Here is a 114,006-nt window from a genome sequence, read left to right on the forward strand (position 1 = left end):
CCCACCCCGCCCCGTCCCGGCGAGCCGCTGCCGGTGCCGACCTCGCTGCGCGCCCTGGTGCTCAGCCGCCTGGACATGCTGTCCGTCGGGGCCCGCCGCACCCTGCTGGTGGCCAGCGCCGGCGCCCGCCCCACCACGGCACTGCTGCACGCGGCCGGCCGGGAGAACGCCGAGGCCGAGTGCGCCCAGGCCGCCGAACTCGGACTGCTCGCCACCGAGCCGGACGACCCGGCCGTACGCTTCGCGCACCCGTTGATCTCCGCCGCGCTGTACGCGGAGGCCCCGGCGCAGGAGCGGCGGGCCGCGCACGCCGCGCTGTCCACCGCGGCCTCCGACCCGATCGAGCGGGCCCGGCACCTGGCGCTGGCCAGCACCGGCACCGACCCGGACGTGGCCGCCCGGCTCGCCGAGGCCGCCGCGCTCGCCCGGGACCGGGGTGCGCCCTCGGTCGCCGCCCACCTGGGGCTGCTCGCCGCCCGGCACACCCCGGCCGACAGCACGCCGAGCCCGGAGGAGCGGCGGCTGCAGGCCGCCGAGGACGCGATCACCGCGGGCGAGATCGATCTGGCCCGGGACATCGCCCGGGAGGTGCTGACCCGGGCGGCCGTGCCCGCCGACCGGGTGCGGGCCTGGATCATCGTCATCGACACCGCCGGCCACACCATGGCGGAGGTCGACGCCGCCTTCCCGCAGGCCCTCGCCGACGCCGGGGACGACCCCCGGCTGCTGGCGCTGGTCCACTACCAGCTGGCCTGGCGGGCGCTGATCGTGCAGGGCGACTTCACCGAGGCCCGCGAGGCCGCCGCGCACGCGGCCGAGCTGGCCGGCCGCGGCGCCGACCGGCGCACCGAGCTGCTCGCCCTCGCCTTCCAGGCGCAGACCGAGACCCTGATGGGCCACCCCGAGGCCCCCCGGACCATCCAGCGCGCCCTGAAGGAGCCCCAGGACCCGCAGGTGGCCTGTCATCACAACGGCGCGGGCAGCGCCCGGTTCCGCTGGCTCGTCATGGGCGACCAGCTGGCCGAGGCGCGCATCGCCGTCACCGGGCTGCTGCGCGAGGTGCGCAGACGCGGCTCGGTGGAGAGCGAGGTGCACTTCCTGCGCGGCCTCGCCGAGACGGAGCTGCACGCCGGGCACTGCGGGCGCGCCCTCGACCTGGCCGGCGAGAGCCTGAAGCTGGCCCGGGACTCGGGGATCGGCGAGACCGCCTCGGCCATGATCAGCTCGCTGGCGGAGGCCTCCGGCGGGGACCTGGACCGGGCCCTCGCGCTCGCCCGGGAGGCGGTGCAGCACGCCGAGGAGGACGGCGACCAGATGTACGTGTCGCGGGCCCTGGGCGCCCTCGGGTACGCCCAGCTGGTCGCCGGGGATCCGGCGGGCGCCGTCCGCTCGCTGCGCCGTGTGCGCCGGCTGGAGCTGGCCCTCGGCATCACCGACCCGGCGCGGGGCCGCTGGCAGGGCGACCTCGCCGAGGCACTGGTCCGGATCGGTGAACCGGCCGAGGCGCAGGACGTCCTCGACGTCAGCCGCGAACACGCCCTGCGGCTCGGCCGGGACAGCGTCCTCGCCGTCCTCGACCGGTCCGAGGCCCTGGTGCGCGCGGCCCAGGGCGACCGGGACGCCGCCATCGCCCAGCTGACGTCCGCTCAGGACCGGCTCGGCAAGCTCGGCTACGGCCTGGAGGAGGCGCGGGCCGCGTTCGCGCTGGCCCGGCTGCGCGGCCGGCGACTGGGGCCGTCGGCGTTCGACGAGGCCGCCCGGATGTTCCGCCGCTGCCGGGCGCTGCCGTGGCTGCGCCAGGTGGAGGAAGCCCGCACCGCGCCCGAGCCGGAACCGGCCCCGGCCGCACCGGACACCCTGGACGCGCTGGAGGGGCTGGCCGCGATGGAGCGTCAGGTCGCGGCGCTGGTCATGGAGGGTGCCACCAACCGGGAGATAGCCGCCCGGCTGTTCGTCAGTGTGAAGACGGTGGAGGCGACCCTGACCCGGGTCTACCGCAAGCTGGGGATCCGGTCGCGGGTCGACATCGTCCGATTGGCGGCAGGTCGCCGCGCGAACTGAGTACGCGGCCGGTTAACTGAACGGGACCGAGGGTTTTCCCTCACCCCAACCCCCTAGGGGGTTCCCTCATTGGGAGCCGGGGGTTCCGGGTCCTAGCGTAAAGGGCGTGCCGCTCGCCCGGGCACACGGGTTAGGTCCCCGTGACCTCCCGTGCAGTACCCCCCACCCCGTGCGATCCCCCACCGGCATCCCCCACTGAGGAGACTCATGTTCGGGCCCAGACGTCTCAGACAGACCGCCGCGACCCTGGTGGCCACCGCCGCCGCCGCGGCGACCGCGCTCATCGCCGCACCCACCGCGATGGCCGCTCCTCAGCCGATCGTCGGCGGTACGACCACCACGACGACCGCCTACCCGTTCGTCATGCAGATCACCGACGCGTCCGGCAGCCAGTTCTGCGGCGGCACGCTGGTAGCCGCCAAGAAGGTCGTGACGGCGGCGCACTGCATGGTGGGCGAGACGAAGAGCAGAATCCGGGTGGTCGGCGGCCGGACCTATCTGAACGGCACCGACGGCACGGTGAGCAAGGTCAGCAAGATCTGGGTGAACCCGGCCTACACCGACGCCACCACCGGCAACGACGTGGCCGTACTGACCCTGTCGACGGCGATGCCGTACAGCCCGGCGTCGTACGTCTCCTCCTCCCAGACGGGCGTGTACGCGGCCGGCACCACGGCCCGGATCCTCGGCTGGGGCACGACTTCGGAGAACGGCAGCTCCTCCAACCAGCTGCGGACCGCGACCGTGCCGGTCGTGTCCGACACCAGCTGCCGTTCCTCCTACGGTTCGGACTTCGTCCAGTCCGACATGGTCTGCGCCGGATACACATCCGGCGGCGTAGACACCTGCCAGGGCGACAGCGGCGGTCCCCTGATCATCGGGGGCGTCCTGGCAGGGATCACTTCCTGGGGCGAGGGGTGCGCGGAGGCGGGTTACCCGGGTATCTACACCCGGCTGGCCACCTTCTCGGACCTGGTGACCAAGCAGGTCAACTCGTGACCCGGAAGTCTTCCCGAGTACCCCTCGGGTAACGGCCAGGGGGGCGTTGCGAGCTACCACGAGCGGCCCGCAACGCCTCCCTATCCAATGTTTCTACGGCTGTGTGCCGCGGTGGCGTCCTACGGCTACTTGTCGGCCGTGAGCTTTCCGGCGGCACCCCAGCTGTCCGCCGGGACCTCGTGGATCCACACCTGCACGGTCTCCGCCGGAATCTTGTAGGCGTCGACGAAGGCGTCGGTGACGCGCTTGACGAGGTCCCGCTTGAGTTCGACGTCGCGCGGGCCCTGCTGGATGGTGACGATCGGCATGGCTGACTCCCTTGTGCGGGGCGGTGGTTGCCGCCCGTGTTCGCGTTGCACCCAGTCCATCGCCTGCCGGTCCGCCGACCAAGAAGCAGCCCGCGACCGCTGCAATCAGCTTTCGTGATCGCCGCAGGCCAGCGAGGCCTGGACCAGGTGCTCCAGGTGCGGGCCGGGGTCGGCGGAGCGGACGGCGAGGCCCGTCGGCAGAGCCAGGCCGGGGGCACGGAAGGGGACGTAGGCCACCCGTGGGGTGTGGAGCACGCGCGCGTGGGAGGCGTAGACGACCGTCCAGAGCGGCCGGGCACCGATGGTGGCGAGGGTGTCCTGGAGGGAGCCGCCGACCGGTCCCGGCAGCGGCTCGAACCCGGCTGTGTGACAGGCCCCGACGACCAGGTCCACCAGGGCGGGGTTGTTCCGGCGCGGGGTGAGGGCCAGGGGCAGGCCGGCGAGGTCGGCGAGGTCGAGCTCCGCGCGGGCCGCGAGAGGGTGCGCGGCAGGCAGGGCGGCGACCAGCGGATCGGGCCACAGGGGCAGCACCCGTACGCCGGGCGGAGGTTCGGCCGCCCGGACGAAGGCCGCGTCCAGCCGGCCCGCCGCGACCCGGGCCAGCCGTTCGCCCACCGGCAGGGAGAACAGCTCGACCGGCACGTCCGGCGCCCGCTCGGCGAACGCGGCGAGCACCCGGTCCAGGTGGCTGCCGAGCCCCGTGCTGGTGCCGACGCGCAGCCCGGCGGGCGCCGCCACACAGGCCCGTGCCTTCTCCGCCGCCGCGAGCACGGCCCGCGCCTCGGGCAGCAGCCGCTCCCCCGCCGCGGTCAGCCGCACCCGGCGCGGCGAGCGGTCGAACAGAACGGCGCCCAGCTCCCGCTCCAGCCGCTGTATCTGCTGGCTGACCGCCGACTGCACGATGTGCAGCCGGTCGGCCGCCCGCCCGAAGTGCAACTCCTCGGCGACGGCGACGAAATAGCTGAGCTGCCGCAGTTCCATGGCCCCGACTGTAGAGCGTGCGGGAGGGGCCGGGTTCACCTCTCAGCGACTCACCTCTCGGCGACTCATCTCTCGGCGACCGTGCCGAAGCGGATGTCCCACGCCTCCCCCGGGTGCAGCACGGACAGCATCCGCGCCGCTTCCGCGGTGACCTCATCGCGCCGGCCCCGGGTGAGCTTGTCGAAGGGCTCGATGACGAGGGTGGCGCCGTCCGGCTTCCACAGGCCGGCGAGGAAACCGTCGACCAGGAAGGTGCGATAGGCCTGGTTGACCTGCCAGTTGCGGCCCCAGTAGGCGGGCGGTACGACGCGAGTGCGGTCGGCGTGGGAGAGGAGGAGGTTGTCGTACTCGGGCAGGAAGCGGGGCGGGGCCGGGGTGTCCGGGTGGGGGCGCGGGGCGTCGGGCAGGTCGAAGAGTTCGACGCCCTGGGGGTCGCGGAAGGTGAGCAACTGGGGGCGCAGGCGCTCGAAGGCGTCCTTGAGCCGGGTGAGTCCGGCCCAGGTCTGCATGTCCTTGACGGAGGCCGGGCCGAAGGCGGCGAGGTAGCGCAGGACCACGGCGTCCGGCGCCGGGGCCTGATCGGCGGGCCGGCCCAGCCACTGCTCGGCGGTGGTGAGGGCGACCTGGCCGCTCTGGCCCCACAGGCCGCGCGGGGTGACCTGGACCAGGGGCAGCGTGCAGCGGGCGGCGGTGCCGAGCGCCTGCGGGTCGGCGTCCGGCCACTCGGCGGCGAGCGCCGCGCGCAGCTGGGCCGGGGTCCGCGGCTGGGCCTCGACCAGCTCCCGGGCGACCGCGGCGAGCCGCCCGAGGTCGACACCGGTCAGCCCCTTGCGGAAGGCGGCCAGTTCGCGCTCCCGGGCGGGCTGCACGAACGGGCGCAGGGCGAGGCAGTCGTCGGCGGTGTGGGTGTGGATGGTGGAGCGCAGGGTGACGATCCGGACGGCCTCGCGGGCGGCCATGGGCGCGGACAGGTCCTCGGGGGTGAAGCCGTCGAGGCGGGCGGCGAGGGCGTGGTACGGCGGCTTGACGTTCTGCGCCTGGAGGCCGAGCAGATGGCGTACGGCGTCCAGGGCGGTCAGCGGGGAGCGGCGCAGCAGGAGCTGGCGCTCCAGGGTGGCGCGGTTGAGGGCGCGGGTGTCCAGGAGGGGCGCCTTGGCTGCGCTGCTCTTCGTCATGCCCGCACGCTAATCCGGCTTGCGGACACCTTCTGTCCGCAACTCTCACCGAACGCCGCACGGCTTGAGAACGCCCTGGCGCGCGGGCCGCCGTTATCCTGCTCGTACCCGCTGCGTGATCACGCCGTACGCAGGCTCGTACGCAGGCCCGACGGAGAGGCAGCCGATGGCCGAGCGACTCAACGGCAGTAACGGCGGCCGGTCCGAGAACAAGAACGGCGGCCGGTCGAACGGCAGGAACGGCGGCCGGAAGTCCGTCTGGCGCCGTGCCCCCGCCCCGCCGCAGCCGCCCGCCGACGAGAACCCCGCCACCGAGCCCCGTCCGGCGCAGCCGGCCGAGCCGGTGAGCGTCGTCCAGGCCGCGCTCTACCGCGACGGCGTCCGTGTCGCCACCCCCGCCACGCTCGCCGAGACCTACCGCGAGCTGCGCGAACATCCCGCGGGCATGGCGTGGATCGGCCTCGCCCGCCCCACCGCGGACGAACTCCTCTCCCTGGCCGCCGAGTTCGATCTGCATCCGCTCGCTGTCGAGGACGCGATGGAGGCGCACCAGCGGCCCAAGCTGGAGCGCTACGGCGACACGCTGTTCGTCGTGCTGCGCGCCGCCCGCTACCTCGACGCGCCGGAGGAGGTCGAGTTCGGCGAACTGCACGTGTTCGTCGGCCCCGACTTCGTCATCACGGTCCGGCACGGCGCGGCCCCCGACCTGACCGCGGTCCGCCGGCGCATGGAGGACTCCACCGAACTGCTCAGACTCGGCCCGGAAGCGGTCCTGTACGCCATCCTCGACGCGGTCGTCGACGGCTACGCACCCGTCGTCACCGGAGTCCAGAACGACATCGACGAGATCGAGACGGAGGTGTTCCGCGGCGATCCCGAGGTCTCCCGCCGGATCTACGAACTCTCCCGCGAAATGGTCGAGTTCCAGCGCGCCACCCGCCCGCTCGTGGGCATGCTGCACGGCCTGATGGCCGGCTTCGCCAAGTACGAGACCGACGAGGAACTCCAGCGCTACCTCCGCGACGTCGCCGACCACGTCACCCACATCAGCGAACGCGTCGACGGCTTCCGCCAGGCCCTCACCGAGATCCTCACCGTCAACGCCACCCTGGTCACCCAGCAGCAGAACGCGGAGATGCGCGCGCTGGCGGAGGCAGGCTTCGAACAGAACGAGGAGGTCAAGAAGATCTCGTCCTGGGCGGCCATCCTGTTCGCCCCGACCCTGGTCGGCACGATCTACGGCATGAACTTCCACAACATGCCCGAACTGCACTGGGGTTTGGGCTATCCGTTCGCGATCCTGCTGATGGCTGTGGTGTGTACGAGCCTGTACGTGATCTTCAAGAAGCGGGACTGGCTGTAGGCGACTTCCTCGGGCCGTAGGTGTTCAGGAACAGCACCGGACCGTCCAGGTCGGTTGTCAGCGCGGCGGCGAACGCCTTCGCGGTGTACACGGGATCCAGCTGCAATCCGGCGGCCTCGGCCATACCCGCAGCGGCGGCGGCTTCGGGCGTCGGGTGGCCGTAACCGGCACCCAGGTAGTCACGGGTCGACGCGAGACGCAACGGCGGAATGTCGAATACCGCTCCGCGCTTGCGCAGGACCGTCGCGCCCCGGTCGGCGAGCCGGGTCAGATCGCTCGCGGCGAGCGGCAACGTGTCGTTGACCACCACCCCGAACACCTGCGATCCCAACCCGGCCAGCGCGCAGCCCAGTGCCAGACCCGCGGCGGTCCCGCCCGAGCCCACGGCGGTCACGATGTGCCGCGGCTCCGGCAGTTCGCCCGCCGTCACCTGTTCCCCGAGTTCCAGTCCCGCCTCGACGTAGCCGAGCACGCCGATCGGCGCGGAGCCGCCGGCGGGCAGGTAGTACGGAAGCCGCACTCCGCGCGCGTGGCGCAGGAACAGCCACGGTGCGGCGGCGATCGTCAACAGTTTGCTGCGGGTGAAGTGCATGGTCGCGCCGGACAGCCGCAACCTGCGCTGCTGCTCGCACACATGCTCGTCCTCGGGCTGGTCGATAAGCGCGAGGACGGTGTCGATGCCGAGTTCACGCGCGTACAGCGTTGCCGCCAGACCCCAGTTCGTCCCGGTCGCGCCGACGGTCAGAACGGTGCGCGCCCCGCGCCGCCGCACCTCGGGCAGGAGCCATTCCAACTTGCGTACCTTGTTGCCGCCCCAGCCGCCGGAGCCGTATCCGCTCTCGTCCTTGCACCACAGGTCGTTCCGGGTGGTCCCGGTGAGCTCTCGCACCGGCGTCGGACCGTCCCCGAGCCGGAGGAAGGGCAGCGCTCGCTCGAGCGCGGGATGGCGCCTGTGCAGGAGCGGCGTGGTCATACCTCTCCCAGCACGCGATGGACATAATCGTTCGCGAACCGCCCGTCGGGGTCGAGCCGCCGGCGCACGGCCGCGAAGTTGTCCCATTCGCGCGGCACGCCATATGTCCGGATCCTGTTCGGCATTGACCTCGACCGTCGCGCCGTCGGCGGTGCGCCCCGCCCACGACGCCGCCTCCGGTTGCGCAGGGAGGAGCCCTTCCTCCGGCCCGTCACCCCGAGGCCGGCTTGCCGTCGCACACCGACTGGAGCCAGGTCAGGTCCTTGGCCCGGCTCAGGGAGTCCAGGTTCTTCAGCAGGCCGTTCAGGTGGTCGGGGTGGGCGAGGAAGTCGAGGACCGCCTCGGCGAAGGCGTCGCGGACCGTGGGTGGCATGGCGTCGGAGGCGTCGAAGCAGTGGACGGCGTCTTTGTCGAGGAGGGTGTCGGACAGGGAGCGGTGCCAGGGGGACTCGGGCGCGGTCTTTTCGGTGCCGGTGCGCTTGCGCTGGGCCGAGGTCGCGACGGAGAAGCCGGTCTCCCCGGCGTTCCAGGCCCGTTGGGCGTCGGCGGAGGCGAGGTAGCTGATCAGCTTCTTGGCCTGCGGGGTGGCGTTGATCAGGGCGACCAGGTCGCCCGAGACCTCCCAGGCGTTGTCGACGGTGGTGCCGTCGATCAGCCGGAACGAGTGCTCGTACCGGCCGTCGACCTGCTGCCAGCGCGGCTGGTGACGGACGTACGACGCCTGGTGCTCCAGCGTGCACCCGGGTGGGAACGGACTCTTGTATTCGCTCTTCAGGATCGGCAGGACGTTCTCTCCGCCGGCGTCGACCATCTTCCCCCAGGTCTTCCAGGCCACCTTCATCGGCGTCGACTGCCAGATGTTCTGCTCCCCGCGCGCCCACCGCTCATAGAAGTCCGGGCCGTTCTGCTGGAGGACGATGTCCTCGATCCAGTCGGTGCCGGGCCAGCCGCTGGTGGCGCCGGATCCCATGCCGAGGCACCACTTGCCGGGCTGCTTCGCGTCCGTTCGGCGCTGCTGTTCGCTCATGTCCCCCGGGTACCAGACGATGCTCTTCAGGTCGGCCTTGAGCGGGAACCAGTACAGGTGCCCGTTCAGCGGCGTCGCCCAGGACGCGCTGAACTCGTCGCGCGGGACGAGGCGTTCGAGAGGCTGCAGAACCTTCTGGTCCTTCTGCCCGGCGTAGGCGGCCAGTTCGCCGGGGCCGGTCAGCACCACGATGTCGGGCGGGGTGCCCGCCTCCACGTCGGCGCCGAGGACCTCGCTCTCGGCGGAGCTGCCCTGGTAGTCGACGTGGATGTGGTACTTGCGCTCGAAGGGTTCGATGACCGCCTCCTTGAAGTTCCCCTCCTCGGTTCCCTCCCAGTTGGCCAGCAGGGTGACGGTCGGCTCCTGCCGGAGGGCGCGTACGCCGAGCGCGACGGCCGTCGCCAGCACGGCCAGGCAGATCCCCATCACGGTGAGGGTGCGCGCGTGGCGGCGCCAAAAGGTCGGGGCGGCCGGCTCAGGGCCGCTGCGCGGGGCGCTCACCGGGGCCTGAACCGGTAGTCGTTGATGTGCTTCCAGAGTCCCGTCCGGGCCAGCGCCATGAGCAGGAGTCCTCCTATCACGATCCACACCGTGGCCGCCGCGTGGAAGCCGGTGTCCGCCAGGTACGAGGCGGTATGGCGCCCCGCTGCGCGAATGTCCTGCTGCCCGGTCAGCGGTTGGTCGAGCGCGCTGCGCGTGTGCGCCATCCCCCGGTGGGTCCAGACCGTGAACGCCACCAGGATCGTGCATCCGACCGTCAGCAGGAGCCCGGCGGACAGGATGGGGATGTTGTACCTGCGCCGGAAGCGGCGGCGCAGGAAGAGCTGGGTCTCCGCCAGGGCCGCAACGAGGGCGAGGGCCAGCAGCGCGGTCGCGCTCCAGCCGAGCCACAGCAGCGGGCCGAACGAGGTCTGGCGTCGCACCGCGGCCCGCTGCTTGGACCGCAGGTCCGTCAGCCGGGCCTGGACCCCGGAGTCGGATGCCCCGAGGACGCTGCTCGCGTAACTGAGGTACGCCTCCCGCAACACGCGGTCGTCGGCGTGCAGTTGGGCCTGCTGGACCATGCCGGTGTAGACGGTGATCAGCCCGGTGATCGTCTGCACGGCCTGCCGTCCGGCCGCTCCGCCGGCGCCGTCCGCCGCCGCGGCGGCGAGGCTCTCGTGCGCGACCGCGATCTGCTTGCGGAACTCTCTGGTCGACGTCGTCGCCCTGGCTTCCCTCCCGGCCTCGGCGAGCGCGAACCGTGCGGTGTCGAGGGCGAGTACGGCCGGCGCGCTGGAGGTGCGCAGCGGGCGTGCGTCGCCGTGCACGCCGTCGTAGGAGAGGAGCAGTGACAGGGTCAGCAGGACGGACAGGGCGAGCAGCAGCCGGTGCCGTACGGCGAGGTCGTGCGCGGTGGTGCTGCCCTCCTCGGGCGGGCGCCGCCGTACGCCCGGCAGGCGGCCGAGGAGCCGCGGCCACGCGGCCCGTGCGCGGCGGTCGGCCGGAGGGGCGCCCGTCTCGACGTGCGTCCGGACGCTCATGAGGACGGCTCCCTCAGCAGCCGCCCGCAGCCGCCCTCGCAGTACACGGAGTCGGCCGGGCCGAGCCACCCGCAGTCCGGGCACTCGATGAGGTCGCCCGCCGCGGCCGGGGCGGGGTCACCGGCGCGGGCGCCGGCCGGTGCGGCCGGGGCGGGCCGGGCAGCGGCCGGCTGGTGCGGGGTGGTCATGGCGCTGGACAGGATCAGGTGCTGCCAGTCGACGTCCTGGAGGTCGGCCCGGATCCGGCCGGTGCCCGGCCCGCCCTCGATCCGGCGCAGCGCGCCCAGCAGGTGGGCGTCGCCGAGGTCGGCGGCGAGCGTCAGCGCCCGCGCCAGCTCCCGGTCGGCCGCCGCTCCCTCCGTGCGCAGCCAGGCCCGGTACGCCCGCGCCACGGCGGCGCTCGCCTGCTGGTACTGCTCGTGCCTGCGGACCCCGGGATGCTGCCGGGAGGCGTCGAGCGGATTGGCGGTCCAGCGCACCAGGACGGGCTTCGGGGCGGGCAGCCGTACCGGCCGCTGGAAGTCGGGTACGACGACCTCCACGGCGGCGAGCTGGAGGTCCTCGCCGATCGCGCGACCGGGCGGGTCGGCGGCGAGGATCACCTGGTACTGCCGGACCTCGTCGCTCCAGGCGCGGGTGACGTACTCCGTGCCGCGCCCGCCGTCGGCCGCGGTGGTGGCGAGAAGGTCGTGCTCCATCGGCACCACCTGCTTCATCCGGCGGATCACCGTGCCGGGTGTGGGGGTGAGCCGGATGCGCAGTTCGGGGATGGTGGTGCCGACCATTCCGTGCACCAACTCCTCGTAGGCCGCAGTCAGTTCGGCTTCCTCGCGGACCGCGCCGGCCCGGCCGTGCAGCCGCCGGGCGATGCGTTTGAGCAGTTCGGCGTCCCAGTCGTCGCCGATGCCCCAGGCGTCGCAGACGAACCGGTCCTGGCACGCGTCGAGGGCGCGGTCCAGGGTCATGTCGGCCCGGTGGTCGTGCTCGTTGCGCCCGTCGGTGAGCAGCAGGACGTGTTTGACGGGGGCGGACTGCTCGCTCAGCAGCCGCCGGGCCAGGTCCAGCCAGGTACCGATGGCGGTGCCGCCGTCCGCGTCCAGGATCCGTACGGCCCGCTCGGCGGCGGCGCGTTCGGCGGGTCCGGCGACGGCCATCTCCGCGCCGCCGGGTCCGGGGTGGACGACGGTGGCGTCGAACCGCCCGGAGAGCACGGCGAAGGCGGTGCCCTCGGGCAGCAGCCGGACGGCCGCGACGGTGGCGTCCTTGGCGGCGTGCAGTTTCGCCGCGGGGTGGAGCATCGAGCGGGAGGTGTCGACGATCAGCACCTCGGCGAGGGCGGATCCGGCTCCGCTCGCGGGTGCGGCGGCGGTCTCCGCGCCGCCGCCGCTGACGCCGGTCTCCCCGCCTCTGACGCCGATCTCCAGGATGGCGTGCATCTCGCGGTCGCGGGGCTGTCCGGCCGCGGTCGGCAGGGCGGGCAGCTCCTTCTGCTGGCCGACCACGAGGGTCACCTCGATCGGTCGGTCCGTCACTGCGGCTCCCTCGCACGGCTCGTCATCGGTTCTGCTTCCCTCGGCTCGCTGGGTCAGATCTTGCTCATGGGGCGGACGGCGTGCGCCAGGTCGAGCAGCCGGCCGTGGTCGCCCGCGGTGCGGGCCTGCGCCGCCAGCTGCCGGAAGGAGTGCTCCAGCAGGGTGCGCAGCCTGTTCTCGGTCCCGTCGCCGAGCAGGTCCCCGCGCGGCAACTCCGCTCCCCAGCCCGTTTCCGGGCGGCTGTGCAGGGCGTTCTCGCGAATCTCGGCGACCAGCCGGGCCTGTGACTCGCCGTCGTCCAGGTGGAGTTCGGTCAGCCGCCGGGCCGCGTCCCGCAGGTCGGCCACCGAGGGCGGGCGGCCGTCCAGGTGGCCGGCGCGGATGCGGACGGCCGCGATCCGGGCGGCGTCATAGTGCCGGGAGGTGGCGGGGACGTCGTCCAGGACGCGTACGGCGGCATCCCGGTCGTGACCGGCGAGGTGGCCGCGGGCCAGCCCGAACGCGGCGGCGGTGTGGGCGAAGCTCCGGTTCCACACGGCCTCGTAGAAGAGCATGGACGCGGACGTCTGCTTCCTGCTGTCGCGTTCGGCGCAGTACCCGAGGGCCAGCTTGGGCACGTACTCGCCGGGCAGCGCCCGGTAGACGGCGTCGAAGCAGCCGCCGGCCTCCTCCTGCCGCACCTCGTCCTTGCTCAGGTGCAGGACGCCGCGGTGCCAGGCGATCCGCCAGTCGTGGGCGGCGGCCCGCTCCCCGAGCTGGGTCTCGGCCTCGGCGAGCCAGCGCTCGGCCTCGTCCTGCTCGCCGTGGCGGAGATAGGTGCGGCACAGCCACAGCGCGGTCTCGGGGGTGCCGAGTCGGGACTCGCGCCGCCATTGCAGGGCGACCCGGTCGGGCGCGTCGGGCGGGAAGGTGCCGAGCAGCAGGGCGGCGCCGTCGCCCGGGTCGGGCCGGGGTTCGGGGAGGGCGCCGGCGACCTCGGCGGCGGCGGGTGGGGAGACGTCCAGCACGGCGGGCCGGCCGGCCGGGCGGGCGGTCCAGTGGGCGAGGGCGGGGATCGCGCCGAGTCCGGCGTCGAGGCTGGCCTCGGTGGCACGGAACCGGGTGGAGGCCTCGGGCAGCTGCTCGCCGCACTGGAGGGAACGGAACTCCCGTAGCACTTCCCAGAGTTGGCGGGACATCTCGGCGGCGGACCGGAACCGGGCGCGGGGTTCGGCGTGGGTGGCGCGGGCGATGAGCCGGTGGAAGGAGTCGGAGGCGAGGCCGCGGGCGGGCTCGGTGCCGTGGGCCAGGGCCGAGAGGGTCATGCCGACGGTGTACAGGTCGCTGTCGACATGCCAGCCGCGGCTCTCGATCTCCTCCTTCGGCGGGGCGTAGGCGCTCGTGTACACATAGGTGGAGGTGCGGTCGCCGATCGTGCGGACCGCGCCGAGGTCGATGACCTTGACGGCCCGGCCGAAGTGGATGACGTTGGCCGGCGACATGTCGCAGTAGAGCAGCCCGCGTTCGTGCATGTACTCGAGAGCGCCGAGGATCTTGCAGCCGTAGCTGAGGACGTGGTCGAGGCGGGGGCGGCCGTGGAAGATCCGTTCGACGTCGTCGGCGCCGAAGAGCTTCTGCAGGGTCCGGCCGCCGATGTAGTCCATGACCAGGTAGCCCGTGGGCGGCCGGCCGGGGGCCTGGTGTTCGACGGAGGTGATGATGCGGACGATGTCGGGGTGGTGCAGGTCGGTGAGGGAGCGGCGTTCCTCGACGGCGTTGCGGCGGGCGAGCGCGTCGTTGGCGTTGATGAGGCCCTTGAGGACGACGTGGTGGCCGTCGGCATGGGTGTCCTCGGCGAGGTAGATCCAGCCGAGGCCGCCGTGTGCGAGGCAGCCCAGGACCCGGTAGTGGTCCTCGACGACGACGCCCTGCTTCAGCTGGGGCAGGAAGGAGTAGGGGGTGCCGCAGCGGCGGCAGCGGCCGGTGGCGCGGTCGGGCTGGCCGCCGTAGCCCTTGCCGACGGTCTCGTCGCAGCCGTCGGCGCCGCAGCGGCGGCCGTTCTCGGGCGGCTGGGGGTCCTCGACCACCACGTCCACGGGGGCGGGGACGGGGACGTCGGGCAGTACGACCAGTCCGTGCTGGTCGAGTTCGCCGACGCCCGCGACGACGTGGACGGGCGGCGGGCCGGGAGACTCCTCGGTGGCGGTGGCGGGCGGCGGGGGCGACTCGGTGTGCGGGTCGGGCTGGCGGCGCCCGCAGGTGTCGCAGTAGCCGGTGCCCATGATGTGGCCCGCGCAGCCGGGCCGGACGCACGAGGTCATGGGGCGTCCTCCTCGCCGGGTGCGGTGCCGGAGCAGTAGGCGATGAACCGCCCGGCCGCCGCCTCGGCCTCGTCGACGTCGCAGGGGGCCTGGCCCAGCAGGGACAGGGCGAATTCGTAGTACTCGTACGCCTCCATGAGGTCGTCGTCCCGCCCGGCGGCGCGTTCTTTGTACAGCGGCCATGCGGCCCTGACGCGGCCGAGGAGTTCGTCGCGCCGGTGCAGCCGGGCGTCGAGGGCGGCGATCGCCTGTTCCAGGCGCCGACGGCGGCGTTCGGCGGCTTCCTCGAAGGTGAACAGCAGGTCGGCGCGGCGGGGTTCGCGGTCCTGTTCGGAGCTGTGGGCGGTCCAGGCGCGCAGCATCCGGGTGCGCCGGACGCCTGCCGCGGCGTGTTCCAGCAGCTGCGCGGTACCGGGGGCGGGCAGCACGCGGTCCCGGCGTGCGTCGAGCGCGGGGCCCAACTCGTCGATGATGTGGCCGAGTTCGGTGTCGATCCGGTCCCAGCGGTCGCGCAGCGGACGGTCCACGAGGGCCGCGGCGGCCTGGTCGGCATGCTCACCCGGGCGCCGGAAGACGAGCAGCAGGCGAGCGCCCTGCCGGGCGAACCGGTCCAGCAGGCCGAGCAGGGCGTCGGGGTCGGCGGCCTGGTCGACGCCGACGAGGACGGCGGCGAGCGATCCCCGCAGGGCGCCGAGCCGTTCGGGACGCGGGTCGTCGCGGATGCCGAGCCGTTCGGCGATCCGGTCGAGTAAGTGATGGGCTGTCAGATCTTTGACGTCCAGGGCGAGATCGTGACCGCCGGCCGGGGGGACGGTCTCGGGCGGGTCGTGGCCGAAGGCGCTGGTGTTCTCCTGGGTCCGTAACTCGCGGTCGGCCAGCGTGATCGCGCGTTTCAGGGTCCAGGCGCGGCTGCCGCGGGCGGGGACGACGGTGACGAGCACCGGCCAGCCCTCGCCGCGGAACCAGGAGGCGAGTTCGGTGGCGAACGGCACGTCGAGTTCACCGGTGGTGCCGGTCGCGGCGGTGCGCAGGCTCGCGGAGACGGCTTCGGCGCCGTCGGTCCAGTCGGCGACCTGCCGCAGATGGCTGAGGATGGTCTCGGTGGGGCTCATGTAGCTGAACACCGACTCCGGTCCCTCGTCCACGCTGAGGACGATGCCGATGACCTTGTCGGTGCCGTGGTCGACCACCGCCCCGCCGCTGAAGCCGGGGGCGGCCAGTTCGCCGTGGGTCGGCGCCCGCAGCTGCACCTGGCTGTCCCGGCCGCGGGGGGCGACCAGGGTGGCACCGTGCCAGCGGCCCCCGTCGCTGCCGGACGGGAAGCCGTACATGCTCACGGGCCCGTAGGGGGTGGCCAGCCGGCTGAGCCGGGTGGTGTGCCGGGCGGACATCGGTTCGGCCAGGCGCAGCAGGGCGACGTCGCCGATGTGGTCGCCGAACTCGTCCACCCGCTGCGGCACATGTTCGTGCGCGGCGGCGGTGGCGGCCACTCCGGGGACGCCGGGGACGCCGACGAAGTGGACGACGTAGGGCCGGCCGGGGCTGACGACATGGGCCGCGGTGAGCACCCGGTCGGGGGCGAGCAGGACCCCGGCGCCGAGGACCCGCCCGTCCGGTTCTTCGATGCGGGCGATCCAGGGCGGCGTGCGTAACCGCGTCGTGACGGCCCGCTCCCCCGTGCGCGTCATGGCACCCGAGGCTACTCCCCGTACTCCTCTCGTACCACTGGCGTGCACGGAGTTCCGCGGTGGCGACCGGCCGCCCGCGCCTGCTGACCGTTCCCGTACCGGACGCGCCCGGTTTCGTACGGCGTGGTGTCCGCGCGGGCTCACCGCTCGTGCGGGCCCGGTGTCCGTGTGCGCTCAGTGCCCGTGCGGCGCGTGCAGCAGGTGGAGTACGTCGGCGTCGGTCAGCTGCCCGAAGTCGTCGTACCACTGGCCGACAGCGGCGAAGCCTCTCGGCCGGTGCGGGCAGACCACCAGGTCGGCCTCGGCGGCGAGCCGGTCGACGGAGTCCGGGGCGCCGACCGGGACGGCCAGGACGACCCGGGCGGGGTCGCGGCGCCGGACGTGGCGCAGGGCGACACGGGCGGTGGCGCCGGTGGCCAGCCCGTCGTCGACGACGATCACCGTGCGGCTGGCGAGGTCGGGCGGCGGGCTCGCACCCCGGTAGACCTCCTCGCGCCGATGCAGCTCACGCCGTTCCCGCTCCACGGCCGGGGCGAGGGAGGCCTCGGTCAGTCCGAGCATGTCGAGGGTGTCGGGGTCGAGGAACGGCGGATCGTCGTCGGCGAGCGCGCCGACGGCGAACTCCTGGTGGTGCGGGGCGCCGATCTTGCGTACGACGAGCACGTCGAGCGGGGCGTTCAGAGCCCTGGCGATCGGCTCGGCCACGGCGATCCCGCCCCGGGGCAGGGCGAGCACGACCGGGTCGGCCAGGTCTCCCCTGTCATGCAGTTCCCTCAGCAGTCCGGCGAGTTCCCGGCCGGCTTCGGCGCGGTCCCGGAAGCGCATGGTCGTCCTCCTCCGCGGGGCCCCTCATTCCATGGTGCTACGGCGGCGGCGCTCTCGGGGGAACTGCATCTGCCATCTATACACTCTGTGTATAGTCCCGGCATGCCTCTTTGGATCAAGCAGACCGAGCAGATCGAGCAAACTCCTCAGGCGCCCAGGAAGATGCGCGAACGGCGCCGAAGGTTGCGTCCGGCCGCGCTCGCCTCGGCCACGGTCTGCCTCGCACTGACGCTGTCCGGCTGTGCGGAGGTCGACACGACCTCGCCGAGCACCGCGCGTACCGAGGCGGCGCACGGGGCGCCGGCCCGGTTCGGGACCGTGGACTGCCGCGAGGCCAAGTGCATCGCGCTGACCTTCGACGCGGGGCCCAGCGAGAACTCGGCGCGGCTGCTCGACATCCTGAAGGAGAAGAAGGTACCGGCGACCTTCTTCCTGCTCGGCAAGCGGCACATCGAGAAGTACCCGGAGCTGGTCAAGCGGATGGCCGCCGAGGGCCACGAGGTCGCCAGCCACACCTGGGACCACAAGATCCTCACCCGGATCTCGGACGACCAGATACGCGAGGAGCTGCAACGGCCGGACGACGCGATCGAGCGGCTCACCGGGCGCAAGCCCACGCTGATGCGCCCGCCGCAGGGCCGTACGGACTCGAACGTCCACAAGATAGCCAAGGAACTGGGCCTGGCCGAGGTGCTGTGGAGCGTGACCGCGAAGGACTACACGACCGAAGACTCGGCGCTGATCACCAAGCGGGTCCTCGCGCAGGCGTCCCGCGACGGGATCATCCTGCTGCACGACATCTACAAGGGCACCGTGCCCGCCGTACCCGGCATCATCGACGGGCTGAAGAAGCGCGGGTACGTCTTCGTGACGGTGCCTCAGCTGCTGGCGCCCGGGAAGGCGGAGCCGGGCAAGGTGTACCGGCCCTGACCTCCCGGGTCGCGCCTCGGACGTGGATCAGAAGACGACCGTCCAGCCCTCCCGTGCCGCCTGCTCGGCCGTGTACGAGACGCCGTGGACCTTGAGGCCGGACGCGTCGAGGAGGGTGATCTCGCCACCGTGGTTGCCGAGTTGGGTGCCGTCGGTGAGAGGGACGGTGAGGAAGGCGCCCGCCGCGAGGGGTGCCGTGGCCGGGACCGGGGAGCCCTCGCCGATACGGCTCGCCAGACGCCAGCCGGTCAGATCGACGGAGTCCGGGGAGGCGTTGAGGAGGGTGACGGTCTCCGCCTCGGGGGCGGGGCCCTGCGGGTTGACCAGCGCTGCCACGATCCGCATCGGCTGCGCGCCGGGTTCGGGGCGGCTGCCGTCGGTGTCGTGCAGGGTGTGGCCGGTGGTGTCGTCCGTGTGCCAGGACTGGCCCTGGAAGGCGAGGAAGATGCCGACCCAGCGGGACTGGCCGGGGAAGTGCAGCAGCAGCCCGCCGTCCTGCCAGACGCCGTCGTCGCCGGTGAAGCGCCCGCTGTTGCCCTGGTTCATGTGGATGTCGTGCACGCCGTTGCCGGGCAGGAACCCGAACACCTTGTCCTTGACGTTCGGTTCGGGGCCGAAGCGGGCGCCGAAAAGGTACAGGCGGGCGTCCGGGTCGTCGACGGCGCGCTGCACATAGTGGTCGAGGAGGTCGGCGAGGTCGTTGTCGGGTCCCGCGGCGTCCGGGGGGAGCGTGCGCATCTGGGCCGGGTCGAAGAGGTTGCCGCGCACGAAGTCCAGGTTGGGTCCGCCGGGGCCGGGCGGCAGCGCGTTCCAGCCGCCGGACAGGCTCTCCAGGCGGGCGGTGACCGGGTGCCGGAAGTCGTCGGCGACGAGGTAGAGCAGCTCGGAAGGCCGCTCCTGGGACAGCACGTTGACCGCGGCGCGGTAGTGCGTGCCCTGGTCGTCGGTGAGGTGGATCTGGTAGTGCGGCGTGTCCTTGGCGCCCTCGCGTCGGGTGTCGACGGCGCGGGCGATCAGGACTCCGTACGTCTTCAGCGGCATGGTGATCAACTCCCCCTTGCGGTGGGCTGGTTGTCCGGCCCACGAGAGGCAGGGTAGAAGGCCGGGCAGCGTCCCGCCGCACCGTGCACCGACTGTTCCTGAGTACGACCCCTCGTGGACACCCGTCTACGCCAACGGAGTTGCGGCGGGTGTGAACGCGCAGGTGACCGGCGGGAATTGCCTACGATCGTGCCGTGCCGACCTTTTCCTTCGAACGCACGGCCCCGCTTCCGCTCGACGAGGCGTGGAACCGGCTCACCGAGTGGCCCCGCCACGCCTATGTGGTCCCGCTGACCAGAATCATCGTAATCACGTCCGCGCCGACCCGCGAGGGCACGCGCTTCGTGGCCCGTTCGGGCCTGGGGCCGCTGGCCTTCGACGACGTGATGGAGGTGACGGTCTGGCGCCCGCCCGCCGACGACGAGCCGGGGCTGTGCCGACTGGAGAAGCGCGGACGGCTGGTGCGGGGCTGGGCGGAGATCGAGGTCCGGCCGGGGCCCGGGGGCCGTAGCCGGGTGGTGTGGCGCGAGGAGCTGCGGTTCCGCTTCCTGCCGGGCTGGTGCGACGGCCTGGTGGCACGGGTGGGCCGCACGGTGTTCGGACGGGCCGCGAACCGGCTGCTGAGGACGGCGTGAGCGCCTGCTGAGGACCTCGTACGGGAGGGCCGCGTGCCGGGGAGCCGCGGGGCGCGGGGGCCGAGGGGCCGCTCAGTCCTTGCGGCCCGTCACCGCGACCGTCACGCCCAGGCCGATCATCGTCAGCCCGCCGGCCCCGCCGACCGCGGACAGCCGCCGCGGGGAGCGGGCGAACCAGTCGCGGGCGGCCGAGGCGACCAGTCCCCAGAGGCTGTCGGAGGCCAGCGCGATGGCGTTGAAGACCAGGCCTAGCAGGAGCATCTGCGCCGGGACGTGCCCCTGCTCGCGGTCCACGAACTGGGGCAGTACGGCGGCGAAGAACACCATGGTCTTGGGGTTGGCCACACCGACCGCGAACCCCTCCCACAGGGTGCGCAGACTGCCGTGCTGTACCGCCCCGGAGCCGGTGAACGCCTCGCGCAGCGAGCCGCGCTGCCGCCAGGCCTTGACGCCCAGGTACATCAGATATGCGGCGCCCGCGAGCTTCAGCGCGGTGAAGGCCAGGACCGAGCGCTCCACGACCGAGCCGATGCCGAGGGCCACGGCCGCGACGAGCGTGTAGGCGCCGATCGTGTTGCCGACGACGGTGGTCAGCGCGGCGCGCCGCCCGTGGGCCAGCGCCCGCCCCACCACGAAGAGCACGCTGGGGCCGGGGATCACGATCAGCAGGGAGGACAGGGCCGCGAAGGCGAGCAGCCGGTCGATGGACACCATGGGCTCATGCAAGCACAGGGCCGCCACCGCCGGGCAAGCCGTTTTTCTCAGGCCACCGACCCGATCCGCCCCACCGGCTGAGCCGCCGTCTCGTGGTGGATCGGGGTGTGCGCGCCGGTCAGCGACGCCCCGCTGCCGCCCCGCCGGGCCGCGACGATCTCCGCGGCGATCGACAGGGCCGTCTCCTCCGGCGTACGGGCGCCGAGGTCCAGGCCGATCGGGGAGCGCAGCCGGGCCAGCTCCAGCTCGGTGACGCCGACCTCGCGCAGGCGCTGGTTGCGGTCGAGATGGGTGCGCCGGGAGCCCATCGCACCCACGTAGGAGACCGGGAGGCGCAGGGCGAGCCGGAGCAGGGGTACGTCGAACTTGGCGTCGTGGGTGAGGACGCACAGGACGGTGCGGCCGTCGACCTCGGTGCGTTCCAGGTACTTGTGGGGCCACTCGACGACGATCTCGTCGGCCTCGGGGAAGCGGGTCTTGGTGGCGAAGACGGGCCGGGCGTCGCACACCGTGACGTGGTAGTTCAGGAACTTGCCGACGCGGACCAGCGCCGAGGCGAAGTCGATCGCGCCGAAGACGATCATGCGGGGGGCGGGGACGGAGGACTCGACCAGCACGGTGAGGGGCGCGCCGCAGCGCGAGCCCTGCTCGCCGAGCTCCAGGGTGCCCGTGCGGCCGGCATCCAGGAAGGCGGCGGCCTCGGCGGCGACGGTGCGGTCCAGCTCGGGGTGGGCGCCGAAGCCTCCGTCGTAGGAGTCCTCGGGGGAGCCGTCGGGGCGGACCAGGAGGGCGCGGCCCATGAGTTCGGCGGGGCCCGAGACGATCCGCGCGACCGCCGCCGCCTGTCCATGGGCGGCGGCGGCCAGCGCGGTTGCGAGCACCGGCCGGGCGGGACCGTCCGCCCGGACCGGGGTGACCAGGATGTCGATGATGCCGCCACAGGTCAGGCCGACGGCGAACGCGTCCTCGTCGCTGTACCCGAAGCGTTCGAGGACGGTCTCCCCGTCCTCCAGCGCCTGCCGGCACAGCTCGTACACGGCCCCCTCCACGCACCCGCCGGAGACCGAGCCGATGGCCGTGCCGTCGGCGTCCACCGCGAGGGCGGCGCCGGGCTGGCGCGGAGCGCTGCCGCCGACGGCCACCACGGTGGCGACGGCGAAGTCACGGCCCTGCTCGACCCACCGGTTCAGCTCCTCGGCGATGTCCAGCATCTCTCGGTCTCCTAACGGGGTTACGTGCAAGAGGCGTTGACCGGTCCGGCTACTTCACGCCGAGCCAGGCCTCGATGGGATGGAGTGCGAAGTAGATCAAAAAGATGACCGTCAGACCCCACATGAATGCGCCGATCTCACGGGCCTTGCCCTGGGCCACCTTGATGGCCACGTAGGAGATGACGCCCGCGGCGACACCGGTGGTGATGGTGTACGTGAACGGCATCAGGACGACGGTCAGGAAGACGGGGATCGCGGTGGCCCGGTCGGCCCAGTCCACGTGCCGGGCGTTCATCATCATCATGGCGCCGATGACGACGAGGGCCGCGGAGGCGACCTCCGGCGGGACGACCGCGGTCAGCGGGGTGAAGAACAGGCCGGCCGCGAACAGCAGACCCGTGACGACCGAGGCGAGACCGGTGCGGGCGCCTTCGCCGACGCCGGTGGCGGACTCGATGAAGACGGTCTGGCCGGAGCCGCCCGCGAGGCCGCCGATCGCGCCGCCGGCGCCGTCGATGAACAGCGCCTTGGACAGGCCGGGCATCCGGCCCTTGTCGTCGGCCAGCTCGGCCTCGGTGCCGACGCCGATGATGGTGGCCATGGCGTCGAAGAACCCGGCGAGCACGAGTGTGAAGACAATCATGCCGACGGTCATCGCGCCGACCTTGCCCCAGCCGCCGAACTCGACGTGTCCGAAGAGCGAGAAGTCGGGCATCGAGACCGCGCTGCCGTGCAGTTCGGGGGCGCCGCTGGCCCACTGGTCGGGGTCGATGACGCCGGCGCCGTTGAGGACGGCGGCGACGACGGTGCCGGAGACGATGCCGATCAGGATGGCGCCGGGGACGTTCCGGGCCTGGAGCATGAAGATCAGCAGCAGGGTGCCGGCGAAGAGCAGCACCGGCCAGCCGGTGAGCTGGCCCGCGGGGCCGAGGCTGACCGGGGTCGCCTCACCCTTGTGCACGAAGCCGGACTTGTAGAGACCGATGAACGCGATGAACAGGCCGATGCCCATGGTGATGCCGTGCTTGAGCGCGAGCGGGATCGCGTTCATGATCATCTCGCGTAGGCCGGTGACGACCAGCAGCATGATGACCACGCCGTACATCACGCACATGCCCATGGCCTGCGGCCAGGTCATCTGCGGGGCGACCTGCGAGGACAGCACGCCGGAGACGGAGAGGCCGGCGGCGAGCGCGAGGGGGACCTTGCCGATGAAGCCCATCACGAGCGTGGTGAAGGCCGCCGCGAGCGCCGTCGCGGTGATGAGCGCCTTCTGCCCGAGCGTGTCGTGGTGCACGTCCTTGCCGGACAGGATGAGCGGGTTGAGCAGGAGGATGTAGGCCATCGCCATGAAGGTGGTGATGCCGCCGCGCACCTCACGCGCGACCGTGGATCCTCTGAGGGATATGTGGAAGTACCGGTCGAGCCAGGACCGACCTGCGGGGACGCGGCTGCCATCGCCGGCGTCGTCGCTTGCGGTCCTCGGCTCCACTGACTGCTGGGTCATGGTGCCATCTCCCAAGGTTCACAGGGGCACCCGTGCAACCGCCCTAACCGGCCACGGGATTTGGGAATGGACGACCCGGGGGACGGCCCGAGACGAACGAATTTCCTGGTACTTCAAGGACCGCGAGCGGTGCGGAACTCAAAGGGGGTTCCTCCGGGCGGCGCGGCGGAGTGTGTGACGTTCCCTCACGCCGCCCGGAGAGCTGGGGTGTTACGCGGTTCCCGTGAGGTGCTCGGGCCGTACCGGAGTGCGGTTGAGCTCCAGTCCCGTCGCGTTCCGGATCGCCGCGAGGACGGCCGGGGTGGACGACAGGGTCGGGGCCTCGCCGATGCCGCGCAGCCCGTACGGGGCGTGCTCGTCGGCGAGTTCGAGCACGTCGACCGGGATGGTCGGCGTGTCGAGAATCGTGGGGATCAGGTAGTCCGTGAAGGAGGGGTTCCTGACCTTGGCGGTCTTCGGGTCGACGATGATCTCCTCCATCACCGCCACGCCCAGGCCCTGGGTGGTGCCGCCCTGGATCTGGCCGATGACGGAGAGCGGGTTCAGCGCCTTGCCGACGTCCTGGGCGCAGGCCAGCTCGATCACCTTGACCAGGCCGAGTTCGGTGTCGACCTCGACGACGGCGCGGTGCGCGGCGAAGGAGTACTGGACGTGGCCGTTGCCCTGGCCGGTGACCAGGTCGAAGGCCTCGGTCGGCCGGTGCCGCCACTCCGCCTCGATCTCGACGGCCTCGTCGCCGAGGACGTCGACCAGGTCGCCGAGGACCTCGCCGCCGTCGGTCACCACCTTGCCGCCCTCCAGCAGGAGTTCGGCCGTGGCCCAGGCCGGGTGGTAGGTGCCGAACTTGCGCCGGCCCAGCTCCAGGACCCGCTCCCGGACGAGTTCGCAGGCGTTCTTGACGGCGCCGCCGGTGACGTACGTCTGCCGGGAGGCCGAGGTCGAACCGGCGCTGCCCACCTGGGTGTCGGCCGGGTGGATGGTCACCTGGGTGACGCCGAGCTCGGTGCGGGCGATCTGCGCGTGGACGGTGACACCGCCCTGGCCGACCTCCGCCATCGCGGTGTGCACGGTGGCGACCGGCTCGCCGCCTATGACCTCCATGCGTACCTTGGCGGTGGAGTAGTCGTCGAAGCCCTCGGAGAAGCCGACGTTCTTGATGCCGACCGCGTAGCCGATCCCGCGTACGACGCCTTCGCCGTGCGTGGTGTTGGACAGGCCGCCGGGCAGCTGCCGTACGTCGGCGCCCTCGCTGGACTCCCACTGGCGCTCGGGCGGCAGTGGCATCGCCTTGATGCGGCGCAGGAGTTCGGCGACCGGGGCCGGGGAGTCGACCGGCTGCCCGGTCGGCATGATGGTCCCCTGCTCCATGGCGTTCAGCCGGCGGAACTCCACCGGGTCCATGCCGAGTGCCTTCGCCAGCTTGTCCATCTGCGCCTCGTAGGCGAAGCACGCCTGGACCGCGCCGAAGCCGCGCATGGCGCCGCAGGGCGGGTTGTTGGTGTAGAGGGCGATGGCCTCGATGTCGACGTCGTCGACGACGTACGGACCGACGGAGAGCGAGGAGGCGTTGCCGACGACCGCCGGGGAGGCGGAGGCGTAGGCGCCGCCGTCCAGGACGATCCTGCACTTCAGGTGCGTGAGCTTGCCGTCCTTGGTGGCGCCGTGCTCGTAGTAGAGCTTGGCCGGGTGCCGGTGGACGTGTCCGAAGAAGGACTCGAACCGGTTGTAGACGATCTTCACCGGCTTGCCGGTGCGCAGCGCCAGCAGGCAGGCGTGGATCTGCATCGACAGGTCCTCGCGACCGCCGAAGGCGCCGCCGACGCCGGCCAGCGTCATGCGCACCTTCTCCTCGGGCAGGCCGAGGACGGGCGCGATCTGGCGCAGGTCGGAGTGGAGCCACTGGGTGGCGATGTAGAGGTGGACGCCGCCGTCCTCCTCGGGCACGGCGAGGCCGGACTCGGGGCCGAGGAAGGCCTGGTCCTGCATGCCGAAGGTGTACTCGCCCTCGACGATCACGTCGGCCCGCTTGCGCGCCTCCTCCACGTTGCCGCGGACGATCGGCTGGCGGTGGACGATGTTCGGGTGCGGGACGTGGCCGATGTGGTGGTCGTCGCGGCCCTCGTGGACGAGGATCGCGTCGGGCGCGGTCGCGGAGGCCTCGTCGGTGATGACGGGCAGCTCCTTGTACTCCACCTTGATCTTGGCGGCGGCGCGGCGGGCCGTCTCCGGGTGGTCGGCGGCGACGATCGCGACGGGCTCGCCGTGGTGGCGTACCTTGCCGTGCGCGAGGACCGGGGTGTCCTGGATCTCCAGGCCGTAGTTCTTCACCTCGGTGGGCAGGTCGTCGTACGTCATGACGGCGTAGACGCCCGGCGTCGCGAGGGCTTCGCCCGTGTCGATCGAGACGATCTCGGCGTGCGCGACGGTGGAGCGCAGGATCTGGCCCCACAGCATGTCCTCGTGCCACATGTCGGACGAGTACGCGAACTCACCGGTGACCTTGAGGGTGCCGTCCGGGCGGAGCGTGGACTCGCCGATGCCGCCCTTGGTCTGCGAACCCTGCGTGATCTTCGTGGGAGCGCCGTTGGTCGGCATGCTCAGACCCCCTCGGACTGGCGGGCCGCGGCGAGGCGCACCGCGTCCATGATCTTCTCGTAGCCCGTGCAGCGGCACAGGTTGCCCGACAGGGCCTCGCGGATGTCCGCGTCGCTCGGGTTCGGGTTGTTCTCCAGCATCTCGTCGGCGGCGACGAGCAGACCCGGGGTGCAGAAGCCGCACTGGACGGCGCCGGCGTCGATGAACGCCTGCTGGATGGGAGAGAGCGCCGCGCGCGGGGATGAGCCGGTGCCCTCGCCGGTCTGGGAGTCGGTGCCCTTGGCCTGCCAGTGCTGGGCGTCCTGGAGGGACGTTCCGCAGGCGCCGGTCGCGCAGCCGCTCTCGGAGCGCTGCTTGGCGTAGTCCGCGAGGCCCTCCACGGTCACGACCTCGCGGCCCTCGACCTGGCCGGCCGCGACCAGGCAGGAACAGACCGGGACGCCGTCCAGGCGCACGGTGCAGGAGCCGCACTCGCCCTGCTCGCAGGCGTTCTTGGAGCCGGGCAGGCCGAGGCGCTCGCGCAGGACGTACAGCAGGGACTCGCCCTCCCAGACGTCGTCGGCCTCCTGCGGACGTCCGTTCACGGTGAAGTTGACGCGCATTACGCAGCTCCCTCAGATGCGCGGCGGGCGCCGCGGTACGACTCCCAGGTCCAGGTGAGCGTCCGGCGGGCCATCACGCCGACCGCGTGGCGGCGGTAGCTCGCGGTGCCCCGGACGTCGTCGATCGGGTTGCAGGCGGCGGAGCACAGGTCCGCGAACTGCTTGGCGACCGACGGGGTGATGATCTTTCCGTTGTCCCAGAAGCCGCCCTCTTCCAGGGCTGCGTTCAGGAAGTCCTCGGCGGCCTTGGCCCGCACGGGGGTCGGGGCGGCGGAGCCGATGCCGGTGCGGACCGTGCGGGTCTCGGGGTGCAGGGCGAGCCCGAACGCGCAGACGGCGATGACCATGGCGTTGCGGGTGCCGACCTTCGAGTACTGCTGCGGTCCGTCCGCCTTCTTCACGTGCACGGCGCGGATCAGCTCGTCGGGCTGGAGCGCGTTGCGCTTGACGCCGGTGTAGAACTCGTCGATCGGGATGAGCCGGGTGCCGCGGGCCGCCGACGCCACCTCGACCTCCGCGCCGGACGCGAGCAGGGCCGGGTGGGCGTCACCGGCGGGCGAGGCCGTGCCGAGGTTGCCGCCGACGCCGCCGCGGTTGCGGATCTGCGGGGAGGCGACCGTGTGCGAGGCGAGCGCGAGGCCCGGCAGCTCGGCACGGAGATCTTCCATGATCCTGGTGTACGGGACGGAAGCACCGAGCCGTACGGTGTCCTCGCCGACCTCCCACTCGTAGAGGTCGCCGATGCGGTTGAGGTCGAGGAGGTACTCGGGCCGGCGGTGGTCGAAGTTGATCTCGACCATCACATCGGTGCCACCCGCAATCGGCACAGCGGTGGGGTGCTCGGCCTTCGCGGCGAGCGCCTCCTCCCAGCTGGCGGGGCGAAGGAAGTCCATGACCGGCTCTCTTCTTCGTCTGGGTCGTTCAGATTGAGCCAATCCGTGTGCGGCGGGCCCGGCTCGTTCATGTCCTGTTAACGCGGAGTGGAGCAAGTACACCGCCCCGTACTCCGGCGTGGTCAGTCACCGAAACCATGAAGGAGTTGGCTGGCCAGGGCGATCGTCTTGTAGATTCGTATGAACAGAGGTCATCGGTAACCTCTCCGTTTTCCCGGGGAAACACAGGAAACAGCCCGGCGACCTCGCAGGACGGCCCGTGCGCCCCTGCACCGGACCCCTTTCCTGTCCCCCACCGAGATTCATCGTAGGTTTCGAGACAAAGAACGGCGGCGACGAGATGCGGCTGCGCGCACTGCTGGACACCGATGCGCTGGGCCTGCGGCTGCTCGGCGGCGAGGACGAGCTGGACCGCACCGTGCGCGGGGTCATGACGACCGACCTGCGCGACCCGAGCCGCTACCTCTCCGGCGGCGAACTGGTGCTGACGGGCCTGGCCTGGCGCCGGGACGCGGACGACTCCGAGCCGTTCGTACGGCTCCTCGTGCAGGCCGGGGTGGCGGCCCTCGCGGCCGGTGAGGCCGAGCTGGGCGATGTGCCGGAGGACCTGGTGCTGGCCTGCGCGCGGCACCGGCTGCCGCTGTTCGCGGTGCACGAGTCGGTGGCGTTCGCGACGATCACCGAGCACGTGGTCCGGCAGGTCTCCGGTGAGCGGGCCGGAGACCTCGCGGCCGTGGTGGACCGGCACCGGCGGATGATGACCTCGGGCCCGGCGGGCGGCGGCCCGGACGTGGTCCTGGACCTGCTCGGCACCGACCTGGACCTGCGCGCCTGGGTGCTCTCCCCCACCGGCCGCCTCATCGCGGGTTCCAAGGAGGCGGGTCCGGCGCTGCCCCCGGAGACCTGCGCGAAGCTCGCCGCCGAACACCTGGCCGCCGCCCGCACCGGCCGGCGCGGACCGCACCGGGTGCTGCTCGGCGGGGCGACGTACTCCCTCTTCCCGATCCGCTCCACCGGCCGCTCCCCGCAGGCCGCCCGTGACGTGCGCGAGTCGGTGCTGTCGGACTGGCTGCTGGCCGTCGAGGCGGACGCCGGGGACTGGCCGGAGGAGCGTCTCGACCTGCTCCAGGGCGTCACCCAGCTGATCGCCGTCGAGCGGGACCGCAGGGACGCGGCGCGCACCGTGCGGCGCCGGCTCGCGCAGGAGGTGCTGGAGCTGGTGCAGACGGGCGCCGCGCCCGCCGAGATCGCCGCGCGCCTCAGGGTCGCCGCGCCGGTGCTGCTGCCCGGCCTCGGCGCCGCCCCGCACTGGCAGGTGGTCGTGGCCCGGGTCGAGTGGGAGGGCGGCGAGGTCGAGGGCGGCCCGGTCGCCCAGTCGCTGCTGGAGGAGGTCCTGGTCGACCCGCTGGCCACCGGCCCCGAGCCGTCCGACCGGATCGCCGTCGCACACACCGGCGACGAGGCGATCGCGCTCGTCCCGCTGCCCGCGATGTCCACCGAGCACGACGGTTCCGAGCGGGGCCTGCTCGCCGACTCCCTGCTCCAGGCGGTGCGGGAGTCGCTTTCGGCGGGCCTGAACGACGACGGGCGGCTGACCCTCGGCGTCAGCGCGGCCGTGCACTCCGCGGAGGGGCTGCGCGGCGCGCTGGAGGAGGCCCGGCACGCCCGCCGGGTGGCCGCGGCCCGCCCCGGCCGGGTCTGCGCGGCCGGCCACCAGGAACTGGCCAGCCACGTCCTGCTGCTGCCGTTCGTCCCCGACGACGTCCGCCGCGCGTTCACCGCGCGCCTCCTCGACCCCCTGACGGACTACGACCGCCGCCACCGCGCGGAGCTGATCCCCACCCTGGAGGCGTTCCTGGACTGCGACGGCTCCTGGACCCGCTGCGCCACCCGCCTCCACCTGCACGTCAACACGCTGCGCTACCGGGTGGGCCGGATCGAGCAGTTGACGGGACGGGACCTTTCGCGCCTGGAGGACAAGCTCGACTTCTTCCTCGCGCTGCGCATGAGCTGAGGTCACGGGGGTGCGTGGCACCCAAAGCAAGTCACGCCAACCTCACGTCACTTTGTGAAATCTTTCACCCAGCCTCTTGGCCCCGCGCGGAGATTGGTGCTGGAATGCCGCCACCACTCAACAGCTCGATGGCGTGCTCGGGGAGGGCAACGTGGCGCATTCCGCCATGTCTGGTGACGGAACGACCTCGGCTGACGATCCGCTCCAGACCGCGGTATGGCGCTTGCGCTCGCGGGCCTGCTGGGTCGACGCGGCGGCCCTGCTGCCGCCCGACACCCCTGCCTCGGCGCTGCAACGGGCCGTGCTGCTGGTGGAGCGGTGCCTGTACACGGAGCACGGCTGGGCGGAGGCCGAGGACGCCCTGCGCGTGGCCGAGGCGCTGGCCCACAGCGACGAGGAGCGGGGCGCGGCGGCCTGCGAACGCGGCCAGCTGGCCTACGCGGCCACGCTGCACGGCGTACGGGACCGGGCGGACGAGGCGCGGGCCGCGCTGGGCCGGGCGGCGGCGCTGATCCCTCCGGGGGCGCCGGACCGTTCCCTGCTGGACTTCCGCCGGGGCCTGCTCGCGGAGAACCTGACCCGCTCCCCCCAGGCGGCCCGCGCGGCCTACCGCCGCGCCCACGCGGGCGCCACCGCCCACGCCGACCCGCTGCTCCTGTCCTTCACCTGGCGCCACCTGGCCGGACTCGCCCTGCGGGACGGTGAGTTGGCAGAGGCCCGCCACGGCTTCGCCGAATCCCTGCGCATCAGGGAGGAGCTGGGCTACTTGGTGGGTACGGCCCCCGCCCTGGCCTCACTCGCAGACGCCGAATCCGAGCCGGAGGCGTCCCGGCTGCGGGAGGAGGCCCGCCGCTTGTTCCGACTGCTCGGCGGTGTACCGACGTGGCTGGCCCGACAGCTGACACCGCCGGCGCCGGGGGTGGCTACGGCGTAGGCGGGGTGTCACCGTGGCTGCGGGCAGTCGTGCCGCAGGGCAACCGATCAGCTCGCGCCCGCGAAGTGCTCCCCCACCAGTCGCCGCACCACATCGAAGTCACGAGCGATCAGGGCATCCAACAGCGCCGTATGCTCCGCCGCGTCCGCCACAAGGTCCGCCCTCCGCTGCCGCACCGGCCCCCCGACCAGCGGCAGCTGCGCCCGCCGGTGCAGATCCTCCGCGATCTGGACCAGCTGCCCGTTGCCCGACAGGGACAGCAGCGCCCGGTGGAAGGCCCGGTCGGACTCCGCGTACGTCGCCGCGCAGCCGGTGGCCGCCGCGCGCACCGTCTCCTCCGCGAGCGGCCGGAGCTCGGCCCACCGCTCGACGGCCACCGTACGGGCGAGCCGCAGCACCACCGGCACCTCGATCAGCGCCCGCACCTCCGCCAGCTCGGCCAGCTCGTGCGCGCCCCGCTCGACGACCCGGAAGCCACGGTTGGGCACGACCTCGACGGCGCCCTCCAGGGCCAGCTGCTGCATGGCCTCCCGCACGGGAGTCGCGGAGACCCCGAAGCGCTCCCCGAGCACCGGCGCCGAGTAGACCTCGCCGGGGCGCAGCTCGCCGGCGACCAGGGCCGTACGCAGCGCGTCCAGAATCTGCCCGCGCACGGAGGTGCGCTGCACGGCGGGACGCTGCTGCGGAACCGTCCGCTCACTGTGCGTGTGCTCACCACGCGCGCCCCACACGGCGGCGGGAAGGCCCTGCGCGCCCTGCTTCACGGGGTCCTCCTGGCGGCTTGTCGGCACTTGGGTCATTAACGAGGGTTGTCTCCTGTCCGTCAAGCACCTTAGGCGTACCAGCCGGTAGTTCAAACTCCGAACCGAATTCGTAAGGTTAGGCTTACCTATCTAGGTCGTTTTCCCATCTCCCGGCGTCCACTAAGATCATCTCGATCGGACCGCCCGCCCCGGACAGGTAATTCACGCCTCCCTCACTCATCACGGGAACTTTCCGAGGAACCATCCGTACGGGTAGTCTTATTCGAACTCAACTCCCGCCCCTCATGCGGCAGTTCGAGCAGAACGCCGTCCTGGGCATCCCCTTGCACTTCCTTGGCGGCCTCTTGCCCCGAAACCCCCTGAGGGCCCTCGGGAGTGGGCCACTATGGCGGGCGTTACGCCCTATCCCAATGCAAGGGACCCCTGATGAGACTGACCGACATATCGCTGAACTGGCTGCTTCCGGGCGCCGTACTGCTCCTGGGCATGCTGGCGGCGGTGGCGGTGCTCGCGCGCGGCAAGCGCTCCTCCAGGGAGAACGCGAGCGCGGAGGACTCGTGGGAGCGCAGCGAGGAGCGCCGCAGGCGCAAGGAGGCCATCTACGGCACGGCCTCCTACGTGCTTCTTTTCTGCTGTGCGGCGGTGGCGGCTGCCCTGTCGTTCCACGGCCTGGTGGGCTTCGGCGAGCAGAACCTCGGGCTGACCGACGGCTGGCAGTATCTGGTGCCGTTCGGCCTGGACGGGGCGGCGATGTTCTGCTCCGTCCTCGCGGTACGCGAGGCCAGCCACGGTGACGCGGCCCTCGGCTCCCGCATCCTCGTGTGGATGTTCGCCGCGGCGGCGGCCTGGTTCAACTGGGTGCACGCGCCCCGGGGTGCCGGGCACGCGGGCGCCCCGCAGTTCTTCTCGGGCATGTCCCTGTCGGCGGCCGTCCTGTTCGACCGGGCGTTGAAGCAGACCCGCCGGGCCGCGCTGCGCGAGCAGGGTCTGGTGCCGCGTCCGCTGCCGCAGATCCGTATCGTGCGCTGGCTGCGGGCCCCCCGAGAGACCTACGCCGCGTGGTCGCTGATGCTGCTGGAGGGCGTGCGCAGCCTCGACGAGGCGGTCGAGGAGGTCCGCGACGACACGCGGAAGAAGGAAGAGGCACGGCAGCGCCGGCGCGAGCAGCAGCGGATGGAGCGCGCCCAGCTGAAGGCCATCAGCCGGGGTCACCGCGGTCTCGTCGGCCGTAACAGCGGCCGGCAGGTGGAGGTGCAGGCCGTGGAGCGCGGGCCCGCTCAGGCGACCGCGGAGCCTGCCATATCGACCGCGGAGCAGCTGCCCGTACGCGCTCGGCCCTCTCTCCAGCCGGTTCGCCGCGGCTCTGACCCGGTCACCGTCGACCTCACCGCGGAGGACGACACCATGGCCCTGCCGCGACTGGACTCCCTGGAGCGCAAACTGAAGGACCTGGAGCAGCAGTTCGGCTGAGCCGTAAGCCGGGTCCGATACTTCGGACGCTTGGCACATGACGGGCCGGGGGCGTGACCGTACGGGTCACGCCCCCGGCCCGTTTCCGTCGCCGCTCCGGGCCGTCTTTCCGTTGCCGCCCGTGCTCACGCGGCCTCGACGCCCAGCTCGAACCACACCGACTTGCCCACCCCGTGCGGCCGTACACCCCACGCGTCCGCGAGGGACTGCACCAGGACCAGGCCCCGGCCATGGGTGTCGCCGTCCGCTTCGGGCGTGCGCAGATGCGGCCTGCGCGCCATGAAGTCCCGTACCTCCACCCGCAGTCCGCCCGGCCCGACCACCGCCGTCAGGACGGCTTCGTCGTCGGTGTGGACGAGCGCGTTGGTGACGAGTTCGCTCGTCAGCAGTTCGGCGATCTCCGAGCGGCCCGGTCTGCCCCAGTGCCGCAGCAGTTCGCGCACCTCCCGGCGTGCCTCGGGCACCGCCCTCAGATCGGCCCGCCCCAGCCTGCGCCTGAGCCGGTGCGCCCCCGCCCGCTCCGTGCCGGCACCGACACCGGCGCCGGCCTCTTCTGCCCCCTGTGCCGACTCCCCCGACCGCGCCGGGACGCCCCCGACGGCCACGGGTCCGCCCCCTCGTGCCTGCCTGTCCATGACCCCCGCCCGCACGCCGCTGAACTTCCCCTCCGTCGAACACGTTCACGGGGATCCTTGCCCAGCCGAATCCCGGACACTCCTGACCGCCCGCCCACGCCCGTCTGTTCGGCCACTGTTCGACACCCCCCACCGCCGGTCCTCCGGCGCCCTCCCGGCCGCGCCGCGCCCGGCGAAACCGCCGTGGGACACCGGGGAGTCGCCGAACGGCAACCCGTTCGCCCCGGCACGCAGGGGCGATGCCTCCGGCACCGGGTGTCGGACTGCCGACACGGGACGGGAAACTGGCCGGAAACCGACGTTCCGCGCCGTCCGGTCCATACGGGGCTCAGGGCCGGGGGACGTTGCGCAGATTGGAGCGGGCCATCTGGAGCATGCGGCCGACGCCGCCGTCCAGCACGATCTTCGAGGCGGACAGCGCGAACCCGGTGACCATCTCGGCACTGATCTTCGGCGGGATGGACAGCGCGTTCGGATCGGTCACCACGTCCACCAGCGCGGGCCCCTTGTGCCGGAGAGCGTCCTTCAGCGCGCCGGCGAGCTGCTTGGGCTTCTCCACCCGCACCCCGTAGGCACCGCAGGCGCGGGCCACGGCGGCGAAGTCGGGGTTGGTGTTCGCGGTGCCGTACGAGGGAAGTCCGGCGACCAGCATCTCCAACTCGACCATGCTGAGAGAGGAGTTGTTGAACAGGACGATCTTGACCGGCAGGTCGTACTGCACCAGCGTCAGGAAGTCGCCCATCAGCATGGCGAATCCACCGTCCCCGGACATCGACACCACCTGGCGGCCCCGGTCGGTGAACTGCGCGCCGATCGCCATGGGCAGCGCGTTCGCCATCGAGCCGTGCGAGAACGAACCGATGATCCGGCGGCGCCCGTTGGGCGAGATGTAGCGGGCGGCCCAGACGTTGCACATGCCGGTGTCGACCGTGAACACGGCGTCGTCGTCGGCGACTTCGTCGAGTACGGCGGCCACGTACTCGGGATGGATCGGGATGTGCTTCTCGACCTTCCTCGTATACGCCTTGACCACGCCCTCCAGCGAGTCGGCGTGCTTCTTCAGCATCCGGTCGAGGAAGCGCCGGTCGGTCTTCTCCCGCACCCGCGGGATCAGACAGCGCAGCGTCTCGCGCACATCGCCCCACACCGCGAGTTCGAGCCGGCAGCGGCGGCCGAGGACCTCGGGCCGCACGTCGATCTGGGCGATCCGCACGTCGTCCGGCAGGAACGCGTTGTACGGGAAGTCGGTGCCGAGCAGGATCAGCAGATCGCACTCGTGGGTGGCCTCGTAGGCGGCGCCGTAGCCGAGCAGACCGCTCATGCCGACGTCGTACGGGTTGTCGTACTGGATCCACTCCTTGCCGCGCAGCGCGTGCCCGACCGGTGACTTGATCTTCCCGGCGAACTCCATCACCTCGGCGTGCGCGCCGGCCGTGCCGCTGCCGCAGAACAGGGTGACCTTGTCGGCCGCGTCGATCATCGCGACCAGCCGGTCGATCTCGGCGTCACCGGGCCGGACGCTGGGCCGGGAGGTGACGAGGGCGCTCTGCGGGGCCTTCTCCGGGGCGGGCTCGGAGGCGATGTCGCCGGGCAGCGACACCACGCTGACCCCGCTCTGCCCGACCGCGTGCTGGATGGCGGTCTGCAGCAGCCGGGGCATCTGCTTCGGGCTGGAGATCAGCTCGCTGTAGTGGCTGCACTCCTGGAACAGCCGGTCGGGGTGGGTCTCCTGGAAGTAGCCGAGGCCGATCTCGCTGGAGGGGATGTGCGAGGCGAGGGCGAGCACCGGAGCCATGGAGCGATGGGCGTCGTACAGGCCGTTGATCAGGTGCAGGTTGCCCGGCCCGCAGGAACCGGCGCAGGCGGTCAGCTTCCCGGTGATCTGCGCCTCGGCACCGGCCGCGAAGGCGGCGGTCTCCTCGTGGCGTACGTGGATCCAGTCGATGGCGGCGTTGCGGCGCACGGCGTCCACGACCGGGTTGAGGCTGTCGCCGACCACGCCGTAGAGGCGGCGCACGCCGGCGCGCACGAGGATGTCGACGAACTGCTCGGCGACGTTCTGTTTGGCCATGACTCCATACAGTCACAGCGCTCGCGGTTACGCCTCCCAGACGGCCGCCGCCGTACGGTCGTCCGCGTATCCCTTCACGCGCGCCTGGGCGTCCGCGAGGAACGCCACGAGGCCGGGCGGGGTGCTGCCGGACCAGCGCCGCGCCAGGTGGGCGCCGAGCTCGGGCTCACCACGCAGCGGGTCGGCCAGGCCCGCGCTGCACATCACCAGCGCGTCACCCGGGCGGCCTACGGAGGCCCGGAAGCGGAAGGGCGCGCGGGGCGGCGGAGGGGCCGGCTCGAACGGGCTCGGCGGGGCCGGTATGCCGAGGTCCATGGTGAGGCGGTCGCCCTCGGGGGTCTCCACAGGCAGCGAGCCGAAGCCGAGGACCGCCTCGCCGGTGGTGTCGTCCGGCGACACGTCCGGTTCGATGTCCTGCCACTCGCCGTCCCTCAGCCGGAACAGTCCGCCGCCGCCGACGCCGAAGAACACGCGGGTACGGCAGTCCGGGTGGGCGGGCAGCAGCAGGCAGCGCAGGCTCGCCGTGTACTCCTCCGGATCGACGCCCTGCTCGGCGGCGCTCGCCCGGAGCCTGCCGAGACTGCGGTCGGTCAGCCGGTGCAGACCCGACTTCAGGTCGCCGCGCCGGGCGGCCCGGATGTCCTCGGCCAGCCGCTGGTGACTGCGGCCCACGGCCCGCCCGATCCATTGGCACGCCTCGGCCGCCGCCCGGTGCGCGCCCGGGGTCGCCCGCGCTCCGGTCGCCATCGCTACGAGCACCAGCGCCTGCTCGCCCGTGCCGAACCGTGCGGTGAGCAGCGCGTCCCGGCGCGGCTCGCCCCGGTAGCGCGCCGAGTCCCCGCGCAGCGACACCGCCCTCAGCGTGCACACCCCGTACTGGGCCCCGTCCAGCACGGTGTCGGCGACCAGTTCACCCAGCTCGTCCGGATCGGCGGGCGGGAGCGCGGTGGGTTCGGGGGCGTAGGTGGGCGGTCCGGAGCCTACGTAGTCGGGGGCCGAGAGGAGTGGCGACGCCTGAACAGGGGTGGGCGTGGGGGCGGGAGTGGGATCAGGAGCTGGTGGGGCTTGCTCGGGAGCCGGTACGAGGGCGGGCTCCGGGGCGCGCTGCGCGGGCACGGAGGGCACCGCGGGCTCCGCAGGTTCCGCGGGCTGTATCGGCTCGGCGGGCTCGCCCGGCGCCTCCCGTGCCGTCATCGTGCTTTTCGCCGAGGCGAAGCGGTCGTCCACGGAGTCGGGCGCCGCCGTGGGGCCCGTGTCCTCGGTGGAGTCGTCGTACAGCTCCCGCCACCAGTCGTCCTCTTGGCTCGCGGGTCTGCCCCCCTGCTGGCTCATGCCCGTAATTGTCCACCGCACGGGCCGCGGGAAAACGGGGCATCGGGAAAATCCTGCCCAACGGCCCGCCTCGAACGCCGTACCGGGGGACGAGGTGAACAGCCGTACGAGCAACGGCCGGTACGGCGATGACGGGCCGCGGCGGGTTTGCGCCGTGGCCGGTTTCCGCCAGGCTGGCAGCGACAGGGCTGGACGAGACGCACGAGGCGGCGTACCGGGCCTGCTGTCCGTGGGCGCCGCCGATGTGCCGGATCTGGCGCGGCGCCTGACGCCGTCCGAGCAGGACACCGAGCGCGCGCTGCGCTGTCGCTCCTGCTGGCCGGGCTGGCCGCCGCGGCACGCGTGCGAGCGGGGCTGGGTGTCCCGCGAACCGGACCCCTGGCACCGGGCTGTCTCTGACCGGTCTTTGACCTGCGTCTTCACCCCCGCTCCGGCACTCTGGGCAGATGGGAGTGTGGGAACTCCTGCTGGTCGGCGTGGTGATCGTGCTCGGCCTGTGCGGAGTACTGGTGCCCGGTGTGCCGGGGTCGTGGCTCGTGTGGGCCGCGGTCCTGTGGTGGGCGCTGAAGGATCCGCGGCCGGTGGCCTGGTTCGTCCTGGTGGGGGCCACGGCGGTGCTGCTGCTGTCCCAGGTGGTGCGCTGGGCGCTGCCGCCGCGCCGGCTGCGCGCCAGCGGCGCCACCCCCCGGATGGGGGTGTACGCGGGCGTGGGGGCGTTCCTCGGCTTCTTCCTGCTGCCGGTGGTGGGCGCGGTGCCGGGCTTCATGACGGGGATCTATCTGCACGAGCGGCTGCGTCTCGGCCGGCACGGCGAGGCGATGGCCGGCCTGCGGACGGCGATGCGCTCGGGCGGCTCCAGCGTGCTGGCCGAACTGTTCGCCTGCCTGCTGATCGCGGGGGCGTGGCTCGGCGCGGTGCTGTGGGGCTGAACCACTGGCGCTGAAGCTGTGGGTGCTGAACTCTCAGCCTGCGAGCGCGAGACCGACGGCGTCGGCGACGGCGGCCATGCCCGCGTCGTTGAAGTGCAGGTGGTCCCCGGGGTCGTAGCCGGGCGCAATGCGCTGCGGGACGGCCGGGTCGCGTACGGCGGCGTCGGCGTCGACGACCGCGTCGAAGGCGCCGCCGGTGCGGATGAAGTCGTTGACCTGCTGCCGTACCGACTCACCGGCGGCCGTGTAGGCGGAGAAACCGCCGTACGGGGTGAGGGTGACGCCGACGACCCGGATGCCACGCGCGTGGGCGCGGGCGACGAGGGTGCGGTAGGCGCCGGCGAAGGCGGTGACGTCGGTGGCGGGCGGGGTGCCCTTGATGTCGTTGATGCCCTCCAGGACGACGAGGACCCGCACCCCGGCCCGGTCCAGGGCGTCGGCGTCCAGGCGGGCGAGGGCGCTCGTCCCGGTGTCGTCGCGCAGCAGCCGGTTCCCGGCGATGCCGGCGTTGAGGACGCCGAGCCGGTGCGCGTGCAGCAGCGCGGCGAGCCGGTCGGGCCATCGGGAGTTGGTGTCGGGGGTGGACCCGTTGCCGTCGGTGAGGGAGTCGCCGAAGGCGACGACGCTGCCGGCGGCGGTGCCCCGCACGTCGACGCCGGTGACGTAGTACCAGGACCTGGTGCGCCGCGTGTACGCGGTGCCGTCCTCGTCACCGGCGTGCCCGGCGCCGTCGAGGGCCACGTAGCTGGTCTGCAGGGCGCCGCGGTGGTAGGTGGCCCGACCGCAGTCGACGGCGCTGCGGACGGTGACGAGCAGGTCGGCGCCGTCCGGCACGGGCAGCGCCACCGGGTCGCTGACGGTGTCCTGGCCGGGCGGGACGGTGACGGTGGGCACTCCGCGGAAGCCGGCGGCGCGCATGCTGCCGGGCACGGCGTCCGCGCCGGCCACCCGCCTGAGCGCGACGGTGACGGCGTCGAGCCGCAGGGGCACGGTGCCGAGCCGGTTGCTGAGCCGCACGCGCAGGGCGGTGCCGCCGACACTGACGTGGACGACGTTGCGGATGGCGGCACCGGGCAGGCAGGCGGCGGTGCCGGTGGGGGCGGTCTCCCAGGTGCCGGTCCAGCGGGCCGGATCCGTGTACGGGGACGGTTCGGCCGGTGGGGTCGCGAGCGCCGTGACCATCAGTACAAGGAGCACCACCGAGAGCAGTCGCCCGACCCTGACCATGCCTGTGTCCGCCTTCCCGACCCCCCAAGGGCAGACGCTGGCACACCGGCGGCCCGAACCGCGCCCGCCGCACCATCGACGCCCCCACTCGGACCAACGGTGCGTCAGCGACGACAGCTCGCGGGAGTCGCCGGCCAAGGTGCTGCCACGCTGTCACCACGGCACGGCGCGCAAGGCCGGAGGACGGCCGGCTCGCGTCAGCCGCCGAGCGCGCCCTCCAGCGTCAGCAGCCACACCTTCCGGTCGAGGCCGCCCGCGTAGCCCGTCAGGGAGCCGTCCGCGCCGATCACCCGGTGACAGGGGCGGACGATGAGCAGCGGGTTGGCGCCGATCGCCCCGCCGACCGCCCGAACGGCGGCCCGGGAGGCGCCGACTCGCGTGGCGATCTCGCCGTAGGTGGTGGTGGCGCCGTACGGAACGGCGTCGAGGGCGCTCCACACGCGCTCCCGGAACTCGGTGCCCTGGGTGCGCAACGGCAGCTGGAACTCCTTGAGTTCACCGGCGAAGTAGGCGGCGAGCTGCTCCCTGGCCGCCCGGAACGGCCCGGGGTCGTGCGACCAGCCGTCCTGGACGGTCCGCCCGCCCTTCTGCCCGGGTACGGACAGCGAGGTCAGCGCGCCGTCCGCGTCGGCGGTGAGCAGCAGCGGCCCGACCGGTGCGTCCACACGTGCCCAGTAGATGGTCTCCATCACTCGCTCAACTCCCCCGCGACCCGCAGATGCTGGACCGCGTACGACCGCCAGGGCCGCCATGTGTCGGGTACGTCCACGCCGGGCGGCGCGACGTCGGGATCGCCGAGGGCGCGTACGCGCACCGCGGCGACGAGGGCCGGGTCCATGCCGGGCAGCGCGAGCAGCGCCGCCTGCGCCTCGTCCCGGTCGACCCCCGGGTCCAGCCGCACGGTCCCGTCGGCGAGGGCGGCCGACAGCGCGCCCAGCGGCCCGCCGGACTCGGCGCCGGCGCCGGCCCCGGCCCCGGCCTCGGCCTCGGCGAGGACGGCGGCCTCGGGGAACAGGTGCGTAAGGCTCCCGCAGGGCGCGTCGAGCGCCTTGCCGTACCGGCGTACGAGCCGCTCCAGGGCGTCCGTCGTCCCCACCAGGGCCCGTGCGACGGGCTCCAGCGGGTCGACGGCGCCGGGCGAGCGCAGTCCGGGCCGGGCGGCGACCAGCGGGGCGAGCCGCGGGTCGGCGGCGAGCCGCTCGTCCACCGCGTACGGGTCGGCGTCGAGGTCGAACAGCCGTCGCAGCCGCTGCACGGCGGTGGTCAGGTCCCGGGGATCGGTGAGGTGCAGGCGCGCCTCCAGCCAGCCGCCCGGATGCGTGCCACCGCCGCCCGACCTCGGCCCGCGGGCGCGCTCCTGGACGGCGGCGAGCGCGGTGCCGTACGGCAGCCGCAGCGTGCGCCGGTAGGTACGGGCACCGGGGATGCCGCTCACCTCCTCGACGCCGGGCACGGCCTCCCGCGCCAGCTGGTCGAAGACGGCGGCGGCCTGGTAGGGCCCGCGGTGGGCCAGCCGCAGCGGGACGCCCGCGCCCGGGGGGGCCCGGCGGACGCCCCTGCCGCGGGGCGCGGCGGTCCGCACCTCGGTCGGCGTGGCCGCGTACACCTCGCGGACGGTGTCGTTGAACTGCCGCACACTGGCGAACCCGGACGCGAACGCGATCTGCGTGATGGGCAGGTCGGTGGTCTCCAGCAGCGTCCGCGCGGTGTGGGCCCGCTGGGCGCGGGCGAGCGCGACGGGCCCGGCGCCGAGTTCCCCGGTCAGCTGCCGCTGCACCTGCCGGGCGCTGTACCCGAGCCGGGCCGCCAGCCCCGCGACGCCCTCCCGGTCGACCACGCCGTCCGCGATCAGCCGCATGGCCCGCCCGACGACGTCCGCGCGCACGTTCCACTCCGCCGACCCCGGCGCGGCGTCCGGCCGGCACCGCCGGCAGGCCCGGAACCCGGAGCCCTGCGCGGCGGCGGCCGTGGCGAAGAACCGCACGTTCCGCCGCTTCGGCGTCACCGCCGGGCAGCTGGGCCGGCAGTAGATGCCGGTGGTCTCGACGGCGAAGAAGAACGCCCCGTCGAACCGCCCGTCGCGGCTGCGCACGGCTTCGTACCTGCTGTCTTCCTCCATCACGTGTTCCAGTGTGGGGGTGGGCGGCAGAGACGGGCTAGCGGAAATCAGACGTGGAGCTGAGCTGCACCGTCAAGCACTGGCCGGCTCGTCCCCCAGCACAGGGCACCTACTGGAAACGACCTCGCTTGGCCTCCATCGCCGCCCTGCCGTCGGCTCCCTTCCGCTTCCAATCCCGCCGAAGCTCCGCACGGACCCTCGCATCGGTCTTGGCCACGATCCACTGGTTCTCCCGGACCAGCTTCCGGTAGCTCTCCAGTCGGCGCACCGGAAGCTCGCCGCTCTCCATGGCGGAGCGCACCGCGCAGCCGGGCTCGGTCTCGTGGGCGCAGTCGTGGAACCGGCACTGTTCGGCCAGTTCCTGGATCTCGGAGAAGGTCTGCCCGACCCCGCTCTCGGCATCGAAGAGGCCGACGCCGCGCAGACCGGGCGTGTCGATGAGGACGCCCCCGCCGGGCAGGGCGAGAAGGTTGCGGGTGGTCGTGGTGTGCCGTCCCTTCCCGTCGACGTCGCGTGCGGCCTGTACGTCCATGACGTCCTCGCCGACGAGGGCGTTGGCGAGAGTGGACTTGCCGGCGCCGGACTGCCCGAGCAGCACGGTCGTACCGGAGCCGACGAGGGCGCCGAGCACGTCGAGCCCGTCGTCGTGCAGGGCGCTGACCGTGACGACGGGCACGCCGGGCGCGACCGTCTCGACGTCCTGGACGAGGTGGGCGAGGGTGGCCGGGTCGGGCACGAGGTCGGCCTTGGTGAGGACGACCACGGGCTGCGCCCCGGACTCCCAGGCGAGGGCGAGGAAGCGTTCGACGCGGCCGAGGTCGAGTTCGACCGCGAGGGACACGGCGACGACGGCGTGGTCGACGTTGGCGGCGAGGATCTGCGCCTCGGACCGCTTGGAGGAGGTGGAGCGTACGAAGGCGGTGCGGCGCGGCAGATACGCGCGCACATAGCGGGGGTTGCCGCCGGGTTCGACGGCGACCCAGTCGCCGGTGCACACGACCCGCATCGGGTCGTGCGGGGTGACGAAGGCGGTGTCGGCGCGGACGACCCCGCCCGCGGTGACGACGTCGCACTGGCCGCGGTCGACGCGCACGACACGACCGGGCAGGAGACCCTGACCGTCGTACGGAGCGAAATCCGCCTCCCAACCCTCGTCCCAGCCGTACGGGACGAGAGGATGCGACGAGGACGAAGACGCCGAACGAGAAGAGAGATTCAAGGAGAACCCTTCACAAGGGCGGCCCCGGCTGCCCGCGCTCGCAGGCGCGGAAGAAGCAGAAAGGAGGTCAGCCGGAGGCCACGGGGGTGGAGTGGATGAACTTCTGGTTGCGGGCAGCGCCCACCACAGAGACAGCCATCGGTCACACCTCCCGTTCCTCACTCAGCCGACAGCGGCGGCCAACGGCCACCGCAAGAAGTGAAGCCATCCTAGAAGCGCGCGCATTCGGGCGCCACCGAATTCTCGCTCCGGCAAGATTTCGGGGGGGAGCAGGTTCCTGCTGGTCAGACGGGCTACGGGACTGCTCGCTCCCGTATCAAGGGGCGAGCGTGACTGGGCACCGGCTCACTCACTCACTCGGCTTGGTCCTCTTGCCGGGACCGGCGCGACGGCGGGAGCCGGCCGGTTCGCCAGATAGAAGGGTGCGGCGCGACCGAAACCCTCCTGGAGGTCGAAAGATTTACCCAAAACCTATTGACATTGGATATATCTGGCGCATTGTGATTACTAGGCCATAACACCGAAAGAGCCACAAAGTCGATGAGGACGTCTAACCGGTGGAGTGACTTGGACAGGATGTGGTTTAGGCCCCCGGCAAGCCGGCGCGATACCGAGGCGACAGTGACGACTGAAGCTTCAGGACACGTGCAGCACTACCGGGGACTGTTTTTTGGCCCTGGGAGCCTTCGCACGAGCCTGACTGTGGCGCGAAGGCTCCCTTACTCGTGCATTCGTCGGGGCCGAGGAAGCCCAAGGCTCGATCGCAATGGGTTCTCGTCCGGGACGTAGCGAACGGCGGGGCCGCCGAAGTAGCCCCGGACGATGTGTGGCTGTCGCTGGCGTCTGCGGAAGAACCGGCGGGTCTCGGCGGCAAGTTCGGCCTGATTCCGGGCCGGTGCTGTTTTGGCAGGCTGTGCTTGAGATCGGCGTTGACCAGCTGCGGTCGAAGTGGCCTGCGAGCCGGTCCAGGAAGCGGCACATCACCCCGGCGGTGAAGCTCTCGGTGAAGACCGCTCGACCGGATCACCGCCGACCGGGCGGTCGCCTACCGCATCCACCACGACACCGTGCGGGGCCGCTGGTATGTGACCGCCTCCTGGCAGAGAGCTTCTGTCCCCGTGCTGCCGCTGGAGGCGGCCCTGGCCCGGGGTGTGGTGGCGCTGGACATGAACGACGACCACCTCGCCGCCTGGCGTCTGGACGTGCACGGCAACCCGGTCGGCGAACCCCGGCGCTTCTCCTACGACCTGTCCGGCACCGCATCGCACCGCGACGCGCAGATCCGGCACGCCCTGACCCGGCTGCTGCACCACACCCGCCGTTGTGGCGCCGCGGCGGTCGCGATCGAGGACCTCGACTTCACCGACGGCACATCCCGGGAGAAGCACGGCCGCAACAAGCGCTTCCGCCGGCTCATCTCCCGTTTCCCGACCGCGCGGCTGAAGGCCCGGCTGACGGCGATGGCCGCCGAGCAGGACATCGCCGTCGTCGCGGTCGACCCCGCCTACACCAGCCGCTGGGGCGCCCAGCACTGGCAACGGCCCCTCACCACCAAGACCCGTACAACCACTCGCCACGACGCGGCAGCCGTGGCGATCGGACGACGCGCCCTCGGGCACCCGATCCGGCGACGGACGGCACCACCCCGTACCCACCAGAGCGATGGGCACGGGCATCGGACCGTCCAGGCCGGACCGGACACCCGACGGCGTGTGGGACCCCGCCCCGCATTCCCGACCCCGCACCAGATGCGTGCCGCCCGGTAGCGGAGCGAAAGCGGCGTCGACCGCGGCCAGTGCGACGTCGTCACCGCGGGCGGGGTCGTCCGCGCCGACACCGCCTCCGGCGGATGTCTGCCGGGTATCCGCCGGCTGTCTGCCGTGCAGGCCGGGAGCCTCACGGCAGATCAACTCACCGCCGGGTCACACCTCTGCCGTCTCTTCCGCGGGTGCGGTTTCGTTCGCCGGGAGGCTGTCCATGAAGGAGCTGACGGAGAAGACCGCGCGGCCGGGTCCGGGCGGGCCGTAACCGGGCGGGGAGGAGAGCCCGAAGTCGTCCATCGTCTGACGGTAGGCCTCCAGCAGCCGGATGTGGTACTCCAGCGGCGCGCCCTGCGGGTTGGCCTTGCCGAGCGGGGTGGTGGGCTCCGGGCACCAGGTGGTGAAGCGGGGCGTGATGCCGTGCGACATGAAGAAGCGCAGTCCCTCGGTGGTCGACGCGATCGCCTCGTCCACCGTCGTGAACCCGAACGGCTCGGCCATCTCCACGCCCGCCACGAAGTTGGGGATCACGTTGCGCGCGCCGAACACCTCGGCCGAGTCCAGGATGCGGCGGTGCCACTCGTCCCGGCCGACGTAACGCTCCTTGCCGGGGCAGTACAGCTCGAACAGCCGGCGGTCCCACACCTCGAAGTTGGGGTGGTAGATCTGCACGCCGTAGTCCTTGAAGCGCTGCACGTCCGCCTTGGGCAGCGCCTGCGCGACGACCTTGCCGATCCAACGGCCCGGGAAGCGCTCCTCGATGGCCTTGGCGTAGCGGCCGTAGAAGTCGGCCTCGTCACGCCCGCCGACCGTCTTGGTGATGGCACCGCCGGTGAGGGTGTAGGCCGTTGAGGCCTTCTGGGTGTCGTACCGGTCGATGATCTCCAGGGCCTCGAGGACCTCGTCGACGTCCTTGACTCCTGTATACGGTCGACCGGCGGCCTTGTGCTGGCGCCAGTTGTGGTTGATGTCGCAGTACTGGCACTCCTCCTTGGCGCCGAAGTACTGGCAGACCCGGAAGACGGTCAGATAGATCAGGTAGCCCCACTGGATGGTGGGGGCCACCTCCATCACGGACTTCCCGTTGGAGAGGGTGTGCCGGTAGTACTCCGGCATCGGCGGCACACCCACGTCGGCAATCCGCTTCCCGTCCAGATACAGCCCGAGCAGCCCCTCCTCATCGGCGGCGACCCGGTACGGCGAGGCGGGGTTCACCCGCACGGAGACGACGGTACGGCGCAGGTCGTACGGCCCGCCGGTGAGGATGATCTCCTCCGGCGGCCGGCGCAGCGCGGCCTCGCCCAGCTCGGGCAGGGTGCCGTGGTCGAAGGAGAAGATGAAGTAGGACTTCGGCTTGACGTCTCCGTCCTCGTTGTCACTCAGGGCGGATTGGTCGAAGGCGACGCCACCCCGGAGCAGGTCTTCCTTGAAGACGGCCTCCCGCGGTACGTGCGGAAAGCGCTCCATCAGATCCTCGACCAGCGCGGTGCGACTGCCCATCCGTACATCTCCTTCAGGCTCAGGCATACGGCTCTCACCGTATGCCCCCGCCTCCGGGTCAGCCGTGCCGGGTCCCCGCACGGCGCGCGATGTGCGCCGGTACGGCCGTCTCGGGCGGCAGCGCCGGGTCGGGCACGGGCGTTCCCCAGACGGCGGTGAGCGGCAGCACCCCGGCCCACAGACCGAGGGAGGCGTCGGGCCCGTCGCCGTCGTCGGGCGCGCCGGTGCGGATCTTGACGGAGGCCTCCTCCAGGGAGAGGGCGAGGAGGGTGGTGGCGGCGAGTTCCTTACGGCTGGGGCTGCGGGCGTACGACCACTGTCCCGGCGCCGAGTGCTCGGTGAGCCGGCGCAGCCCCTCCAGCTTCTCCGAGGGGTCGGTGACCTTGCGGGCGTCGCCGTGGATCATGGCGCTGCGGTAGTTCACGCCGTGCTCGAACACGGACCGCGCGAGCACGAGCCCGTCGACGTGCGTGACGGTCACACAGACCGGTACGTCCCCGGCAAGACTGCGGCTCGCCACGGACCCGTGCAGATAGAGCCACCGCTCGTCCCGCCCGTACACGGTGGGAACGACCACCGGCCGCCCGTCGATCACCACCCCCAGATGGCAGACGAACCCGGCATCGAGAATCGCCTCCAGCTCGGCCCGCTCCAGACTGCCCTGCTCGCGCAGGCGGCGGTGCCGGGTGCGGTCGGTCTGGGGAAGCTGGGCGGGGAGCGGCTGTGACGTCATGGGCGTGAAGCTACTGAAAGCGCAACCCAAGGGCCATCCATTTACCGAAACAGAGATCTGACGAGGTTAACTCAACGAAATCCGCATTCAGAGACACGGATGACTTTCTACAGCCCCTTTCGTAACTCCTTGTCGAAGGACCCCGCAGCCCATAGCCTGACGCAGTGCCAGCGCCGGTGCCCAGTGCCGCCCCGGCCTGGTCGGGTCTGGACGGACGGGACGAGACGGGACGGAATGGGATGGGATGGGATGGGTAGCTGCGTGAAACGCACGTCACGTGACATCCGCACCGCGAACCGCTACGAGGTGCTGCGCCAGATCATCGCCGAGTCTCCCACCTCCCGGCAGGAGCTGGCCGCCGCCACCGGGCTGAGCCTGGCCACGGTCGCCACGCTCATCGGCGAGCTGCTGGACCTGCGCCTGATCACCGAGGTCGGCTTCGAGGACTCGGCAGGAGGCCGCCCCCGGGGACTGGTCGCCGCCAACGCGTCGGGGGGCTCGTTGATCGGTGTCGACATCGCGGAGACGTACGTCCACGCCGAGCTGTTCGACCTGGCGCTGAACGTACTGGCCCGCGCGGACGAGGAGTTGCGGCCCGGGGTGAGCCGCCCGGAGCAGGTGGTCGGTCATGTGGCCGCCGCCGTGGGCTCGGTGGTCGCGCAGGCCGGGGCGGATGCGGCGCGCGTCCTGGGTGTCGGGGTGAGCGTGCCGGGCCAGGTGGACCGGGACTCCGGTGTCGTCGAGTTCGCCCCCAACTGGAACTGGCACGACGTGCCGTTGCTTGCTCTGCTCGCCGAACACATCGCGTATCCGCTGTACTTGGACAATCCGCTGCGTGCGTGCGCGGTCGCCGAGCTGTGGTTCGGGGCCGCCCGGGGCCGCGGGGACGCGGTGGTGGTCAACCTCGGCACGGGCGTCGGCGCCGGCCTGGCACTGGGCGGCGGGCTGCACCGGGGCGTGAGCAACAGCGCCGGCGAGTGGGGGCACACCACGCTCGTGCTGGACGGCCGGCTGTGCCATTGCGGCAACCATGGCTGCGTGGAGACGTACGTCGGCGCGCCCGGCATCATGCAGAACCTGTGCGAACTCAGCCCGCAGTCACCACTGTTGCACCCGGGCGACCAGACCGCCACCATCGACGCGGTCGCCCGCGCGGTCGCCGCCGGCGATCCGGTGGCACTCAAGGTGCTGCGCGACACCGCCCGTTACCTGGGCGCCGGTATCTCCGATCTGATCAACCTGCTCAACCCCGAGGTGGTCGTCCTCAACAGCTGGGTGGCGACCCGGCTGGGCGGGCCGCTGCTCGACGAGGTCCGGAAGGCCGTCGCCCGGCACGCGCTGCGCCGTCCGCTGGCCGCGACCGAGATCGTCCTCTCCCCCATCCCCACCGACCCGGTGTCCCTCGGTGCGGCCACGTTCGCGCTGGAGGGCGCGCTGCGGTCCGTCGGGCAGAGACAGGGCGCCGGCAAGCGCACCGTCCCCGCAAGGAGCCGTACCGCAGCGCATTCATGACGACGGAAGGGATACACCTCCCTTCAAGGGCTGAGCCAGGAGACCTATGTCTTTCCCCACCCGCACCGTCACCGCCTACATCGAGGACGTCTCACCGGGATCCGGGGCCCTGCCGCCCCGCGCCCGGTACGCATCCTCGGACGCCAAGTCCCTGTCCCTGAACGGCACCTGGCGTTTCCGGCTGTCGCAGACGGCCGACGCCGAGAACGACTCCTTCGCGGCGGAGGGGTACGACGCCGGCGACTGGGCGGAGCTCTCGGTCCCCGGCCACTGGGTCCTCCAGGGCGGTGGCCGTTTCGGATCCCCGATCTACACCAACCACCGCTACCCGTTCCCCGTCGACCCGCCGCGTGTGCCCACCGAGAACCCGACCGGCGACCATCTGCGCGTCTTCGACCTGCCCGCGAACTGGCCCGCGGACGGCGGTGCGGTGCTGCGCTTCGACGGGGTGGAGTCCTGCGCCCGGGTGTGGCTGAACGGCACGGAGCTGGGCGAGTTCAAGGGGTCGCGGCTGCCGCACGAGTTCGCGGTCGACCGTCTGCTGAAGACTGTAGGCAATGTACTGGCGGTCCGGGTCCACCAGTGGTCGGCGGGCTCGTACCTGGAGGACCAGGACCAGTGGTGGCTGCCCGGCATCTTCCGTGACGTGACCCTGCTGCACCGGCCGGAGGGCAGCGTCCTCGACCACTTCGTGCACGCCTCGTACGACCACACCACCGGCATCGGCACCCTGTGCGTCGACTCGGACGTGGCCGGCCGGGTGACCGTGCCGGACCTCGGCGTCGACATCGCCACGGGCGAGCGGGTGACGGTGCCGGTTCAGCCGTGGTCGGCGGAGTCGCCGCGGCTGTACGACGGTGTGCTGGCCACCGCGGGCGAGCGGGTGCCGCTGCGCATCGGCTTCAGGACGGTCGAACTCGCCGACGGCCTGATCAAGGTCAACGGCAGGCAGGTCCTGCTCAAGGGCGTCAACCGGCACGAGTGGCACCTGGTCAAGGGCCGCGCGCTGGATCTCGCGACCATGCGCGAGGACGTGCTGCTGATGAAACGGCACAACATCAACGCCGTCCGCACCTCCCACTACCCGCCCCACCCGGCCTTCCTCGACCTGTGCGACGAGCTGGGGCTGTGGGTGATCGACGAGTGCGACCTGGAGACCCACGGTTTCACCGAACAGGCCTGGCGGGACAACCCGGTGGACGACGACCGCTGGACCCCGGCGCTGCTCGACCGCGCCGCCCGCATGGTCGAGCGGGACAAGAACCACCCGTCGGTGGTGATCTGGTCCCTCGGCAACGAGGCGGGCACCGGCCGGGGCCTGACCGCCATGGCCGAGTGGATCCGTGGCCGGGACTCCTCGCGGCTCCTGCACTACGAGGGTGACCACAACTGCCGGGACACGGACGTGTATTCGCGGATGTACGCCGACCACGCCGAGGTCGAGCGGATCGGCCGCCGCCTGGACGGCGGCACCCATAAGCGCCGTCAACTCCCTTTCATCCTGTGCGAGTACGCCCACGCCATGGGCAACGGGCCCGGCGGACTAGTCGACTACCAGAGGCTGTTCGAGTCGTACGACCGGCTGCAGGGCGCCTTCGTCTGGGAGTGGATCGACCACGGCATCGAGGACGAGCGGTACGGCTACGCGTACGGCGGCGACTTCGGCGAGGAGCTGCACGACGGCAACTTCGTCTGCGACGGCCTGCTCTTCCCCGACCGCAGCCCCTCCCCCGGCCTCGTCGAGTACAAGAAGGTGATCGAGCCGGTCGACATCGACGGCGACGGCAGCGGCAGTACGGTCCGGATCACCAACAAGTACGACTTCGCCGACCTGTCGGCGCTCGCGTTCACCTGGTCGTACCAGGTCGACGGCGAAACGGTGGACTCCGGCGCGCTGGCGGTGCCCGCACTCGCCCCCGGCGAGTCGGCCGAGGTCAAGCTGCCTGAACCGCCGCCTGCCGCCCCGCCCGGGGAGGCCCACTGGACGGTGCAGGCCTTGCTCGCCGCCGACACCCCGTGGGCGCCGAAGGACCACGTCGTCGCCTGGGGTCAGTTCGCGGTGTCCGCCCGCCGGGCGCCGGGCGTGCCGGCGACCGCCGCGCCAACGAGTGCCGACGGGGTGATCACCCTCGGCCCGGCCACCTTCGACGCCCGCACCGGCGCGCTGCGCGCGATCGGCGGCGTGGAGGTCACCGGTCTGCGCCTGGACGTGTGGCGGGCCACCACCGACAACGACGACGGCGCCGCCTGGCAGACCGACGTCCGCCACGGCCTGCTGTGGCGCAAGCTCGGGCTGCACCGCATGCGGCACCGCCTGGACACGGTCGAGCCGGGCGCGGACGCGCTGACCGTATGCACGCGGGTGGCGCCGGCGGCCCGGGACGTGGGCCTGTCGACGGTATACCGCTGGACGGCGGACGGTGATCGTCTACAGCTGACCGTATCCGTGACGCCGGAGGGCGGCTGGACGGTGCCGCTGCCCCGGCTCGGCATCCGCTTCGGACTGGCCGCGGCCGACCATGTGCGGTGGTTCGGCGGCGGTCCCGGTGAGGCGTATCCCGACACCAGGACGGCGGCTGCGGTCGGCCGTTGGCGGTCGACTGTAGACGGTATGCAGACGCCGTACGTCCGTCCACAGGAGAACGGCGCCCGCATCGACGTCCGCTGGGCGGAGCTCGGCGGTCTGCGCATCGAGGGCGACCCGTTGTTCTTCCTCACCGCCCGCCGCTGGACCACCGAGCAGCTGGACGCGGCAACGCACCGCACCGACCTCGCCCCCGGCACCGCATCCGACAGCGGCTCCGCCGCAGGGGTGTGGGTCAACCTCGACCACGGCCAGCACGGCATCGGCTCCCAGTCGTGCGGACCCGGCCCGCTGCCTCGCTACTACCTGCGGGCCGAGCCGGCGCAGTTCTCCTTCGTCTTCTCGGCAACAAGGTACTCCTGGCCGCGAGTTACGCCCTGATGGCGGTGGGCGGCGCCGGCTTCGCGCTCGCGCCCAGGTCGAGTGACCTGGGCCGGGCCGGGTCAGGTACGACCCGCCCGGCGGATCGGGGTCAGGAGCGCGATGGCAGCGATCAGGACGCAGGTGCCGCCCGCTGCGAGGGCCGCCGGTGTGGTGCCGTGGGCTTCGGCCGTCCGGGTGAGCAGGGCGGCACCGACAGGGGCGGCGGAGTACTGGAGGGTCCAGAACGCGGAGGTGACCCGGCCGAGGAGGGGTTCGGGGGTGATCTCCTGACGCAGGGACATGGAACAGGTGCCGGCGATGGCGACGCAGCCCAGGAAGGCGGCGCTGAGCAGGCCGAGCGCGGGCAGCTCGCGTATCCGGCCGAGACCGGCGAAGGCGAGGCCGCAGACCGCCGTCGCGCCGATCCAGGTCGGTCCGAAGCCGAACCGGCGGCGGACGCGGGCGACGAGCAGGGAACCCACGATGGTGCCGACGGCGCCGGCGGCCATGACCGTACCGACGGTGCCGTCGTCGTGGCCGAGGTCGTACTTGAGGTGGTAGATGACGAGGTCGTTCAGGCCGAGGGTGAGGAAGCTGAAGAGGAAGAGCAGCACGGTCATCGAGCGCAGGACGGGGTGCGCGTACAGGAAGGCCACGCCGGTGCGGAAGTCCTGCCACAGGGTGGTGTCCTTGGGCGGTTGCCGGTCGTCGGCGGCGCGGGGGCGCAGTCGTACGAACGTCATGCAGACGGCCGAGACGGCGAAGCTCGCGGCGTCGACGGCGACGGCGGCGGCCGGTCCGGTCCAGGCGGCGACCAGGCCCGCGCACACCGGGCCGAGGACGCCGGCCGCGGCGGCGGTGGCGTTCAGCCGGCCGTTGGCCTCGGTGAGCCGACCGGTGTCGACGAGACCCCGGACGACGGTGACGTAGCTGACGGCGAAGAACATGCCGACGGCCTCGCACACGGGAAGGACCGCGTACAGCAGCCAGAGGCGGGGGCCGAAGGCCCACACGAGCGGGATCAGGCCGTACAGGACCATACGGATGACATCGCAGGTGATGAGGAGCCTGCGCCGGTCCACCCGGTCGACGACGGCTCCGGCGAAGACGGCGGCGAGGACGGAGGCCGCCGCGCCGACGGCGGTGAGCTGGCCCATGCGTGCCACGGATCCGGTGGCTTCGAGGGCGAGCAGGGGCAGGGCGATCAGGGAGAAGGAGTCGCCGAGGACGGAGAGGGTCTGCGCGACCCAGAAGACACCGAAGTCGCGCTGTCGCCACACGGGCCGTGAGGATCCGGAGGATCCACCGGGCGGCCGAATCTCTTCGCCGCGCCGCATCCCGCCCTTCGAGTCCTTCGGCTCCTTCGGCTCCTTCGAGCCAGTCGACTCCTTCGAGTTGGCCGAGTCCGTCCCGTCCGCCACTTTCTCCCCTCCCGCCCCGCTCGCGCCGGTCACTCTACGGCGACTCGGGGCTGCGCCCCATCGGTTCTTCAGGGCTGGCGAGTTCGCGACACCGTGGGAAGATATGCCTACATACCGCCCTATTTCTGGGGGTGTAGGCCATGGCCGTGCCGGAAGAGACCTGTGCCAGGAAAGAGCATCGGCCAGGGTTGCGGCGTGAGATCGGCTTCGTCGGGCTCATCTGGGCCTCGGAGGGGTCGATCATCGGATCCGGGTGGCTGTTCGGCGCGCAGGGGGCCCTGGCGGCGGCCGGGCCCGCGGCGATCATCTCGTGGGCCATCGGCGGCCTCGCGATCCTGATCCTGGCATTGGTGCACGCCGAGCTGGGCGGCATGTATCCGGTATCCGGCGGTACCGCCCGCTTCCCGCACTACGCGTTCGGCGGGGCCGCGGGCGCGTCGTTCGGCTGGTTCTCCTGGCTGCAGGCGGCCACGGTCGCACCCATCGAGGTGCTGGCGATGATCACGTACGCCCAGCACTACTCCTGGGCGAAGGGCTGGGAGAAGATCAAGGGCGGCGAACACGTGCTGACGCCACCGGGGATCGCCGTCGCGGTCGGCCTGATGGCGGTCATCACCGCGGTCAACTTCCTCAGCATCCGGCTGCTGGCCCGCACCAACAGCGCGGCGACCTGGTGGAAGGTCGGCATCCCGCTGCTGACCATCTTCGTGTTCGCCCTCGCGCAGTTCCACACGGCCAACTTCACGGCGGCCGAAGGCTTCAACCCCTACGGCGCCAAGGGCATCCTGTCCGCGGTGTCCACGAGCGGCATCATCTTCGCGCTGCTGGGCTTCGAGCAGGCCGACCAGCTCGCGGGCGAGAGCGCGCACCCCAAGCGGGACATTCCGCGGGCGGTGATCGGGTCGATCGTGCTCGGCATCGCCATCTACATGCTGCTCCAGATCACCTTCCTCGCCGCGCTGCCCGCCTCGCAGATCAGCGCCCACTGGGCGAACTCCGCGTTCACCGCCCTGAGTGGGCCGTTCGCGCAGCTGGCGACGCTGATCAGCCTGGGCTGGCTGGCCACGATCCTCTACCTCGACGCCGTCGTCTCGCCCGCCGGCACGGGCCTGATCTACATCACCGGCTCCTCCCGGGTGTCGTACGGCCTGAGCCGCAACGGCTATGTGCCGACGGTCTTCGAGACCACCAACCGGCGCGGTGTCCCCTGGGTCGGGCTGATCACGGCCTTCGTGATCGGCTGCATCTGCTTCCTGCCGTTCCCGAGCTGGCGTTCGCTGGTCGGGCTGATCACCAGCGCGAGCGTGCTCATGTACGCCGGCGCTCCGCTGTCCTTCGGCGTGTTCCGCCGCCGGCTGCCGGAGGCCGACCGCCCCTACCGGCTGCCCGGCGGCAGCTGGATGTCGCCGCTGGCCTTCGTCGTCGCCAACCTGCTGATCCTCTGGTCCGGTTGGACCACCGACTGGAAGCTCGGTGTCGCGATCCTCATCGGGTACGTCATCCTGGTCGCCAACCGGGTGTGCAGGTTGAACCCCATCCAGCCGCAGCTGGACCTGCGGGCCGCCCAGTGGCTGCCCGTCTACCTGGTCGGCATGGGCCTGATCGTCTACCTGAGCGACTTCGGTCCGCTGAAGCATCCGTGGTTCCCGCTGTGGTGGGACATCGGCGTCACCGCGGCCTTCAGCCTCGTCATCTACTACTGGGCCATGGCGGTCGCACTGCCGTCGCAGCAGATCCAGGCGATGATCGACAAGGTCGTCGTCCCGGAGGAGGAAGCGATCCCCTGAAGACCTCTGATGAAGGCCTCTGATGAAGGCCTCTGAAGATCCTCTGACGAGCCCCTCCCGCTTTCCTGTGCATCCAAGCTAATATCCTAGGACCACTAGGAAACGAGGAGGGAAGGCGCATGGCCCGAGCAGGCCTCACCGCCGACCGAGTCGTCGCTGCCGCCGCCGAACTCGCGGACGAGGCGGGCTTCGAGAAGGTCACCCTGTCGGCGCTGGCCCGCCGCTTCGGCGTGAAGGACGCGAGCCTGTACTCGCACGTCCGCAGTCTCCAGGACCTGCGCACCCGGCTCGCGTTCCACGCGGGCGCCGAGCTGATCGACCGGATCGCGGCGGCCGTGGCCGGCCGGGCGGGCAAGGACGCGCTGGCGGCGTACGCCAGCGCCTACCGGGCCTACGCCCTGGAGCATCCGGGCCGGTACGCGGCCACCCAGATCCGGATCGACCAGACCCTGGTCGCCGAGGCCCCCGCGCTGCGCCGCACCGCCGAGATCACGTACGGCATGCTGCGCGCGTACGGCCTCGCCGAACCCGATCTGACGGACGCCGTACGGCTGTTGCGCAGCACCTTCCACGGCTACTGCGCCCTGGAGTCGGCGGGCGGGTTCGGCGCGGCCCGGGACGTCCAGGCCTCCTGGGACAAGGCGATCGACGCCCTGCACCTCGCCCTTGAGCACTGGCCCAAGGAAGAGAAGGGCGAGGGGGGTACGAGCGATGACTGAACCGGCAGCGCACGACGTGTCGTACGACGTCATGGGCAGCGGTCCCGTGCTGCTGGTCGTGCCGGGCGGGGCCGGGCATCCCATGGGGCTCGGGCCCTTGACCGAGCGGCTGGTGGAACGGTTCACCGTGGTGACGTACGACCCGCTGGGCCTCGCCCACGGGCGGCTCGGCGAGCCCGTCGCCGACCAGCGGGTCGCGGACTGGAGCGACGGGGCCCACCGGGTGCTGGAGACGGTCCTGCCGCCGGGCGAGCCGGCGTTCGTGTTCGGGACCAGTGCCGGTGGCATCGCGGTCCTCGACCTCCTCGCCCGGCACCCGGAGCGGCTGGCGCACGTGGTCGCGCACGAGCCGCCGTGTGTGACCGTGCTGCCGGACGGTGCCAGGCTGCGGGCCGAGCTGATCGCGGGGCTCGACGGAGCCGAACGGCCGCCCGCCACGGGCGAGTCGGCGACTCCGATGGGGGTCTTCCTGCACCACGTCCTGCACCCGTTCACGACGTATGCGCCCGCCCGCACGGCACCCGCGGGCAGGCTCACGCTCGCCGCCGGTGCCAGCTCGCGCGGCCAACTCCTGCACCGCACCACCGAGTTCCTCGCCGGTCGGCTGGGCGGCGGCTTCGCGGAGTTCCCGGGCGGGCATCTCGGCGCCCTGGAACACCCGCTGGAATTCGCCGACTTGCTCTCCGAGACGCTGTGCTCCAGTGCGCGGACGTCGGCGTAGGAGGGCGAGCCGAGGCTGATGCGGCGCACCCCGAGGTCGGCCAGCTGGGGGACGCCGGGTCCGGCGGGCGCGTAGAGGATGTGGAGCGGGACTCCGGTGTGCCGGACGAGGGCGGCGATTCGGGCAGGATCGGTCACGGCAGGCTCTGGGGTCATGGGTCCATGCCGCACGACGCGGCAGGGTCGCCCCGCCGGGCCCGGGCCGACCCGGCGACAGCAGGCCCCGCTCGTTCTCGCCCCGCTTCGACTAGCGTCGTGACATGACCAGCGACACCTCTCCCAGCCTGGCCGACGCCCTCGCTGCCGGGACGGTCGTACTCGACGGCGGCATGTCGAACCAGTTGGAGTCGGCCGGGCACGATCTGAGCGACGCGCTGTGGTCGGCGCGGCTGCTCGCCGAGCGGCCCGAGGCGGTCAGCGAGGCGCACCTCGCCTATTTCATGGCGGGCGCGGACGTGGCCATCACGGCCAGCTACCAGGCCACCTTCGAGGGCTTCGCGCGGCGCGGCATCGGTCACGCGGAGGCGGCGCGGCTGCTCGCGCTGAGCGTGGAACTCGCCCGCGAGGCGGGCCGGCGAGCCCGGGCCGCGGGTGTCGTACGGCCGCTGTGGGTGGCGGCCTCCGTCGGCCCGTACGGGGCGATGCTCGCCGACGGTTCGGAGTACCGGGGGCGTTACGGGCTGAGCGTGGCCGAGCTGGAGCGGTTCCACCGGCCGCGGCTCGAGGTGCTGGCCGCTGCCGCGCCGGACGCCCTGGCCCTGGAGACGGTTCCGGACGCCGACGAGGCCTCCGCGCTGCTGCGGGCGGTACGCAGGCTGGGGGTGCCCGCGTGGCTTTCGTATACCGTCGACGGTCGGCACACTCGCGCCGGGCAGCCCCTGGAGGAAGCGTTCGGACTCGCCGCCGACGTGGACGAGGTGATCGCGGTCGGCGTGAACTGCTGCGCCCCACGGGATGTGGAGTACGCGGTGGAGACGGCGGCCCGGGTGACGGGCAAGCCCGTCGTCGTCTACCCCAACAGCGGTGAGGCCTGGGATGCGCGGGCGCGCACCTGGACCGGGCGCACCACGTTCGACGCCGAGCAGGTCAAGGCCTGGCGGGACACGGGCGCGCGGCTGATCGGCGGGTGCTGCAGGGTGGGGCCGGAGGCGATCACCGCTCTCGCGCAGACGCTGACGGCGGACTGAGCCCGCGCCGCCACCGACGTGAACCATCACACCGGCGCGCTGACGGTCGCCGCGCTGATGTGAGCGTCTCCGGTCTGCGGTACGCCGGTCAGCGCCGCAGGGACCGTGCCCCCACCGAGCGTCGCAGCCGGCGCATCGCCGCAGCGAGTTCGGCGCCGGGGGCACGCGGCTCGGATGCGGGTGATGCCGGTTCCGGGATGGTGTTGGCGGTCGACCACAGACTGAATTCGGCATCTCGTGGACCGTATGCGATATGCGGTACACCGTCGCCGAAGACCTGGACCGGATGGGAGGGATCCCAGGCCTGCCAGCCGGGGTCACCGGTCGTGACGAAGCGCACCCAGGCCTGGTGCATCGCCTCGCACAGCTCCTGGGGTGCGCCCTCACCGGCGAGTTTCGCCGCGTCCGGTTCCCCGCGGGTGTCGAAGACGAAGCCCAGCTCCAGGGCGTGGCAGGCGCCGAGGTCGGGCAGGCGGGACGGCCAGGCGAACTCGTAGAGGTACGAGGTGCCGGGGCGGGCGTCGGCGAGCCGGTGCAGCGGAACCCGGAGCAGGTGGTCGGTGACCATCTGGCCGACGATCTCGGCGGCGCCGGCGTCGGGGTGCAGGGCGCGGTAGCCCCGGGGTATCTCGTGACCGGCGTGGCAGCGGGCCATGGCTCCGGCGAGGGCGACGGGGCCGAGCCGGTCGACGTGTTCCAGCAGTCCGCCGGGGGCCAGCCAGAGCCGGTACTCGTCCCGGGTCCAGCCCATGAGCAGGTCGACGCCCCGGGCGGCCTCGCCGTCGACGAGGGCTTTGAGGGGGTCGCGGGGGACGAGGTCGCCGTCCACGACGATGCCGAAGGCGGGGCCGCCGAGCACGGGGCTGCTGAGCCGGCCGGCCTCGGCCTGGGTACGCAGCAGCAGTTCGGGGTCGACGGCGGCGAAGGCCGCGGCGGTGGCGGGGATCTTGAGCCGGGCCGCCATGCGGCGCACCATGCGCCGTACCTTGTCGCGTTCGATCGCCTCCGGTGGGCCGCTCTGCAGCACCGTGCGGCGGATCAGGCCCTGGCTCTGGGGTGCGGCGAGCAGGGCGCCGGTGCTGATGGCGCCGGCCGACTGCCCGGCCAGGGTGATCCGGTCCGGGTCGCCGCCGAAGGCGCCGATGGTCTCGTGCACCCAGCGCAGGGCGGCGAGCTGGTCGCGGAGCCCGGGGTTGGGGGGTGCGTCCGGGAACAGTCCGTAGCCTTCGACGCCCAGCCGGTAGTTGACCGAGACACAGACGACGCCGTCGCGGGCGAAGGTGCGGCCGTCGTAGACGGGCACGGCGGAGGAGCCCCTGGTCAGGCCGCCGCCGTGCAGCCAGACCAGGACGGGGAGCCGGGCGCCGGGGGCCGGTTCGGGGGTCCAGACGTTGAGGTTGAGGCAGTCGTCGCCGGGGACGACCGGGTCGGAGAGGTACTGGGCGAACGCCTCGGAGTACGGCGGTTTCGGCGCGGTCGGCCCGAAGGCGGCGGCGTCGCGCACTCCGTCCCAGGGCTCGGGGGGCTCGGGCGGCCGGAACCGCCGGGGGCCGAAGGGCGGGGCGGCGTACGGGATGCCCCGGAACACTGCGATGCCGTGCTCGTACCTGCCGCGTACGGCCCCGTGGGGGGTTCTGACCACGGGGCCCGTCTGGTCTGCCGTCATCGCCCACCAGCCCTTCGCCGTGCTCGTGCACCGTTCACTTCAGAGCATCACAGTCCGCGGCTGTATTCCGGTGCACGGAACCCTCGCTGGGCCGTTCGGGTGTGTGACGGTGTCCGTCCTTTCGGGCGCATGGTTGTGACCACCGCCCGCTCAAGATCGTTTACCGGGCATGCATCCCTGCATGAACCCCACCACACGCACCGCTGCGGCCCTTGGTGTGGCCGCGGTCGCCCTGGTCAGCGCGCTCGGTACGGTCCAGGCCGCGACCCGTACCGTCGCCCCCGCACAGCACCGCACCACCGTCTCCGCCCCCACGGACGAGCACGACCCGAAGGAGGACGTCGAACTGGACGAGAACGGTCGCCTCGATCTCGGCGAGGACTGACGCGAGAAGCGACCGGGCATCCCCCGCACGGGTGCCTGGCCGCCTGTCGTCCTGACGCATGCCGTCGTACCGCATGCCGTCGTACCGCATACCGTCCCAGTGGTGGTGTGCTCAGTCCTCCTCGTCCTCCTCGGCGGCGCCCACCAGGGCCTTCACCACCTCGACGGCGCTGCCGTCGTGGTCGCTTCCGGCCGTGCCGCGGCCGGTCTGGAGGTTGGCCGTACGGTCGACCTCCAGCATCGAGTCGGAATGCGAGTGGTCGATGACGGTGATCAGGCTCCCGCCCGCGACCGCCGGTACGGCACCGGCGCCGAGGAGCGCCGCCGCGAGCGCGGCGGCGGCCCCGAGCCGGGGTACGGCACCCGTCATACGCCCACGCCCTCGGGGGTGCGCCGCTCGGGGTCGATGTTGCGTTCCAGCAGGGTGGTGGAGGCCTTCACACCGATCCCGTTCGCGGGGTCCACGTGCGGCAGGCGGCCGTCGGCGGCCTTCAGTTCGGCGAGCGCCGAGTCCATCGCCTCGTGGGCGGCGAACAGGCACGGGGTGCTGTAGATGGCGACGTCCACGCCGAGGTCGGACAGTTGGCCGAGGGACAGGCGGGGCGACTTGCCGCCGGCGATCTGGTTGAAGAGCAGCGGTTTGTCCCCGACGACCTTGCGGATCCGCTCGATCCACTCGACGCTGCGCACGCCGTCGACCAGGACCACGTCGGCGTCGGTCGCGGCGAGGCGCTCGGCCCGGTGCAGGATGTCGTGCTCGTCGGTGGCGTCCGTACGGGCGACGACGACCAGGTCCTTGCGGGTGGCCAGCACCTTCTCCAGCTTCTCCAGGTACTCCTCCAGCGGCAGCACCTGCTTGCCGTCGGCGTGGCCGCAGCGGCGGGGCCGCTTCTGGTCCTCCAGGATCACCCCGGAGGCGCCGATGCGTTCGAGTCCTTCGACGACGTGACAGGCGACCTCGGGGTCGACGTACCCGTCGTCGATGTCGACGAGCAGGTGGTGGTTCGGGAACGCGCCCCGGAGTCGCTGGACGAAGGCCACCATGTCGGGCCAGGCGATGAATCCGATGTCCGGCAGTCCGTAGTACGAGGCCGCGAAGCCGAAGCCCGAGACGAACATCCCGTCGTAGTGCTTGGCGGCGATCGACGCCGAGTACATGTCGTACACGCCGATCAGTGGTGTGGTTCCGGGGCTTGCGATCTGGTCGCGCAGCTTCTTGCCGTAAGTCAAGGTCCGGCTCCTCTGTGGGTGGGTGACGCGGGGCGAAGGGGGGCCGCCGCATCTCGACGCCCTTTGCCAAGTCAAGAGCATCTCTAGATACGCACATGACCTTCTCCATACGCCAGCTTTACTCACTCCGATGGGCGATGGGATTCACCGCAGAAACGTCACTCACAGAGCCGTCCTGCCCAGGCGGGCGGATGATCGGCGGAGTGCCGGACTCCCTTGAACCGCGCGGCCGATGACCGTAGCCTCCCCCGGAATGAAGGCCATTCCCGCACTTCTGGACCATCTCGTCCTCGCCACGCCCGACCTGTCGGCGACGGTGACGGAGTTCGCCCGGCGGACCGGGGTCACGCCCGCACCCGGAGGGGTGCACGTCGGGCTGGGCACACGGAACCATCTGGTGGGGCTGGGCGGCCGGAGCTATCTGGAGATCATCGGCCCGGACCCGGAGCAGCCGGAGCCCGTGGAGCTGCGGCCCTTCGGCGTCGACCGGCTGGCCGAGCCGCGCACGGTGACCTGGGCGATCAGCCCGCCCGACCTGGACGCGGCAATCGAGGCCGCTCTGGTGCGGGGCTACGACCCCGGCCCGGTGCACCCGATGAGCCGGCGCACACCCGACGGCACCCTGCTGCGCTGGCGGCTCACCGACGGCGGCACCGCGCACCCCTCAGGTCTGGTCCCGTTCCTCATCGACTGGGGCGAGTCCCGGCACCCGGCCGCCTCGGGGCTGCCGGTCACCCCGCTGCTGGAGGTGACGGCGACGGCTCCCGACCCGGACGAGATCCGCGGGCCGCTCTCGGCCCTCGGCACCGAACTCGCCCTGGCACCGGGCCCGTCCGCGCTCTCCTTCACCGTGGACACGCCGAACGGACCGGTGACCTTCCGCTGAACCCCTGCGGGACCTGGGCGGGTCAGCCCTCAGACCCGCGGGCGGTCGGTGATCCAGTGGGCGGCGAGGAGGCCGGAGGCCGCGGTGAGGGCCGCGGCGGCCAGGACGGTGGCGTCGAGGCCGAAGGCATCGGCGAGAACGCCGGCCACCAGGGCGCCGACGGCATAGCCGATGTCACGCCAGAACCGGTATGTGCCAAGGGCGTTGGCGCGCCAGGCGGGGTGGGCGTGGCCGGAGACGGAGGCGATGAGGGCGGGGTAGACCATCGCGGTGCCCAGACCGAGCGCGACGGCGGACAGCAGGCCCGCCGCCAGCGGGGTGTCCAGCAGGGCGAGGGCGAGGACGAATCCGCCGGCCTGGACGAGCATGCCGGTGACGATCAGCGGCTTGCGGCCGATGCGGTCGGCGAGGTGCCCGGTGGGGATCTGGCCGATGCCCCACAGGATCGGGTAGAGGCCCTTGATCAGGCCGACGGCGGCGAGTCCCAGGCCGTGGTCGGTGAAGAGCAGCGGGAAGACACCCCAAGTGAGGCCGTCATTCAGGTTGTTGACGAGTCCGGCCTGGCTCGCGCCGCGCAGGGAGCGGTCGCGCCAGGAGGTCCGGGCGAACACGGCGGCCGGTCCGGTGCTCTCACCGGCGGGCAACGGATCGGGGTGCTGGGCGAGTTCGAGGGCGACATGGGCGGCGGTGTCGCGCACGACCAGGGCGAGGGCGAGTCCGGCGGCGACGAAGACGATACCGATGAGTTCGGGCAGGGGGCGCAGACCGTGGGTGGCGGCGAGGTAGCCGGTGAGCAGGGCGGTGGCGCCGACCGCGGTGTAACCGGCGGCTTCGTTCAGGCCGGTGGCCAGTCCCCGGCGGGCGGGGCCGACGATGTCGATCTTCATGTTGACGGTCATCGACCAGGTGAGGCCCTGGTTGAGGCCGAGCAGTACGTTCGCCGCGACGATCCAGCCCCAGGACGGCGCCCAGGCGAGCGCGAAAGGCACCGGTACGCCGATCAGCCAGCCGGCCACGAGGAGTTGCTTGCGGCGGAAGCGGGCCGTGAGCGCACCGGCGGCGAGGTTGGTGAGCGCCTTGGTCAGGCCGAAGGCGACGATGAAGGAGAAGACGGCCAGGTCGCTGGTGAGGCCGAAGGTGTGGCTGCCGATCAGCGGGACGGTGGTGCGTTCCAGACCGACGAGTCCACCGACACAGATGTTGACGACGACGAGCAGGGTGAACTGCAGCCAGTTCTCCCGCAGTCCGAGCCGGACGGGCCGGGCCGGGCTGCTGGTCATGGTGCTCATCGGGCCTCGCCCTCGGTGAGGTGCCGGCCGTGGGCGGCGGCGTACTGGCCGGGGCTGCCGTTCAGGACGGTCAGGCCGGTGTGGCCCGCGCGTTCCAGGACGCTGGCGGCGGTCATGGCGCGCTCGCCGTGCCCGCAGGCGACGACCGCTGCGCGGGGGACGTCGGCCACGTGGGCGGCGAGGGCGCCGAGTTCGAGGTGGAGGGCGCCGGGGACGTGCCCGGCGACGTACTCCGCCTCCTGCCGGACGTCGACGTAGGGGACGTCCGGCGCCTGGTCGGGGGTGACGAACGCGGTGGCCGTCTCGGGCAGGCCGGCCTGCCGCCAGGCGGTCATGCCGCCCGCGAGGCGTCCGGCGAGCCGCTCGTAGCCGATCTTGTACGCCTGCCAGACCAGCTCGGCGAGGTCCTGGTCCGCGCCGGTGACGAAGGCGAGCGGGGCGTCGTCGGGCAGGAGCCAGCCCAGCCAGGTGGCGAACTGGTCGCGCAGCGGTATGGAGAGGGAGCCCGGGATGTGGCCCCGGGCGTAGTCGGCGGCGGGGCGGACGTCGACGACGTGACCGCCGCCGGCGAGCAGTGCGCCGACCTCGGCGATGGTGAGCGCGGGCAGGTCCGGTGCGCCGGTCAGGACGGCGGGGCCGCGGCGGTTGAGCTCGGCGAGCCGGTCGAAGTACGCGGGGTAGGTGCCGAGGCTCGCGGTCAGCTGCCGGACGAAGGTGTCCTCGTCGGGTGCGGCGAGCAGCGGGTTGGCGCGCTTCTCGGTCCCGATCGTGGTGGTGCGCGCGCTGCCGGGCGGGGCCGAGCAGAACGAGCCCGCTCCGTGGGTGGGCCACACGGCGGTCTCGTCCGGGAGCAGGGCGAGCCGCCGCAGGGACCGGTACTGGGCGCGGGCCAGTTCCTCGGTGCACGCCGGGCCGAGGAGGTCGGTGCGGGCGGCGGAGTTCACGATCAGCGAGCCGCCGGTGAACACCCCGAGCTGCCGGTCGCCGTCCAGGAGCAGGAAGGACAGGTGCTCGTCGGTGTGCCCCGGGGTGGCGAGGGCGCGCAGCGTGAGCCCGCCCAGGTCCACCTCGTCGCCGTCGGTGAGGCCCTGGTGGTCGAAGGCGCGGCGGCCGGCAGCGGAGGCGAGCACGGTGGCCCCGTGGTCGTGGCCGAGCTGGACGGCGCCGGAGAGGAAGTCGGCGTGCAGGTGGGTGTCGGCCGCGTACGCGACGGTCAGGCCGCTTCGCTCCGCGGCAGCGTGCAGGGTGCGCAGGTCACGGCCGGCATCCACCGCCAGGGCGCGACCGTCGCCCAGGTCGACGAGGTAGGCGCTGTTGCCCAGTCCCTGGTCGATCAGCGGAATCAGATGATCGTCGGCGAAGCCCACGGCGGTCCTCCAGGATCCGAAGAGGTGCGGTGAACGGGTGTGTGGTCACGACGTCCCCCTTCCCTTACGATATTCCATGGATTTATGGAGGATGTCATGCCGGAGACCACGACCACCCCCTCGAAGGCTCAGCTCTACGACGCCTTCGCGGCCAGCGGCAAGGCGCTGGCCAGCGGAAAGCGCCTGGAACTGCTCGATCTGCTCGCCCAGGGCGAGCGGTCCGTGGACTCCCTCGCGAAGGCGGCCGGGCTGAACCTGACGACCGCGTCGGCCCACCTGCAGACGCTCAAGCAGGCCGGGTTCGTCGCGACCCGCCGCGAGGGGGTGCGCATCCACTACCGGCTCGCCGGTGACGACGTGGCCCAGCTGTTCGCGCTGCTGCGCAAGGTCGCCGAGCGCCACCAGTCCGCCGTACCCGCCGCCCGGGACGCCTACCTCGGCGAGGACGGCGCGCCCGAGGTCACCCGCAGGGAACTGCGCGCCCGGGTCGCGGCCGGGGACGTGGTGGTGCTGGACGTGCGGCCGGCGGAGGAGTACCTGGCCGGACACATCCCCGGCGCCGTCTCCATCCCGGTCGAGGAACTCGCCGACCGCATCAACGAGTTGCCCGAGGACTCGGAGATCGTCGTGTACTGCCGCGGCGAGTACTGCGTCCTCGCCTATGACGCGGTCCGCCTGCTGACCGACCGGGGCCGGCGCGCGATCCGGCTCGACGACGGGATGCTCGAATGGCGCTTGGCCGAGCTGCCGGTCGACGCGGGGGGCCTGGGGTGACCGAGCGGTACGGCCTGCCCCCGAAGCCGATCAACAACCTTGCGCCGCAGGGGCGTTGACGGTCGGCGTCCCCGAGACCGCAGTCCGGCTCGCCCGGTCCCTCCGCTCCCCGCCGGTACGCGTCCGCACCAGAACGGCAGGGCGTCGCCGCTGCCCTTGACGCCGCCTGACCTCCGCACCCGGCCCGACTCGCCCTCCCTCCCCCGGCCCGGCGCCGGATACCTTCGCCACCTCGACTCCGGCCACCTCGACGGAAAGAGCCCGCTCGTGACGAGTACCGCCCCTGCCACCGCCTCCGGCATATCCGCGCAGCCCGAGGCCCAGCGCCGCGTCCTGGCCGTTCTGGTCGCCTCCCAGATCCTGAGCGGGGCCGGGCTCGCGGCGGGTGTCACCGTCGGCGCCCTGCTCGCGCAGGACATGCTCGGCTCCACCGATCTCGCGGGCCTGCCCAGCGCCCTGTTCACCGCCGGTTCCGCTCTGTCCGCCGTCGCCGTGGGCCGGCTGTCCCAGGCCCGGGGCCGCCGCCCGGGCCTGGCCGCCGGGTACCTGACCGGCGCCGTCGGCAGCGCCGGCGTGATCGCCGCCGCCGTCGCCGACAACCCGGTCCTGCTGTTCATCGCCCTGTTCGTCTACGGCGCCGGTACGGCGACCAACCTCCAGGCCCGTTACGCCGGAGCCGACCTCGCCACTCCCGCCCACCGAGCCCGCGCCCTGTCCACGGTGCTGGTCGCCACCACCCTCGGCGGCGTCGTCGGCCCCAACCTCGCCGCCCCCACCGGCGACCTCGCCGACAGCCTCGGCATCCCGACCCTGGCCGGGCCGTTCCTCCTCTCCGGCACCGCCTACGCGCTGGCCGCCCTCGTCCTGGCCGTCTGGCTGCGCCCCGATCCCCTGCTGCTCGCCCGCGAGCTCGACGACCGGCGGCAGGCGGCAGCCGCCGCGGCGAAGGACATGGACGACACCGGGGTGGCGGCCCCGGCACCGGCGCGCGGTCCGGGGCTGATGCCGGGCGCGCTGACGATGATCCTCACCCAGCTCGTCATGGTCTCGATCATGACGATGACCCCCATACACCTGCACGACCACGGTCACGGCACCGCAGCCTCCGGCCTGGTCATCGCCATCCATGTCGGCGCGATGTACCTGCCCTCGCCGCTGACCGGGTGGCTCGTCGACAGATACGGCCGCATCGCCGTCGCCTCCGCCTCCGGCGTCACCCTTCTCGCAGCCGGGATCACCGCCGCCGCGGCGCCCGCGGACTCCGTCGGCCTGCTCGCCCTCGCGCTCGCCCTGCTCGGCCTCGGCTGGAACCTCGGCCTCATCTCCGGCACCGCCATGATCACCGATGCCGTACCGCTCGCCACCCGCGCCAGGACCCAGGGCATGGTCGACGTCTCCATCGCCATCGCCGGCGCCACGGGCGGCCTGGCCTCGGGTGTCGTCGTCTCCGCCGCCGGCTACCCCGTCCTCGCCCTCACCGGCGGCGTCCTCGCCCTCGGCATCCTGCCCGCCATCGCCGCCACCGCGAGCAGCCGGTGAACCAGCCCGACCTCACCGTCGACGGCACCGGTCTGCTCTGCGTCACCCTGCTGCTGCGCCTGCGCAAGGAGATCGACAGCGCACCGCCGGGCACACTCGTGCACGTCATCGCCACCGACCCCGCCGCCCCGCTCGACCTGCCGGCCTGGTGCCACATGACCGGACACGACTACCTCGGCCCCGTGCCGGGCGACGACCGGCCCGCCTTCGCACTCCGCCTGGCCGGCGGAGCACGCCGAACCCGCGCCGACGCTCCCTGGCACACGGAGAGCCCCTGACAGGACGTACCAGTGCGGTGTCCGATTCCTTCAAGACCCGGAATCCCTCCCCCGCCTACGGTGACGCCATGACCGCACGATTCGCCGTGATCGGCGTGGTGGCCTCCGATCTGGCCGCCTCGCTCGCCTTCTACCGTCGCCTCGGACTGGCCTTCCCCGCCGGGGCCGAGGAACAGCCGCATGTCGAGGCCGAGTTGCCCGGTGGGCTGGTGCTCGCGCTGGACACCGAGCAGACCGTCAGGTCGTTCCACCCCGGCTGGCGTCCGCCCGCCGGCGGGGGCCGGGTGGGGCTCGCGTTCCGCTGCGACTCGCCCGCCGTGGTCGACGCCCTGTACGAGGACCTGGTGGGCGCCGGGTACCACGGAGAGCTGAAGCCGTGGGACGCCTTCTGGGGGCAGCGGTACGCCACCGTGCACGACCCCGACGGCAACGGCGTCGACCTGTTCGCACCCCTACCCGCCGAGTAGCTCCCCGAGCGTCCGCCCCGCCAGCTCCCGTACGTCACGGGAGAGGTGGGGCTGGTCGGCGTATCCGGCGCGGATCGCGGTCTCGGCGTACGGCACCCCCGAGCGGGCCAGGTCCAGCGCCCGTCGCAGGCGCAGGATGCGGGCCAGTGTCTTGGGGCCGTAGCCGAATGCCGTCAGGCAGCGGCGGTGCAACTGGCGGGCGCCTATGCCGAGTTCGTCGGCGGTCGCGGACACCGGGCGGCCCTCGTCCAGGCACTCGACCAGGCGTCGCAGCAGCTGGTCGGGGGGCGGGGAGAGCGCCGCCCGGTCCAGGGCGATGTCCTCCAGTGCCGTCGCGGGGTCGGGCGCCGCCTCGATACGGTCGCGCAGCCGCCGGACCCGGGCGGCGGGCCACAGGTCGGCCAGCTCCACCCGGCTGTCGCGCAGCTCGTGCGCGGGTACGCCGAGCAGGGCGGGCGCGGTGCCGGGAAAGAATCGGACACCCGCCCAGAAGCGGGGCGGGCCCTCGGGGACGTACGCGCGGGTGTCGGGGCCGGCGACCAGCAGCCGCCCCTCGCTCCACAGCAGGTCCATGCAGCCGTCGGGCAGCACGGGCCGGGCGGCCAGGTCCTCCGGAGTGCGGCGCCACACCACCGCTCCGTCCAGCCGCGCCGCCCACTCCTCGTACACGGGAGTCAGGCTACGGCGTCACTTGTCCTGGTGGGTCGGCTCCCCATGGTTCTTATGGGCGTGGTGGGTGCTCCGCACATGGGCGCGGAGGCGGGCCGTGACGTCCTCGGGGGGCAGGAAGCGGGACCAGCGCTCGGGGAACTCGGAGGGCATGTCGGGGTCGTCGGGGTCGGCCTCGCGGGCCGCGGCGGCGCGGGCGACGTACTCGACGACCTGGGCCTCGCGCAGCCGCTCGTTCGCCTCGCGGGCGGCGGCCGTGGCGGCGGCGGGCCAGACCCGGTCGATGGCGGCGTTCACCGCCGCGCCGACGAGCACGGCGAAGGCCGACACGCCGATCCAGAGGAGGACGGCGACGGCGGCGGCCAGGGAGCCGTAGATCGTCGCTCCCTCGATGGTGTTGGTGAGGTAGATGCGGAGCAGGAAGCTGCCCAGGACCCACATGGCCAGGGCGACCAGGGCGCCCGGCACGTCCTCGATCCAGGGGGAGCGGACGGGGACCGACACGTGGTAGAGGGTCGTCAGGAAGGCGACCGACAGGACGATGACCACCGGCCAGTACAGGACCTGGACCAGCGTCGCCGACCACGGCACGATCCGCACCACGGCGTCCGGCCCCGCCACCATCAGCGGCAGCGCCACCGAGCCGATCAGCAGGGCCACGATGAACAGCAGGAACGACATCATCCGCGTCTTGACGATGCCCCGGACGCCGTCGAGCCCGTACATGACGGTGATGGTGTCGATGAAGACGTTCACCGCGCGCGAGCCGGACCACAGCGCGAACAGGAAGCCTATGGAGATGACGTCGGGCCGGCCGCCCTTCATCACGTCGTGCAGGATCGGCTGGGCGATCTCCCGGACGCCCCTGTCGGAGAGCACGGTGCGGGAGGCTTCGAGGAGGTTGCTCTCCAGGCTCTGGATGGTGTCGGCGCCGGTCCAGGCGTCGACGTAGGCGAGCAGGCCGATGAGGCTGAGCAGCAGTGGGGGCACGGACAGCAGCGTGAAGAACGCCGCCTCGGCCGCCAGGCCCAGGATGCGGTACTCCATGCAGGAATTGGCGGTGTCCTTGAGCAACAGCCAGGCGGTCCTGCGCTTGGAGACGTTCCGGTAGAGGGCTCTGGCCCGATGGAGCCGACCGGCCGGCGTGTCGGGGGTTTCACTTGCTGGCTGCACGAACCAACCGTATCCGCCGCGGAGGACCGTCCTCACCTTCCGGGGCAGGTGATGGGCGTCCGGCGCGCCCGCGCGCGGGCTGTGCCACTCTGGAGGCCGCGCATCGGTTCCGACCCGGGTAGGTTCGCAGTCATGGCAGGCAACCCCACCCATATCGTGACGAACCAGCCGCCCCCGCTCACCGGATACGACGTGTTCGGCGCCGACCGGGCCCTGGTGGAGGCGGTCGAGCGGCACACCGACCCCGCCGTGCTGGACGAGGTGCGCGCGGAGCTGTCCACGCTGGGCCTCGCCTCGGGTTCGGCGCAGCTGCAGGAGTGGGGGACGCAGGCGAACGAGTTTCCGCCCCGGCTGCGCACGCACGACCGGTACGGCCACCGGATCGACGAGGTCGAGTTCCACCCGGCCTGGCACCGGCTGCTCGGCAAGGGCGTGTCGGCGGGGCTGACCGGAGCGTGGAACCGGCCGGCCGGGCATGTGCGCCGGGCGGCCGGGTTCCTGGTCTGGACGCAGGTGGAGGCGGGCAACTGCTGTCCGCTGTCGATGACCCACGCGGCCGTGCCCGCGCTGCGCACCGACCCGGCGCTCGCCGCCGAGTGGGAGCCCCGCCTGACGTCCACCGTCTATGACCGGGCGCTGCGGCCCGCCGCGCAGAAGCCCGGGGCCCTTTTCGGCATGGGCATGACCGAGAAGCAGGGCGGCAGCGACGTACGGGCGAACACCACCGAGGCCCGCCCGCTCGCCGAGGACGGCACCTACGCGCTGACCGGGCACAAGTGGTTCTGCTCGGCGCCCATGTCCGACGCCTTCCTGGTCCTGGCGCAGGCCCCGGAGGGCCTGACCTGTTTCCTGGTGCCGCGCGTCCTCGCCGACGGCAACCGCAACGTCTTCCTCATCCAGCGCCTCAAGGACAAACTGGGCAACCGGTCCAACGCCTCCGCCGAGGTCGAGTTCGACGGCACCTGGGCGCGCCGGGTCGGCGAGGAGGGGCGCGGGGTGCGCACCATCATCGAGATGGTCGCCGCGACCCGCCTGGACTGCGCGCTCGGCTCGGCGGGCCTGATGCGGCAGGCGGTGGCCCAGGCGATCCACCACTGCGCCCACCGGGAGGCCTTCGGCGGGAAGCTGATCGACAAGCCGCTGATGCGCAACGTCCTCGCCGACCTCGCGCTGGAGTCCGAGGCGGCGACCGCGCTCACGCTCCGGCTCGCGGCGGCCTACGACGACGGCGGCGAGCAGGAGCGGGCCTTCCTGCGGCTGGCGGTGCCGGCCGCCAAGTACTGGATCACCAAGCGGTGCGCGCCGGTGGCGGTCGAGGCCGCCGAGTGCCTGGGCGGCAACGGGTACGTCGAGGAGTCGGGGCTGCCCCGGCTGGTGCGCGAGTCCCCGCTGAACTCCGTCTGGGAGGGCGCCGGGAACGTCCAGGCCCTCGACGTGCTGCGGGTACTGCGGCGCGAGCCCGGCGCGCTGGACGCCTGCCTCACGGAGCTCGGCCGCGCCCACGGCGCCGACCACCGCCTCGACCGCGCCGTGAAGGACCTGTTCACCGAACTGGCCGACCTGGACAACATCGAGGGCCGGGCCCGCCGCCTGGTGGAACGCCTGGCCCTGGCCCTCCAGGGCTCACTCCTGGTCCGCCACGCCCCACCCGAGGTGGCCGACGCCTTCTGCGCCTCCCGCCTGGGCACCGACCGAGGCGCATCCTTCGGCACCCTCCCGACGGGCCTGGACCTGAAGTCGGTGGTGAACCGGGCACGCCCTGTGACCTGAGACGCAGGGGACCACGACTTCCTCAGGGGCGCGGGGCCCTGCTGAATTTGCGGCTCCGCCGCGGGGCGCGACAAGCCACAACGCACCCGCAGCCGCCGACGCACCGCAAGCGGCAACCCCGGAGTGCGCCGGCCGAACCCCCGGCGGGCCCGGCAGGGGTGATGCTGCGCCGACACGGCACCACCCCCGCCTCTTCGGCCCCGTTGAAGGCCGCGAACGCCGCCCGCAGGGCAGCGCCGGGGGCAAGTCTCGGCCACTGTCCGGCGGTTCACCAGGGTTGCAGAGGGTTGCAACTTGTTGGTGATGGTGCGCGGAGTATGTGCCTCCGGCCTATCCATGACGGCAGTATGTGAGGCACAGTCGGACCGGAAACCGCCGCCCGGACTGCTTGACAGGAATGTTCGACGGACCCTCCGGGAGGACCCCCGTGGTGAACCCGCCGATGAACGTGGCGCGCCTGGCCGCCGTGGACGCGGCGCAGGCGGCACGGCTGCTGAGTGAGGTGCGCGAGGCCACGCTCGCCGGACAGCGTGCGCGCATCGCGCCCCGGCCCGTGATCGGGCAGTCCTGGGGGCGGATGCTGCGCAGCGGGGTCGACCCCGACCACGACTTCCGGTCGGGGCTGCTCTCCTTCGACGAGGTGCGGCGCAGGCGCGAGGAGTCGCCGCTGCGGCACGTCCTGCCGGTGCTGCGCGAGGGTCTGCTTTCGGTCGCGGACGTCACCGAGCACATCATGGTCATCGCGGACGCGGACGGGCGTGTGCTGTGGCGGGAGGGCTCCCCCTCGGTGCTCCGCAAGGCCGACCGCCTCGGCTTCGAACTGGGCGCGGACTGGCGGGAAGACGTCGTCGGCACCAACGGCGTCGGCACCCCCGCGGTCGTACGACGGCCCGTGCAGGTGTTCGCCGCCGAGCACTTCGTGCGCTCGCACGCCACCTGGACGTGTACGGGCGCCCCGATCACCGACCCGAGGGACGGCAGCCTGCTCGGCGTGGTCGACGTCAGCGGCCCGCTGGAGACCATGCATCCGGCGACCCTCGCCTGGGTGGACTCGGTGGCCAAGCTCGCCGAGGCCCGGCTGCGCGAGCTCCACCTGGACTCGCTGGAGCGGCTGCGCGCGGTGGCGGCGCCGGTGCTGGCCCGGCTGTCCGGGCGGGCGCTGGCCGTGGACCGGGACGGCTGGGCGGCGGCGGTGACGGGGATGCCGTACGTGCGGCGCGTCACGCTGCCCAAGTCCCTTGTGCCGGGCCGCCGGTGGCTGCCCGCTGTCGGCTCCTGCGCCGTGGAACCGCTGGCCGACGGCTGGCTGCTGCGGGCCGTCGAGGACCCGGCGCCGTCCGCGGCCACGCGGATCGTGCTCGACCTCGGCCGGGCGGGCCGCTGTTCGCTGACGGTGACCGGCTCGGCCGGTTCCTGGTCCTGTGAACTGAGTCCCCGGCATGCCGAGTTGCTGTATCTGCTGAGTGAGCACCGCTCCGGCCGGAGCGCTGCGGGCCTCGCCGAAGACGTGTTCGGCGATCCCTCGCGCACGGTCACCGTGCGGGCGGAGATGTCGCGGATCCGACGGTATCTGGGGGCTCTTCTACGGCATCGGCCGTATCGTTTCTGCGAGGACGTGGAGGTCACGCTCCTGCTGCCCGACGACCCCCGTGACCTGCTCCCCCAGTCGACGGCGCCGGCGGTGGCCCGCATGCGGGCCGCACGCCCGTGAGGGCGCTGCCCGCATATGCCACGTCGTATGCCCCTTCTTGATATGTCTCCCGTATTGGCCCGGCGCGCCTCCCACTGCCGTAGCATCGCTTGTGGGCCTCCCCATCTGCTCCTTGGTCAACGTAGGGATCACCAGGCGCAGTTGGCCCGCTCGGGAGGAGACAATGAGACATCGCGGCAGACACCGCCGGCGCAGGCGCGGTGCGGCCCTGCGCGCGGTCCTGGCCGGAACAGGGCTGGCGCTCACCGCGGCGGCCACCCTGATCACCGCCTCACAGGCCACGGTCACCGAGAACCCGGGCGCGCTGGCGCCGCTCACCTCCCGGGCGCAGACCGCCCCGCTGCGGCTCCAGGAGCGGCTGACCCCTGCCCGCACGCTGAACCGGCTCTCCGCCGAGATGGGTCGGCCGGTCGGCGTCAGCGCCGTGCTGAGCGGCGCCGGGCACCGGCTGCGCGAGGCCCACCACTGCTCCTCCGGCGACCGCGCGACCCTGCCCGTCGCCCCGGCCGCCACCCGCGCCTACTGCTGGGACCGGGCCGATGCCGCCGGTGCCTGGCGGCCCGCCGCGGTGACCACCTCCGGGGACGCCGACGACGACGGCGTCTGGGGCGCCCACCGGGTGATCCTCACCGGCTGGACCCACCGCACCGACACCGGCCCGGCCGCCCAGCGCGGCCTCGCGAGGGTCGCCTTCGTCGATGCCGACGACCCCGCCCGTCTCACCTACCGCTCGGCGCTGCTGGTGGTGCCCGTCGACGGCGGCCGGAACTACCGGGGTCTGGTCTCCGGCATCTCCGGCATGGTCTGGTACCAGGACAAGCTGCTGGTCACCACCACGACCGGCAGCGCCGACGCGCTCTATGTCTACGACCTCGACCGCATCCAGCGCGCCACCGTGGCCGCGCCCGCGATCGGCCGGGTGCCCGGCGGCTGGTCCGCCGCCGGCTACCGGTACGTGCTGCCCGCGGTCGGCTCCTACCGCTTCACCGCCGGCCGCTGCGAGCGCTCCGGCCCGCCCTGCCCCGGCGCGCTCGCGCTGGACCGCGGCACGGTCCCCGACTCCCTGGTCGCCGGTGAGTGGACCGCCCCCGGCGGCGAGCGGCACGCCCGGCTGTGGCGGTACGCGTTCAGTACGGACCCGGCGCGCGGCGGGCTGCTCGCCACCGATTCCGCCGGTCGGGCCCAGGCGGTGGAGGCGTACCGGACCCGGACGGCCGGGATCCGGGGCGTGCTGTCGTACCGGCCGACCGGGGCGGACCGCCCGTCCTGGTATGTGGGACACCTGCCCGGGTCCCGGGACGGACACAGCGGGCTGTGGCGGCAGGACACGAAGGGCGCCGAGGTGGCGCGCTGCGGCTCGGACACCCCGCACCGCTGCTGGGCCGAGTCCCCCGGCTCGCTGTCCTACTGGCCGGAGACGGGCGAGGTGTGGTCGCTCTCCGACCGGATGCTGTTCGCGGTGCCGCTGGCGGAGCTGGACCGCGCACTGCGGTGAGCGGTCCGGGGGTGGGCCCCAGGACGTGACGCCGGCGATCGACAGACCGGTCGGCGGGATGATTCCCTGACCGGCATGAGCAGCGTCCCCGTCACCACGTGGTCCCTGGAGCAGACGTCCCCGGCCGGCCTCCTGCCTGCCGCCGCGCCCGAGGGCGACTTCCGGATCGTCCGCGCCGAGGTCCCCTCCCCCGAGTTCAGCCGCTTCCTCTACGCCTCGGTCGGCGGCGACATCCGCTGGACCGACCGGCTGGGCTGGACGTACGCCGAGTGGCAGGAGCACCTGGAGCGGCCCGGTGTGGAGACCTGGGTGGCCTACGACCGGGGCACCCCGGCCGGGTACGTCGAGCTGGACCCGCAGGACGAGGGCGTCGTCGAGATCGTCTACTTCGGGCTGATCCCGGCCTTCCGCGGGCGCCGCATCGGCGGGCACCTGCTGTCGTACGGCACCCGGCGCGCCTGGGACCTGGCCGAGCGCTGGCCGGACCGGACGCCGACCAAGCGGGTGTGGCTGCACACGTGCAGCAAGGATGGCGAGTTCGCGATGGACAACTACCTGCGGCGCGGCTTCACGCTGTTCGACACCAAGGTCGAGGAGGAGCCGGAGGTCGCCGCTCCGGGACCGTGGCCCGGCGCGTACCGGGCCTGAACTGCCGCGACAAGCCGTCCCGCAGAGTATGTGACCGACGACACCCTTGTCCCATTCTTCGGGACAAGGGTGTCCGCATGATGGACAAAGCTGGACTGTGTCCAGATCGCCATGCCACGCTTCCGTCATGCCTGGAACTGGAATTGCCTTGGTGAGTCGGCGGCACGTCGACCTCGGCCGCATGTCCAGCGCCATCTGTCCGGCGAGCTGATCGCCCCAGCACCGCCGCACCTCCCCGAACCTGATCCCTGCTGCGCAAGGATGCGCACGCATGCCCGCATGCGCTTATATGCGCAGGTCAGAGCCGATTCCGCCGGTCCCGAAGGACGTAGAAGCATGGCCGCCACCCCACAGAACCCCGCTGGCTCCGCGCCCCGCCGCAAGGTGAGCCGTCACCGTGGCGAGGGTCAGTGGGCCGTGGGGCACCTGACCCCGCTCAACGGCAACGAGCAGTTCAAGAAGGACGACGACGGTCTCAATGTGCGGACACGCATTGAGACGATCTACTCCAAGCGCGGTTTCGACTCCATCGACCCCAACGACCTGCGCGGCCGGATGCGCTGGTGGGGTCTGTACACCCAGCGCCGCCCCGGGATCGACGGCGGCAAGACCGCGATCCTGGAGCCGGAGGAGCTGGACGACAGCTACTTCATGCTCCGGGTGCGGATCGACGGCGGGCGGCTGACCACCCGCCAGCTGCGGGTCATCGGCGAGATCTCGCAGGAGTTCGCGCGCGGCACCGCCGACATCACCGACCGGCAGAACATCCAGCTGCACTGGATCCGGATCGAGGACGTGCCGGAGATCTGGAACCGCCTCGAAGCCGTCGGGCTGTCCACGACCGAGGCGTGCGGCGACACTCCGCGTGTGATCATCGGCTCGCCGGTCGCCGGCATCGCCGAGGACGAGATCATCGACGGCACGCCCGCGATCGAGGAGATCCAGCGCCGGGTCATCGGCAACAAGGACTTCTCCAACCTGCCGCGCAAGTTCAAGTCCGCGATCTCCGGCTCGCCGCTGCTGGACGTGGCGCACGAGATCAACGACGTCGCGTTCGTGGGCGTCGAACACCCCGAGCACGGGCCCGGCTTCGACCTGTGGGTCGGCGGCGGCCTGTCCACCAACCCCAAGATCGGTGTCCGGCTCGGCGCCTGGGTGCCGCTGGACGAGGTCCCCGACGTCTTCGAGGGCGTCATCTCCATCTTCCGTGACTACGGCTACCGCCGCCTGCGCACCCGCGCCCGGCTGAAGTTCCTGGTCGCCGACTGGGGCGCGGAGAAGTTCCGGCAGGTGCTGGAGGACGAGTACCTCCAGCGCAAGCTCGTCGACGGTCCGGCGCCGGCACAGCCGGTGGAGCGCTGGCGCGACCACGTCGGTGTGCACCGGCAGCAGGACGGCCGTTACTACGTCGGGTTCGCCCCGCGCGTCGGCCGGGTCGACGGCACGCTCCTCACCAAGATCGCCGAACTGGCGGAGGCGCACGGCTCCGGCCGGGTGCGCACCACCGTCGAGCAGAAGATGCTGGTGCTCGACGTCGAGGAGGCGCAGGTCGAGTCCCTGTCGGCCGGCCTGGAGGCCCTCGACCTCACGGTCAGCCCCTCCCCGTTCCGGCGCGGCACCATGGCCTGCACCGGCATCGAGTTCTGCAAGCTCGCCATCGTCGAGACGAAGGCGCGCGGCATGTCCCTGATCGACGAACTGGAGCGCCGGATCCCGGACTTCGACGAGCCGATCACCATCAACATCAACGGCTGCCCGAACGCCTGCGCCCGTATCCAGGTCGCGGACATCGGCCTCAAGGGCCAGCTGGTCCTCGACGACCAGGGCGAGCAGGTCGAGGGCTTCCAGGTGCACCTGGGCGGCGCGCTCGGCCTGGAGGCGGGCTTCGGCCGCAAGGTGCGCGGTCTGAAGGTGACGTCGGAGGAACTGCCCGACTACATCGAGCGGGTCCTCAAGCGCTACCAGGCCGAGCGCGAGGACGGCGAGCGGTTCGCGACCTGGGCCGCACGTGCCAGCGAGGAGGCCCTCTCATGAGCGAACGGGCCGCACCGTTCTACTGCCCCTACTGCGGCGACGAGGACCTGCGTCCCAGCGAGCAGGGCCACGGTGCCTGGGAATGCGGGTCGTGCAACCGCGCATTCCAGCTGAAGTTCCTGGGGCTGCTGTCCCGGGGGCTGCAGCGAGCCGACAACGGAGGGGACGACCGGATATGACGACAGCTCAGCAAGAGCGCACGAACGACGAGTTGAAGGCGCTCGCCGAGCAGGCGGGGCGTGACCTGGAGGACGCCTCCGCGCTGGAGATCCTCCGGTGGGCGGCCGACACCTTCGGCGCGAAGTTCTGCGTCACCTCCTCGATGGAGGACGCCGTGGTCGCCCATCTGGCCTCCCGCGTGCGCAAAGGCGAGGCCGCCGTGGATGTCGTCTTCCTCGACACCGGCTACCACTTCCCGGAGACCATCGGCACCCGGGACGCCGTGGAGGCCGTGATGGACGTCAACGTCATCACGCTCACCCCGCGGCAGACGGTCGCCGAGCAGGACGCGGAGTACGGCCCGAAGCTGCACGACCGCGACCCCGACCTGTGCTGCAAGCTGCGCAAGGTCCAGCCCCTGGAGGAAGGCCTCAAGGGCTACCAGGCGTGGGCGACCGGTCTGCGCCGCGACGAGTCCCCGACCCGGGCGAACACCCCGGTGGTCGGCTGGGACGAGAAGCGGCAGAAGGTCAAGATCTCCCCGATCGCCCGCTGGACCCAGGACGACGTGGACGCCTATGTCGTCGAACACGGCGTCCTGACCAACCCGTTGCTGATGGACGGCTACGCCTCCATCGGCTGCGCCCCGTGCACCCGCCGCGTCCTGGAGGGCGAGGACGCGCGCGCCGGCCGCTGGGCCGGGCGCGCCAAGACCGAGTGCGGGCTGCACGGATGACGACTTCAACCGACAAGCAGGAGAACCACGTGACGACCGGAGCCACCGTCTGGCTCACGGGTCTGCCGAGCGCCGGCAAGACCACCATCGCGTACGAGCTGGCCGGCCGGCTGCGCGAGGAGGGCCACCTCGTCGAGGTGCTCGACGGCGACGAGATCCGCGAGTTCATCTCGGCGGGCCTCGGCTTCAGCCGCGAGGACCGGCACACCAACGTGCAGCGCATCGGCTTCGTCGCCGAACTGCTGGCCCGTAACGGCGTGAAGGCGCTCGTCCCGGTGATCGCGCCCTACGCGGACAGCCGCGACGCGGTCCGCAAGCGGCACGAGGGCAACGCGACGCCGTACCTGGAGATCCACGTGGCGACGCCGGTCGAGGTGTGCTCGGTGCGCGATGTGAAGGGGCTGTACGCCAAGCAGGCCGCGGGCGAGCTGACCGGGCTCACCGGGGTCGACGACCCGTACGAGGAGCCGGAGACACCCGATCTGCGGATCGAGTCCCAGAACCAGACGGTTCAGGAGTCCGCGGCGTCCGTGCACGCACTGCTGAGCGAGAGGGGACTGGCATGACCACGGTCGCCGAGATCGAGGACGGCACGGACAGCCCGTACGCCCTCTCCCACCTGGACGCGCTGGAGTCCGAGGCGGTGCACATCTTCCGCGAGGTGGCGGGCGAGTTCGAGAACCCGGTGATCCTGTTCTCCGGGGGCAAGGACTCCATCGTCATGCTGCACCTCGCGCTGAAGGCCTTCGCCCCGGCCGCGATCCCGTTCACGCTGCTCCATGTGGACACGGGACACAACTTCCCCGAGGTGCTGGAGTACCGGGACCGTGTGGTCGCCGCACATGGGCTGCGCCTCCATGTGGCCTCCGTACAGGACTACATCGACCGCGGTGTGCTCAAGGAGCGCCCCGACGGCACCCGTAACCCGCTGCAGACGCTTCCGCTGACGGAGAAGATCCAGAGCGCGAAGTTCGACGCGGTCTTCGGCGGCGGGCGCCGCGACGAGGAGAAGGCCCGCGCCAAGGAGCGCGTGTTCTCCCTGCGCGACGAGTTCTCCCAGTGGGACCCGCGCCGCCAGCGCCCCGAGCTGTGGAACCTGTACAACGGCCGGCACGCGCCCGGTGAGCACGTCCGCGTGTTCCCGCTGTCCAACTGGACCGAGCTGGACGTCTGGCAGTACATCGACCGCGAGGGCATCGAGCTGCCGGAGATCTACTTCGCGCACGAACGCGAGGTGTTCCAGCGCAGCGGCATGTGGCTGACCGCGGGCGAGTGGGGCGGCCCGAAGGACGGCGAGAGGGTGGAGAAGCGGCTCGTCCGCTACCGGACCGTCGGTGACATGTCCTGCACGGGTGCCGTCGACTCCGACGCGACCACGCTGGACGCCGTGATCGCCGAGATCGCCGCCTCCCGGCTCACCGAGCGCGGCGCCACCCGCGCCGACGACAAGCTCTCCGAGGCCGCGATGGAAGACCGCAAGCGCGAGGGGTACTTCTAAGCATGAGCACGACCACCGCCGAGGCTCTCTCGGCCACCACCCTGCTGCGGTTCGCCACCGCCGGCTCCGTCGACGACGGCAAGTCCACGCTCGTCGGACGGCTGCTGCACGACTCCAAGTCGGTCCTCGCCGACCAGCTGGAGGCCGTGGAACGCGCGTCGGCCGGCCGCGGCCAGGAGGGCCCGGACCTCGCGCTGCTCACCGACGGTCTGCGGGCCGAGCGCGAGCAGGGCATCACGATCGACGTGGCCTACCGCTACTTCGCCACCCCGCGGCGCCGGTTCATCCTGGCCGACACCCCGGGCCATGTGCAGTACACGCGGAACATGGTCACCGGCGCCTCCACCGCCGAGCTGACGGTGATCCTGGTCGACGCCCGCAACGGTGTCGTCGAGCAGACCCGCCGGCACGCGGCGATCGCCGCGCTGCTGCGCGTGCCGCACGTGGTGCTCGCCGTGAACAAGATGGACCTGGTCGACTACCGGGAGCCGGTGTTCGCGGCGATCGCCGAGGAGTTCACGGCGTACGCCACCGAGCTGGGCGTCCCGGAGGTCACCGCGATCCCGATCTCGGCGCTGGCCGGTGACAACGTGGTGGAGCCGTCCGCGAACATGGATTGGTACGGCGGCCCGACGGTCCTGGAGCACCTGGAGACCGTGCCGGTCACGCACGACCTGGCGCAGTGTCACAACCGGCTGCCCGTGCAGTACGTGATCCGGCCGCAGACCGCCGAGCACCCTGACTACCGGGGCTACGCGGGCCAGATCGCGGCCGGTACCTTCCGGGTCGGCCAGGAGGTCACGATCCTGCCCTCCGGGCGGACCACGAAGATCTCCGCCATCGACCTGCTGGGCAAGCCGGTCGACGTGGCTTGGACGACGCAGTCGGTGACCGTCCTGCTTCAGGACGACATCGACGTCTCGCGCGGCGACCTGATCGTGCCGACCAAGGACGCACTGGCCACCACGCAGGACGTGGAGGCGACCGTCTGCCACGTCGCCGACCAGCCGCTCACCGTCGGGCACCGGGTGCTGCTCAAGCACGGCACCCGCACGGTCAAGGCGATCGTCCGCGACATCCCCTCCCGCCTCACGCTCGACGACCTGTCCCTGCACCCGCACCCGGGTCAGCTCGTCGCCAACGACATCGGCCGGGTGAAGCTCCGCACCGCGGAGCCGCTGCCGGTCGACTCCTACGCCGACTCGCGCCGCACGGGCTCCTTCATCCTGATCGACCCCGCCGACGGCACCACGCTCACCGCGGGCATGGTCGGCGAGTCGTTCGCGTCGCCCGAACCGGTCAAGGACCCGGCTGACGACGACGGTTGGGACTTCTGATCGTGAACTCCTCCGATTTCTACTCCATGTTCGCGAAGGAGGGCGGCCGTGTCGGCAGCGGCGCCCTCGGCAGCGGACAGGGCGGAGTCGCGCGATGTGTGCGCTGACGTACGCGCACCGCATGCGCGCCCTCACCCCCCACCGCTGTAAACGAAGACCTGCCGACCTCCCGGCCACGACCTGAGAGACCGTGACCGCCGGGCCAACGAGAGGAACACCTCCCGTGCCTGCCAACCGCTCAATGCTCCTCAACCGCGGCATAGCCGCGATCGTTGCTCTCCCCCTGCTCGCCCTGGCCGCCTGCAGCTACGGCTCCAAGGCCGACGACAAGCAGACCACCAAGGTCGCCGCCGGAGCCAAGAAGATCGACGGGCTCGACTCCGTCAAGATCGGCTACTTCGGCAACCTCACCCACGCCACCGCGCTGGTCGGCAACCAGAAGGGCTTCTTCCAGAAGGAACTGGGCGCCACCCGGGCCAAGTACCAGGTCTTCAACGCCGGCCCGTCCGAGATCGAGGCGCTGAACGCCGGTTCCATCGACATCGGCTGGATCGGCCCGTCCCCGTCGATCAACGGCTACACCAAGTCGGACGGCAAGAGCCTGCGCATCATCGGCGGCTCGGCCTCCGGCGGCGTGAAGCTGGTCGTCAACCCGAAGAAGATCAAGTCCCTCAAGGACGTCAAGGGCAAGAAGATCGCCACCCCGCAGCTCGGCAACACGCAGGACGTCGCGTTCCTCAACTGGGCGGCCGAGCAGGGCTGGAAGATCGACGCGCAGAGCGGCCAGGGTGACGTGTCGGTCGTCCGGACCGACAACAAGGTGACCCCGGACGCCTACAAGGCCGGTTCCGTCGACGGCGCCTGGGTGCCGGAGCCGACCGCGTCCAAGCTGGTCGCCGCGGGCGGCAAGGTGCTGCTGGACGAGGCCTCGCTGTGGCCGGACAAGAAGTTCGTGATCACGAACATCATCGTGCGGCAGGCCTTCCTCAAGGACCACCCGAAGGCCGTCGAGGCGGTCCTGAAGGCCTCCGTCGAGACCAACAAGTGGATCAACGCCAACCCGGACGAGGCGAAGGCCGCGGCGAACAAGCAGCTGGGCCTCGACTCCGGCAAGGAACTGCCCGCGAACGTCCTGGACCCGGCGTGGAAGTCGATCCAGATCACCGACGACCCGCTGGCCGCGACTCTCAACACCGAGGCGCAGCATGCGGTGAAGGCCGGTCTGCTGGAAAACCCCAAGCTGGACGGCATCTATGACCTCACCCTCCTGAACAAGGTCCTCAAGGCCGAGGGCGTGCCCGCCGCCAGCGACGCCGGTCTCGGCGTCAAGTAACCCCCGTAGCCGAAGAGTTCCCAGGAGGTGACGACCATGGCCACGACCTTCGCCACGGCCGATCAGGCCATCGGACAGGCGGCACGCATCGAGCGCGTCTCGAAGTCCTTCGCGGGACCGGGCGGGCAGCAGCTCGTCCTGGACGACATCAGCCTCGATGTCGCTCCGGGCGAGTTCGTCACCCTCCTGGGGGCCTCGGGCTGCGGCAAGTCGACCCTGCTGAACCTGGTGGCGGGGCTGGACAAGCCCTCCGCCGGCAGCATCACGACCAACGGGCGTCCGGCTCTGATGTTCCAGGAGCACGCCCTGTTCCCGTGGCTGACCGCGGGCAAGAACATCGAACTCGCCCTGAAGTTGCGGGGGGTTCCGAAGAACGAGCGGCGCGACAAGGCCGAGGAGCTGCTCGACCTCGTACGGCTCAAGGGCTCGTACAGGAAGCGGGTGCACGAGCTGTCCGGCGGTATGCGCCAGCGCGTCGCCATGGCCCGCGCGCTCGCCCAGGACAGCCAGCTGCTCCTGATGGACGAGCCGTTCGCCGCGCTGGACGCGATCACCCGTGACCTGCTGCACGACGAACTGACCCGGATCTGGGCCGAGACGGGCCTGTCGGTGCTGTTCGTCACGCACAACGTGCGCGAGGCGGTGCGGCTCGCGCAGCGGGTCGTGCTGCTGTCCTCCCGGCCGGGCCGGGTGGCCCGCGAGTGGGAGGTGGACATTCCGCAGCCGCGGCGCATCGAGGACGCGCCGGTGGCCGAACTGTCCCTTGAGATCACCGAAGTACTGCGTGGGGAGATCCGCCGTCATGGCCAGCACTGACACGACGAAGGCCGTCCTTCAGGACGCCGCGAGCGTCGAGGCGGGCCTGGACGCTCTGGAGTCCGGGCCCGTCGCCCGGACCCCACTGCGGCGGACGCTCGTCGACAAGGTTCTGCCGCCCGTCGTCGCCACCTTGGTGGTACTGGCCGGCTGGCAGGCCCTGATCACGTTCAAGATCGTCGACGATCCGACGAAGCTGCCCTCCCCCTCCGACGTCGCAGGCGAGTTCAAGAACGCCTGGCTGGAAGGCAAGCTGCTCGACTACATCTGGACCAGCGTCTCGCGCGGCCTGCTGGGCTTCCTGTTCGCGCTGGCCATCGGCACCCCACTGGGTCTGGTGGTGGCCCGGGTGAAGTTCGTGCGCGCGGCCATCGGTCCGGTGCTGTCGGGCCTGCAGTCGCTGCCGTCGGTGGCGTGGGTGCCGCCGGCGGTGATCTGGCTGGGCCTGAACAACTCGATGATGTACGCGGTGATCCTGCTGGGTGCCGTGCCCTCCATCGCCAACGGGCTGGTCTCCGGCATCGACCAGGTGCCGCCGCTGTTCCTGCGGGCGGGCCGCACGATGGGCGCCTCGGGCCTGAAGGGCGCCTGGCACATCGTGCTGCCGGCCGCGCTGCCCGGCTATCTGGCGGGCCTGAAGCAGGGCTGGGCCTTCTCCTGGCGTTCGCTGATGGCGGCGGAGATCATCGCGTCCTCGCCGGACCTGGGCGTGGGCCTCGGCGCCCTGCTGGAGAACGGCCGCAACGCCAGCTCCATGTCGATGGTGTTCGAGGCGATCTTCCTGATCCTGTTCGTCGGCATCGCCATCGACCTGCTGATCTTCAGTCCGCTGGAGCGCTGGGTCCTGCGCAGCCGCGGCCTGCTGGTGAAGAGCTGAGTCCCGTGCACGGCAAGCCGGTTCACCCCGTCCTGGTGGTCATCGCCCACGGCAGCCGCGATCCGCGGCATGCGGCGACCGTCCACGCCCTCGTGGAGCGCGTGCGGTCGCTGCGGCCGGGGCTGCGTGTGGAGACCGGCTTCCTGGACTTCAACGTGCCCTCCGTGCAGGGCGTGTTGGAGTCGCTGGCGGCGGAGGGCATACGGGACGTCGTCGCCCTGCCGCTGCTGCTGACGCGGGCGTTCCATGCCAAGGCCGACATCCCCGCCGTGCTGCGGGAGGCGCCGGCGCGGCTGCGGATCCGGCAGGCGGAGGTGCTCGGCCCGTCCCCGCTGCTGCTGGCGGCGCTGGAACGGCGTCTGTACGAGGCGGGGTTGACGCCCGCCGACAAGTCCTCGACCGGGGTCGTGCTGGCCTCGGCGGGGTCCTCCGACCCGGAGGCGATCGCAGTGATCGCCGATATCGCGCGGGAGTGGTGGCACGCCGGTTGGTGCGCCGTGCGACCTGCGTTCGCCTCCGCTTCCCTTCCGCGCACCGAGGACGCGGTGCGCGAGCTGCGCGCCCTCGGCTGCGAGCGGGTCGCCGTCGCGCCGTATGTGCTGGCCCCGGGCTTCCTGCCGGACCGCATCGCGCGGGGCGCGGCCGAGGCGGACGTCCTCGCGGATGTGCTCGGCCCGGCTCCGGAGGTGGCCCGGGTGCTGCTGGAACGCTACGACGAGGCGGCGGTGCCGGTCCGGCCGGCGCTCGGCACGCTGGGCGCGCTCGGCGCCTGACGGCAGCGCCCGGCGCCTGCCGGGCCGGGAGCGCCCTGCCGGGTCACAGGTCCAGTAGGTGCGTGAACTGCTGGACGTAGGCGAGGCTGCCGGTGCCGGCCGAGGCGCTGATGCTGATGGCCTCCAGCGCCAGGCGGATACGGCCGCGGTTGGGCGGCCCGCCGTCCTCGGCGGCCAGTTCCAGCTCGCCCTTGATCGTCTCGCCGTAGCCGGCGAGGCCCGGGTACTCGGCGCGCAGGGTCTGCAAGAGCCGGTCCGCGAGTTCTACGAGGCCTTCCGGATCGAGGCCGCGGTAGCCGCGGTTGCCATAGCCGCCAGGGCCATGGGCGGGCCCGTAGCTGTATGCGCTCATGTCCTTTTTCTCACTCTTGGTCCGAGGGGTGGCCGGGCCGCAGACGTTGCCGATGTCGTGGGTGCGGGCGCGGATGACCGGTGCGGTGTTGTCGTAGGCGGTGGTGAGGGTGAACCGTGCGTCGTGGCCGTGCAGAAGAGGCCGAAAACAGCCACCCATCCGGGTGAACCATGCCCGTTGACCGCGCACTACTCAACCCCCTCCAGCGGTCCGGTGGGCTCTACCCTAGGGACAACACCCGTGGTTTGTCCTGGGGTTCGAGAGAGGCCCACCGATCCGGGGGGCAGCGGGGTTGTTCCGGCCGACCGCGGTCCCGGCGCTCCCCTGTGACGCCGGGACCGCGGTCGGCTCTTGGTTCTGCGCCGCTTCCGGCATCCGTGTCACACGCAAGGGCAGGCCAGGGCGCCGGATGGTCGTAAACAGGCCAACCTCTCCGAATCCGTGGGCGGTTCGGTCGAAGCGGTTCAGTCGAAGCGGTTCAGTCGAAGCGCAGGGCTCCCGTGCGGGTGCGCTTGAGTTCGAAGAAGTCGGGGTGGCGGGCCAGCACCCGGAAGCTGTCGAAGAGTTCGGCGGCCTCGGCGCCGCGCGGGATGGCGCGCAGGACGGGCCCGAACCACACGGTGCCGTCGACGTGGATCGTGGGCGTGCCGACGTACCCGTCCGAGTCCGGCTCGAACCCGGCCTCGTGGCTGCGGCGGACCGCGTCGTCGTACGACGGGTCGTGGGCGGCGTCCGCCAGATCGGCGTGGAGCCCGAGTTCGGCCAGGGCCTCGGTGATCACCACGTCGAAGTCCTTGATGCCCCGGTCGTGGATCCGGGTCCCGAACGCGGTGTACAGCTCGCGCAGCACCTTGTCGCCGTGCCGTTCGGCGGCGGCCACGGCGACCCGCACCGGGCCGATCGAGCGGTCCACCAAGTCCCTGTACCAGTCGGGGAGTTCGTTGCCGATGTTGTGCAGGAACAGGCTCATGGGCCGGAAGCGGAGGTCGAGCGGGCGCTCGCGCTCGACCTCCAGGATCCAGCGGGAGGTGATCCAGGCGAAGGGGCAGGCGGGGTCGAAGAAGAAGTCGACCCGGGTCGGGTGGCCGGTCTCGGTATGCGTCGGGGACTGCGTCGTCATGGGGACGACGGTAGTCCGGGGATGGCGCAAGATCCCGGCCCAATCGGCATCTGTCTCACTGGCCCACTTGTGGTGCCCGCCGATGCCCGCCGCTGATGCCCGCTGAAGATCAACCGCTCCGCCGGACCGCCTCATCGGCCATCCGGACCAGCTCCGGGACCGGCAGGGAACCCGCCGCCCGGCGCTCGCGCGCGAACTGGTTGGCGAGCTGCTGCAGCAGTTCGTTCAGCGGGGCCGGTACGCCGTGCCGCCGCCCGAGCAGGACGATCTCGCCGTTGAGGTAGTCCGCCTCGATGGTGCCTGTGCCCCGGGCGAGGGACTGCCAGGAGGAGCCGCCGCCGCGCGGGGCACCACCGAGCGGCACCAGGGTCACCTTGCCACCGCGCGCCGCCTGCTGTTCCGCCGCGCTCGCGCGGGCGATCCCGGCGGCGTCGAGCACGGCCTCCCCCTCGGCGCGCACGCGGGCGAGCAGGGCGTGCGCCGCCTCGTCGGCGGCGGGACCGCACACCGCTTCGAAGGCCGTGCCGAGGTTCCAGAGCAGCTTGGCGTACTGCCAGCGGGCGATGTCCGGCACGACCGGCGCCTCGAAGTGGGAGGCCTCCAGGTCGGCGGCGATCCGGCGGGCGGTGTCGTCGGTGCCGTGCGGGAGCCGGCCGAGGTGCAGGACCCCGGTGAGCGGGGTGCCGGCGGCGGAGACGACGCCGGGCTCCACGAACGTCGAGGGCAGCCAGACGCAGACGCCGTACACGTGCCGGAAGCGGCGCAGCGCCAGCCGTCCGCTCTCCACGCCGTTCTGCAGGCAGACCAGCGGCAGCCGCTCCCAGGCTCGCGCCCCGGCCGTCTCCGTGCCCGTCTCCGTGCCGCCGTCCGCCACGGGCACATCGGCCCAGGCCTCCAGAGCGGCCACGGTGTCCTGGGTCTTCACGGCCAGCACGAGGACGTCGTCGGCGCGCAGCGTGCCGAGTCCGCCGGGTCCGTCCACGACGGGCAGCCGGTACGTCAGCTCGCCCTCCGGCACCCGCAGCCGCAGCCCGTGCTCGCCGAGCGCGGCCTGGTGCCGGCCGCGCGCGACGAGCACGACCTCGTGCCCGGCCTGGGCCAGCCGTCCGCCGACGGTGCCGCCGACCGCCCCCGCCCCGATGATGATGTAGCGCATATGACAGAGCCTCGCACACGGATGTGCGACGCCCGTTGCCCGACCCGCCAACGCCCCTCAGGGCAGCGCTCACTTGACCTTGAGCGGGCCGCGGACCGTCACGCTCCCGGAGCCCGTCACTGCGTCGGGGCGGTCAGCTCCACCAGCTTGACCACGGTGTTCCAGTTCCGGCTGGTGGCGATCAGCCCCTTGGTGATCCGCGGCCGGGCCAGCGCCTCGCCGAGCTTGGAGCGGCCGAGGCCGTCGGGGGCGTAGAGGTACAGGCAGCGGTCGCCGAGGCGGAACTCCTCGGGAAGGTGGGCGGCTTGGTCGAGCTCCGCGAAGCGGTCCGGGGTGACCGGTGCGGAGAAGTAGGTGACGTGCAGCTGCTTGGCCTCCAGTTCGGCGGCCGGGAACGGGCAGTTGTCCGCCACGGCCTTCAAGTAGGCGTGGTCGCGCACGAGCACGTCGACCGTGAAGCCGAACCGAGCCTCGATCGCCTGGGCCAACTCGGCCGCCAGGGACTGCTCGTCGCCCCGGCCGACGGTGAAGACGGCCTGGCCGCTCTGCAGATGGGTCCGTACGCCGTCGAGGCCGAGGCCCGTCATGAGCGTGCGCAGGTCGGCCATCGGGAGCTTCTTGCTGCCACCGACGTTGATTCCGCGCAGCAGCGCCGCATAGGTCGTCACCCGCCCACCATAGAGCGGCCGTCGTGCCCCGTGGGGGCGGGCACGACGGCCGCGGGCCCGTGTGGTGCTCCGGGCTGCGCGAAACTCTGGCCGATCATCCGCCCCGGATCAACCTCTTCACGCACCTGTGACTTGTTCAACAAGTTTTCGTAATCACAAAGTGGATCTCTGTCGGCGGAACGGACACCCGAGGGCACCGACCCTGAGCGTCGTCCCCGAGCCCGCCCCCGACAACCGCAGATAGGTGTAAGGGGCCACTGTCATACCCACAGATGAGAGTTCGGGCCTGCACTTCACCGAGCAGCACGACGTGAAATCCTTATCCGGCTCATACGGTCGTACCGGAGTGAGTAGGGCGTGGCGGCAGGGGGCCGTCACCGCACACGAGGGGGAATACCCGACATGGGGAACGGAGAGGTGCGGGCGCGTGGTCTGGCGGCCCGCGCCGGCGGCTGGAGCGCCCGGCACCGCTGGGCCGCCGTCGGCATCTGGGTCTTGTTCGTCGTCCTGGCCATGGGGCTCGGCCAGGCGGCAGGCCGGGTCGACGTCGACGAGGCCGACCAGCTCAAGGGCGAGACGCACACCGCCGCGAGGATCCTGGACGACGCGGGGATCAAGGAGCCGGCCGCGGAGACCGTGCTCGTCCAGTCCAAGGACGGCTCCGCACCGGCCACGAGCGCCGAGTTCCGGACCGCCGTCGGCGAGATCGTCAAGGCCGTCGACGCCACCGGCAAGGTCACCTCGGTGACGTCGCCGTACGACGCGCACACCATCTCCCGGGACGGGCGCAGCGCGCTGGTTCAGTTCGACATCCGCGGTGACGTCAAGACGGCCTCCGACCGCGTCGGACCGGTGCTGGACGCGGTCTCCGGGGTGCAGAAGAAGCACAACTCGCTGCGGATCGAGGAGATCGGCGGCGCCAGCATGGCCAAGCAGTACAAGGACGCGTTCGGCAACGACTTCCAGAAGGCCGAGCTCTCGGCGGTGCCGGTGGCCCTCGGCATCCTGCTGATCGCGTTCGGCGCGCTGGTGGCCGCGCTGCTGCCGGTGGCCCTCGCGATCACCGCGATCATGGCGACGATGGGCCTGATGGGCATCGTCAGCCATCTGCAGCCGATGAGCGACACGGCCAACTCCGTGATGCTGCTGGTCGGTATGGCCGTCGGCGTCGACTACTGCCTGTTCTATCTGCGCCGCGAGCGCGAGGAGCGGGCCGCCGGGCGGGACGCGGGGACCGCACTGCGGATCGCCGCCGCCACCAGCGGCCGGGCGGTCGTCGTCTCCGGTGTCACGGTGTGCGTGGCGATGGCGGGCATGCTGTTCACCGGGCTCGCCGGGTTCGAGGCGATGGGCCTGGCCTCGCTGATGGTGGTCGCCGTGGCCATGGTCGGGTCGGTGACGGTGCTGCCCGCGCTGCTGTCGCTGCTCGGCGAGCGCGTCGAGAAGGGGCGTATCCCGTTCCTGAGCCGCCTGCGCCGGTCCGGCACGAACGGCGACAGCCGGTTCTGGACGGCCGTGCTGCGCTGGGTGCTGGCCAAGCCGCTGGTCTCCGTGCTCGTGGCGGGCGGTGCGCTGCTGGCGATCGCCGCGCCCGCGCTGGGCATGAAGACCCAGCAGCTCACGCTGGACCAGGAGTTCGGCAACTCGCTGTCGATCGTGAAGACGTACAACCGGGTCAACGACGCCTTCCCGGGCGGCAGCGAGCCGGCTCAGGTCGTCGTGCGGGCCAAGGACATCAACGCGCCCGAGGTGCGGCGGGCGCTCGCCGACTTCAAGACGCAGGCGATCGCGTCGGGCGCCTCGCGCGGCCCGGTCACCATCAAGCTGCACGACGCGCAGAACGTGGCCGTGGTGGACGTTCCGCTGGTCGGCGGCTCCGACATGGACCGCGCGGTCAAGAGCCTCGACAAGCTGCGCGACGAGGTCCGGCCCGCGACCCTCGGCAAGGTCGACGGCGTCGACGCGCCGGTCACCGGACAGGTCGCCGGCAACCACGACTTCAACGACCAGCTGCTCGGCTCCGTCCTCCCGGTCTTCGCCTTCGTGGTCGTCTTCGCCTTCCTGCTGATGCTGCTCTCGTTCCGCTCGCTCACCGTCGCGATCACGTCGATCCTGCTCAACCTGCTGTCGGTGGCCGCCGCCTACGGCATCCTCGTCGCCGTCTTCCAGCACGGCTGGGGCGCCTCGCTGGTGGGCGCGGAGGGCGTCGGCGCGGTCGTTACCTGGCTGCCGCTGTTCCTCTTCGTGATCCTGTTCGGGCTGTCCATGGACTACCACGTGTTCGTGGTCTCCCGGATCCGCGAGGCCCGGGTACGCGGGCGCAGCACCCGGGACGCGATCCAGCACGGCGTGGTCACCACGGCGGGGGTCGTCACCAGCGCCGCCGTCATCATGGTCGCCGTGTTCGCGATCTTCGGCACGCTGTCCATGCAGTCCATGAAGCAGATGGGCGTGGGCCTGGCCGCCGCGGTCCTGATCGACGCGACCGTCATCCGCGGTGTGCTGCTGCCGGCCGTGATGGCGCTGCTCGGCGAGCGCAACTGGTACCTGCCGAAGTGGATGAACCGCCTGCCGGACCTCACCCACGACGAGTCGCCCGAGGCGATCGCCGCCCCGGCGCACGGGGAGGGTGAGCGGCTGACGGTCTGATTCCGTCGGCGCCGGTCCAGGGCCTGTTGACACCGCGTGGTGTCAACAGGCCCTTCCTTCTGCGTGTGGTCCGACCTGGGCGAATGCGAGACTGACCGGAGACCGTGGATCGGACACGGTCGGCACTGGCGCGGGACGGACGAGGGTACGGAGGCGGACGATGGACGAGGCGCGGGCGCGGGACATACTGGCCGCGGCGGGGGTGCTGCCGGGCCGAGCCGGGGACGCGGAGCTCCTTGCCCTCGGTGAGAACGCGGTGTTCGCCGCCGGCGGCCTGGCGGTGAAGGTGGGCCGCGACGCCGAGCTGCTGGAGCGGGCCCGGCGCGAGCTGGACATCGCCGGCTGGCTGGCCGAGGCGGGTGTACCGGCGGTGCGGGCGGCCGAGCCGAAGCCGCGGCTCGTGGAGGGGCATCCGGTGACCGTGTGGCACCGGCTGCCCGATCCCGTGCGGCCGGCCGAGCCGCGGGATCTGGCCGAGCTGCTGCGTATCGTGCACGCACTGCCTTCCCCTCCCTTCGAGCTGCCGCCCCGCGAGCTGCTGGGCGGTGTGGAGCGCTGGCTGCGGCTCGCGGGCGAGGCGATCGACCCCGAGGACGCGGCGTATCTGCGGGCACGCCGGGACGGCTTCGCGGCTGCCGCCGCCGCGCTGACGCCCCGTCTGACGCCGGGGCCGATCCACGGCGACGCGCTGCCGCGCAATGTGCACGTGGGGCCGGACGGGCCGGTCCTGGTCGACCTGGAGACCTTCTCCGCCGACCTGCGCGAGCACGATCTGGTGGTCATGGCGCTCTCCCGCGACCGGTATGGGCTGGCCGGCGAGGCGTACGACTCCTTCACCGGGGCGTACGGCTGGGACGTGCGGGAGTGGGAGGGCTGTTCGGTGCTGCGCGGGGCTCGCGAGACGGCCAGCTGTGCGTGGGTTGCGCAGCATGCGGCGAGCAGTCCGAAGGCGTTGGCCGAGTTCCGTCGTCGGGTGGCGTCGCTGCGGGACGGGGACGAGACGGTGCGGTGGTATCCGTTCTGAGGCTGCTGCGCAGGCAGGCCGGTGAGCCTAGGCAGGCCGGCTGTCCGCCAACTCCCGCAGTGGCCACACCCCGTCCACGACAGCTTCCGGATCTCCCTTGCGGCGCAGGAAGTCCTGGAAGTCTGCTGCCCATTGCGCGTACCACTCGATCTGGCGGTGGTGCAGTTCCGCCGGGCCGAGGGCTGCGATCTTCGGGTGGCGATCGGCTATCGCGTGGGCCAGGCGGGCCGCGGCGAGGGCGTCGGCCGAGGCGTTGTGGGCGGAGTCGAGGGTGATGCCGTACTCGGCGCAGACCGCCTGCAGGTTCCGCTTGCCGCGGCGGTAGCGGTCGACCCGGCGGTCGATCGTGTACGGGTCGATGACCGGGGCCGGGGCCTGGCCGCCGAGCCGGTCGCAGAGGGACGGCAGGGCGTGGCGGCGCAGTTCGGCGGAGAGCAGGGTGAGGTCGAAGGCCGCGTTGTAGGCGACGACCGGAACGCCCGTCTTCCAGTACCCGGTGAGGACGTCCGCGATGGCGTCGGCGACCTCGTCGGCCGGTCTGCCCTCGGCCGTCGCGCGTTCGTTGCTGATGCCGTGCACGGCCACCGCGTCGGCCGGGATCTCCACGCCCGGATCCGCCAGCCATTCCCGGCGTCCGACGGGCTCCCCGGCCCTGACCTCGATCACCGCGCCGGTGACGATGCGCGCCTCGCGCGGATCGGTGCCCGTCGTCTCCAGGTCGAAGCCGATCAGCAGCTCCCGGTGCCAGCCCATGGGCGGCCCCCCTTCTTGGTGGTGCTTTCCCCCAGTGGGCTCCACCCTCGCACGCGGCACTGACAATCAGAGCACCGCGTTCCGCTTAATGGGTGGAACGGTTCAGGACACCGGGCGCGAATCCGCCCAAGTCAGCTCGAATTCCTCGCGGTATGTCGGGAAGAGCCCGGCTTCGCCCACGTCGTCCGACTTGACCAGCCGGCTGCCGTTGCGCAGCACCAGCACCGGCGATTCCATCCCGCGCGCCCCGCGCAGATAGGACTGCACCACCCCGACGCCGTCGGCACCGTCGCCGTCCACCAGGTAGGCGGTGAAGCGGGGCGTCTCGTCGTAGACCTGGATCTCGAAGGCGCCCGGATCGCGCAGCCGGGACCGCACCCGGCGCATGTGCAGGATGTTCATCTCCACCGAGCGGCCCAGTTCGCCCCGCTTCATCCCGAGTTCGCGTTCGCGGCGCTTCACCGCGCTGGAGGCGGGGTTCAGGAAGAGCAGCCGCACCCGGCAGCCGGCCTCGGCGAGGCGGACCAGGCGCCGGCCGGAGAAGTTCTGCACCAGCAGGTTGAGGCCTATGCCGATGGCGTCCAGGCGGCGGGCGCCGCCGAAGATGTCCTCGGCCGGGAAGCGGCGCAGCAGCCGTACCCGGTCGGAGTGCACGGCGACGACATCGGCGTACCGGTCGCCGACGAGGTCCTCGACGGCGTCGACGGGCAGCCGCCGCGCGGAGGGGACGTCGCCGCCCGCGCCGAGCATCTCCAGCAGCCGGGCCGAGGCCCGCTCGGCCTGGTTCAGCACGGCCTCGGACAGAGCCCGGTTGCGGGAGACGACGTTGCGGGTCACCTCCAGCTCGTCCAGGGCGAGTTCGAGGTCCCGGCGTTCGTCGAAGTACGGCTCGAAGCACGGCCAGTGCTGCACCATCAGCTCGCGCAGCTGGGGCAGGGTGAGGAAGCTGAGCACGTTGTCGTCGGCCGGGTCGAGCAAGTAGCCCTTGCGGCGGCTGACTTCGCGGACGGCGACCGCGCGCTGCACCCACTCCTGGCCGGCCGGTCCGGCTGCCGCGATCACCCACTCGTCCCCGTGGACGGGTTCGTAGACGGGGCGCAGCACAGCGGCCACGACCGCGCGCAGCCGCTGTTCGACGAGGTTCAGCCAGATGTAGGCCCGGCCCGCCCGCTGGGCGCGGGTGCGCACCTCGAGCCAGGCGTCGGCGCCCCAGTCCAGTTCCGGCCCGATGGATCCGGCGCCCATCGGCCGGGCCAGGGACACCGCGCCGGGCGGGACGTCTGTGGAGTTCCCCTCGTGGCCCTCGTCACCAGGGGGCAGCTCCAGCCCTCCCGAGCCCACCCGCGCACCGCCTTCCGCCCCCCTGGGCCTTCCCCGTCCCAACGATCAAGGAAGGGTACTCCGGGAGCGGTCGGCGATGCAGCCGGATGGGCAGGTCGGTTTCCCGGCCCGTTTTCTCAACTACGCGGCCGCCAGTGGCCGTTCTGCCACGCGAGCGCGTCCGGAGTGAGCGGATTCATAGCCGTGACGTCCCTCGGGACGATGGCGAAGCCCTGCCAGTGGACGGGCATGGGCTGCTGGTCCTCGTCCCGGGGAATGTGGTGGAAGCCCACGTTCATCCAGACCACCGGGTGCGTCAGGGTCTGGCCGTTGACCCACTTGTCGACGGTGAGCGGGTGACCCTGGGCGCAGCCCGGGTTGTTGCTGGCGAACTTCTCGCACTTGTCGTACTCGGTGAAGTACAGGTCGTGCCGGGTGAAGCCACGGCCCGGGTACTTGGTGGTGGGGCCGGGGACGATCTCGTACGAACGGGCGTGGCCGTCCTTGTTCTTGCCAGTCGCGCTGACCATCCGCCACCAGCGGTAGGTCTTGTAGTCGCCCGCGAGTTCCTTGGTGACCCGGGTGTGGGTGGTCTTGGTGGACGGGGCCTGCTGACGTCCCACCGGCGGGGTGACCGCGGAGTCGTACTGCTCGATCCTGTTCTTGGGGGAGCCGTCCAGACCGAAGTCCAGCCGCCAGAAAACGTTGTGGCTGTGGGCGGTCGCGTAGGCGTGGGCGCCCTTGCCGATGGGCCAGCCGCGTCCGTCGCCCGCGTCGTAGTCGTACGGGGAGAGGCTGCCGGTGGCGCCGACGTTCATGTTGACGGCGCCGTCGTCCTGGAAGCGCCACTCGGTGATGTACTCGTACCAGCCGACCTTGTTGACCGTGTAGACGAGCAGGTCCTTGCCCTGTGCCTGGTAGACCTTGTTCGTGTCCTCGTCGAGCTTGCGGTAGGCGTGGCCGCGCGAACGCGTGGTCGTGCACAGGCCCTTGACGTTCGGCCCCTGTTGGCCGTTGGGCACCCGGACGGACTTGATGGTGCCGCCGGGGCATTCGCCCGGGAGGAGGTTCATCAGGCCGTCCGCGAAGCCCTGGCCGGTGAGGTCGTCGTACTCGACGCTGCCGTCGTCGTAGGGGACGTCGATCTGGGCGAGGCGGGCGCTGTTGAGGACCTTGATCGGCTTGGGCTCGCCCTTGGGCTGGTAGGAGACGTTCTCCAGGACGAGGCCGGCCTTGCTGTCGTAGCGCCAGCACATCCGCCAGGTGGTGCCGGTGGAGAGCTTCTGCTCGATCCGGTAGGCGGCACTGCAGGCGGGTGCGGGCGCGGTGGTGGCCGCGGTGGCGGTCCTGGGCTGGGCGGTGGCCGGGCCCGCGCCGGTGGTGAACCCGGCGGCCAGAGCGGCCACGCCGAGGCCGACGGCCGCGCGGCTGCGGGCGCGGCTCAGGCTGTTTGCGCGCATGGCGAGGTGACTCCCTTACGGAGAAAGCAAGTTGGAAAGGCGCGGAAGGCTGCCGCTCAGGGCCGTTCGAGCTGCCCGACCTTGCGGGCGCTCAGGTCCACGACGAGCCAGCGGGTGTCGATCCACGGGCCGTTCTTGACCTTCACGAACAGCCGCGCGCAGCGGTGCCGGCCGCACTTGTCGAGCAGCGCGGGCTGCCCGCCCGGAGTCGCCCGGTAGACCGCGCCGCCCAGCACCAGCTGGTTCGGGGAGGTCAGCTCGTGGCCGGTGGCGTCCTTGTAGTCCGCCTTGAGACCCGCGGCCAGCGGGTCGGCGATCAGCAGCCGGGCCGCCTCGGTGTTCTCGGCGGGGCTCAGCGGCGGCTGGACGCCGCGGCTGACCTGGGTCGACTCGACCTTTCCGGAGTCCAGGTCGACCGTCTTGGTGACGAGCGAGTCGTCGCGGTAGTCGTAGAAGGTCACGTCCGCGCGGCGCGGCGCGTTCGGGTCGTCCAGTTCGTCGGCCTCGGGGTCGGCGAGGTCGGCGGTGAGCCGCTGCGGACCACGGCCCCCGGTGACGTTCTGGCCCGTGTGCGGCAGCTGCCCGCCCAGGGCGATCTTCTCGACCCGCCGCATCTCGTCGTCGGTCAGCGGGTCCAGGCCCTTGCCCTTCTTCCCCTCGGCGGGCGCCTGCTCCACGACGCCCGGCCGGACCGCGCCCGGCCCCTGGCCCGCCTGCCGCGCGGCCTGTGTGCCCTTCCCGCCCCCTCCTGTGTCGTCCGCTCCTGCCGTGCCCGGCAGGGTGATCGCGACCATGGCGGCGGTCCCCGCCACCGCCAGGGCCGTACCGGCCACCACCTTGCCCAGATGGCGGCGCACTATCTCGCGCACATCTTCCCCCTACTCCCCCAACATCCCCGGAAGTACGTGTTGCCCCACTGGTTCGGCACACGGCAGGTACAGCGGTCGTCCGTGTGCACTGGTCGGCCGGTAAGAGGGACGTAAGCCGCGGGAGGTTGCCTCGATTTCGGGAAGACACAGACCTTTCGGGGAAACGCAGACCTTCGGGGAAACACAGACCTTCGGGGAAACGCAGAACTCAGGGGAGGCGCAGAACTCCGGGGAGGCGCAGAACTTTCGGGGAGACTCGGAGCCAACGCGGCCCCGGCGGGGCGGCACACCTGGAAGAGTCGTGTCCATGCAGGTCTGGCCTGGCGAGGCGTATCCGCTCGGCGCCACCTACGACGGCGCCGGAACCAACTTCGCGGTCTTCACGGAGGCCGCGAACCGAGTAGAGCTGTGTCTGCTGCACGACGACGGCTCCGAGACGGCGGTGGAGCTGCGCGAGAGCGACGCCTTCGTGCGGCACGCGTACCTGCCGGGCGTGATGCCCGGTCAGCCGTACGGATTCCGGGCACACGGCCCGTACGACCCCGGGCGCGGGCAGCGCTGCAACTCCGCGAAACTGCTGCTCGACCCGTACGCGAAGGCGATCAGCGGCTCCGTGCGGTGGGGCGAGGAGGTGTACGGCTACCACTTCGACGCCCCCGAGCGGCGCAACGACCTCGACTCGGCGCCGCACACCATGACCTCGGTGGTGATCAACCCGTACTTCGACTGGGGCGACGACCGGCCGCCACGCACCGAGTACCACCACACGGTGATCTACGAAGCCCACGTCAAGGGCCTGACCATGCGTCACCCGGGGCTGCCGGAGGAGCTGCGTGGCACGTACGCGGCGCTCGCGCACCCGGCGATCATCGAACACCTGACCAAGCTGGGCGTGACCGCGCTGGAGCTGATGCCCGTCCACCAGTTCGTGAACGACCACCGGCTGGTCGACATGGGCCTGAACAACTACTGGGGCTACAACACCATCGGTTTCTTCGCCCCGCACAACGCGTACGCCTCCTGGGGCGACCGCGGCCAGCAGGTCCTGGAGTTCAAGTCGGCGGTCCGGGCGCTGCACGAGGCCGGCATCGAGGTCATCCTGGACGTCGTCTACAACCACACCGCCGAGGGCAACCATCTGGGCCCGACGCTGTCCTTCAAGGGCCTCGACAACCCGTGCTACTACCGGCTCGCGGGCGACCCCCGCTACTACATGGACACCACGGGCACCGGGAACTCGCTGCTCATGCGGTCCCCGCACGTCCTCCAGCTGATCATGGACTCGCTGCGGTACTGGGTGACCGAGATGCACGTCGACGGGTTCCGCTTCGACCTCGCTGCCACGCTGGCCCGGCAGTTCCACGAGGTGGACCGGCTGTCGTCGTTCTTCGACCTGGTGCAGCAGGACCCGGTGGTCTCCCAGGTGAAGCTGATCGCCGAGCCGTGGGACGTCGGCGAGGGCGGCTACCAGGTGGGCAACTTCCCGCCGCTGTGGACCGAGTGGAACGGCAAGTACCGCGACACGGTGCGGGACCTGTGGCGGGGCGAGCCGCGCGCCCTCGCGGAGTTCGCGTCCCGCCTGACGGGCTCGTCCGACCTCTACCAGGACGACGGGCGCCGCCCGCTGGCCTCCATCAACTTCGTGACCTGCCACGACGGCTTCACGCTGCGCGACCTCGTGTCGTACAACGACAAGCACAACCGGGCCAACGGCGAGGACAACCGGGACGGCGAGAGCCACAACCGGTCCTGGAACTGCGGCGCGGAGGGCGAGACCGACGACCCGGACGTGCTCGGGCTGCGCGCCCGGCAGATGCGGAACTTCGTCGCCACGCTGATGCTGTCGCAGGGCGTGCCGATGATCAGTCACGGCGACGAGTACGCGCGCACCCAGGGCGGCAACAACAACGCCTACTGCCAGGACAACGAGGTCTCGTGGCTGGACTGGCCCGAGGATCCCCGTGAACGGCCGGAGGAACCCGGCGAACTGCTGGAGTTCATGCGTGCGATGGTCTGGCTGCGCCGGGACCATCCGGTATTCCGCCGGCGCCGCTTCTTCCACGGACGGCCGGTGGAGGGCACCCACGACGAGCTGTCCGACATCGCCTGGTTCACGCCCGAGGGCGGCGAGATGACCCAGCGGGACTGGGACTCGGCGCGGGCGTCCGCGCTGACGGTGTTCCTGAACGGCAACGCGATCTCCGAACCGGGCCCGCGCGGGGAGCGCATCACCGACGACTCCTTCCTGCTCATGTTCAACGCCTCCCCGGACCCGCTGGACTTCCTGGTGCCCGTCGACCACGGCCGGCAGTGGCAGGTGGTCGTCGACACGGCCCGCCCGGAGGGGGTACCGCCGGGCGCGGGAGCGAAGGTCGGGGCCGGTGACCGGATCGCGTTGCCGGACCGCAGCCTCACGGTGTTGCAGCGGCCCACCTAGCGGGAGCTGCCCGTGCCGGGGGCGCGGGTCCGGGCAGGGAGCGATGACACGAAAGGGGGCGTACTGGGTACGTAGGTCTGCATGACTTCTGCGCGACCCGGACCGGGGGTGCCCACGGCCACCTACCGGCTGCAGCTCCAGCCCGCGTTCCCGTTCGCCGCCGCGGCGGCGGCCGTACCGTATCTGGCGTCGCTCGGCGTCTCGCACCTGCACCTGTCCCCCGTGCTGGAGGCCGTCCCCGGCTCCGCCCACGGCTACGACGTCGTCGACCACGCGCGCGTGCGCGAGGAACTGGGCGGCGAGGAGGGACTGCGCGCGCTGGCGCGCACCGCGCGGGAGCACGGCCTGGGCCTGGTGGTGGACATCGTGCCGAACCACATGGCGATGGCCCCCCGGCACAACCACGCCCTGCGGGAGGTGCTGCGGGAGGGCCCCGGGTCGCCGTACGCGCGGTGGTTCGACATCGACTGGGAGGCGCAGGGCGGACGGGTGCTGCTGCCCGTCCTCGGCGGTCCCCTCGGCTCGGAACTGGACCACCTCGTGGTCGACGGAGACGTCCTGCGCTACCACGACCACGTCTTCCCGCTCCGCGCGGGCACCGAGGGCCTGCCGCTGCCCCGGCTGCTGGACGCGCAGTGGTACCGCCCGGTGTGGTGGCGGCTGGCCCGGACCGAGCTGAACTACCGGCGTTTCTTCAGCATCTCGGAGCTGATCGGGGTGCGGGCCGAAGACCCGGAGGTGTTCGCCGCCACCCACGCCAAGATCCTCCAGCTGCTGGCGGAGGGCGTGGTGGACGGGCTGCGCGTCGACCATCCCGACGGGCTCGCCGACCCCGACGGCTATCTGGCGCGGCTGCACGCGGCGACCGGCGGACGCTGGACGGTCGTGGAGAAGATCCTCGCCGACGGCGAGCACCTGCCGGCCTCCTGGCCCGTCGCGGGCACCACCGGCTACGACGCCCTGCGCCACGTCGACGGGCTGTTCACGGACCCGGACGGGGCCGGTGAACTCCTCGCCGCGTACCGGAGGTTCGCGGCCCCGCAGACGGACCGGGGCGGCGACTGGGAGGCCACGGTGCGGCGCGCGGCCTACAAGGTGCTCACGCACGAGCTGGCCGCGGAGACGGACCGGCTCACCCGGGTGGCGGCCCGGCTGTGCGCGGCCTCGCCGGACCTCGCGCTGCGCGACCGCGCGCCCTGGGCGCTGCGCACGGCGCTGGAAGAGCTGCTGGTGCGGCTGCGGGTGTACCGGCCGTACGCCTCCGGCGACGCCTCGGCCGTCGTCACCGAGGAGGCGGCCGAGCAGGCCCGGTTCGCCTTCGTGGTGCCCGAGGAGGACGGGGCCGTGGACGTCGTACGCCGGCTGCTGACCGAGGCGCCCGGCGCGGCGCCGGACGAGGACCGGGCGGCCCGGGAGGAGTTCCGCGCGCGGTTCGCGCAGACGGCGTCGGCGCTCCGCGCCAAGTCGGTGGAGGACACCGCGTTCTACCGCTATGTGCCGCTGCTGTCGGCGACCGAGGTGGGCGGCGATCCGGGCCGCCCGGGCGTGTCCCCGGAGGACTTCCACGCGTACTGCGCGCGCGTGCAGCGCGACTGGCCGCTGACCGGGACGGTCGTCTCCACGCACGACACCAAGCGCAGCGCCGACGTACGGGCGGCGCTGGCCGTGCTCACCGAGTGCCCCGGCCGCTGGGCGGAGCTGCTCGCGGAGGTGACGCTGCCCGAGGAGGGCGTGCCGGACGGGCAGGTGGCGTGGGCGGCCTGGCAGACGGTGTTCGGGCTGGGTCCCGCGGCGGCGGAACGGGTGCGCGGGGCGCTGCTGAAGCATGTGCGCGAGGCGGGCCTGTACACCAGCTGGACGGAGCAGGAGCCGCCCTACGAGGAGGCGGTGGCGGCCTTCGTGGCGGCGGGGCCGTGCGGGCCGCCCGGCGAGCGTGTGGCGGCCTTCCGGGAGGCGCTGGAGCCGCACATCCGGGCCAACGTGCTGGGCACCGCGCTGGTCCAGCTCACGATGCCGGGGGTGCCGGACGTGTACCAGGGCACGGAGGGCGAGTACCGGGCGCTGGTCGACCCGGACAACCGGCGGCCCGTGGCGTTCCCGCCCGCCGCGCCCGGCGAGAAGGACGCGCTGACGGCCGCGGCGCTGCGGCTGCGCGCCCGTCGGCCCGGCGCCTTCGGCGCTACGGCGACGTACGCGCCGCTGCCCGCCGAAGGCCCGGCGGCACGGCACTGCGCGGCCTTCGTGCGCTCCGGTGAGGCGGTCACGGCGGTGACCCGGCTGTCGCTGCGGCTCGCCGAGGCGGGCGGCTGGCGGGAGACCCGGCTGCCGCTGCCGCCGGGGCGGTGGGCGGACGCCCTGACCCCGGGGCGGGAGTTCACGGGGTACGCGCGCGTGGCGGACCTGTTCGGGGGGCTGCCGGTGGCGCTGCTGGAGCGGGTCGGGGACGCCTGAGTCAGGCGGATCGCCTGACGTCCGGGTACGCGCGCGTGGGTGACGCGCCGAGGGTGGGCCAGGTGGCGCACAGGAGGTCCACGAAAGCCTCGGCGGCTCCGGTGGGCGCCGCGCGCGCGTAGACGCTCAGGGGGCGTTTCCAGGGCGGGTCGGGGGTGAGCACCACGCAGTCCTCGCCGACCGCGCCGCGCACGATGTGGGCGGGCGCGGCGCACACCCCGACCCCGGCGGCGGCCATGCGCACGGCGGTGGAGGTGTGCTCGGTCCACACGGCGGTGCGCGGCCTGAACCCGGCCTTCCCGCAGGCCCAGTCGAGGAAGCGCTCACCGTGGACGACGGGTTCCATGGCGCAGCGGATCCAGGAGCGGTCGGCGAGTTCCGGGAGCGTCACCGTCGTACGGCCCGCGAGCCGGTCGTCGAACGGCACCACGAGGACGACCTCCTCCTCGCCGATCGGGACGACGGTGCCGGGCGGGTCGGCGGGCTCGGGTCCGACCGCGAGGTCGGCGGTGCCGCACTCCACGGCGTCCTCCAGGGCCTCGGTGGTGGCGTACTCGTGCAGGCGCAGCAGGACCTGGGGGTGGGTCGCCTGCCAGCGGGCGAAGACGTCGGGCATGGCGCCGACGGCGATGGAGTGCAGGGCCGCGACGTGCAGTTCGCCGCCCTCGGCGCCGGCGGAGGCGCGGGCCGCGCGGCGGGCCTGGGCGGCGCTGCGGACGGCGAGTTCGGCGTGCGGCAGGAAGGCACGGCCCATGGGAGTGAGGCGTACGCCGCGCGGGAGGCGCTCCAGCAGGGCGCCGCCGACCGACTTCTCCAGGGCCTTGATCTGGTGCGAGAGCGCGGGCTGCGTGACGTGCAGGGCGTCCGCCGCGCGCGTGAAGGACGCCTCGTGGACGACCGTCACGAAGTACTCCATCTGCCGCAGGCTCAACTCCCCGTCCTCCCCGTCCTCCCCGGAATCCCATAAAGACCCTGCATGGATTCCACAAGAACATTGCCTTGGACTCATGGCAAGGGGCGGGCGGAGGGTGGGGACATGACCATGAACACAGCGGACGTCATCGTGATCGGCGGCGGCACGGGCGGGTACAGCACCGCCCTGCGCGCCGCGTCCCTCGGCCTGGACGTCGTACTCGTGGAGCGCGACAAGGTCGGCGGAACCTGTCTGCACCGGGGCTGCATCCCGAGCAAGGCGATGCTGCACGCCGCCGAACTCGTGGACGGCATCGCGGAGGCGCGCGAGCGCTGGGGCGTGAAGGCCACGCTGGACTCGGTCGACTGGGGAGCCCTGGTGGCCACGCGGGACGACATCGTGGCGCGCAATCACAAGGGCGTGGAGGCGCATCTCGCGCACGCGGGCGTGCGGGTGCTGCGGAGCGGCGCACGGCTGACGGGGGCGCGCACGGTGCGGGTGGAAGGGGTGCGCACGGGCTCCACGCCGGGCGCGCGCGGCGAGTCTGTGCTCGGCGTGCACGACCTCACCGCGCGCCGTGGCATCGTCCTCGCGACCGGCTCGCGCCCGCGCACGCTCCCGGGGCTCGCGCCGGACGGGCGTCGCGTGGTGACCAGCGACGACGCGCTGTTCGCGCCCGGGCTCCCCGCGTCCGTGCTGGTGCTCGGCGGGGGCGCGATCGGCGTCGAGTACGCCTCCTTCCACCGCTCCATGGGCGCCGAGGTCACCCTGGTGGAGGCCGCCGACCGGATCGTGCCGCTGGAGGACGCCGATGTGAGCCGGCACCTGACGCGCGGCCTGAAAAAGCGCGGCGTCGACGTGCAGGCGGGCGCGCGGCTGCTGGACGCGGAGGTGCTGGAGAACGGCGTACGCGCGCGTGTGCGCACCGCGCGGGGCGAGACCCGGACGGTGGAGGCGGAGCGGCTGCTGGTGGCCGTCGGCCGCGCGCCGGTGACCGAGGGCCTGGACCTGGCCGCGGCCGGCCTGACGACGGACGAGCGGGGCTTCGTCGCACCGGCGGACTGGAACCGGCTGGAGACGGCCGTGCCCGGCATCCATGTCGTCGGCGATCTGCTGCCGCCGCCGTCCCTGGGCCTCGCCCACGCCTCGTTCGCCGAGGGCCTGCTGGTGGCGGAGACGCTGGCCGGGGTGCCGTCGGCGCCGGTCGACTACGCTGCCGTGCCCCGGGTGACCTACTCCTCGCCGCAGACCGCGGCGGTGGGCCTGGGCGAGGCGGAGGCACGCGCGCGCGGGCACGAGGTCGACGTCAACACGATGCCGCTGACCGCCGTCGCCAAGGGGATGGTGCACGGGCAGGGCGGCATGGTGAAGGTCGTCACCGAGGCCGGCGGCGGGCAGGTGCTCGGCGTGCACCTGGTCGGCCCGAACGTGTCGGAGATGATCGCGGAGAGCCAGCTGATCGTCGGCTGGGACGCCCAGCCGTCCGATGTGGCCCGGCATGTGCACGCCCACCCGACGCTGTCGGAGGCGGTGGGCGAGGTGTTCCTGACGCTCGCGGGACGCGGGCTGCACCAGCAGTGAACCCGTGGCGCACATCGGCCTGGCCGGCCGCCGTGGCATTGCGCCCGGGCGCCCCTCGGAGCCTCCCCCGCAGCGTGCTTGACAGTTCCCCCAGGCCGTGCGGCACTGGGAGGGCGAAGCCGGGCGGACTAGTCGGGGGTGAGTCTTCTGCCGGAGCTGCGCTACCCCAGCGTTCCCGAACTGGTCGCCTCCGCACGGGCGTTGGCTGCTCAGGAGCCCGCGCTGTGCGCGCTCAGACAGGTGGGCGCCTCCCGGGCCGGCCGCCCCCTGTACCTGCTGTCCGTGGGGCACGCGAGGCGGGCCGTGCTGGTGGTGGCGGGCGCCCATGCCAATGAGCCGACCGGCGGCTCCACACTCCGGGCACTGGCCGAACGGGTGCTGGCCGAACGGGAGTTGCGGGCGGACACCTCCTGGCACTTCCTGCTCTGCGCCGACCCGGACGGCGCGAGCCTGCATGTGACCCCGGCGCCCCGCAGCCTGCTCGACTACCACCTCGGCTTCTACCGGCCGACGGGCGCGGAGCAGCCGGAGTGGTCGCCCTCGGTCCTGCCGCCGGACCGGCTGCCGCCCGAGACACGGGCGCTGACGGGGGTCATCGACGAACTGCGCCCGTACCTCCAGGCGACCCTGCACGGCACCGATCTCGGCGGCAGCTGGGTGCAGTTGACGAAGGACGTGCCCGGCCTCGCCGAGCCGTTCGCCAAGTCCGCGGCGGAGCTGCACATTCCGGTGGAGACGGGCGCGTCGGACGCCGCGGGCTGGCCCGCCTCCGGCCCCGGGGTGCATGTGATGCCCGGCCCCGAGTCGGGCGTCGCCTACCCGAGCATGCCGGACGACGCCCGGCACAGCACCTGGTACCACGCGCACCGGTACGGCGGTCTGACGGCCGTGGTGGAGGTGCCGATGTGGGCCAGCGACCTGGTGGACGACCCGGCGCCGCATCCGGCCCCGGCGGCGGCGATACGGCGCCTCGCGCAGCGCCTGCTGCGGGACTCGCTGGAGGTGGAGCGGGCGCTCGTCGAGGCGCTGCCCCGGCTGGACGGTGCGGACGGGCCGCTGCTGCGGGCCACGCGGTGGGCCCTGGACCTGATCCCGGGCCTGGCGCAGGACTGGATCCAGACGCCGCCGGCCGACACGACGATGGCCTACGTCGGCAGCGTGGACGCGTTCGGGCGGCGGTTGCCGCTGCGCGCGGCGGCGATGCTGCTGCGGGTGCTGCGGGCGGCGGACGACCGTGCGGCGCCCGGGCTCGAACAGCTCGTCGCCACCTGGTGCGATGCCTTCGCGGAGCGCTTCCGGGCCCGCTGGGTGCCCTTGCAGCACCAGGTGGAGCACCAGTCCCGGACGGTCCTGGTCGCGGCGCAGCACGCGCGGGACCGGGCGGCGTGAGCCATCCGGACCCACACGCGCCCGGCCGCCAGTGGTCCGGGTCAGCCGTCCAGGGCGAAGACCGATCCCGTCCGCGCGTTCATGACGCACCTGCTGGAGAACGTCTCCCGGTAGACGACCTGCCGTCCGTTCCACTGCCCGCGCGCCTCGGCGGTCACGGGGGCGTAGATCATCGGGCAGAAGACGTCCTTGGCGGGGATGCGGGCGATGTTGCCGCCCGCCGCCGCGAGTGCGCCGCAGGCCTTGGCCGCCCGCGCGTGACGACTCTGCGGCGGGTCGCACAGCAGCAGGGCGCCGCGCGTGTCACCGGACTGTGCGTCGCCGCGGGTGACCGTGAAGTAGAGCCAGTTGCCGGGGACGTCGTCGCGGGCCGCCGCCCGGGCCGGTCCCGCGGCGAGGAGAGAGGCGGCGGCCAGCAGGGCGCCGGCCGCCGCTGTCGCTCGGGTGATGTAGGTCATGGCCGTTGCATCGGCACGGCGGCACGCGTTCCCCAGTCCGGCTCACCCGAACGGGACGCCCCCTCCGCGGGCGGGCTCAGCTCGCCGAGAGCCGGAACGCCATCCGTCCGAAGCCGACCTGGTCGCCCTCGCGGACGACGACGGCGCCGATCACCCGGCGGCCGTTGACGGTGGTGCCGTTGGTCGAGCCGAGGTCCCTGAGCACCCAGACGCCGCCCTGGAGGCTGAGTTCGGCGTGCACGCGGGAGACCGTCTCGTGGTTCAGGCGCAGCCCGTTCGCCGGGTCGCGGCCTATGCGCAGCCGCTGGGCGCCCGCCGGCTGGGGCAGCAGCAGCTTGGGCAGCCGTTCGGCCTGCCAGGCCCGGCGCAGCCGCACGGTGAAGCCGGAGACGGCCTCGACGGTGCCGAAGACGGCGCGCGCGAGACGGTTCTTCTCGCGGGGCAGGTCGGAGATGAGGGCGGCGAGTTCGTCCGCGCGGCGGGCAGCGAGCGCCAGCTCCATGCGGCGTACGAACGTGTCGTGCGACAGCCGGCCCATGGCGACGCCGTCACGCAGCACCTGCAGCGCCTTGTCGCGCTCCGCGTCGGACAGCCTCGCGGGGTACGTGGAGAACTCGAAAGACGACGTCACGCAGGTGATTGTCGGTCAGTGAACCCCGGGTGTCCAGAAAACGGAAAAGTGCGCCCACGCGCGCGTACGTTCACGACACCTGCCGGGAAAGGGCGGAATTCCGAAGCGTACGGATCGTGTTCGCGGCACGATGGAGGGGCTTGACATCACGTGTGGGCAGACGAAGGGGAACCGTCCGTGCAGTTCGAGGTGTGGGCACCGAAGGCAGACCGAGTGACGCTCCAGTGCGACGGCGCCACCCGCGCGTTGGAGCGCGATCCGGGGCGCAGTGGCTGGTGGACGGGGGAGGCGGAGGCGCGGGACGGTACCCGGTACGGGTTCGCGCTGGACGACGGCCCGGTGCTGCCCGACCCGCGCTCGCGCCGCCAGCCGGACGGCCCCGACGGCCTGAGCGCCGTGGTGGACCACGGGCGCTACGCCTGGCGTACGGCGTGGCCGGGGAGCGCGCTGCCGGGCGCGGTGCTCTACGAGCTGCACGTGGGCACGTACACCCGCGAGGGCACCCTGGACGCGGCTGCCGCCCGCCTCGAACACCTTGCGGAACTGGGTGTCACCCACATGGAGTTGATGCCCCTGAGCCCGTTCCCGGGGCGGCAGGGCTGGGGGTACGACGGGGTGTCGCCGTGGGCGGTGCACGAGCCGTACGGCGGCCCCGAGGCACTGAAGCGGTTCGTCGACCGGGCCCATGAACTCGGCCTGGGCGTCGTCCTGGACGTCGTGCACAACCATCTGGGCCCGTCGGGCAACCATCTGCCCGCGTTCGGGCCGTACTTCACGGACACGCACCACACACCCTGGGGCGCGGCGGTGAACCTGGACGCGCCCGGCTCGGACGAGGTGCGCGCGTACTACGTGGGCAGCGCGCTGGCGTGGCTGCGGGACTACCGGCTGGACGGGCTGCGGCTGGACGCGGTGCACGCGCTGCACGACACGCGCGCGTGCCACTTCCTGGAGGAGCTGTCGGCGGCCGTGGACGGCCTCGCCGGGGAGCTGGGACGGCCGCTGTTCCTGATCGCCGAGTCCGACCTGAACGACCCGCGGTACATCACCCCGCGCGCGGAGCACGGGCTCGGCGTGCACGCGCAGTGGAACGACGACTTCCACCACGCCCTGCACACCGCGCTCACCGGCGAGTCCCAGGGCTACTACGCCGACTTCGCGCGCGCCCCGCTCGCCGCGCTCGCCAAGACCCTCACCGGCGGCTACTTCCACGACGGGACGTACTCCAGCTTCCGGGGCCGCCGCCACGGCCGCCCGCTGGACCGCGCGCGGGTCTCCGCGCACCGGCTGCTCGGCTACGCGCAGACCCACGACCAGGTCGGCAACCGGGCCCAGGGAGACCGGCTTTCGGCGCTCCTCTCCCCCGGTCTGCTGGCCTGCTCGGCCACGCTCACGCTGACCGCGCCGTTCACGCCGATGCTGTTCATGGGCGAGGAGTGGGCGGCGGGCACGCCGTGGCAGTACTTCACCGACCACACGGACCCGCAGCTGGCCGATGCCGTACGGCAGGGCAGGCGGCGGGAGTTCGCGGCACACGGCTGGGCCGAGGAGGACGTACCCGACCCGCAGGACCCGGCGACCCGGGACCGCTCCTGCCTGGACTGGTCGGAACCGGAGACCGAGCCCCACGCGCGCGTGCTGGCCTGGTACCGGCAACTGCTCGCGCTGCGCCGGACGCAGCCGGACCTCACCGATCCCGACCTGGCCGACACGAAGGTGGCGTACGACGAGGAGGGGCGCTGGCTGGCCCTGCGGCGCGGGGACGTCCGGGTGGCGGTGAACCTGGGCAAGGAGCCCGCGGCGATCCCGCTGGGCACCGACCGGGTGGAGGTGCTCGCCGCCTGGGACCCGGTGGCGGCGCCGGGCCCGGACGGGCTGCTCCAGGTGCCCGGGGAGTCGTGCGTGGTGCTGATCCAGCCGTAGGGCCCTCAAGGCCCTGAGCCGGGCCCTGCGGTGCCTGCTCGGCGTCCTAGAACTCGGTCACCCGCTCCAGCAGGATCGGCTCCCAGGCCCGCCGCAGCTGGGTCCGCAGCAGCGCCAGGGAGCCGCCCGCGCGGCCGTCGATCTGGTCGGTGAGGCGGATGACGGTGTCGCAGCGGGCGAGCCACAGGCCACGCAGACAGGGGCGGGCGCCGTAGCCGGCCAGGGTGGCGGCGCGGACGGCCGCCGGGGAGCCTACGGCGACGGCGAGCCCGGCGATGTCCTCGGCGGGATCGCCGAGGGCCGCCGCGGTCCAGTCCAGGACGCCGCGCACCCGCCCGTCTGCGCTGACCACCACGTGCTCGCCGGTCAGGCCGTGGTGGGTGAGGACGGCGGTGCCGGGCTGGGCGGCCAGCTGGGCCGCGCCGGGCGGGGTGAGCTGGTGCAGCCGGGCCGCGTCGAACTCGTCGGCGGCATCGAGCCGTTCGGCCGCGTGCACGGCCATTCTGCGCAGCGCCTCCAGGGAGCGCGGGGCGGTGCGCGGCACGCCGAGCGTCTCGGCCTGCCGTACGGGTACCGAGCGCAAGCCGGTGAGCAGGCCCGCGAGGTCGGCCTCGCCGACGGCGGAGACGTCGTGCGCGTCGGCCGTGCCGCCGGGCACCAGGGTGTCGAGGGTGTAGGCGAGCCCGGGTGCCCAGTCACCGTGCGCGACGCTGGTCGGGACGGCGACGGGCACGTGCGGGCGCACCAGGTCGCGCAGGCGCAGTTCGCGGCGGCGCAGTGCGGCGGCCTCGCGGTCGGGGGCGAGGCGCAGCACATGGCGGGAGCCGACCCACCAGGTGTGCTCACGGCCCGCCGCGACGGGCCGCACGTCTGGCTCCTGTGTGCCGCTCTCCCCGAGCAGCGGGCGAACCAGTCTGCGGACGGTGTCCGCGGTGGGAGTCGGTGCCTGGGTCATGGGTCGCGCGTTCGCCGTTCCGGAATGTCGTCGAGGTGGCTCTTGAGCCGCTATAGGCCCTCCAGCCTCTTTGTGGCTTCTCAGTCCACTATGACCATCTCACGGGTGGTGTTGTTGAACCGGCGTCCGCCGTCCTCGGTCACGGTGACGATGTCCTCGATGCGCACCCCGAAGCGGCCGGGCAGATAGATGCCGGGCTCCACGGAGAAGCACATGCCGGGCACGAGGGGCTGCTCCTCGCCCTCGATCATGTACGGCGGCTCATGCGTGGTGACGCCGATGCCGTGCCCGGTGCGGTGGATGAAGTACTCGCCGTACCCGGCGTCGGTGATCACCGCGCGGGCGGCGCGGTCGACCTCCTGGCAGGCGACGCCCGGCCGTACGGCGTTGAACCCCGCCTCCTGGGCGGCGCGCACGATGTCATGGACGGTGCGCTCCTCCGCGGACGGCCCGCCGACGTGCACCGTGCGGGTGGTGTCGGAGCCGTAGCCGTCCTTGAGGCCGCCGAAGTCGAGGACGACCATGTCGCCGTGCTGGATGACGCGGTCGCCGACCTCGTGGTGCGGGTTGGCGCCGTTGGGGCCCGAGCCGACGATGGTGAAGTCGACCTGGGAGTGCCCGAAGCGGCGCAGCAGGTCCGCGAGGTCGTGGCCGACGTCGGACTCGCGGCGTCCGGCGAAGGGAACTTTCCGGATCTCCTCGAACGCCTGGTCGGCAGCAGCTCCGGCGGCGGCCAGGAGTTCCAGTTCGGCGGCGTCCTTGACCGCGCGCAGCATGGGCAGGGCGTCGGTGAGGGCGGCATAGGAGGTGCCGGGCAGGGCCCGCTGGAGGCCGAGCAGGTGCATGGCCCAGGTGTTGTCGCTGATGCCGAACCGGCCGTCGCGGTCGAGGAGGGCGGCGGTGACGGCGTAGGGGTCCTTGCCGTCGGTCCAGTCGCGCAGGGTGAGCGCGGAGGCGCCGGCCGCGTGCTCGGCGTCCGGGGCCTCCAGGGTGGGCACGACGAGGACGGGGTCGTGCCCGGGGGTGAGGACCAGCACGGTGAGCCGTTCGGTGACCGCGGTGGGCGTGTATCCGGTCAGCCACACCATGTCCGGTCCCGGCGCCACGAGCAGGCCCGCGAGGCCCGCGTCGGCCGCGGAGCGCGCGGCACGCTCCATTCGGGCGCGGTAGTCGTCGGCGGTGAAGGGCGCGTGACCGGTCATCCGGGCCTCCGAGCGCGGGTCGGGAACGGCATGGGGCCATCATGGCGCGTGCGGCGGAGGGTGACCAACGGGATATCGCCGGGGCTCAGGTCACCACGGCCAGAACCGCCGTCAGCTGCTGGTAGCCACCACTGTGGTGGCGGACGGTGAGGGTCACCGCCGTGCCGGGGCGGGCACGGGCGACGGCCCGGGCGAGGTCGGCGGCCGAGTCGACGCGCGTGCTGCCGAGCTGCAGCAGGACGTCCCCGCGGACCAGGCCGGCCGTGAAGCCGGGGCCGGGCACGTGGACGCCCACCACCAGGGCGCCGGCCTTCTCCGCGTCGACGGCCTCCAGGCCCAGCGTGGCCGCGGGCGTCGCCCGGGCGGTGCCGGGAGCCGTGGCCCTGGTGGGCAGCGCGTGCGGCGGGGTGTGGCGTTGCAGGTCGGCGAGCCTGCCGAGCCCGATGACCGTGGCGCCGACGGTGCCGACGCCGACGCCGGAGAGCACCAGGACGGTGCCGATGAAAAGGCCGAACAGCAGGGTCCTGAGCCGCCGGCCGCGCCTGCGCGTCGCGTGCGGGCGCCGGACGGGGACGGGGACGCCGCCCTCCCTGCGGTCCTGGCCGGGCATGGGCTTGGGACGCAACACAGTGTGTTCCATGGTTCGCTCACCTCCAGCTGGTGCTCTACCCGGGGCGCCCGGCCGTGACGAGACACGAACGAGTGAGACTGGACGGAGGGTGGCGGAGGGTAGCCATGACGACGGGGGCTCAGCCGCCGGTCAGCCGGCGCACCAGTTCCGCCGCGGCTCCGGCGGGCGTGCCGCCGTACACGAGTTCCGTGCGGTGCACCAGGCGCGGTGCGGTGAGCGGGACGGCGACCGTGCCCGGGACCCCGGTGGCCGTGGTGTGCGGCAGCAGGGTGAGGCCGTGCCCGGCCGCGGCGAGGGCGGTGAGGGTGCGCACGTCGGTGCCCTCGTAGCGCAGTCCGGGGCGGAAGGCGCCGCCGCCGTTGGCCGCGCGCAGGTGGGCGAGCGGGAGGGTCACGTCGGGGGCGTCCAGCCAGCGGGCGTCGGCGAGGTCGCCGAGCCGCAGACCCGGCCGGGCGGCGAGGGGGTGTCCGGCGGGCAGCAGCACACTGACGGGTTCCTCGGCGACGCCGTGCGTGGTCAGCGGCGCCACGTCGGGCAGCCGCAGCGGATCGCTGGGCGCGGCCGGCCCGTCGACGAGTCCGAGGTCGGCGGTGCCGGTGGCGACGGCGGCCGGGATCTCGTCGCGGGCGAGGACGCGCAGGGTCACCCCGGCCCGCGGGAGGGCGGCGAGGACGTGTGCGGCGAGCGCGGTCGGGGTGGTGGCGAGGGTGAGGCCGTGGGCCGGTGCGGCGGCCATGCGGACGACGTCGGCGCGGGCCGCGTCCAGGCGCAGCAGCAGCGGCCCCGCGTGCTCCAGGAGCCGCTCTCCGGCTGCCGTGGGCGTGACCGGCCGCCGGGTCAGCAGCGGTGCGCCCAGGTCCTGTTCGAGCGCGGCGATGTGCTGGGAGACCGCGGACTGGGTGTAGCCCAGCTCGCGCGCGGCCTCCGAGAAGGAGGCGAGGCGGGCGACGGTGACGTACGTGCGCAGCAGGTGCGGGTCCATGCGGACGAGGATCCCATGTGCATCAGCAACGCTTATCGACGGAGCGGGAATCATCGTTGGACGTGAACGCGGGGGCCCGCGGAGGATGAGGGCCATGACGAACACCGCCACCATCGCTCTGGTCGGGGACCGCTCCCCGAACGTCGTTTCGCACACCCGGATCCCGCTGCTGCTGGACGCCCTCGCCGAACGCGACCGCCTCGTGCTGGACGCCTACTGGATCCCGAGCGAGGACGCGGAGGCGGAGGGCGCGGTACGCGGCTTCGACGCCGTGTGGGTGCCGCCGGGCAGTCCGTACCGCAGCGAGGCAGGAGTGCTCGCGGCCGTCCGGACCGCGCGGGAGGAGGGCATCCCGTTCCTGGGCACGTGCGCCGGCTTCCAGCACGCGCTGCTGGAGTACGCCCGGAACGTGTGCGGGCTGACCCGGGCAGCGCACGCCGAGAACGACCCCGGTGCCGAGGACCCGCTCATCGAGGCGCTCGCCTGTTCACTGGTGGGCCACGAGGCCGCGGTGGTCCTCGAACCGGGTTCGCTCGCGGAGTCCGTCATCGGCTCGGCGCGCACGGTCGAGCGGTACTTCTGCGCTTACGGCCCCGCACGCCACCTCGACACACTGAGCGCACACGGGCTGCGGTTCTCCGGGCACGACGAGGACGGGCAGGTCCGGGTCGCCGAACTGCCGGGCCACCCCTTCTTCCTGGCCACGCTGTTCCAGCCGGAGCTGGCCGGCGACGGCTCGCGCCCGCACCCTGTCGTACGGGCACTGGCGCGAGCCGCGGCCGGGCATGCGGCGGCCCGGGCGGTTCAGGCCGTGTGACCTACTTCCGGTCAGCCGAGTGCCGGCACCGGCACGGCGGGTGCGCGGTCGGGCAGGAAGCCGTGCGAGCGCCGGCCGAGCCACTCGGCCTTGTAACGGTCGACGTTGCGGTGCCAGTTCAGTATGCCCGCCAGCCAGTTCTGCAGATCGGCGACGTAGCCGGCCATGGCGGTGCGGGCCTCGGCCGACAGCGCGAAGTCGTCGTAGAGGACCGGCAGTTCGTTGGCGATGACGTGCTCGAACTGCTCCATGCGCTGGGTCATCAGATCGTGGACGACGGCGAGCGCGGCCGGGTAGTCCACGCCGAAGAAGTTCTGCACGACGAGGATGGCGTTGTGGATCTCGCCCTCGTACTCGATCTCCTTCTGGTACGAGAAGACGTCGTTGAGCAGGCAGGCGTAGTCCATCGCGGCGTTCTCCAGGGAGCGCACCGGCCCGCTGCGGTACACCTCGGGCGGGATCGCCGGGCCCTGGCCCATCCGGGCGAGGCTCAGGGTGAGGTCGGAACCGAAGGTCGAGCGCCGCATCTCCAGGTAGTCCACGGGGTCGGGGACACGGTTGTGCAGCTGGTTGGAGAGTTCCCACACCCAGCTCTCGGTCATGGTGTCCACGGCCGCCTTCAGGGTGCGCCGCTGTTCGGCGCTCATCCCGGCGGTCGTGCGCGCCCACAGGTCGATCAGCCCGCGTTCCATGGCGTTGGCGGGGGCGGGGGGCGGCTCGCCCTCGACGGGCATGCACCGGGACAGCCGCTCGGTGGTCAGCCGGGCGGCGGCGAGGTCGCGCCGGTGGCCGTACACCAGCGGGTAGTAGTCGTCGCCGTAGGTCCCCCAGGCGAGCCACTGCGCGCTGAGGCCGAGGGCCTCGGGGGTGGCGTCCGGGTCCAGACCGGCGGAGCAGAGCGCGAGGTCGGCGGCGGCGAGCTTGTCCTCGTCCCAGACGCCCTCCTGGAGGATGCCGATCCGGTGCGACCACACCAGGAGGTTCGCGCGGGCGTCGTCGAGGTGGCGGCTCAGCTCCAGCCTGAAGGGCATGTGGAAGTCGGGCAGCCGGGAGGGGCCGACCTTCTGGTACGGCACGTGGGAGTGGGCGCGCAGTCGCTCCTGCGCGGCTGTGGCGAGCAGCGCGCCGATGCCGGCGGCGGACAGTCCGGGGCCGCTCGGGATCTGCCAGGGCGAGCTCGCGCGGGCGCCCTGGTTCATGTAGCGGCTGGAGCGCAGGTGCCATTCGTGGCCGCCGGACTGCCAGTCCTGAAGTCCCTTGGTGTAGGCGGCGACCGCCGCGACCTCGGCCGGGCCTAGGCCCTTCTCCACGGCGACGGCGGGCACTTCGGTGAGCGCGGTGTGCTCGAACTGGTGCAGCCGGGAGGTGAGGACGTCGTTGACGGTGTCGGCGGCCTCCTGCGTGGTGCAGCCGAAGAACTTCTCCAGGACGAGCACGCCGTTGCTGTTCTCGCCCTCGTCCTCGACCTCGCGCTGGTAGGAGAACAGGTCGTTGCGCAGGTGGACGGCGTCGGAGAACGTCTCCATGAGCACCCGGAGCGGCCGGGTGCCGGCGACGGCTGCGGGCACCTCGGCGGTGGCGTACTCCACGAGCCCCGCCGACCAGGGGGCGCCGCCCACCTTGCGGCGCATCTCGATGTACTCGACCGGGTTGGCGATCCGGCCCTCGTTGATGTTGGACAGCTCCCACAGGGACTCGTTGAGCAGGTGCTCGGTGGCGACGGCGAACCGGCGGCGCCAGTCCACGGACATCGCCGGCACCGTGCGCTGCCACAGGTCCTTCAATCCCGCCTCGACGGGGTTCTCCGGTTCCGGTACGGGAGTTGCGAGGTCCAGTGGCATGAACAGCGGGAGGCGGTCGAGGTGAGCCTTGCCGGCGGCGCGGTCCTGGGTGCGCTTGAACATGTCGAGGAAGTGGTCGTCGAAGAAGAACACCCACACGTACCAGTCGGTGATCAGCGAGAGGGCGGGTCCGGCGCAGTCGGGGTGGGTGTAGGAGCACAGGAGTCCGTAGTCGTGCGCTTCGAGGTCGGCCTGGTCCCAGATCCCGGAGCCCTCCAGCATGCCCATCTCGCGCGCCCACGCCGTCGAGTGGGCGCGAGCCTCGTCCAGATGCGGGTTGAGCCGCGCGGGATACGGCATGTAGAAGTGCGGGAGTTCGAACGGCTGCGTCATGGCCGGGGCCCTACCCGTGCCCTCGGACACCCATCCTCGACGCGGGACATGATCACACCATTGCGTGAACCGGGAGCGAAACCGGGAACTCCCGCCTGGATGTGTGACGTTGACGCACACAGCCGCGCTCGTGCCCTCCCCCGCGTTCTTGCCCTCCTCCGCGCTCTTGCCGAGCCCCCGCGCGCGGGCCAACGTATGCGCATGACCTCCTTCGTGCTGCCCCATGAGGTGCACGGCGACGGCGCCCACAAGGTGTTCGCCGTGCACGGCTGGTTCGCCGACCGGACCGCCTACGCCGCCGTACTGCCGGACCTCGACCGCACCGCCTTCACCTACGCGCTGGTCGACCTGCGCGGCTACGGCGAGGCCCGGGACACGGCGGGCTCGTTCACGACGGCCGAGGCGGCCGTGGACCTGGTGGAGCTGGCCGACCGGCTGGGCTGGGAGCGGTTCTCGGTGATCGGGCACTCCATGGGCGGCGCGGTGGCGCAGCGGCTGCTCCGCCTCGCCCCGCACCGGCTGCGCCGGATCGTGGGCGTCTCCCCCGTGCCCGCCTCGGGGATGCCGTTGGCCGGCGAGCAGGCCGCGCTGTTCACGGACGCGGCGCACCGGCCGGAGAACCGGCGCGCGATCATCGACTTCACCACCGGGAACCGCCGGCCCGCCGCCTGGCTCGACCGGATGGTCGCGCGCTCGCTGGAGCGCAGCGACGCGAAGGCGTTCCGGGCCTGGCTCGACTCCTGGGCGGGCGACGACTTCCGCTCCGACGTCGAGGGCAGCGAGGTCCCGGCGCTGGCCGTGGCCGGTGAACTGGATCCGGCGCTGTCGCCGGCGGTCATGCGGCAGACCTGGCTGTCCTGGTACCCGCGCGCGCAGCTCAGCGCGCTGCCCGGCGCCGGGCACTACGCCATGGACGAGACCCCGCTGGAGCTGATCCGCACCGTGGAGGACTTCCTGCGTGCGGACGAGGCGGACGAGGCGGCCTTGGGCGAGCAGGCGTGAACGTGCGCGAGGTCCCGCCGGTGCCGGACGTCTTCGACCCGCGCCGGTACGCGGCCGGGGTGCCGTACGCCGACTACCGCGTGCTGCGCGACCACCATCCGGTGGCCTGGCAGGAGGAGCCAGAGGTGCTGGGCTGGCCGGCCGGGCCCGGGTTCTGGGCGGTGACCCGGCACACCGACGTCGTACGCGTGCTCAAGGACTCGGCGACATACTCCTCGTACCTGGGTGCGACCCAGATCCGGGACCCCGATCCGGACGATCTGCCGTTCATCCGGCGCATGATGCTCAATCAGGATC

General features: G+C 72.3%; 97 protein-coding genes and 1 pseudogene (2 of these 98 running past the window's edge). 47 read left to right on the forward strand and 51 right to left on the reverse strand.

All coding sequences use genetic code 11. The features are described from left to right. Positions 1-2,061 carry the 3' portion of an AAA family ATPase gene (locus ACWD35_RS00550; RefSeq protein ID WP_451348905.1) on the forward strand. The gene continues 759 nt to the left of window position 1, outside the view, so only the last 2,061 of its 2,820 coding nucleotides appear in the window; its start codon lies off the left edge, out of view; it ends in the stop codon at positions 2,059-2,061. Positions 2,062-2,268: 207 nt separating this feature from the next. Further along, a complete protein-coding gene (locus tag ACWD35_RS00555) occupies positions 2,269-3,060 on the forward strand; it encodes a S1 family peptidase (RefSeq protein ID WP_451348906.1) in 792 nt (263 codons plus the stop codon). Positions 3,061-3,185: 125 nt separating this feature from the next. Here the strand turns inward: ACWD35_RS00555 and dmpI are convergent, their stop codons facing one another. From dmpI to ACWD35_RS00570, 3 genes are all read right to left on the reverse strand, one after another. Next, the gene (gene dmpI / locus ACWD35_RS00560) at positions 3,186-3,428 is read right to left on the reverse strand and encodes a 4-oxalocrotonate tautomerase DmpI (RefSeq protein WP_451348907.1); all 243 of its coding nucleotides are present in this window, start codon (positions 3,426-3,428) and stop codon (positions 3,186-3,188) included. 45 nt (positions 3,429-3,473) lie between these two features. Next, positions 3,474-4,349, reverse strand: coding sequence for a LysR substrate-binding domain-containing protein (locus ACWD35_RS00565; RefSeq protein ID WP_451348908.1), 876 nt, complete (start codon positions 4,347-4,349; stop codon positions 3,474-3,476). 65 nt (positions 4,350-4,414) lie between these two features. Next, entirely contained in the window at positions 4,415-5,524 is a 1,110-nt protein-coding gene (locus ACWD35_RS00570; protein ID WP_451348909.1) for a winged helix DNA-binding domain-containing protein, read from the reverse strand. Positions 5,525-5,690: 166 nt separating this feature from the next. On the opposite strand from ACWD35_RS00570, the gene ACWD35_RS00575 reads away from it, so the two are divergent. Beyond that, positions 5,691-6,887 carry a magnesium and cobalt transport protein CorA gene (locus tag ACWD35_RS00575; protein WP_451348910.1) on the forward strand — a complete coding sequence of 399 codons (1,197 nt, stop codon included), beginning with the start codon at positions 5,691-5,693 and terminating at the stop codon, positions 6,885-6,887. On the opposite strand, the gene ACWD35_RS00580 is transcribed toward ACWD35_RS00575, so the two are convergent. The 7 genes from ACWD35_RS00580 to ACWD35_RS00610 all read right to left on the reverse strand — a co-directional run bounded on the left by ACWD35_RS00580 (position 6,865) and on the right by ACWD35_RS00610 (position 16,755). Then, complete coding sequence (locus ACWD35_RS00580; RefSeq protein ID WP_451348911.1) at positions 6,865-7,860, reverse strand: 1-aminocyclopropane-1-carboxylate deaminase/D-cysteine desulfhydrase; 996 nt, start codon at positions 7,858-7,860, stop codon at positions 6,865-6,867. The two genes, ACWD35_RS00575 and ACWD35_RS00580, sit on opposite strands and share 23 nt — an antisense overlap. 211 nt (positions 7,861-8,071) lie before the next feature. Next, positions 8,072-9,313, reverse strand: a complete 1,242-nt coding sequence (locus ACWD35_RS00585) for an extracellular solute-binding protein (protein ID WP_451348912.1) — start codon at positions 9,311-9,313, stop codon at positions 8,072-8,074. Between the two features lie 71 nt (positions 9,314-9,384). Next, on the reverse strand, positions 9,385-10,410 hold the full coding sequence (locus tag ACWD35_RS00590) for a hypothetical protein (RefSeq protein WP_451348913.1): 1,026 nt from the start codon (positions 10,408-10,410) through the stop codon (positions 9,385-9,387). After that, on the reverse strand, positions 10,407-11,942 hold the full coding sequence (locus ACWD35_RS00595) for a VWA domain-containing protein (protein ID WP_451348914.1): 1,536 nt from the start codon (positions 11,940-11,942) through the stop codon (positions 10,407-10,409). Before ACWD35_RS00595 ends, ACWD35_RS00590 begins: the two co-directional genes overlap by 4 nt. Positions 11,943-11,995: 53 nt before the next feature. Beyond that, on the reverse strand, positions 11,996-14,242 hold the full coding sequence (locus tag ACWD35_RS00600) for a tetratricopeptide repeat protein (RefSeq protein WP_451348915.1): 2,247 nt from the start codon (positions 14,240-14,242) through the stop codon (positions 11,996-11,998). Further along, positions 14,239-15,930, reverse strand: coding sequence for a S1 family peptidase (locus ACWD35_RS00605; RefSeq protein ID WP_451348916.1), 1,692 nt, complete (start codon positions 15,928-15,930; stop codon positions 14,239-14,241). Before ACWD35_RS00605 ends, ACWD35_RS00600 begins: the two co-directional genes overlap by 4 nt. Before the next feature lie 174 nt (positions 15,931-16,104). After that, positions 16,105-16,755, reverse strand: coding sequence for a phosphoribosyltransferase (locus ACWD35_RS00610; protein WP_451348917.1), 651 nt, complete (start codon positions 16,753-16,755; stop codon positions 16,105-16,107). Between the two features lie 162 nt (positions 16,756-16,917). Between ACWD35_RS00610 and ACWD35_RS00615 the strand changes: the two genes are divergently transcribed. After that, the gene (locus ACWD35_RS00615) at positions 16,918-17,685 is read left to right on the forward strand and encodes a polysaccharide deacetylase family protein (RefSeq protein ID WP_451349307.1); all 768 of its coding nucleotides are present in this window, start codon (positions 16,918-16,920) and stop codon (positions 17,683-17,685) included. A 27-nt stretch (positions 17,686-17,712) separates the two neighbouring features. On the opposite strand, the gene ACWD35_RS00620 is transcribed toward ACWD35_RS00615, so the two are convergent. Beyond that, positions 17,713-18,726, reverse strand: a complete 1,014-nt coding sequence (locus ACWD35_RS00620; protein ID WP_451348918.1) for a DUF2278 family protein — start codon at positions 18,724-18,726, stop codon at positions 17,713-17,715. Positions 18,727-18,920: 194 nt separating this feature from the next. Between ACWD35_RS00620 and ACWD35_RS00625 the strand changes: the two genes are divergently transcribed. Further along, positions 18,921-19,361: an SRPBCC family protein gene (locus tag ACWD35_RS00625; protein ID WP_451348919.1), complete on the forward strand. Its 441-nt coding sequence runs from the start codon at positions 18,921-18,923 to the stop codon at positions 19,359-19,361. A gap of 72 nt (positions 19,362-19,433) precedes the next feature. Here the strand turns inward: ACWD35_RS00625 and ACWD35_RS00630 are convergent, their stop codons facing one another. The 6 genes from ACWD35_RS00630 to ACWD35_RS00655 form a co-directional block, all read right to left on the reverse strand. Continuing rightward, the gene (locus ACWD35_RS00630) at positions 19,434-20,075 is read right to left on the reverse strand and encodes a LysE family translocator (protein WP_451348920.1); all 642 of its coding nucleotides are present in this window, start codon (positions 20,073-20,075) and stop codon (positions 19,434-19,436) included. A 47-nt stretch (positions 20,076-20,122) separates the two neighbouring features. After that, on the reverse strand, positions 20,123-21,286 hold the full coding sequence (locus ACWD35_RS00635) for an XdhC family protein (protein ID WP_451348921.1): 1,164 nt from the start codon (positions 21,284-21,286) through the stop codon (positions 20,123-20,125). 49 nt (positions 21,287-21,335) lie between these two features. Further along, the gene (locus tag ACWD35_RS00640; RefSeq protein WP_451348922.1) at positions 21,336-22,793 is read right to left on the reverse strand and encodes an NCS2 family permease; all 1,458 of its coding nucleotides are present in this window, start codon (positions 22,791-22,793) and stop codon (positions 21,336-21,338) included. 210 nt (positions 22,794-23,003) lie between these two features. Beyond that, positions 23,004-25,388, reverse strand: a complete 2,385-nt coding sequence (locus ACWD35_RS00645; protein ID WP_451348923.1) for a xanthine dehydrogenase family protein molybdopterin-binding subunit — start codon at positions 25,386-25,388, stop codon at positions 23,004-23,006. Positions 25,389-25,390: 2 nt separating this feature from the next. After that, positions 25,391-25,990 (reverse strand): (2Fe-2S)-binding protein, encoded by a 600-nt coding sequence (locus ACWD35_RS00650; protein ID WP_451348924.1) that lies wholly within the window; start codon positions 25,988-25,990, stop codon positions 25,391-25,393. Then, on the reverse strand, positions 25,990-26,883 hold the full coding sequence (locus ACWD35_RS00655; protein ID WP_451348925.1) for an FAD binding domain-containing protein: 894 nt from the start codon (positions 26,881-26,883) through the stop codon (positions 25,990-25,992). Before ACWD35_RS00655 ends, ACWD35_RS00650 begins: the two co-directional genes overlap by 1 nt. A gap of 340 nt (positions 26,884-27,223) precedes the next feature. On the opposite strand from ACWD35_RS00655, the gene ACWD35_RS00660 reads away from it, so the two are divergent. After that, entirely contained in the window at positions 27,224-28,897 is a 1,674-nt protein-coding gene (locus ACWD35_RS00660; protein ID WP_451348926.1) for a PucR family transcriptional regulator, read from the forward strand. Positions 28,898-29,063: 166 nt separating this feature from the next. Then, positions 29,064-29,831, forward strand: a complete 768-nt coding sequence (locus ACWD35_RS00665) for a hypothetical protein (RefSeq protein ID WP_451348927.1) — start codon at positions 29,064-29,066, stop codon at positions 29,829-29,831. Between the two features lie 47 nt (positions 29,832-29,878). Here ACWD35_RS00665 and ACWD35_RS00670 read toward each other — a convergent pair whose 3' ends face one another. Beyond that, entirely contained in the window at positions 29,879-30,595 is a 717-nt protein-coding gene (locus tag ACWD35_RS00670; RefSeq protein WP_451348928.1) for a GntR family transcriptional regulator, read from the reverse strand. Between the two features lie 426 nt (positions 30,596-31,021). Here ACWD35_RS00670 and ACWD35_RS00675 point away from each other — a divergent pair, with 426 nt between their 5' ends. Further along, positions 31,022-32,065: a DUF2637 domain-containing protein gene (locus tag ACWD35_RS00675; RefSeq protein WP_451348929.1), complete on the forward strand. Its 1,044-nt coding sequence runs from the start codon at positions 31,022-31,024 to the stop codon at positions 32,063-32,065. A gap of 125 nt (positions 32,066-32,190) precedes the next feature. Here ACWD35_RS00675 and ACWD35_RS00680 read toward each other — a convergent pair whose 3' ends face one another. The 3 genes from ACWD35_RS00680 to ACWD35_RS00690 form a co-directional block, all read right to left on the reverse strand. Continuing rightward, complete coding sequence (locus tag ACWD35_RS00680) at positions 32,191-32,700, reverse strand: ATP-binding protein (RefSeq protein WP_451348930.1); 510 nt, start codon at positions 32,698-32,700, stop codon at positions 32,191-32,193. A 328-nt stretch (positions 32,701-33,028) separates the two neighbouring features. Beyond that, on the reverse strand, positions 33,029-34,771 hold the full coding sequence (locus ACWD35_RS00685; RefSeq protein ID WP_451348931.1) for a pyruvate dehydrogenase: 1,743 nt from the start codon (positions 34,769-34,771) through the stop codon (positions 33,029-33,031). 27 nt (positions 34,772-34,798) lie between these two features. Beyond that, positions 34,799-36,103 carry a protein phosphatase 2C domain-containing protein gene (locus ACWD35_RS00690; protein ID WP_451348932.1) on the reverse strand — a complete coding sequence of 435 codons (1,305 nt, stop codon included), beginning with the start codon at positions 36,101-36,103 and terminating at the stop codon, positions 34,799-34,801. A 446-nt stretch (positions 36,104-36,549) separates the two neighbouring features. On the opposite strand from ACWD35_RS00690, the gene ACWD35_RS00695 reads away from it, so the two are divergent. Next, entirely contained in the window at positions 36,550-37,032 is a 483-nt protein-coding gene (locus ACWD35_RS00695; protein ID WP_451348933.1) for a DUF456 domain-containing protein, read from the forward strand. 33 nt (positions 37,033-37,065) lie between these two features. On the opposite strand, the gene ACWD35_RS00700 is transcribed toward ACWD35_RS00695, so the two are convergent. The 4 genes from ACWD35_RS00700 to rsgA all read right to left on the reverse strand — a co-directional run bounded on the left by ACWD35_RS00700 (position 37,066) and on the right by rsgA (position 41,597). Then, the gene (locus ACWD35_RS00700) at positions 37,066-38,259 is read right to left on the reverse strand and encodes an SGNH/GDSL hydrolase family protein (protein WP_451348934.1); all 1,194 of its coding nucleotides are present in this window, start codon (positions 38,257-38,259) and stop codon (positions 37,066-37,068) included. A 197-nt stretch (positions 38,260-38,456) separates the two neighbouring features. Continuing rightward, positions 38,457-38,948, reverse strand: a complete 492-nt coding sequence (locus ACWD35_RS00705) for a methylated-DNA--[protein]-cysteine S-methyltransferase (RefSeq protein WP_451348935.1) — start codon at positions 38,946-38,948, stop codon at positions 38,457-38,459. Next, entirely contained in the window at positions 38,948-40,378 is a 1,431-nt protein-coding gene (locus ACWD35_RS00710; protein ID WP_451349308.1) for an AlkA N-terminal domain-containing protein, read from the reverse strand. The genes ACWD35_RS00705 and ACWD35_RS00710 overlap by 1 nt, the downstream gene beginning before the upstream one ends. Before the next feature lie 109 nt (positions 40,379-40,487). Beyond that, entirely contained in the window at positions 40,488-41,597 is a 1,110-nt protein-coding gene (rsgA, locus tag ACWD35_RS00715) for a ribosome small subunit-dependent GTPase A (protein WP_451348936.1), read from the reverse strand. Positions 41,598-42,613: 1,016 nt separating this feature from the next. Between rsgA and ACWD35_RS00720 the strand changes: the two are divergent. Continuing rightward, a pseudogene (locus tag ACWD35_RS00720) lies at positions 42,614-43,415 on the forward strand (IS200/IS605 family accessory protein TnpB-related protein); the annotation flags it as partial. Positions 43,416-43,519: 104 nt separating this feature from the next. Here ACWD35_RS00720 and ACWD35_RS00725 read toward each other — a convergent pair. Continuing rightward, complete coding sequence (locus ACWD35_RS00725) at positions 43,520-44,857, reverse strand: radical SAM protein (protein ID WP_451348937.1); 1,338 nt, start codon at positions 44,855-44,857, stop codon at positions 43,520-43,522. Positions 44,858-44,915: 58 nt separating this feature from the next. Next, complete coding sequence (locus tag ACWD35_RS00730; RefSeq protein WP_451348938.1) at positions 44,916-45,590, reverse strand: pyridoxamine 5'-phosphate oxidase family protein; 675 nt, start codon at positions 45,588-45,590, stop codon at positions 44,916-44,918. A 249-nt stretch (positions 45,591-45,839) separates the two neighbouring features. Here ACWD35_RS00730 and ACWD35_RS00735 point away from each other — a divergent pair, with 249 nt between their 5' ends. Both ACWD35_RS00735 and ACWD35_RS00740 read left to right on the forward strand, forming a co-directional pair. After that, positions 45,840-47,102 (forward strand): ROK family transcriptional regulator, encoded by a 1,263-nt coding sequence (locus ACWD35_RS00735; protein ID WP_451348939.1) that lies wholly within the window; start codon positions 45,840-45,842, stop codon positions 47,100-47,102. 46 nt (positions 47,103-47,148) lie between these two features. Continuing rightward, a complete protein-coding gene (locus tag ACWD35_RS00740) occupies positions 47,149-50,067 on the forward strand; it encodes a glycoside hydrolase family 2 TIM barrel-domain containing protein (protein ID WP_451348940.1) in 2,919 nt (972 codons plus the stop codon). Between the two features lie 62 nt (positions 50,068-50,129). On the opposite strand, the gene ACWD35_RS00745 is transcribed toward ACWD35_RS00740, so the two are convergent. Further along, positions 50,130-51,386 carry an MFS transporter gene (locus ACWD35_RS00745; protein ID WP_451349309.1) on the reverse strand — a complete coding sequence of 419 codons (1,257 nt, stop codon included), beginning with the start codon at positions 51,384-51,386 and terminating at the stop codon, positions 50,130-50,132. Positions 51,387-51,610: 224 nt separating this feature from the next. Here ACWD35_RS00745 and ACWD35_RS00750 point away from each other — a divergent pair, with 224 nt between their 5' ends. The 4 genes from ACWD35_RS00750 to mmuM all read left to right on the forward strand — a co-directional run bounded on the left by ACWD35_RS00750 (position 51,611) and on the right by mmuM (position 55,883). After that, on the forward strand, positions 51,611-53,257 hold the full coding sequence (locus tag ACWD35_RS00750; RefSeq protein WP_451348941.1) for an APC family permease: 1,647 nt from the start codon (positions 51,611-51,613) through the stop codon (positions 53,255-53,257). 119 nt (positions 53,258-53,376) lie between these two features. Then, positions 53,377-53,976: a TetR/AcrR family transcriptional regulator gene (locus ACWD35_RS00755; RefSeq protein ID WP_451348942.1), complete on the forward strand. Its 600-nt coding sequence runs from the start codon at positions 53,377-53,379 to the stop codon at positions 53,974-53,976. Next, positions 53,969-54,697: an alpha/beta fold hydrolase gene (locus ACWD35_RS00760; RefSeq protein ID WP_451348943.1), complete on the forward strand. Its 729-nt coding sequence runs from the start codon at positions 53,969-53,971 to the stop codon at positions 54,695-54,697. The genes ACWD35_RS00755 and ACWD35_RS00760 overlap by 8 nt, the downstream gene beginning before the upstream one ends. A gap of 259 nt (positions 54,698-54,956) precedes the next feature. Next, positions 54,957-55,883 carry a homocysteine S-methyltransferase gene (gene mmuM, locus ACWD35_RS00765; RefSeq protein ID WP_451348944.1) on the forward strand — a complete coding sequence of 309 codons (927 nt, stop codon included), beginning with the start codon at positions 54,957-54,959 and terminating at the stop codon, positions 55,881-55,883. 88 nt (positions 55,884-55,971) lie between these two features. Here the strand turns inward: mmuM and ACWD35_RS00770 are convergent, their stop codons facing one another. Next, positions 55,972-57,549, reverse strand: a complete 1,578-nt coding sequence (locus ACWD35_RS00770) for a carboxylesterase/lipase family protein (protein ID WP_451348945.1) — start codon at positions 57,547-57,549, stop codon at positions 55,972-55,974. A gap of 181 nt (positions 57,550-57,730) precedes the next feature. On the opposite strand from ACWD35_RS00770, the gene ACWD35_RS00775 reads away from it, so the two are divergent. Further along, a complete protein-coding gene (locus tag ACWD35_RS00775; RefSeq protein WP_451348946.1) occupies positions 57,731-57,934 on the forward strand; it encodes a hypothetical protein in 204 nt (67 codons plus the stop codon). A gap of 111 nt (positions 57,935-58,045) precedes the next feature. Here ACWD35_RS00775 and ACWD35_RS00780 read toward each other — a convergent pair whose 3' ends face one another. Both ACWD35_RS00780 and ACWD35_RS00785 read right to left on the reverse strand, forming a co-directional pair. After that, positions 58,046-58,303 (reverse strand): hypothetical protein, encoded by a 258-nt coding sequence (locus ACWD35_RS00780; RefSeq protein ID WP_451348947.1) that lies wholly within the window; start codon positions 58,301-58,303, stop codon positions 58,046-58,048. Further along, positions 58,300-59,163 carry an isocitrate lyase/PEP mutase family protein gene (locus ACWD35_RS00785; RefSeq protein ID WP_451348948.1) on the reverse strand — a complete coding sequence of 288 codons (864 nt, stop codon included), beginning with the start codon at positions 59,161-59,163 and terminating at the stop codon, positions 58,300-58,302. The genes ACWD35_RS00780 and ACWD35_RS00785 overlap by 4 nt, the downstream gene beginning before the upstream one ends. Positions 59,164-59,416: 253 nt before the next feature. Between ACWD35_RS00785 and ACWD35_RS00790 the strand changes: the two genes are divergently transcribed. Next, the gene (locus ACWD35_RS00790) at positions 59,417-60,049 is read left to right on the forward strand and encodes a VOC family protein (protein WP_451348949.1); all 633 of its coding nucleotides are present in this window, start codon (positions 59,417-59,419) and stop codon (positions 60,047-60,049) included. A 29-nt stretch (positions 60,050-60,078) separates the two neighbouring features. Here ACWD35_RS00790 and ACWD35_RS00795 read toward each other — a convergent pair whose 3' ends face one another. After that, positions 60,079-61,338 (reverse strand): MFS transporter, encoded by a 1,260-nt coding sequence (locus tag ACWD35_RS00795; RefSeq protein WP_451348950.1) that lies wholly within the window; start codon positions 61,336-61,338, stop codon positions 60,079-60,081. Continuing rightward, positions 61,335-62,705, reverse strand: a complete 1,371-nt coding sequence (locus ACWD35_RS00800) for an MBL fold metallo-hydrolase (RefSeq protein WP_451348951.1) — start codon at positions 62,703-62,705, stop codon at positions 61,335-61,337. Before ACWD35_RS00800 ends, ACWD35_RS00795 begins: the two co-directional genes overlap by 4 nt. Before the next feature lie 96 nt (positions 62,706-62,801). On the opposite strand from ACWD35_RS00800, the gene ACWD35_RS00805 reads away from it, so the two are divergent. The 4 genes from ACWD35_RS00805 (at position 62,802) to ACWD35_RS00820 (ending at position 65,763) form a co-directional block, all read left to right on the forward strand. Continuing rightward, positions 62,802-63,479 carry an ArsR/SmtB family transcription factor gene (locus ACWD35_RS00805; protein WP_451348952.1) on the forward strand — a complete coding sequence of 226 codons (678 nt, stop codon included), beginning with the start codon at positions 62,802-62,804 and terminating at the stop codon, positions 63,477-63,479. A 267-nt stretch (positions 63,480-63,746) separates the two neighbouring features. Then, a complete protein-coding gene (locus tag ACWD35_RS00810; RefSeq protein ID WP_451348953.1) occupies positions 63,747-65,018 on the forward strand; it encodes an MFS transporter in 1,272 nt (423 codons plus the stop codon). Then, positions 65,015-65,296, forward strand: a complete 282-nt coding sequence (locus tag ACWD35_RS00815; protein ID WP_451348954.1) for a sulfurtransferase TusA family protein — start codon at positions 65,015-65,017, stop codon at positions 65,294-65,296. Before ACWD35_RS00810 ends, ACWD35_RS00815 begins: the two co-directional genes overlap by 4 nt. Positions 65,297-65,364: 68 nt before the next feature. Then, entirely contained in the window at positions 65,365-65,763 is a 399-nt protein-coding gene (locus ACWD35_RS00820; protein ID WP_451348955.1) for a VOC family protein, read from the forward strand. Here ACWD35_RS00820 and ACWD35_RS00825 read toward each other — a convergent pair. Together ACWD35_RS00825 and ACWD35_RS00830 are read right to left on the reverse strand one after the other, a co-directional pair. Beyond that, complete coding sequence (locus ACWD35_RS00825) at positions 65,749-66,432, reverse strand: helix-turn-helix domain-containing protein (RefSeq protein ID WP_451348956.1); 684 nt, start codon at positions 66,430-66,432, stop codon at positions 65,749-65,751. The two genes, ACWD35_RS00820 and ACWD35_RS00825, sit on opposite strands and share 15 nt — an antisense overlap. Before the next feature lie 18 nt (positions 66,433-66,450). Next, a complete protein-coding gene (locus ACWD35_RS00830) occupies positions 66,451-67,605 on the reverse strand; it encodes a YihY/virulence factor BrkB family protein (RefSeq protein ID WP_451348957.1) in 1,155 nt (384 codons plus the stop codon). A gap of 132 nt (positions 67,606-67,737) precedes the next feature. Between ACWD35_RS00830 and ACWD35_RS00835 the strand changes: the two genes are divergently transcribed. The 15 genes from ACWD35_RS00835 to ACWD35_RS00905 all read left to right on the forward strand — a co-directional run bounded on the left by ACWD35_RS00835 (position 67,738) and on the right by ACWD35_RS00905 (position 82,792). Then, complete coding sequence (locus ACWD35_RS00835; protein WP_451348958.1) at positions 67,738-69,375, forward strand: acyl-CoA dehydrogenase family protein; 1,638 nt, start codon at positions 67,738-67,740, stop codon at positions 69,373-69,375. A 442-nt stretch (positions 69,376-69,817) separates the two neighbouring features. Then, a complete protein-coding gene (locus tag ACWD35_RS00840) occupies positions 69,818-71,086 on the forward strand; it encodes a GAF domain-containing protein (protein ID WP_451349310.1) in 1,269 nt (422 codons plus the stop codon). A gap of 163 nt (positions 71,087-71,249) precedes the next feature. After that, positions 71,250-72,581, forward strand: coding sequence for a hypothetical protein (locus tag ACWD35_RS00845; RefSeq protein ID WP_451348959.1), 1,332 nt, complete (start codon positions 71,250-71,252; stop codon positions 72,579-72,581). A 75-nt stretch (positions 72,582-72,656) separates the two neighbouring features. Continuing rightward, entirely contained in the window at positions 72,657-73,229 is a 573-nt protein-coding gene (locus ACWD35_RS00850; protein ID WP_451348960.1) for a GNAT family N-acetyltransferase, read from the forward strand. 127 nt (positions 73,230-73,356) lie between these two features. Then, positions 73,357-73,440 carry a putative leader peptide gene (locus ACWD35_RS00855; RefSeq protein ID WP_310739661.1) on the forward strand — a complete coding sequence of 28 codons (84 nt, stop codon included), beginning with the start codon at positions 73,357-73,359 and terminating at the stop codon, positions 73,438-73,440. Between the two features lie 125 nt (positions 73,441-73,565). Next, a complete protein-coding gene (locus ACWD35_RS00860; RefSeq protein WP_451348961.1) occupies positions 73,566-75,263 on the forward strand; it encodes a nitrite/sulfite reductase in 1,698 nt (565 codons plus the stop codon). Beyond that, positions 75,260-75,442 (forward strand): hypothetical protein, encoded by a 183-nt coding sequence (locus ACWD35_RS00865; RefSeq protein WP_451348962.1) that lies wholly within the window; start codon positions 75,260-75,262, stop codon positions 75,440-75,442. Before ACWD35_RS00860 ends, ACWD35_RS00865 begins: the two co-directional genes overlap by 4 nt. Next, entirely contained in the window at positions 75,439-76,158 is a 720-nt protein-coding gene (locus ACWD35_RS00870; RefSeq protein WP_451348963.1) for a phosphoadenylyl-sulfate reductase, read from the forward strand. The genes ACWD35_RS00865 and ACWD35_RS00870 overlap by 4 nt, the downstream gene beginning before the upstream one ends. Further along, positions 76,155-76,724, forward strand: a complete 570-nt coding sequence (gene cysC / locus ACWD35_RS00875) for an adenylyl-sulfate kinase (RefSeq protein WP_451348964.1) — start codon at positions 76,155-76,157, stop codon at positions 76,722-76,724. Before ACWD35_RS00870 ends, cysC begins: the two co-directional genes overlap by 4 nt. Further along, the gene (gene cysD / locus ACWD35_RS00880) at positions 76,721-77,656 is read left to right on the forward strand and encodes a sulfate adenylyltransferase subunit CysD (protein WP_451348965.1); all 936 of its coding nucleotides are present in this window, start codon (positions 76,721-76,723) and stop codon (positions 77,654-77,656) included. The genes cysC and cysD overlap by 4 nt, the downstream gene beginning before the upstream one ends. A gap of 2 nt (positions 77,657-77,658) precedes the next feature. After that, on the forward strand, positions 77,659-78,993 hold the full coding sequence (locus ACWD35_RS00885; protein WP_451348966.1) for a sulfate adenylyltransferase subunit 1: 1,335 nt from the start codon (positions 77,659-77,661) through the stop codon (positions 78,991-78,993). Between the two features lie 223 nt (positions 78,994-79,216). Continuing rightward, complete coding sequence (locus ACWD35_RS00890; protein ID WP_451348967.1) at positions 79,217-80,326, forward strand: aliphatic sulfonate ABC transporter substrate-binding protein; 1,110 nt, start codon at positions 79,217-79,219, stop codon at positions 80,324-80,326. 36 nt (positions 80,327-80,362) lie between these two features. Continuing rightward, positions 80,363-81,142, forward strand: a complete 780-nt coding sequence (locus ACWD35_RS00895) for an ABC transporter ATP-binding protein (RefSeq protein WP_451348968.1) — start codon at positions 80,363-80,365, stop codon at positions 81,140-81,142. Then, complete coding sequence (locus tag ACWD35_RS00900) at positions 81,129-82,019, forward strand: ABC transporter permease (RefSeq protein WP_451348969.1); 891 nt, start codon at positions 81,129-81,131, stop codon at positions 82,017-82,019. The genes ACWD35_RS00895 and ACWD35_RS00900 overlap by 14 nt, the downstream gene beginning before the upstream one ends. Positions 82,020-82,024: 5 nt before the next feature. Further along, entirely contained in the window at positions 82,025-82,792 is a 768-nt protein-coding gene (locus ACWD35_RS00905) for a sirohydrochlorin chelatase (protein WP_451348970.1), read from the forward strand. 43 nt (positions 82,793-82,835) lie between these two features. On the opposite strand, the gene ACWD35_RS00910 is transcribed toward ACWD35_RS00905, so the two are convergent. From ACWD35_RS00910 to ACWD35_RS00925, 4 genes are all read right to left on the reverse strand, one after another. Continuing rightward, positions 82,836-83,303 (reverse strand): hypothetical protein, encoded by a 468-nt coding sequence (locus tag ACWD35_RS00910; RefSeq protein WP_451348971.1) that lies wholly within the window; start codon positions 83,301-83,303, stop codon positions 82,836-82,838. A gap of 319 nt (positions 83,304-83,622) precedes the next feature. Further along, entirely contained in the window at positions 83,623-84,264 is a 642-nt protein-coding gene (locus tag ACWD35_RS00915; RefSeq protein ID WP_451348972.1) for a mycothiol-dependent nitroreductase Rv2466c family protein, read from the reverse strand. Between the two features lie 109 nt (positions 84,265-84,373). Further along, entirely contained in the window at positions 84,374-85,420 is a 1,047-nt protein-coding gene (locus tag ACWD35_RS00920; protein WP_451348973.1) for a ketopantoate reductase family protein, read from the reverse strand. Positions 85,421-85,536: 116 nt separating this feature from the next. Continuing rightward, positions 85,537-86,088: a DUF1697 domain-containing protein gene (locus tag ACWD35_RS00925; protein WP_451348974.1), complete on the reverse strand. Its 552-nt coding sequence runs from the start codon at positions 86,086-86,088 to the stop codon at positions 85,537-85,539. Between the two features lie 402 nt (positions 86,089-86,490). Between ACWD35_RS00925 and ACWD35_RS00930 the strand changes: the two genes are divergently transcribed. After that, positions 86,491-88,737, forward strand: coding sequence for an MMPL family transporter (locus ACWD35_RS00930; protein ID WP_451348975.1), 2,247 nt, complete (start codon positions 86,491-86,493; stop codon positions 88,735-88,737). A 160-nt stretch (positions 88,738-88,897) separates the two neighbouring features. Next, on the forward strand, positions 88,898-89,761 hold the full coding sequence (locus ACWD35_RS00935) for a phosphotransferase enzyme family protein (protein WP_451348976.1): 864 nt from the start codon (positions 88,898-88,900) through the stop codon (positions 89,759-89,761). A 27-nt stretch (positions 89,762-89,788) separates the two neighbouring features. On the opposite strand, the gene ACWD35_RS00940 is transcribed toward ACWD35_RS00935, so the two are convergent. From ACWD35_RS00940 to ACWD35_RS00955, 4 genes are all read right to left on the reverse strand, one after another. Next, a complete protein-coding gene (locus ACWD35_RS00940) occupies positions 89,789-90,514 on the reverse strand; it encodes an exonuclease domain-containing protein (RefSeq protein WP_451348977.1) in 726 nt (241 codons plus the stop codon). 102 nt (positions 90,515-90,616) lie between these two features. Beyond that, complete coding sequence (locus ACWD35_RS00945) at positions 90,617-91,855, reverse strand: SAV2148 family HEPN domain-containing protein (protein WP_451348978.1); 1,239 nt, start codon at positions 91,853-91,855, stop codon at positions 90,617-90,619. A 116-nt stretch (positions 91,856-91,971) separates the two neighbouring features. Further along, positions 91,972-93,294 carry a copper amine oxidase gene (locus ACWD35_RS00950; protein ID WP_451348979.1) on the reverse strand — a complete coding sequence of 441 codons (1,323 nt, stop codon included), beginning with the start codon at positions 93,292-93,294 and terminating at the stop codon, positions 91,972-91,974. Between the two features lie 56 nt (positions 93,295-93,350). Then, positions 93,351-94,163, reverse strand: a complete 813-nt coding sequence (locus tag ACWD35_RS00955) for a Tat pathway signal sequence domain protein (RefSeq protein WP_451348980.1) — start codon at positions 94,161-94,163, stop codon at positions 93,351-93,353. Positions 94,164-94,470: 307 nt separating this feature from the next. Between ACWD35_RS00955 and glgX the strand changes: the two genes are divergently transcribed. Both glgX and treY read left to right on the forward strand, forming a co-directional pair. Beyond that, on the forward strand, positions 94,471-96,600 hold the full coding sequence (gene glgX, locus ACWD35_RS00960) for a glycogen debranching protein GlgX (RefSeq protein WP_451348981.1): 2,130 nt from the start codon (positions 94,471-94,473) through the stop codon (positions 96,598-96,600). Positions 96,601-96,681: 81 nt separating this feature from the next. Next, positions 96,682-99,051 (forward strand): malto-oligosyltrehalose synthase, encoded by a 2,370-nt coding sequence (gene treY, locus ACWD35_RS00965; RefSeq protein WP_451348982.1) that lies wholly within the window; start codon positions 96,682-96,684, stop codon positions 99,049-99,051. Between the two features lies 1 nt (position 99,052). On the opposite strand, the gene ACWD35_RS00970 is transcribed toward treY, so the two are convergent. Continuing rightward, positions 99,053-99,982 carry a LysR family transcriptional regulator gene (locus tag ACWD35_RS00970; protein ID WP_451348983.1) on the reverse strand — a complete coding sequence of 310 codons (930 nt, stop codon included), beginning with the start codon at positions 99,980-99,982 and terminating at the stop codon, positions 99,053-99,055. Positions 99,983-100,093: 111 nt separating this feature from the next. Here ACWD35_RS00970 and lpdA point away from each other — a divergent pair, with 111 nt between their 5' ends. Beyond that, complete coding sequence (lpdA, locus tag ACWD35_RS00975; RefSeq protein ID WP_451349311.1) at positions 100,094-101,545, forward strand: dihydrolipoyl dehydrogenase; 1,452 nt, start codon at positions 100,094-100,096, stop codon at positions 101,543-101,545. 138 nt (positions 101,546-101,683) lie between these two features. Continuing rightward, positions 101,684-102,934 carry a M14 family zinc carboxypeptidase gene (locus ACWD35_RS00980; protein ID WP_451348984.1) on the forward strand — a complete coding sequence of 417 codons (1,251 nt, stop codon included), beginning with the start codon at positions 101,684-101,686 and terminating at the stop codon, positions 102,932-102,934. A 41-nt stretch (positions 102,935-102,975) separates the two neighbouring features. Here the strand turns inward: ACWD35_RS00980 and ACWD35_RS00985 are convergent, their stop codons facing one another. Next, a complete protein-coding gene (locus ACWD35_RS00985) occupies positions 102,976-103,392 on the reverse strand; it encodes an SSI family serine proteinase inhibitor (RefSeq protein WP_451348985.1) in 417 nt (138 codons plus the stop codon). A 76-nt stretch (positions 103,393-103,468) separates the two neighbouring features. Then, positions 103,469-104,023, reverse strand: coding sequence for a DUF1707 and FHA domain-containing protein (locus ACWD35_RS00990; RefSeq protein ID WP_451348986.1), 555 nt, complete (start codon positions 104,021-104,023; stop codon positions 103,469-103,471). Between the two features lie 177 nt (positions 104,024-104,200). Between ACWD35_RS00990 and treZ the strand changes: the two genes are divergently transcribed. Beyond that, entirely contained in the window at positions 104,201-105,946 is a 1,746-nt protein-coding gene (treZ, locus tag ACWD35_RS00995) for a malto-oligosyltrehalose trehalohydrolase (protein ID WP_451348987.1), read from the forward strand. 46 nt (positions 105,947-105,992) lie between these two features. Here the strand turns inward: treZ and ACWD35_RS01000 are convergent, their stop codons facing one another. The 4 genes from ACWD35_RS01000 to ACWD35_RS01015 all read right to left on the reverse strand — a co-directional run bounded on the left by ACWD35_RS01000 (position 105,993) and on the right by ACWD35_RS01015 (position 109,716). Continuing rightward, positions 105,993-106,901, reverse strand: a complete 909-nt coding sequence (locus ACWD35_RS01000) for a phosphotransferase family protein (protein WP_451348988.1) — start codon at positions 106,899-106,901, stop codon at positions 105,993-105,995. Positions 106,902-106,981: 80 nt separating this feature from the next. Then, on the reverse strand, positions 106,982-108,103 hold the full coding sequence (locus ACWD35_RS01005; RefSeq protein ID WP_451348989.1) for an aminopeptidase P family protein: 1,122 nt from the start codon (positions 108,101-108,103) through the stop codon (positions 106,982-106,984). A gap of 85 nt (positions 108,104-108,188) precedes the next feature. After that, positions 108,189-108,743 (reverse strand): PDZ domain-containing protein, encoded by a 555-nt coding sequence (locus ACWD35_RS01010; protein ID WP_451348990.1) that lies wholly within the window; start codon positions 108,741-108,743, stop codon positions 108,189-108,191. A gap of 109 nt (positions 108,744-108,852) precedes the next feature. Continuing rightward, complete coding sequence (locus ACWD35_RS01015) at positions 108,853-109,716, reverse strand: LysR family transcriptional regulator (RefSeq protein ID WP_451348991.1); 864 nt, start codon at positions 109,714-109,716, stop codon at positions 108,853-108,855. A gap of 94 nt (positions 109,717-109,810) precedes the next feature. Here ACWD35_RS01015 and ACWD35_RS01020 point away from each other — a divergent pair, with 94 nt between their 5' ends. Further along, a complete protein-coding gene (locus tag ACWD35_RS01020; protein ID WP_451348992.1) occupies positions 109,811-110,533 on the forward strand; it encodes a CTP synthase C-terminal region-related (seleno)protein in 723 nt (240 codons plus the stop codon). A gap of 11 nt (positions 110,534-110,544) precedes the next feature. Here the strand turns inward: ACWD35_RS01020 and cyc2 are convergent, their stop codons facing one another. Beyond that, complete coding sequence (gene cyc2 / locus ACWD35_RS01025) at positions 110,545-112,707, reverse strand: germacradienol/geosmin synthase Cyc2 (RefSeq protein WP_451348993.1); 2,163 nt, start codon at positions 112,705-112,707, stop codon at positions 110,545-110,547. A gap of 201 nt (positions 112,708-112,908) precedes the next feature. Between cyc2 and ACWD35_RS01030 the strand changes: the two genes are divergently transcribed. Together ACWD35_RS01030 and ACWD35_RS01035 are read left to right on the forward strand one after the other, a co-directional pair. Beyond that, a complete protein-coding gene (locus ACWD35_RS01030; RefSeq protein ID WP_451348994.1) occupies positions 112,909-113,709 on the forward strand; it encodes an alpha/beta fold hydrolase in 801 nt (266 codons plus the stop codon). Next, on the forward strand, positions 113,706-114,006 hold the start of the coding sequence (locus tag ACWD35_RS01035; protein WP_451348995.1) for a cytochrome P450. Its footprint extends 962 nt past the window's final position; only the first 301 of its 1,263 coding nucleotides appear in the window; the start codon lies at positions 113,706-113,708; the stop codon falls past the right edge of the window. The genes ACWD35_RS01030 and ACWD35_RS01035 overlap by 4 nt, the downstream gene beginning before the upstream one ends.

The sequence above is a fragment of the Streptomyces sp. NPDC002671 genome (genome assembly GCF_053592475.1).

Coding starts and splice junctions, on each gene's coding strand:
- ACWD35_RS00555 (WP_451348906.1), top strand. CDS start 2,269: ATGTTCGGGCCCAGACGTCTCAGACAGACCGCCGCGACCCTGGTGGCC.
- dmpI (WP_451348907.1), bottom strand. CDS start 3,428: ATGGACTGGGTGCAACGCGAACACGGGCGGCAACCACCGCCCCGCACA.
- ACWD35_RS00565 (WP_451348908.1), bottom strand. CDS start 4,349: ATGGAACTGCGGCAGCTCAGCTATTTCGTCGCCGTCGCCGAGGAGTTG.
- ACWD35_RS00570 (WP_451348909.1), bottom strand. CDS start 5,524: ATGACGAAGAGCAGCGCAGCCAAGGCGCCCCTCCTGGACACCCGCGCC.
- ACWD35_RS00575 (WP_451348910.1), top strand. CDS start 5,691: ATGGCCGAGCGACTCAACGGCAGTAACGGCGGCCGGTCCGAGAACAAG.
- ACWD35_RS00580 (WP_451348911.1), bottom strand. CDS start 7,860: ATGACCACGCCGCTCCTGCACAGGCGCCATCCCGCGCTCGAGCGAGCG.
- ACWD35_RS00585 (WP_451348912.1), bottom strand. CDS start 9,313: ATGGGGATCTGCCTGGCCGTGCTGGCGACGGCCGTCGCGCTCGGCGTA.
- ACWD35_RS00590 (WP_451348913.1), bottom strand. CDS start 10,410: ATGAGCGTCCGGACGCACGTCGAGACGGGCGCCCCTCCGGCCGACCGC.
- ACWD35_RS00600 (WP_451348915.1), bottom strand. CDS start 14,242: ATGACCTCGTGCGTCCGGCCCGGCTGCGCGGGCCACATCATGGGCACC.
- ACWD35_RS00605 (WP_451348916.1), bottom strand. CDS start 15,930: ATGACGCGCACGGGGGAGCGGGCCGTCACGACGCGGTTACGCACGCCG.
- ACWD35_RS00610 (WP_451348917.1), bottom strand. CDS start 16,755: ATGCGCTTCCGGGACCGCGCCGAAGCCGGCCGGGAACTCGCCGGACTG.
- ACWD35_RS00615 (WP_451349307.1), top strand. CDS start 16,918: ATGCGCGAACGGCGCCGAAGGTTGCGTCCGGCCGCGCTCGCCTCGGCC.
- ACWD35_RS00620 (WP_451348918.1), bottom strand. CDS start 18,726: ATGCCGCTGAAGACGTACGGAGTCCTGATCGCCCGCGCCGTCGACACC.
- ACWD35_RS00630 (WP_451348920.1), bottom strand. CDS start 20,075: ATGGTGTCCATCGACCGGCTGCTCGCCTTCGCGGCCCTGTCCTCCCTG.
- ACWD35_RS00635 (WP_451348921.1), bottom strand. CDS start 21,286: ATGCTGGACATCGCCGAGGAGCTGAACCGGTGGGTCGAGCAGGGCCGT.
- ACWD35_RS00640 (WP_451348922.1), bottom strand. CDS start 22,793: ATGACCCAGCAGTCAGTGGAGCCGAGGACCGCAAGCGACGACGCCGGC.
- ACWD35_RS00645 (WP_451348923.1), bottom strand. CDS start 25,388: ATGCCGACCAACGGCGCTCCCACGAAGATCACGCAGGGTTCGCAGACC.
- ACWD35_RS00650 (WP_451348924.1), bottom strand. CDS start 25,990: ATGCGCGTCAACTTCACCGTGAACGGACGTCCGCAGGAGGCCGACGAC.
- ACWD35_RS00655 (WP_451348925.1), bottom strand. CDS start 26,883: ATGGACTTCCTTCGCCCCGCCAGCTGGGAGGAGGCGCTCGCCGCGAAG.
- ACWD35_RS00660 (WP_451348926.1), top strand. CDS start 27,224: ATGCGGCTGCGCGCACTGCTGGACACCGATGCGCTGGGCCTGCGGCTG.
- ACWD35_RS00665 (WP_451348927.1), top strand. CDS start 29,064: ATGTCTGGTGACGGAACGACCTCGGCTGACGATCCGCTCCAGACCGCG.
- ACWD35_RS00675 (WP_451348929.1), top strand. CDS start 31,022: ATGAGACTGACCGACATATCGCTGAACTGGCTGCTTCCGGGCGCCGTA.
- ACWD35_RS00680 (WP_451348930.1), bottom strand. CDS start 32,700: ATGGACAGGCAGGCACGAGGGGGCGGACCCGTGGCCGTCGGGGGCGTC.
- ACWD35_RS00685 (WP_451348931.1), bottom strand. CDS start 34,771: ATGGCCAAACAGAACGTCGCCGAGCAGTTCGTCGACATCCTCGTGCGC.
- ACWD35_RS00690 (WP_451348932.1), bottom strand. CDS start 36,103: ATGAGCCAGCAGGGGGGCAGACCCGCGAGCCAAGAGGACGACTGGTGG.
- ACWD35_RS00695 (WP_451348933.1), top strand. CDS start 36,550: ATGGGAGTGTGGGAACTCCTGCTGGTCGGCGTGGTGATCGTGCTCGGC.
- ACWD35_RS00700 (WP_451348934.1), bottom strand. CDS start 38,259: ATGGTCAGGGTCGGGCGACTGCTCTCGGTGGTGCTCCTTGTACTGATG.
- ACWD35_RS00705 (WP_451348935.1), bottom strand. CDS start 38,948: ATGGAGACCATCTACTGGGCACGTGTGGACGCACCGGTCGGGCCGCTG.
- ACWD35_RS00710 (WP_451349308.1), bottom strand. CDS start 40,378: ATGGAGGAAGACAGCAGGTACGAAGCCGTGCGCAGCCGCGACGGGCGG.
- ACWD35_RS00725 (WP_451348937.1), bottom strand. CDS start 44,857: ATGGGCAGTCGCACCGCGCTGGTCGAGGATCTGATGGAGCGCTTTCCG.
- ACWD35_RS00730 (WP_451348938.1), bottom strand. CDS start 45,590: ATGACGTCACAGCCGCTCCCCGCCCAGCTTCCCCAGACCGACCGCACC.
- ACWD35_RS00735 (WP_451348939.1), top strand. CDS start 45,840: ATGGGTAGCTGCGTGAAACGCACGTCACGTGACATCCGCACCGCGAAC.
- ACWD35_RS00740 (WP_451348940.1), top strand. CDS start 47,149: ATGTCTTTCCCCACCCGCACCGTCACCGCCTACATCGAGGACGTCTCA.
- ACWD35_RS00745 (WP_451349309.1), bottom strand. CDS start 51,386: ATGCGGCGCGGCGAAGAGATTCGGCCGCCCGGTGGATCCTCCGGATCC.
- ACWD35_RS00750 (WP_451348941.1), top strand. CDS start 51,611: ATGGCCGTGCCGGAAGAGACCTGTGCCAGGAAAGAGCATCGGCCAGGG.
- ACWD35_RS00755 (WP_451348942.1), top strand. CDS start 53,377: ATGGCCCGAGCAGGCCTCACCGCCGACCGAGTCGTCGCTGCCGCCGCC.
- ACWD35_RS00760 (WP_451348943.1), top strand. CDS start 53,969: ATGACTGAACCGGCAGCGCACGACGTGTCGTACGACGTCATGGGCAGC.
- mmuM (WP_451348944.1), top strand. CDS start 54,957: ATGACCAGCGACACCTCTCCCAGCCTGGCCGACGCCCTCGCTGCCGGG.
- ACWD35_RS00770 (WP_451348945.1), bottom strand. CDS start 57,549: ATGACGGCAGACCAGACGGGCCCCGTGGTCAGAACCCCCCACGGGGCC.
- ACWD35_RS00775 (WP_451348946.1), top strand. CDS start 57,731: ATGAACCCCACCACACGCACCGCTGCGGCCCTTGGTGTGGCCGCGGTC.
- ACWD35_RS00780 (WP_451348947.1), bottom strand. CDS start 58,303: ATGACGGGTGCCGTACCCCGGCTCGGGGCCGCCGCCGCGCTCGCGGCG.
- ACWD35_RS00790 (WP_451348949.1), top strand. CDS start 59,417: ATGAAGGCCATTCCCGCACTTCTGGACCATCTCGTCCTCGCCACGCCC.
- ACWD35_RS00795 (WP_451348950.1), bottom strand. CDS start 61,338: ATGAGCACCATGACCAGCAGCCCGGCCCGGCCCGTCCGGCTCGGACTG.
- ACWD35_RS00805 (WP_451348952.1), top strand. CDS start 62,802: ATGCCGGAGACCACGACCACCCCCTCGAAGGCTCAGCTCTACGACGCC.
- ACWD35_RS00820 (WP_451348955.1), top strand. CDS start 65,365: ATGACCGCACGATTCGCCGTGATCGGCGTGGTGGCCTCCGATCTGGCC.
- ACWD35_RS00835 (WP_451348958.1), top strand. CDS start 67,738: ATGGCAGGCAACCCCACCCATATCGTGACGAACCAGCCGCCCCCGCTC.
- ACWD35_RS00840 (WP_451349310.1), top strand. CDS start 69,818: ATGAACGTGGCGCGCCTGGCCGCCGTGGACGCGGCGCAGGCGGCACGG.
- ACWD35_RS00845 (WP_451348959.1), top strand. CDS start 71,250: ATGAGACATCGCGGCAGACACCGCCGGCGCAGGCGCGGTGCGGCCCTG.
- ACWD35_RS00850 (WP_451348960.1), top strand. CDS start 72,657: ATGAGCAGCGTCCCCGTCACCACGTGGTCCCTGGAGCAGACGTCCCCG.
- ACWD35_RS00855 (WP_310739661.1), top strand. CDS start 73,357: ATGCCTGGAACTGGAATTGCCTTGGTGAGTCGGCGGCACGTCGACCTC.
- ACWD35_RS00860 (WP_451348961.1), top strand. CDS start 73,566: ATGGCCGCCACCCCACAGAACCCCGCTGGCTCCGCGCCCCGCCGCAAG.
- ACWD35_RS00865 (WP_451348962.1), top strand. CDS start 75,260: ATGAGCGAACGGGCCGCACCGTTCTACTGCCCCTACTGCGGCGACGAG.
- ACWD35_RS00870 (WP_451348963.1), top strand. CDS start 75,439: ATGACGACAGCTCAGCAAGAGCGCACGAACGACGAGTTGAAGGCGCTC.
- cysC (WP_451348964.1), top strand. CDS start 76,155: ATGACGACTTCAACCGACAAGCAGGAGAACCACGTGACGACCGGAGCC.
- cysD (WP_451348965.1), top strand. CDS start 76,721: ATGACCACGGTCGCCGAGATCGAGGACGGCACGGACAGCCCGTACGCC.
- ACWD35_RS00885 (WP_451348966.1), top strand. CDS start 77,659: ATGAGCACGACCACCGCCGAGGCTCTCTCGGCCACCACCCTGCTGCGG.
- ACWD35_RS00895 (WP_451348968.1), top strand. CDS start 80,363: ATGGCCACGACCTTCGCCACGGCCGATCAGGCCATCGGACAGGCGGCA.
- ACWD35_RS00900 (WP_451348969.1), top strand. CDS start 81,129: ATGGCCAGCACTGACACGACGAAGGCCGTCCTTCAGGACGCCGCGAGC.
- ACWD35_RS00910 (WP_451348971.1), bottom strand. CDS start 83,303: ATGGGTGGCTGTTTTCGGCCTCTTCTGCACGGCCACGACGCACGGTTC.
- ACWD35_RS00915 (WP_451348972.1), bottom strand. CDS start 84,264: ATGACGACGCAGTCCCCGACGCATACCGAGACCGGCCACCCGACCCGG.
- ACWD35_RS00920 (WP_451348973.1), bottom strand. CDS start 85,420: ATGCGCTACATCATCATCGGGGCGGGGGCGGTCGGCGGCACCGTCGGC.
- ACWD35_RS00930 (WP_451348975.1), top strand. CDS start 86,491: ATGGGGAACGGAGAGGTGCGGGCGCGTGGTCTGGCGGCCCGCGCCGGC.
- ACWD35_RS00935 (WP_451348976.1), top strand. CDS start 88,898: ATGGACGAGGCGCGGGCGCGGGACATACTGGCCGCGGCGGGGGTGCTG.
- ACWD35_RS00940 (WP_451348977.1), bottom strand. CDS start 90,514: ATGGGCTGGCACCGGGAGCTGCTGATCGGCTTCGACCTGGAGACGACG.
- ACWD35_RS00950 (WP_451348979.1), bottom strand. CDS start 93,294: ATGCGCGCAAACAGCCTGAGCCGCGCCCGCAGCCGCGCGGCCGTCGGC.
- glgX (WP_451348981.1), top strand. CDS start 94,471: ATGCAGGTCTGGCCTGGCGAGGCGTATCCGCTCGGCGCCACCTACGAC.
- treY (WP_451348982.1), top strand. CDS start 96,682: ATGACTTCTGCGCGACCCGGACCGGGGGTGCCCACGGCCACCTACCGG.
- lpdA (WP_451349311.1), top strand. CDS start 100,094: ATGAACACAGCGGACGTCATCGTGATCGGCGGCGGCACGGGCGGGTAC.
- ACWD35_RS00985 (WP_451348985.1), bottom strand. CDS start 103,392: ATGACCTACATCACCCGAGCGACAGCGGCGGCCGGCGCCCTGCTGGCC.
- ACWD35_RS01000 (WP_451348988.1), bottom strand. CDS start 106,901: ATGACCCAGGCACCGACTCCCACCGCGGACACCGTCCGCAGACTGGTT.
- ACWD35_RS01005 (WP_451348989.1), bottom strand. CDS start 108,103: ATGACCGGTCACGCGCCCTTCACCGCCGACGACTACCGCGCCCGAATG.
- ACWD35_RS01010 (WP_451348990.1), bottom strand. CDS start 108,743: ATGGAACACACTGTGTTGCGTCCCAAGCCCATGCCCGGCCAGGACCGC.
- ACWD35_RS01015 (WP_451348991.1), bottom strand. CDS start 109,716: ATGGACCCGCACCTGCTGCGCACGTACGTCACCGTCGCCCGCCTCGCC.
- ACWD35_RS01020 (WP_451348992.1), top strand. CDS start 109,811: ATGACGAACACCGCCACCATCGCTCTGGTCGGGGACCGCTCCCCGAAC.
- cyc2 (WP_451348993.1), bottom strand. CDS start 112,707: ATGACGCAGCCGTTCGAACTCCCGCACTTCTACATGCCGTATCCCGCG.
- ACWD35_RS01030 (WP_451348994.1), top strand. CDS start 112,909: ATGACCTCCTTCGTGCTGCCCCATGAGGTGCACGGCGACGGCGCCCAC.